This is a genomic window from uncultured Roseobacter sp. (assembly GCF_947492555.1).
GTDB lineage: Bacteria > Pseudomonadota > Alphaproteobacteria > Rhodobacterales > Rhodobacteraceae > Roseobacter.
The window spans coordinates 514,311-625,866 of the sequence record NZ_CANLNE010000002.1 but is presented as its reverse complement, the minus strand read 5'-3'; the positions used below and the strand labels follow the sequence as shown (position 1 = coordinate 625,866).

Here is a 111,556-nt window from a genome sequence, read left to right as displayed (position 1 = left end):
AGAATCGCCAGTGAGCGCCCGGAATACATCAAGGCGTTCCGCAAGACGGAGCAAAAATGGGGCGTGCCAGTGCACGTTCAGATGGCGACCATCCATCAGGAGAGCAAATTCATCTCCAATGCGCGCACGCCACACCGATACGCGCTCGGCGTGATACCGATGGGACGTCAGTCAAGCGCTTATGGCTATGCGCAAGCGCTGGACGGCACTTGGGAAGACTACAAGAAGGCCACGGGCAAACGCTTTGCGCGGCGCGACCGGATCAGGGACGCATCGGACTTCATGGGGTGGTACATGGTCACCAGTCGCTCCAAGAACGGGATCCCCCTGACGGACACGCGCAACCAATATCTGGCCTATCACGAGGGCCACACCGGGTATGCGCGCGGCAGCTACAATCGCAAATCCTGGCTGTTGAACGTGGCGAACAAGGTGGATGCGCGGGCAGATGTCTACCAGGCACAGCTTGCGACCTGCAACCTCCGGCGCTGACGACTACCGATCCCGGTTTTGCAAAGCGATGCCGGGATCGAACAACCTGTTCTGAAGCCGCACCCCGGTTTCGAATTCCCCCAGAATGACTGTTGTCCGACCGCCGTTCGCGTCGTTGATCACCCATTGTCGAAGCTGCACAGGGGTGTCGGTAAAGCTCATCTCGATGGTGCCGTATTCCGTGTTCTTCGGATCCTGCGCGGTGACAATTGTCGCGGTACCATCAAAGTCATGGCCCGTCACCATACGTGCCTGACCAAGATTGACCTGTCGCGCAAGGATCAGGGACAACGGCGTCCGGCTGAGCGGGTAGGTTTCAGGGGGCTGATTGGATTTGTTGTCGATGATCACAACTGCATTGGCGCTGGCCAGAACCAGAGCCTGTTCCGGTGGATCATACTCGAACCGCATCTTGCCCGGGCGACTGATGTACAGGGTACCCGAGCTGATCGATCCATCGTCATTGATCTGCGTGAACGCCCCCTGCGCGGTTTTCAGCCCATTCAAGTAATTTGAAATCTGGTTCAGCGAGAGTTTGTCCGCAGCGGCGGGCAGGGCCGCAATACCGCTGAGGCAAATTGCCAAGAGGGCCGGGAACAAGCGTTTCATCATGGGCTCCTTGCACATTCTAACTTATCTCCCAGATAGGGTTGAACGCGCTGTTATGCGATATCAGTGGCGATCATTTGCTTCAATCCGCTGTGATCGCTGATGTAACGCGGGACCCTCTAACCTTGTTCCGGCACCAATATCTCGCGCTTGCCCACATGGTTCGCCGGAGACACCAACCCCTGGTCTTCCATCTGCTCTACAAGGCGTGCGGCCTTGTTATACCCGATGGCCAGCTTGCGCTGAATATAGCTGGTGGAACACTTGCGGTCCTTGATGACCACCTGAACGGCAGTGTCGTAGAGGGCGTCTTCACCATCGGTGTTGCCACCCAGACCCAGAACCGCATCGATGTCGCTTTCCTTGTCGTCTGACGGTCCTTCAACCACGCCAGAGACATAGTCGGGCTCACCGTAGGCCTTGAGGTGGTTGACGATCTCCTCGACCTCCTCATCCGAGACAAAGGGGCCGTGACAGCGGGTGATCTTGGCTCCACCCGCCATATAAAGCATGTCGCCCATGCCCAGAAGCTGTTCTGCGCCCATTTCGCCCAGAATGGTGCGGCTGTCGATCTTCGAAGTCACCTGGAAGGAAATCCGCGTCGGGAAGTTCGCCTTGATCGTGCCGGTGATCACATCGACCGACGGGCGCTGCGTGGCCATGATCAGGTGAATGCCGGAGGCCCGCGCCATCTGCGCCAGACGCTGGATGCAAGCCTCGATCTCCTTGCCCGCAACCATCATCAGGTCGGCCATCTCGTCGACAATCACGACGATATAGGGCAGCGCCTCGGGGGTGTTTTCCTCGGTCTCGAACACCGGTTCGCCGGTCTCGTCGTCAAAACCGGTTTGCACTGTGCGCGTGAACATCTCGCCCTTGGCCAGCGCCTCGCGCACCCGACCATTGAACCCTTCGATGTTGCGCACGCCCATCTTGGACATCTTGCGATAGCGCTCTTCCATCTCGCCCACGACCCATTTCAGGGCCACAACCGCCTTTTTCGGGTCGGTTACCACTGGGGAAAGCAGATGCGGGATGCCGTCATAGACAGAGAGTTCCAGCATCTTGGGGTCGATCATGATCATCCGGCATTCCTCGGGCGTCAGCTTGTAGAGCAGGCTGAGGATCATGGTGTTGATCGCCACCGATTTACCCGAGCCCGTGGTCCCCGCGATCAGCAGGTGAGGCATCTTGGCGAGGTTGGCCACCACCGGATCACCGCCGATGTCCTTGCCAAGCGCAAGCGGCAGCCGCTGGTTGCTGTCGCCGAAATCGCGGGCCGAAAGGATCTCGCGCAGCACCACCTTTTCACGGCTGTCATTGGGCAATTCGATGCCAATCACCGAGCGGCCCGGCACAGTAGAGACCCGTGCCGACAGCGCAGCCATTGAGCGCGCAATGTCGTCAGCCAGACCGATCACGCGGGACGCCTTGAGGCCGGGTGCCGGTTCCAACTCATACATTGTCACAACCGGACCGGGGCGCACCGCGACGATCTCGCCCTTTACGCCATAGTCATCGAGCACCGATTCCAGCATCCGGGCGTTTTCTTCCAGCGCCTCATCGCTGAGATGTAAACGCGGCACTTCAATCGGGTTTTCCAACAAGCTGAGCGGCGGCAGTTCGAACCCGGGATGGGTATCATCGAAAGAGAGCTTCGGCTGCGCCTCAGCCTGCGCACGCGAGGAGGGTTGCACGGGCTTGCGCGTGGGCTGCTGCACCACCCGGCGCGGCTCTGCTATGGGGGCAACGGGGATGTCGACGACGGCCTCGTCTTCGAGGGGCGCCATAAGATTCAGGTCTTGCGGCGCAGGTGGGATCGCTCCGGTTTGCGGTGCGGTCAAAGGCGGCTCGGCGCGCGCGCCATCGGTATTCAGAAGCAGCGGATCGGGTCCACGACCGCGACCCTTGGTCAACGGTGCGGTTGTCGGCGTTTGCACGGCCAAACTGGTGCGGGCACGTGATTTGATCACATCCGCGATGCGCGCCCTGATCCGGTCTTCGCCCGGTGCATCGTCCACATCCATCACCATATCACTCTCAACCAGTTCAGGTTCCGGCATGATGTCCGGCCGCTTGATCAGTCCGGGCATGCGGGAAAACAGCCCCGCCCTGGGTTCGTCCTCAGGCTCCTGAAAGGCCGGCGCATCATGGGCAGGGGCCACTTCTGTGTGGATGGTCTGAGCGGCAATCGCCTCTGCTGCCGCAGCACGTTCTTCTCGCGCCTGCGCGCGGCGTTCGGCGTGGCGCGCGGACAGGCTTTGTGCTGTCGTCAGGGCGCCGCTTGCACCACGTCCCAGCAGGGCCATGATGCCCGCATAGATCATCACCACGCCGACAAGCAGAAAGCGCCCGATGCGCATCAATTCCGGTTTGGTGAAACCTGTCACGAAGGCCCCAAGCGCCAGGATACCCACCGCCATCAGCACCGACATCAGTTTTACCGTGAAGGTGGAGCCAATGGGCAAAAGCGTCAGTAGAAAGCCCATGACTGTGTCTCCGAAGAGCCCGCCGAGGCCAAAGCTATGGGTGTCCAACCAATTGCCATCAGGTGTCAGCGTGGCCGCGTAGATCGAGCCCAGTGCAATCGCGATCGGCGCAAAGATCAGCCGCCCAATCGCCCGTTCCGCGCCCTGATGGAGGGCAAATCGCAAACCCCAGGCTACGAGCACGATGCCAATGCCCCAGGCGCCCCACCCCACGATCATGAAGAGCGGCGCAGCGATGGAAGCACCCGTACGCCCCAGCCAGTTCTGCACCGCCGCATCCGTCGAGACCATCCAGTTTGGATCATCCGGCGTGTAGGAGGCGATCATCGCGCAGGCTGCACAACCCAGCGCGATCAAAACCAGCCCGAGCAGTTCCTTGCCACGTTTTTCGACCGCCTCAGCCATATTGCTGTCCAGCAGCGGGTCGCGTCCACGTGTTTGATATGCCATGCTCTGATCCCTCGTACCTTATTGCGGATAAAGGCAGTCGCGGATCAGTTCGATCCCGCGCGCCGTTTCCGTCTTTGGGGCCACCATCGCGGCCCTGATGTATCCTTGTCCGGGGTTCACCCCGTCATAGTCCTGCGCCAGATACCCGCCGGGCAGCACCCGCACGCCGGTCTCGCGCCAAAGCTTTACTGCCGCTTCTTCGTCATTCTCCACCGGCAACCACAGAAAAAATCCGGCCTCAGGGCTCGCATAGCCCGGCACATTCCCCAGAATACGATCGGCGATGTCGTATTTTTCGACATAAAGCGCGCGGTTTTCGATCACATGCGCCTCGTCTTCCCAGACGGCGGCGGCAGCGGCCTGCAACGGCTGTGGCAAAGGCGCACCGGCAAAGTTTCGCAGCTGTCTGATCTCCCGGATGTTCTCCGCACCGCTGGCGACAAAACCCGACCGCAGGCCCGGCAGGTTCGACCGTTTAGACAGTGAATGGAAAATCACAACGCGGTTCAGGTCCGCGCCCATTTCGTGCGCCACCTGCAACGCGCCTACCGGTGGGGTATCGCGATAAATCTCGGAATAGCACTCGTCGGCAAAGACCTTGAAATCGTATTTCTCCGCCAGGGTGATCAGGTGGCGCCAATACTCCCGGCTGGCCACCACCCCTTGCGGATTGGCGGGCGAACAGATGTAGGCGGCGGTTGCGCGGTTCAGAACGTCTTCCGGCAGGTTGGTGAAGTCAGGCAGGTGACCGTTCTCAAGCGTCGCGGGCACCATGATCGGGTCGGCGGCAACCGACAGCGCCGCGATCATATACACCTGATAAAACGGGTTCGGCATCAAAACCGTGGGACGCTGACCGTTCTTGGTCTCCGGGCAAAGCGCCATAACGGCGTTGTAAAGCCCTTCCCGCGTGCCGTTCAGCGCCATGACCTGCGCGTCTGGGTCAAGCGGCACCCTGTAGCGGCGGTTCACGAAACCGCAGATCGCCGCGCGCAGCTCAGGTGAGCCTTCATTTGGCGGATAGTTGTTAAACCCCGCCGCATTTTGCGCAATCACATCCATGACCCACGCCGGAAACACATGTTTCGGCTCACCAATTGTCATGTGAATAGCCGGGCCACCCCCGTTGGATACGTCCAAAAGGGCGCGCAAACGCGGCCAAGCATGTGCCGGAAGGTTCGAAAACCGCTCAGGATACACCATTAAAACTGCCTCAGATCGGGATCATTAACGTCCCGTTTTGTCCAAGGTACCCAAGGCGGCGGCCTGCGTCCAGAAAAACGCGCAGCTTATTCCGAATTTGTTGCTTTTAAGCCAATGCCTTCTCCGCAGCCGCTCCAAGGCGCAACAACGCACCTTCACAGTCGGGGGGAGCCATCATCATCAGCCCGCAACTGGCCACGCCAGTGGGCAGGCTCAGGGCGCATAGACCCAGCAGATTGCCAATCCGCGTGTTGCGCAAAGCCAGAAGATTTTCGGTGACGTAGTAAGCGTGATCCGCATTCAGGCGCTCCAGGTTTGGCGGTAGAATCGGCGCAGTGGGCAACAAAACCGCATCATACCCAGCCGTCGCCTGATCATAGGCCAGCCGCGCCGCTTCGAGCGCTGCCCAGGCAGCAACATAGTCTGGCCCGGTATGATTTTTGCCCAGACGGAACCGCTCAAGTATCTCGCCGTACATGGCATCCGGGTTGGCTTCGATCACATCGCGCCAGAGACCGTAAGCCTCTGATGTATAAACACAAGTGCTCTGCGCCATCGCGGTTTCGACTTCGGGAACGTGAATGCGGTCGACACGGGCACCCGCCGCGTGAAGCTGCACAACCGCTTGCTGGAATGCGGCCATAGGCTCTTCGCGTACATCCTGCGTTGCCACGGTCTCAAGAATGGCGAACCGCCTGTTGGTCAGTGTCGCCCCCTTCAGATCAAAAGCCTTGCGTCCCTCCATCACGGCCATCACCAAGTTCGCATCCTCAACCGACCGACAGAGCGGGCCCACGGTGTCAAAACGCAGCGCCAACGGCACCACGCCTTCAAGGCTGAGGCGGCCGGAGGTGGTCTTGAGCCCCACGAGGTCGTTCCAGGCAGACGGGATGCGCACCGATCCGCCGGTATCAGAGCCAATGCCTGCCGCAGCAAGCCCGAAGGCCACCGACGCGGCGGCACCCGAGGATGAGCCACCCGGCACGGCACCTTCATCGTTGACGCAAGGCGGGGTATTCGTGCTCGGGTTATAGCCCAGACCGGAAAAGGCCAGCTCCGACATATGGGTCTTGCCAAGGCAGATCAGGCCCGCCGCGGTCGCATTGGCCAGCACACGGGCGTCCACGTCTGGTACCCGCCCCACCAGCAATTTCGAACCTGCTTCGGTCACCACGCCCGCAGTATCAAAGAGATCCTTCCAGCTGATCGGAACGCCATCAAGTGGCGACAGACGCTGGCCGGAGGCCGCACGGGCGGCAGCGGCCTCGGCCTCCGCCAAGGCCCGATCATGCGTCACACGCGCAAAAATCCTGTCTTTCAACGGATGAGCATCAATCGCATCCAGATAGGTCTGCGTCAGTGCCACGGGATCGATCTCTCCCGCCGCAATCCCCCGCCCCAGCGCGGCGGCCGTCATGTGCAACCAGTCCTGCATGTCCTGCTCCCCGATGTCCCCGGCAAAAGGGTAGCGACGCAAGCGCGCATGGACAATCCCCCTCCCCCGGTCCTATTGAGACATATGGAGTTTGACTGTGACATCCTCATTGTCGGTGGCGGGTTGAATGGCCCGGCCCTCGCGCTGGCCCTGGCCAGTGCAGGACAAACCGTGACCCTCGTCGATGCCTTGCCGGTAAAGACGCGCAAGAATGCGGCTTTCGATGGGCGGTCCTACGCGCTGGCGCTCACATCGACGCGGCTGTTCAGCGCCTTGGGTGTCTGGGACACCATCGAAGATCAGGCGCAGCCGATGCTCGACATCAAGGTCAGCGATGGGCGCGCGGGTGAAGGCCCGTCGCCCTTTTTCATGCATTTCGATCACGCCGAGATCGAAGAGGGCCCGATGGGCTATATGGTCGAAGATCGGCATCTCCGCCCGGCCCTCCTTGATGCTGTCAAAAAGGTCAAAGCGATCCGACAGATCAACGGCGACGCGGTGACCGCGCAGAAAGTGGACGCAACGGGTGTGACCGCAACGCTCGCATCCGGGAAATCACTACGCGCGCGGTTGCTTGCGGGGTGTGACGGGCGCGGGTCCGGCACGGCCACGCGCGCAGGCATCACGCGCACCGGTTGGGGGTATGACCAAACCGCCCTGGTCTGTGCACTGGCCCATGAATTGCCGCACCATGGCGTCGCACATCAGTTCTTTATGCCCGCCGGTCCCTTGGCCATTTTGCCGCTGACCGGCAATCGATCCTCTATCGTGTGGAGCGAAACCACGCAGAACGCACGGGAAATCAACGCCCTGTCCGAGGCCGATTACCTCGACGTGCTGCGGCCGCGATTTGGCAGCTTCCTGGGGGAAATTTCGCTGGCAGGTGCGCGGTTCACCTATCCCTTGTCGCTCTCGCTGGCAAACGAGCTGATTGCGTCGCGCGTGGCACTTGTCGGAGATGCCGCGCATGGAATGCATCCGATTGCCGGGCAGGGCCTGAACGCCGGGTTGCGGGATGTGGCCGCCTTGGCGGATGTGATTGCGGACGCGTCCCGGCGCGGAGAGGACGTTGGGTCCGCACCCGTTCTGGGGCGCTATCAGCAATGGCGACGCTTCGACAACGCCGCCTTGGCGATGGCCACCGATGGGTTCAATCGTCTGTTTTCAAACGATAACGCGCTCCTGCGCGGCCTGCGTGATTTTGGCATGGGTGTGGTTGGACGGATGCCTGCCCTGCGGCGCAGTTTCATCCGCGAGGCCGCAGGTCTCACCGGCGATCTGCCCCGCCTGATGAAAGGCGAACGCCTCTAGTCGAGCGTGCGCGCCTCGTCCACCAGCATCACCGGAATGCCGTTACGGATTGGATAGGCCAGATTGGCGGTGGTCGAGATCAGCTCCTGCCGCTCCACGTCATATTTCAGCGTTGTCTGGCTGCGCGGGCAAATCAATGCCTCCAGCATGCGGCGGTCGAATTCCACGGCTGTCTCTGTCACTGGATCATCTCGCTCTCGGCGCCCCCACGCAACTGGTATTCGATCAGGGTCACCAGTGTTTCGCGCCGCGTGGAAAGCGATGGGGCTTCCAGCAGCGCCTGCTTGTCCTCGGGGTCGAAATCCAACATCATCGACAAGGAATTAATCAAAAGCTCGTCGTCGGCCTCTTTCAAGGTTTCCCAATCCGCGGACAGCTCCCGCGCGTCGAAATACCGGCCCAGCAGGTCCATGAATCCGGCCCGCTGAAAACAGGGGTCTTTTTCATCCGGCCCAAGGTCGCGGTCAAAGCCGTCCCACTTTACGTCGCAACGTCGGTACGGGGTGAACCCCTGCACCTCCTGCACCACGCGAAACCGCGAAACACCCCCAAGTGTGATCAGGTAGCGCCCGTCTTCGGTTTCCGAAAACTGCGTGATCCGGCCCGCACATCCGATGGAATGCAGACCACTGCCGCTGCGCCCCGGCACCTCGTTGGGTTGGATCATGCCAATGAGGCGCGTGCTGGTTTTCAATGCGTCTTCAAGCATTTGCAGATAGCGCGGCTCAAAGATATGAAGCGGCAATCGTGACCGCGGCAGCAATAGAGCACCGGGCAGCGGAAAAATCGCAATTGTGTCGGGAAGCTCTGCGGCTTTTATCATAGACTTCCACCTAGCCCGCGCGCCGCCTCAGGCAAATATCATTGAGCTCAGTTTTCGCCGTCCATTCAACATGATCGGGTCGTTTGGCTTCAGCGCTTCGAAAATGGTGAAAAGCTGCGTCTTGGCCGCGCCGTCGTTCCATTCCCGGTCGCGCCGGAAAAGCTCCAGCAATTGATCGACCGCGCCTTCGATATCGTCATTGGCGTGCATCGCCAGCGCCAGATCAAACCGCGCCTGCGGATCGTCCGGGTTGGCCTCCACCGCAGCCTTGAGGTCATCCACCGGCCCGGCCCCTTCGGCCTGCCGCGCCAGTTCCAGCTGCGCATGCGCCGCTTCGAGTTCGGGAGATTGTGAAATCTCCGCTGGCGCGCCATTCAGAATGGCTTCCGCCTGATCCAGCTCGCCCATGGCGATATGCGCACGCACCATGCCACCGTAGGCCCCCGCGTGATTGGGGTCTTCCCCCAGGATCGCCGCAAAAGTCTGGGCCGCGTCTGTGGCGGCCCCATCGGCCAGCATTTCCTCGGCGGCAGCGACCGCCTCATCCAACGTATCGCCGGGGGCTTCGCCACCCGCCGCTTTCACCACGCGATCGATGAACGCCTTGATCTCCGATTGCGGTACGGCACCCTGAAACCCGTCCACCGGCTGGCCCTTGTGAAAGGCATAAACCGTCGGAATAGACTGAATCTGCAGCTGCCCCGCGATCATCTGGGCCTCGTCCACGTTGACCTTGACCATCTTCACCGCGCCTTTTGCCGCGCGCACCGCCTCTTCGAGCTGCGGTCCGAGGGTTTTGCACGGCCCGCACCACGGTGCCCAGAAATCAACGATCACCGGCGTGGTTTGCGACGCCTCAACCACATCCGTCATGAAGGTTGCTTCGGTCGAGTCCTTGATCAGGTCATCGGCGGCGGGGGCTGCGCTCAGGTTCAGGTCCATCATCTTCGTGTCCTTACGGGTTGCGTCAGGGGTTATATGGGAGGCCGCGTATCAATTCAAAGGTCAAAAGTGGCAAAGACAGGTGCATGGTCGCTGGGCTTCTCCCAACCACGGGCGTCGCGCAGAATACGACTGGAATGCGCGGCACTTGCGATATCGCCGCTGGCCCAGACGTGATCGAGCCTGCGCCCCTTGTCAGCGCCATCCCAGTCCTTTGCCCGGTAGGACCACCAGCTGTAAAGCCGCCCCTCGGGGATGTCATTTCGGGTCACGTCGTGCCAACCTCCGGCGTCCTGCGTCTCGGCCAAGTGCTCGACCTCAACCGGCGTGTGGCTGACGACCTTCAGAAGCTTCTTGTGATCCCAGACGTCGTCTTCGCGCGGCGCGATGTTCAGGTCCCCGACCAGGATCGACTTTTCGGGGTGATTGTCCCGGAACCAGTCCCGCATCTCCGTCAGATAGTCGAGCTTCTGACCGAATTTCTCGTTCACGGTCCGGTCTGCAACGTCACCACCCGCCGGAACATAGAAATTATGCACGGTCACGCCGTTTTCCAGCTCTCCAGCGATGTGGCGGGCATGGCCAAGCGCGGCGAAGTCATGCGATCCGGCCTCCTGCATCGGGATTTTCGACAGGATCGCCACGCCGTTGTACCCTTTCTGACCCCGCGCAACGACATGCCCGTAGCCAACGGCGGCAAAGGCCTCCAGCGGCATCTTGTCCACCGGGCTCTTGCACTCCTGCAGGCACAAAACATCGGGGCCTTCTTCGGCGAGCAGCTTCAGTACGAGCTCTGCGCGCAGGCGGACGGAGTTGATGTTCCAGGTGGCCAGGGTAAAGGTCATAGTTGCGCTCCGCTTCGATTTCGCGGCACCCTAGCGCGTGCTGTGGCCCTTCGCCATGCCGAAACGTGCGGAAAGGCAGCGTTCAGGATCATGCGGATGGGCAAAAAAAAGACCGGGCACAAGGCCCGGCCAAGTCCAACAGGGAGGTGCATGTCATAACCCGGACATGCGCGGGATTTCTGAATGTGACCTGAATGACTTGCCACCTTCACGATTCATATAAGCGCGAATTGGTTAATAAAAACCCAACGCGTTACGCCATAAGACGATATCCGCCTGATTCGGTCACAAGAAGGCGCGCATTGGACGGATCTGGTTCAATTTTCTGACGCAGACGGTAGATATGCGTCTCCAATGTGTGGGTCGTTACACCGGCGTTATACCCCCAAACCTCATGCAACAGCACATCCCGCGGCACCACGCCGTCGTTGGAACGATAGAGGAATTTCAAGATGTTAGTCTCTTTTTCGGTCAGACGAACCTTCTTGTCATCTTCGGTGACCAGCATCTTCATCGACGGCTTGAACGTATAGTGCCCCAATTGGAACACTGCGTCCTCGGATTGTTCGTGCTGGCGCAATTGTGCGCGAATACGTGCCAGAAGGACCGGAAACTTGAAGGGTTTGCTGACGTAATCATTGGCCCCGGCGTCCAGACCCAGGATCGTGTCCGCGTCGCTGTCATGTCCGGTCAGCATCAGAATCGGGCTTTTTACACCCTGTTTGCGCATCAGCCGGCAGAGCTCGCGACCATCCGTATCGGGAAGACCAACGTCGAGGATCACCAGATCGTAAAGTGCTTCTTTCGCCCGGACCATTGCGTCGGCGCCGTTTGCGGCCTCAAATACATCGAAATCCTCGGTCATGATCAACTGCTCGCTCAGCGCTTCGCGCAGATCGTCGTCATCATCGACCAAGAGTATCTTTTTTAACTGTGCCATAGGTTGTCTCCCTTGAGTGAAACACAAATGTGTGTTCCTGCGCTTTCCCGCAAGCGCGCAGCGAATTCTCTCACGCGGTCGTGTTACCGGGACCGCGAAATGTTTCAATTTCGTTGGAATTGGCCTAGATCAACCGCGGAAAATACAGGCATTGTAACATCATGACCATCGGACCCGACATCACTGAACTACTGGCGCGCGCGCGGGCTGACCTGCGCATGGGCGTTCCTGTGGTGGTGGATTGCCCCGCACCAGTGTTGATTTCCTCGGCAGAAACGCTCTCTCCCTCCCGCCTGAAGGTTTTGTTGGACATGCCCGGTGACAGCGTGGTCGCCATCACCGCGCGACGGGCCGAAACCCTGAAGGCGCGTGTCTATGATGGCGATCTCGCGCGGGTTTTGCTGCCGCCCGATGCGACGCTGGACTGGGTGCTCGGCATCGCCGACCCGGCGGGTGATCTGATGACGCCGATGAAGGGGCCTCTGGCCTGCGCGCGTGGCGGCGATGTCGATGCGCACCGTGCAGGCCTGCAGATCGCCAAATCCGCGCGGCTGCTACCAGCGGTTCTGGTGACACCCGTCGAGGATGCGGCGCGTTTTGCACGGGACAATGGCCTGACCATCCTTTCGCTGAATGAGGTTGTTTCGCACCTGAGCCATCGCAGCCCGTTGCACCCGGTTGTAAACGCCCGCTTGCCGCTGGAAGTATCGGAGGTGGGCCGGTTACACGTGTTCAGGCCCGAAGACGGCGGGGAAGAACACTATGCCGTCGAAATCGGTCGCCCCGACAGGTCACAACCGGTGCTGACGCGGCTTCATTCGGCCTGTGTCACCGGGGATCTGATGGGCTCGCTCAAATGCGACTGCGGTCCCCAACTGCGCGCGGCGCTGGCCCAGATGGGTCAGGAAGGCCAGGGCGTGCTGCTTTACATGAACCAGGAGGGGCGCGGGATTGGTCTGGCCAACAAGATGCGCGCCTATTCCCTGCAGGATCAGGGGTTCGATACGGTAGAGGCCAACCACCGCCTTGGCTTCGAGGACGACGAACGCGATTTCAGGCTCGGGGCCGACATCCTGCAGGCGATGGGCTTTTCCTCCGTCCGCCTGCTGACCAACAACCCGCGAAAAGTGGAGATGATGCAGGCCAGCGGGATCACCGTTGCCACTCGGGTGCCATTGCAGGTTGGAAAGAACCGCCACAATCATGCCTATCTGGCCACCAAGGCAGCAAAGTCGGGCCACCTGCTGTGACCCCCGATGATCTGGTTCTGACACCAAGGGGCATTCGTTTTCAGGGCCGGACCTATCCCTGCACACTCGGCAAAACCGGGTGCACGCGGGACAAGAGAGAAGGCGACGGTGCAACACCGGTTGGCGTGCACCGGATTGTCGGCATGCTCTACCGGCCGGACCGGATGGCGCAGCCCACGCATTGGGCACTGCCGATTGGCCCGCGTGATCTGTGGTCAGATGACAGCAGCGATCCTGACTATAATCTGATGGTCCGTGCGCCTTACGACGCCAGCCACGAAAAGCTGCGCCGGGCCGATCCGCTCTATGATCTTGTAATCCTGACGGATTGGAACTGGCCTTATGCGGTGAAAGGGCGTGGTTCAGCGATCTTTATGCACCAGTATCGCAGGCCGGGATATCCGACCGAAGGGTGCATTGCCCTGTCGCGTGCCGATTTGCACCGGATTGCTCCGCGGATCGGCTACAAGACACGGTTGATCGTTCCGGATCCCCGTCCGTCTTGACCGCACTCTCAGGTGGGCGTGCGTTCTCCGAAAATCGCAGAGCCCACACGCACATGCGTCGCACCCAGCGCGATGGCCTTCTCGAAATCACTGCTCATGCCCATGCTGAGGCCGGACAAACCGTTGCGCGCGGCGATCTTGGCCAGAAGGGCAAAATGCAATGCGGCCTCCTCTTCGATTGGCGGGATGCACATCAGCCCCCGTATGGGCAGATCCATCGCCTGGCATTCCGCAACAAACGCATCGGTATCTGCGGGCAGCACGCCTGCCTTTTGCGGCTCTTCGCCTGTATTGACCTGAATGAACATCTCCGGGCAGGTGCCCATCTCCTGCGCGAGCCGCGCGAAGGTTTTTGCAAGCTTGGGTCGGTCAAGCGAATGAATGCTCTGGAAAAGCTCAAAAGACTGTCGCGCCTTATTGGTTTGCAAGGGTCCGATCAGGTGCAGGTCAATATCGTCAAATGCTTCGCGAAACGCGGGCCATTTGCCGGCGGCTTCCTGCACGCGGTTCTCCCCAAAACAACGGTGACCGTCTTGCAGCACGGCTTCGACCCGAGCGTTCGGCTGAACCTTTGAAACGGCGATGAGTTTAACCGATCCGTTTTCGCGCCCTGCCGCAGTCTCCGCCTTTGCGATCCGGTCTGAAATCTCCGCTAAACCCATTTGGCTCTCCAATCGATCTTTTGCCGCACAAGATAACAGCCCCACGCAAAAGAAAAGGGGCAGACCCGAAGGTCTGCCCCAAAAGTCTTGGATCATTCAGATCGACTTAGAAGTCGAAGCGAACACCCAGGTCAGCAATGGTGTTGCCAGCTGCGTTCGAGCCAACCATACCGTCGAGACGGACACCACCACCCAGCGAGTGGCGGAAGCCCAGGCCGTAGGATGTGTCGTTGGCGTCATCACCACCATCGGAGAACGATGCGAGGATGCTTGTTGCTGCGCCAACTGGGAAGGAAGCCGAAGCACCGAATACGGCGTCATCGTCACCTTCAAAGTCGGAGACCAGGAACGAAACGTCTGCGATACCGATGGTGCCGGACAGAGTTGCAACGATCCAGTCTTCGCTTACATCGGAACCTGCGTCTTCGAATTCACCGTAAACGGCACCCAGCGTCCATGCGCTGAATGTGTAGGATGCGCCGATTTCGAAGGAATCGCCGAACGCTGTAGCGCCCGCACCACCAAGATTGTCGGTGTGGTCGTCTGTGTAGGACGCCATGACTTTGAAGTCGCCCATTTCGTACAGAACGTTGATGCCGTTGTTACCTGCACCTGTGCTGGAGAACGCTGGCAGCGAAACGCCGGAGTTGGCGTACTGGCCAGTTTGACCAACGAGGCCGGGCTCGAAGCCGAAGTAGTTAACAACGTTCGCCGCGTCTGTCACGCCGGAGATGTTACCAACGCGAACGCGCAGGCCACCGGAGGACACTTGGAAACGTGCGCCGGAGAAGGACGCCGCGTTTGCGGAGTTGTTGGCGTTTTCGTTGGCTTCAACGCGAACACGAGCAGCAAAGCGGATGCCGCCGTCTGTCTCTGTGGATGCGTCGATGTTCAGACGGAAACGGCTTTCGATACGTGTGTCCTCTTCGGTGCCGCCAGCACGATCTTCTTCGTACAGGATACCAAAACGACCATACCCGCCGAAGTTAATGTTTGCATTGTCAGCTGCTACGACGCTGGCTGTTCCCACCAGTGCTGTTGTAGCGATGAGAAGTTTTTTCATGAACTTGTCCTCGGTTTGCTATTCGTTGTCCAACGGGGGAATCCCTTTTGAACCTGAGCAGTGTTTCGCTCTTAACCCCCCCCTTTTGCAAGGACTTGGACAGAGGTGAGGCGAGAGCCGGGAAAAATGGTGCAGCTTTGCCACACTCCTTCATATCGCCCCAGCACACAGATATCAGTTGCGTAAAAACCCATATGTACCAACTGCCTTATAGACGATAACGCCCTTGTCCCTCCTCCATTAGATAGACTAACGTGCAGCCGAGATTGAGTAGCGGGTAGCGACATGACACCAACCAGTATTTTGAGGCTCTTTGCCGTCACAACCGTTGTCGCGGCGCTGTCCGCCTGCGGCGGGGGCAGCCGCACGGGCGGTGCACCTGCCGAGGTTGACCCTGACATAGACAGCGACGCGGCGCGCGCGTCAGACGGTGCCGGAGCGGAAACGATCTGGGAAGCCTTCGGGCGCCGCAACACAGAAACGAATGTGGCGGTGAACAAGTATATCTGGTCGGCCTCGCTGGAGGTGCTCGACTTCCTGCCCGTGCAATCGGTCGACCCGTTTACCGGCGTGATCATCACCGGCTTTGGCCGCCCGCCCGGCGGGGGCCGGTCCTACCGCGCGACCGTATTGATCAATGATCCGGCCCTGGATGCGCGCTCGCTGAATGTATCGCTGCAGACCCAGGGTGGTCCGGCAAGTGCAGCCACCGTTCGCGCGGTGGAAGACGCTATTCTAAGCCGCGCACGGCAACTACGCATCGCGGATAACAGGCTCTAGTCATTCGGTTTTTCCAGACCCATGCAACATCAGCGCCGGGCCCCGTAGATGAAACGGCTCCCGGCGCTCTCACGTTAAAAAGGACGCAGTCATGACGCGTTACACCCCCGCAGAGATCGAAGCCCGCTGGCAGGCGGCATGGTCTCGGGATGAAGTCTTCAAGGCCGTGCGCTCGGCCGACAAGCCCAAATACTATGTGCTGGAGATGTTCCCATACCCCTCCGGCCGCATCCACATGGGGCATGTGCGCAACTATACGATGGGCGACGTGATCGCGCGCTACAAGCTCAGCACCGGCCATAACGTGCTGCACCCCATGGGCTGGGACGCCTTCGGCATGCCTGCGGAAAACGCGGCAATGGCCATCGGCGGGCATCCCAAGGACTGGACCTACGACAACATCAGTGACATGCGCGCCCAGATGAAGCCGTTAGGCCTCTCCATCGACTGGTCGCGTGAGTTCGCCACCTGCGATGTGGCGTACTACGGCCAGCAGCAGGCGCTGTTCCTCGATTTCCTCGAGGCGGGCCTGGTCTATCGCAAGAACGCCGTGGTGAACTGGGATCCGGTGGACATGACCGTTCTGGCGAATGAGCAGGTCGAACAGGGACGCGGCTGGCGCTCCGGCGCGCTGGTCGAGCGGCGCGAGCTCACACAGTGGTTCTTCAAGATCAGTGATCATTCGGAAGAGCTGCTTGAAGCGCTGGATCGTCTGGTGAACTGGCCCGCCAAAGTGCGGCTGATGCAGGAGAACTGGATCGGCAAATCCCGCGGGCTGCAGTTTGCCTTCTCGACCATAGACGCCCCCGACGGGCACGACCGGATCGAGGTCTACACCACCCGGCCCGATACCCTGTTGGGCGCGTCGTTTGTGGGCATTTCGCCCGATCACCCCCTTGCCAAGGTGCTGGAGCGGGACCGCGAGGATGTCGCCGCCTTTTGCGCGGAGTGCCGCAAGGGGGGCACCACCGAAGAGGCCATCGAGACTGCCGAAAAGCTGGGCTTCGACACGGGCATTCGCGTCCGCCACCCCTTCGATACCTCCCATGAACTGCCCGTCTATATCGCGAACTTCATCCTGATGGACTACGGCACCGGGGCGATTTTCGGCTGTCCGGCGCATGACCAGCGGGATTTCGAGTTTGCCACCAAATACGGGCTGCCGATCATTGCGACCTACCTGCCGTCTGAGGACAGCGACGAAACCCTGACAGAGGCCTATGTGCCCGCCAAGACGGAGAAGGTCTTTTACAACCGCGGCTTCGCAGGCGAGCCGCATCAGACTGGGCTGGAAGGCATCGACGCCGCCATCGACTTTTGCGAGGCGAACGGTATTGGGCAGGGTGTGACCAAGTACCGGCTGCGCGACTGGGGCCTTTCCCGCCAGCGTTACTGGGGGTGCCCGATTCCGGTAGTCCATTGCGAGGCCTGCGGTGTGGTGCCCGAGAAGAAAGAGAACTTGCCGATTGAGCTGCCCTATGACGTGGACCTCAGCGTCCCCGGCAATCCGCTCGACCGGCATCCGACATGGCGGGACACCGCCTGCCCGTCCTGTGGCAAACCTGCGCGGCGGGAAACCGACACGATGGACACTTTCGTGGACAGCTCGTGGTACTTCGCGCGCTTCACCGCCCCGCACGCCGACACACCGACCGTGATGGAAGACGCCGCCTATTGGATGAACGTGGACCAGTACATCGGCGGCATTGAGCATGCGATTCTGCATCTGCTCTATTCGCGGTTCTTCGCACGGGCGATGCGGATCACGGGGCACCTGCCACAGGGTACTGAAGAGCCTTTCGACGCGCTTTTCACCCAGGGCATGGTCACCCATGAGATCTACCAGACACGCGATGACAAGGGACGGCCTGTCTATCACCTACCCGAGGACGTGACCGACGGGAAGCTGGCTGACGGCACAGAGGTAGAGATCATCCCTTCGGCCAAGATGTCGAAGTCCAAGAAGAATGTCGTCGACCCGATCAACATCATCTCGGCCTACGGCGCCGATACCGCGCGCTGGTTCGTGCTGAGCGACAGCCCGCCCGAGCGGGATGTGGAATGGACAGCCAGCGGTGCGGAGGCTGCGTTCAAGCATCTGACCCGCGTCTGGAACCTTTGCGACCGGATCGGCGCGATGGACAAAAGCGCCCAAGGCACAGGGGATGCGGAACTGCTGCGCGCCATGCATGTCTGCATCCACGACGTAACCATGGGAATCGAAAGCTTCGGCTTTAACGCTGCGATTGCAAAGCTTTACGCCTTCACCGCCACTTTGCAGAAATCCAAGGCAGGATACACCGCCCAGCGCGAGGCGATCATGACGCTGGCACAGCTGATGTCACCGATGACCCCGCACCTGGCCGAAGATATCTGGGCACATCAGGGCGGCGAGGGGCTGATCACAACCGCCCCGTGGCCCAAGGCCGATGAGGCGATGCTGGTTTCCGACACCGTCACCTTGCCCATTCAGGTCAACGGCAAGCGGCGCGCCGAAATCACCGTGCCTGCCGATATGCCCAAAGAAGAGGTTGAAAAGGCAGCGCTTGCGGATCAGGCTGTGCTCAGAACCCTTGATGGCGCTGCGCCCAAGAAAGTCATCGTTGTCCCCGGACGGATCGTGAATGTTGTTGTCTAGTCGAAAATTTCTGCTGATTTTGCCGCTGGTGCTTGCCGCCTGCGGCTTTACACCGGTCTACGGAACGGGGGGGACAGGCACGCAGGTGCAGAACAGCATCACGGTGTCAGAACCGTCGACCCGCAATGCATTCCTTGCGACGCAGCGGATTGAAGAGCGCCTGGGCCGCGCGGCAGAACCTGTCTACCGGCTGAACCTGTCTGTGCGTTCCAGCCAGGAAAACCTTGCGGTTGACCGCGAGGGGAACATCACGCGTTACAACCTGCTGGGTTACGCTGACTATTCTCTGGTCGAGGTCGCCACGGGCCGCGTGATCACCTCCGGGTCGGTCGATAACTTCACCGGATACTCCGCCGCTGGCACAACCGTTGCCACGTTGGCGGCAGAACGTGATGCTCAAAAGCGTCTGATGATTCTGTTGGCCGACCAGATCGTCACGCGGGTGCTGGTCGCAGACATCTGATGAAACTTTCCCCGCGCGACGCCAATGCCTATTTCGCAAAACCGGACGCCAGCAAGACCGGGTTGCTGATCTACGGCACGGATGGCATGCGCGTGGCTCTGAAGCGGCAGCAGGTTTTGACTGCCCTGCTGGGTGACGGCGCCGAAGAGGAAATGCGGCTGAGCCGGATGGCGGGTAGCGATATCCGCAAGGATCCCGCCTTGCTGATCGATGCCATTAAGGCAGTGGGCTTTTTTCCGGGTCCCCGTGCGGTTTTTGTCGAAGAAGCGAATGATACCGCTGCTCCGGCGATTCTTGCTGCACTGGAAGACTGGCAGCCAGGCGATGCACAGATCATCGTGACAGGCGGTGCCCTCAAACCGACCTCGAAGCTGCGCAAAGCCTTTGAAGCCCATCCGCAGGCCTATGCGGCGGCGATCTACGACAACCCGCCGACACGGGAAGAAATCGACACCGCCCTGCGCGACGCCGGTCTGACACAGGTGCCCGGCGACGCGATGGCCGCCCTCGCCGATCTCGCGCAAGCGATCGATCCCGGTGATTTCCGTCAGACGGTTGAGAAACTGGCGCTTTACAAGATGAACGAGGCCGATCCGGTGTCTGCCGCAGATATCGCCGCCTGCGCGCCAACGTCCACTGAGGCGGATGTGGACGATGTGCTGATGGTTGTGGCCGAAGCCCGCGCCCATGACATCGGCCCGGTGATGCAAAAACTGGTGGCACAGGGTGCCACACCCGTCGGGCTGTGCATCGGGGCGATGCGCCATTTCCGGGCGTTGCATCGCGCGGCCAGCGACATCTCTGGCAGGCCCACGATCTTCGGACCCAACCGGGACCGGATGCTGGCCCAATCCCGGCGCTGGGGTGCGGCGAAACTGGAAACCGCAATCACCCTGCTGACCGACACCGATCTGCAACTGCGCTCCGCCGGGCAGAATGCGCCCGGCATGGCCCTGGTGGAACGCGCCTTTATCCGGCTGGCGATGCTGGGCGGGCGCTAGGTCTCCGGCGCAAACATCGCCATGACCTCTTCGGTGGTCATCTGATGTGTCTTTTCCGCAAAGCTGTAGCCCTTGGGCTTGTTGTCGATGAACAGCTCGCCCGTCAGCGGCGCGGCACCGGCGTCATCCAGCGTACCGACCCCCAGATGATACGTGCCCTCATGCGGACCCGGCGCCGTGACCCGGTAGTAGACACTGCTGCCGCATGTCTTGCAAAACGCCCTTTCCGCCCAGGGCGATGATGCATATGTGGTCAGGTTGTCTGCGCCCTTGATCTCGATGCTGTCGCTTGGCACTTCCAGACCGAGGTAGATTCCACCGCTCCACTTGCGGCACATGTTGCAATGGCAGGCACCGAATTCCTTCGGTTCGCTGGTCAGCGTGTAGCTTACGGCGCCACAAAGGCAGCTCCCGGTCTTGGACATCATCATACTCCTTGTCTGGATGCAGGTTCGCCAAAAACCTTCTCACAATCCACTGACATTTTCTGTCACCAGTTGCCAGTCGTGGCGCTGCGTGAAACAGTCTTCGGAGGCAGTAATCCAAAGGACATCGGGCAATGTACACAGTGATCGGCACCAGCAAATCGCGCGCGTTTCGGGTTTTGTGGATGTTGCAGGAAATGCAGGAGCCTTACGAGCAGATTGCTGCCGGCCCCCGATCAGATGAAGCCATGAAGTACAATGCTCTGGGCAAAATTCCCGCGCTCTTGGATGGGGAGGATGTGATGACTGATTCCGTGGCGATCATGACCTATCTGGCCGACAAGCACGGCAAGCTCACTGCGCCCGCCGGAACGGTGGCACGGGCCCGGCAGGATGCGATGACCTTCTGGCTGATTGATGAGCTTGATGCGATTCTCTGGTCGGCTGCGAAACACAGTTTTGCCCTTCCGGAGGGCGTGCGGGTACCTGCCGTCAAGGACGCACTGAAATATGAATTCGAGCGGTCAGCCGCGACCTTGTCCGAACGTCTCGACGGGCCCTTCCTGATGGGCGACGAGATGACATTGCCGGACATTCTGGCCTGTCACTGCCTGAACTGGGCCATCGGGGCAAAATTTCCACGCACCGATGACAAGCTTTTTCACTACGCCAAGGCGCTGCGGGAACGGTCGGCGTTTCAGGCGGCGTCCGCCGCGTAAGCGGCAGCGGCGCGCCCGGCCCACCGGCCCGTGGCCAGACAGGCGGTGATCAGGTAGCCCCCGGTCGGAGCCTCCCAATCCACCATTTCACCGGCGCAAAAGACCCCGGGCAGCGGTTTCAGCATCAACTCCGGTGTCAGCCCGTCAAACCGCACACCACCAGCAACCGATATCGCCTGATCCAGCGGACGCAGACCGTCGTGGCGCAGGCGCAATGCCTTGAGCACCTGTGCAAGCGCCGCAGGGTTGTTCGGCAGCGGGCGCGCCAGTTCCTGCGCCAGCGCAATTTTCACCGAATCCAGCTTTAGGGTTTTGCGCAGATGCGTCGACAGGCTGGATTTCCCCCTTGCGCGCGACAGGCGTCTGGTGGCCTCTGCCACATCAAGATCGGGTAAAAGATCGACGACCAACCTGTGACGCATCCGGACGGCGCGGCTGATTTCGTAGATACCGCCACCTTCAAAGCCCGTCTGGCTGATCACCGCCTCACCCCGCGACGCCATTGGTCCTGCCATGAAGCGCACGCCTTTCAACGCCGCGCCCGCGTGCTTTTGCATATGCGGTGACCACGCGATTTGCAGCCCCACATTGGTGGCTGCAAAGGGCGTCAAATCGACGCCCCGCGCGGCCAGAATGTCGGCCCAGGCCCCATCGGACCCCAGCCGCGCCCAGCTTGCCCCGCCAAGGGCCAGCACCGTGACCTCTGCGCGGAGGATCTCAGGCCCCTGCGGACCATCGAACACCATGTTCCCGTCATGCCAGCCACGCCAGCGCATGTTGGTGCGAAACACGACCCCAGCCTCGGTCAATCGGTTCAGCCACGCGCGCAAAAGCGGCGAGGCTTTCATCGCACGGGGAAACACCCGTCCCGTCGATCCGGTGAAAATCTCCTGCCCCAATGCGCGTGCCCAGTCCTGCACCGCGGTTGCGTCGAACGTCTGGAGTATCGGGCGCAGCGGGTCGGCGGCTTCGAAATAGCGGGGCATCATATCCTCGAAAGGCTCGTCCTTGGCCAGGTTGAGCCCGGATTTCCCCGCCATCAGCAGCTTGCGCCCGACAGAAGGTTTGGCCTCACAGACCGTCACGCGAAGCCCGGCGGCGGCCAGTTCTTCCGCCGCCATCAACCCCGCAGGCCCCGCGCCAATCACCAGCGCGTGGCTCACTCCTGAACCTGCGGCATGTCGCCTTTGAATTCCACAACCCGGTGCGGATAGGGGATTTCGATGCCGTTGTCCCTGAGCGCGTTCCAGACCAGAAAGAGCACATCAGACGTGTACTTATTGGGCCCGTCGTCCAGCCCGTTCACCCAGAATTCGACCGCAAAATCGATGCCGCTGTCGCCGAAACCGCGCAATTCGCAATCAGGCGGGTAAGGCGCATCCAAGACATCGGGGTGCGTGGCAACGGCGGCCTCGATGATCGGCGGCACCTTGTTGATGTCCGTATCATAGCTGACCGAAAACGGCGCCTCATAGCGGTTGGCAGAGCCGCTGTCGGAATAGTTCACCACACGCGTGGTGATGAAATCCTCGTTCGGCACCACGATCCAGCGCCCATCGAAGGTTTCCAGGATCGCGGCCCGCGCGGTCATTTTCACGATCTGCCCGGCCTCGCCACCGTCGAGTTCAACAAAATCGCCGACCGTCGCCTGCCCTTCGACCAGAAGGATCACCCCGGAGATGAAGTTCGAGGCGATCTTTTGCAGCCCGAAGCCGAGGCCCACGCCGATTGCCCCGCCGATCACCGCCAGCGCGCTGAGGTTGATCCCCATGATGTTCAGCAGCAGCAGGAAGGCCACGCCAAAAATGGCGAACTCGATGACCTTGGCCATCAATTGGCGCAGCGACGGGCGCATGTCTTTCTGGTTTTCGATGAACTGCGCGGTCTGCCGGTTGGACCAGCCGCCCAGCCAGAACAGAACGCCGCCCGCAATAATGCCGCGCACCAGGGACATGACAGAGAAGGAGATATTCCCCAGCGACACCGTCATCTCATTGAGCTTGAGCACCAGCGGGTCGAGCAACCCGACCGCATAGAGAGCGGCCACCGGGATCAGCACATACCGTCCCAGAAGCTTGAGGAAGGGATCGCTGACAATCTCCTTCACCAGGGTGCGCACGGCGAGGAACATGAAGACACGTTTGCCAAAGGCGATCACCGCGCCGCTGTCGAAAACGGACCGCACGACGCTTTCACCGATTGCCGTGAAGAGATAGGCCAGCAGCGGCAGCAACAGGGGCAGACCCAACAGAACAGTGCGCCGCGCCTGTGCAAACATGTTGTCCGCGTCTTCTGCAGGGGTGATAACCCGGGTCAGCAACCCGCGCAGGCGGCGTGCCACCACGATGGCCAGTAAATAGGCAAGCACCAGAAGGGTAAACTGGGACCACGCAGCGGGGCTCAGCGCCCAGGATTTTGCAAGTTCCCACCCGATGAGGGCGTATTCGGCAGCGCGCTGCACGATCTCCGGCTGACTGGACAGGTCAAATTCCACGCGGTGCCCCTCTTTCCATCGTCACGATCACACCTAGAGTCTTGCCCGTCACCGCCTGCCGGAGCAAGCCCAGATGTCCGATCCGATCTGCCCTCTGTGTGATCGTCCGATCCCGCCGGAGGTGAAACAGAGCCATCATCACCTGATCCCGAAGTTGAAAGGCGGCAAGGGCGGGCCGACCGTGTTGTTGCATCACATCTGCCATCGGGAAATCCACGCGACACTGACAGAGGCGGAACTGGCGCGGGACTACGCCGATATGGAAGCGCTCCGCCGTCATCCCCGGCTGGAGAAGTTCATTGCCTGGGTGCGCAAGCGCCCGCCGGGGTTCTTGTCGAAAGTGCCCGGTGGGCGGCGCAAAAGGTGACAGCCTAGCTGCACATGTCCTTGATCTGCGTGGCAAGGTCAGGTTGCGCGGCAACGGTGTCGACCGTCAGGGCCAGCGCCTGTGTCATCAGATCGTCAGGCGTCACAATTCGGTCAATCAACCCAAATCTCAGCGCCTCTTCAGCGTCTATTTTCTGCCCACCCATCAGGATCAGTTTGGTCCGGGCCGGACCGATCAGGGCCGCCATGCGCTTGGGGTCGCTCGGCTGTGGCAGGAAGCCCAGCTTCATGACCGGATAGAAAAACCGCGCCGTCGCAACGGAAATCCGCATGTCACAGGCCAGCGCCATGCCCATGGCGCCCCCCGCAAGCGTGCCGTTCAACGCCGCAATCGACAGACCGGGCAACGCCGCCACTGCCATCGAGAGTTCTTCCCAGAGCGGCGAGGTCGCGAGCCCGGCGCGGGCGGCGTCCAGATCTGCGCCTGCACTAAAGACCTTACCCGTACCTGTCAGGATCACGGCCCGCGCGTCCTGAGCGGACAGCATCACATCGCGCAAGTCGGTCAGCATCTCTTCGGTCAGCGCATTGGCCTTGTCCGGACGGTTCAACGTAACCGTCCAGACATCACCCGCGCGGTCGAGCGTGATCATGTAAGGCCCGCTTGCCGACGGATGTCTTCGTCCCGCAGCGAAATCTCCTGCCCGCACCACGCATCGGCCGCCGGGCTGCACATCCACAACAGCGCACGCGCGGGCCAGTCCGCGGGAATATGCGCATCCCAGTCTAACTGGCTGACCGGGTTGATGCCGCTCGACTTGATCTCTCGCTGCATCTGCGTGGCAACCGTGCCCGGCGACAACCCGATGGCGCGGATACCATGCTCGGCCTCTTCCTTATCAAGGCACCGGGTCAGCATGTTCACGGCGGCCTTGGAGGCGCAGTAATGGCTCCAGGCCTCCACCGGCCCATGGGCGGCCCCGGAACTGATGGTCAGGACCGATCCGCCCCCGCTCGCCTTCATCACCGGCACGACGGCCCGCATGCCGTAAAAGACCCCCTTGAGGTTGATATCAATGACATCCCCCCAGGTTTCGACATCCGCGTCGCTCAGATGCGAAATCGGCTCGATCACGCCTGCGTTATTGATCAGAACGTCCAGTCCGCCGAACGCATCAACCGTGGTATCGACAGCGGCCGCAACTTCGCGGGCATTGGCAACGTTACAGGGGATCGCGATGGCCTGCTGGCCGATCTCTCCGGCCAGATCCGCAATCTGGCCCTGCCCGCGCGCGACAAGCGCCACGTTCGCCCCGGCCCTGGCGAAAACCCGTGCCGTTTCTGCGCCAATCCCACGGCTTGCCCCGGTGATCAGTACTGTTTTTCCTGTCATATCCATGTGCAAAGCTCCTTGCTGATTGCCTTGTGGTAAAGTGCCGCGCGGGCAGGGTCCAGACCTACAGCCCCTTGACCATCGCCATACCTTGGCAGACCATGCGCGCGACAGTTGTTGATAAGGATTAGAGAATGACTTTTTTGACCCTCCGAACTGCGTCTGTTGCAGTGATCCTCGGCGCGTTGGCGTCCGCGGCACAGGCAGATGTCAGCGGACAGGATGTGTGGAACGACTGGAAAGCCTATTTCAACGGGGTCGGCTACGAAGTTTCGGCAGACGAAGCCAAATCCGGCGACACGCTGACCGTCAGCGACATCGAATTCACTTCTCCGGAAACGAGCGATGCCGCAGGCATGATCATGCGCATCGATCAGGTGACATTCACAGAGACGGATGACGGCAGCGTCAACGTGACCTTTCCCGAAGTGATGCCCGTCGAGATGTCCATCACCGATCCTGAAGGCGCAGACGCAAACATCCAGATGGAACTTCGCCCTTCGGGCGCGAAAACGACCGTGTCAGGTGTGCCGACGGAGATGACAAGCACCTATACGGCACAGAGCCTCGAACTGCTGTTGACTGAACTGATCGTGGATGGCGAAACGATCGACGCAGCCAATGTGGCCATGCGCGTGATCATGAACGGCCTGTCCGGTACCACGCAGTCCCGTGTGACCGGGAAGCGCCTCTATGACCAGCGTATGCAGGCCACGGACGTCGACTATACCCTTGCTTTCATCGATCCCGAGGGCCAGGGCACAGTTGATCTTGAAGGCGGGATAGACGGCATCAGCTTTTCCGGTGAAAGCGCCGTGCCGCTTGTTGTTCAGGATGCCAGCGATATCTCCGCCCTCCTCGCCGCTGGCATGGCGGTCAAAGGCGCGTTCGACTACTCGGGTGGTTCCACGACCATGTCGGTCAAAGAGAACAACGCCGAGGCTTTTTCCGCAGAGACCTCCTCGACGGGTGGCAAGCTCGAAGTTGTCATGGGGGCCGATGGTCTGAATTACTCTGGCCGTCAGAACAACCTCAAATTGGCCATGACAACGGAGGATTTCCCGGTACCCATCGAAGTCGACATGGCCAGGGCGAGCTTCAACTTCGCGATGCCCTTGCAGAAATCCGACGCTGCCGATGATTTTGCCGTTGGTTTTTCCTTCAACGATTTCACAATGTCCGATCTGCTGTGGGGGTTGTTTGATCCGCAGGCACAACTGCCGCGCACACCCGCGACTTTTGTGCTGGACCTGACCGGCAAGGCCCGGCTTCTGTTTGATTTCCTTGACCCCTCCGCAGCAGCAGTCGTGGACGATCCGGGCTTTACGCCGGCCGAGCTGGAATCCGTGGATATCAATCGGCTTCAGGTCACTGCAGCCGGTGCCGAATTGACCGGCGAGGGTGCATTCACCTTCGATACGGATACGCCGGGTGCCGGGCTGAAACCCAAAGGCTCTGCGGATCTGATGCTGGTCGGCGGCAACAAGCTGCTGGATACGCTTGTCTCCATGGGCTTGCTGCCCGAGGATCAGGCGATGGGCGCCCGGATGATGATGGGGCTTCTTGCCGTACCGGGCAAAGCCCCCGATACGCTCACTTCCAAGATCGAGATCAATGAGCAGGGCCACATCATGGCCAACGGCCAGCGCATTCAGTAGCCGCTGAATAAACGCATGTAGACGAGAAAGAGGGGCGCAGCGAGCGCCCCTTTTTGCCTTCCTCCCTTGCAGTGCCTGCATGACACCGCTACCTGACGTGGAATTGGTTTGGAGCTTACTGAATGACCCAGTCGCCGGAGAGCCTGACCGCTCAGCTACTTGATGCCGCCCGGACAGCGGGTGCCGATGCCGCCGATGCCATCGTGATGCAGGGCACATCGCTCAGCATCGACGTGCGGGCGGGCGCGTTGGAGCATGCCGAACGGGCCGAAGCCGTGGATCTCGGGCTCCGGGTCTTTGTCGGCCAGCGCAGTGCCACGGTATCCGCGTCCGACATCGCCCCCAAGACGCTGGAGGAAATGGCCGTGCGGGCCATCGCCATGGCGCAAGAAGCTCCCGAAGACCCCTATACCGGTCTTGCCGATCCCGACCAGCTGGCCCGTGATATAGATGTGGCGCGTCTGGAACTGCACGATCCGGCACCGGAACCCTCGCCCGCAAGCCTGCAGGAAGACGCACAGGCCGCCGAAGCCGCCGCACTGGAGAACAAGGCGGTGACGCAGGTACAATCCGCCTCCGCCGGGTATTCCGCCCGACATGTGCATCTTGCTGCGACCAACGGATTTTCCGGCGGCTACAGCCGCACCAGCCGCGGGCTGTCCTGTGTCGCCATCGCGGGAACCGGCACCGGTATGGAACGCGACGTGGATGGTGACAGCCGCACCTTTCAGTCCGATCTGCGGGATGCGCGCGACATCGGCACGCAGGCTGCGGAACGGGCGGTGGCCCGACTGGACGCCCGCAAACCGCCCACCGGCAGCTTTCCCGTGCTCTTCGATGAACGCATCGCCTCCTCCCTGATCGGCCATTTGCTGGCCGCCATCAACGGATCATCCATCGCCCGTGGCGCGTCCTGGCTGCGTGATGCCAAGGGGCAGCCCGTGCTGCCGGATCACCTCTCACTGGTCGAAGATCCGCACCGCCCGCGTGCTTCGGGGTCCCGCCCCTTCGACGGCGAAGGCTTGCCGACGCAGAGGCGCGAGATCGTCAAGGGTGGTGTTTTGACCGGCTGGACGCTGGATCTGGCCACCGGGCGCAAGCTCGGGCTGCCCTCGACGGGGAATGCAGGACGCGGGACCTCCTCTGCGCCCTCACCCTCCACCTGGAATGTGGCACTGAGCCAGGGGGAGGTGAGCCGCGCGGACCTGCTCCGCGACATGGGCACCGGCTTGCTGGTGACTTCGATGATCGGGGCGACCATCAACCCCAACACGGGCGACTATTCACGCGGAGCCGCTGGGTTCTGGGTGGAAAACGGCGAGGTCACCCATGCGATCAACGAATGCACCATCGCCGGGAACCTGCGCGACATGCTGCGCCAGATCGTGCCCGCAAATGACGCGCGCGCACATCTGAGCCGGGTGGTCCCCTCCTTGCTGGTGCCAGGAATGACCCTTGCAGGCAACTGACCTCGCCCTGATCACCGATGCCATCCGCCTCGCGGGCCGTGTGGCAACCGGATTTGTCGGCAAGGATGCAAAGTCCTGGGACAAACCGGGCGGCGCCGGACCCGTGACCGAAGCCGACCTCGCGGTGAACACAGCCCTGGAAACGACCCTGCGCAGCGCCCGCCCAGACTATGGTTGGCTTTCCGAGGAAACCGAGGACACTGCCGACCGGCTGGGCCAGGAGACACTTTTCATCATTGACCCGATCGATGGCACGCGCAGCTTTGTCGAAGGGTCGCGCACCTGGGCGCACTCCATCGCCGTGGCGCATCGCGGCCAGATCACGGCGGCCGCCATCTACCTGCCGATGCGCGACAAGCTTTATACTGCAGCCTTGGGAGAAGGCGCGTTTTTCAATGGCACCCCGCTGACCATCTCGACCGCTGCAAACCTCAAGGAGGCGGAGATTCTGGCGACCAAGCCGGTGATGGACCCCAGTCATTGGTCAGAGGGGCAACCGGTCTTTCACCGCTCGCATCGGCCCTCGCTCGCGTATCGGCTGGGGCTGGTGGCCGAAGCACGCTTTGACGCCATGCTGACCTTCAGGCCAAGCTGGGAATGGGATATTGCCGCCGGGGCGCTGATCGTGACCGAAGCGGGAGGTCTGTGTACCGACAAATCCGGCACGCCGCTGCGCTTCAACAATGCCACACCCACGCTCAACGGGGTGATCGCCGCCGGACCCAACCTGCACCAACAGGTGCTCTCGGCGCTTGCACCTGCCGCGCCTTGACCCCGGCTTCCAGATACGCGATTTTCCGCCAACCCTCCGTCTCAAAGGATAAAACCCATGACGCAACGTCTGCATCTCGTCTTTGGTGGCGAACTTGTTGACCCGACCCGCAACACGTTCAAGAATGTCGAGGACATTCATATTGTTGGCATTTTCCCGGATTATGCGGCGGCGTTCGACGCGTGGAAATCCGAAGCGCACCGCACCGTGGACAATGCCCACATGCGCTATTTCATCGCCCACCTTCACCGCCTGCGGGACGAAGAGACAGCTGCCTCCGCGACCGAAGAACTGGGGTAAAGACCTATGAGCCGCTCGTTCGGAATGGCGGCTTACCGGGCGCTGTCACGCAGATCAGCGGCCCGGTCCTTTGGTCCAAGCGCGCCGCGTCCCAAGGGCGAAGTGGTCTGGCTGCACGCAGCCGAGACTGGCAATCTTCTCGCCATTCAGGATCTTGCACAACGGCTTTGCGGCGCGCGCGATGATCTGCATGTACTGATCACCCTTCCGGACCGCGAAGGTCTCGATCTTGCCCGCACGACCAGCCCGAAAGAGGGCAACATCCATCTGGATGAGCTCCCGTCAGAGCATCCGGCAGCGGTGGAGAGTTTTCTCAAGAACTGGGCGCCTGACATGTGTATCTGGGCCTGGGGTCGGTTGCGCCCCACACTTGTGCACGAGACCCATCGAAACGGCTGTCCGATGATCCTGATCGACGCGGATACCGGCGGATTCGACGGGCGTCGGGACCGCTGGCTACCCGATTTGTCGCGTGATCTGCTGACAGGGTTCAAAGCCCTGATGGCGCGCTCGGTCCCGGCCGCACAGCGTCTGCAAAACCTTGGTCTGCCCGCGAATACCATCGAAGTGACCTCGCCCCTGCAAGCAGGCGGACAGGCATTGCCCTGCGAAGATCAGGACCTGTCGGAAATGACCAGAACGCTGGGTGGACGGCCTGTATGGCTGGCCACCAGCGTACAGGAGGAAGAAGTCGAAACCATACTGGCCGCCCATCGCCAAGCAGTGCGATATTCCCATCGGTTGCTGCTGATCCTGCACCCGGCACACAGCCAGTCTCTCATCGATTTTGCCGAGCAGGCAGTGGGACAAGGCTTCCGCGTCAGCGAATGGTCCGTTGGAGACGAACCCAGCGAGACAACGCAGGTCATGATGGCAGAAGATAACAGTGATCTCGGCCTCTTCTACCGGCTGGCCCCGGTGTCCTTTCTGGGCAGTTCGCTGTCGCCCGGCCATGGCGGCTGCAACCCCTTCGAGGCGGCGGCCCTGGGCTCCGCCGTACTATACGGCCCGAATGTGCGGCGGTACCTGCCATTCTATTCGCGGTTAGCGAATGCCGGGGCCGCCCGGATCGTGAAAGACGCGCAAAGCCTTGGGACAGCCGTCACACGGTTGATCGCGCCTGATCAGGCCGCAGCCATGGCGCATGCGGGCTGGGATGTGATCAGCCACGGGGCCGAGCTGACCGACCGGGTGATCGATCTGGTGCAGACCACGCTGGACGAGCGGTTGGAAAAACGCCATGCGAACGCCTGACTTCTGGTTCACACCACCGAAAAAGCCCGGTCTGTTGGCGCGCGTCCTGTCTCCCCTGGGGTGGATCTATGCACAAGGCACGGCGCGGCGGCTTGCCGGAACGAGCGGCGTGAAACTCGGTATTCCGGTGATCTGCGTTGGCAACATCAATGCAGGTGGCACCGGCAAGACACCCACCGTGATCGCCGTTCTGGAACGGCTGAGCGACAGGTTTCACAAACCGCATGTGGTCACACGCGGCTATGGCGGACGCCTCAAAGGACCGGTGCGCGTGGACCCCAGTCAGCACACGGCAGCGGACGTTGGCGACGAACCGCTGCTGCTTGCCGCCTTTGCCGATGTCTGGGTCGCGCAAGATCGTGCGGCAGGCGGCAAGGCGGCGAAAGCTGCAGGCGCGAGCATCATTGTGCTGGATGACGGGTTTCAGAACCCGGCGCTGCACAAGGACCTCAGCATTGTCGTGGTGGATGCACAACGTGGCTTTGGCAATGAACGCTGCCTGCCTGCAGGCCCATTGCGGGAACCCGTCGATGTCGGGCTGGCGCGGGCGGATATCCTGCTCACACTCGGCGATGCCACGGCGCAGGCAGAGTTCGCCGCTGCAGTCCCCCAAACACTGCCACGCGTTGCAGCACAGCTCGCACCACTGCAGACGGGCATGGACTGGACGGATGAGCCCATCGTCGCCTTTGCAGGGATCGCCCACCCCGAGAAGTTCTTTGACACCCTGCGCGGACTAGGTGCCCGTCTCTTGCATAGCGAACCGCTGGAGGATCACCAGCCGCTGACACCCGCCCTGATGACACGGTTGGAAGCGGATGCAAAAGCCAAGGGCGCGCAGCTTGTGACCACCGAGAAAGACGCCGTGCGCCTGCCCCCGGCGTTCCGCATGAAAGTGATCACACTGCCGGTGCGGCTGACCTTTGCGCAGGCCGAAAACCCGCTCTTTGAGCGGTTGGACGCGTTCAAAGCGCCCTAGTCGTTTTCTCCCAGCTTTGGCGCGGGGCGGTGCAACGCCAATTCTGCATCGGAAAAGGTAAAGGGGGACCGCACGCCCGGCACGCCCTCCAGGTCGAGCTGCATGCCGCGCGCGTGCACCTGCGGGTCCGCCATCACCTCGGCCATGTCGTTGATCGGCCCGGCGGGCACACCCGCGGCCTCGCAGGCCGCCAACAGATCGGCGCGCGTGCGCGTCCGGGTCACCGCCGTCAGCCGCGTGTCCATCTCTGCGCGATTGGCGAGACGGTCCACGTTCTTGAGGAACTCAGGCGCCGTCGCCATCTCCTCCAGCCCCAGCAGACGGCAGAGCCGCTGATACTGACCATCATTGCCGGTGGCGATGATGATATGCCCGTCCTTGCAGTCAAAGACCTGATAGGGCGCGAGGTTCAGATGCGCATTGCCCATCCGGCGCGGCGGCGTGCCGGTGGTCAGGTAATTCATCGCCTGATTGGACGTGATCGACACCGCCACATCCATCAAGGCCATGTCGATATGCTGGCCGCGCCCGGTTTGATGCCGCTGGTGCACCGCCGCCAGAATCGCCGTGGTCGCATAGACACCCGTCAGGATGTCAGTGATCGCGATTCCGTATTTCTGCGGTTGCCCTTCGGGCTCCCCGGTCACGGACATCAGCCCCGACATGCCCTGCACGATGAAATCATATCCCGCGCGCGGCGCATAAGGCCCGGTGTGACCGAACCCGGTGATCGAGCAATAGATCAGCCGCGGGAACTCTTTCGACAGGCTGTCATAATCCAGCCCGTATTTGGCCAGCCCACCGGTCTTGAAGTTCTCAATCAGGATGTCGGCGTCGCCCAGCAGGTCCTTGACCTTCTGCTTGCCATCCTCCGTGCGAAAATCCGCCGTGACCGACGCCTTGCCCCGGTTGGTGGAGTGGAAATAGGCCGCGGAGACATCGTCGCCCCGGGTGACGAACGGTGGGCCCCATTGGCGGGTGTCATCGCCTGCGGGGCTTTCCACTTTGATCACTTCGCAGCCGAGGTCTGACAACGTCTGGCCCGCCCAGGGGCCAGCCAGAACACGTGCCAGTTCGACGACCTTCAGACCGTCAAGCGGTGCGGCCATTATTCAGCCGCTGCGTCGATCAGAGCGGCCATTTCGTTGTAGGCCATGTTGGAATACTTCTGGCCGTTGATGACAAAGCTTGGGGTGCTGTCGATCCCGTCGGCTTCGGCATGTTCCTGATACCAGGCAACCAGCGTGCGGGCCTTGTCACCGTCCTGCAGGCAGGCTTCCATCGTGTCCGCGTCGAGCCCGGCCACGGCGCCGATTTTGCGCAACTCTGCAACGATTGCTGTCGGTTCCCCCGCGCGCGCCCAGGTGGACTGACCGGAGTAGATCAGATCCGTCATGCCGAAAAAGCTCTGCGGCGTACCGGCGCAGCGGGCGATCATCGAAGCCCAGAGACCAAACCGGTCAAAGTAGACCTCTCGGTAGACAAAGTTGATCTTGCCGGTGTCGATGTAATCCGCTTTCAGCTGTTTGTAGGGGCCTGCATGGAAAGTCGCGCAGTGCGGGCAGGTGAAGGACGCGTATTCAATCACGGTGACAGGCGCGTCCGGATTACCCAGAGACATTTCCTGAATCGTGGAGGTATCCACATCCGCTTCTGCCGTTTGTGCATTTGCCGCACCCAAAGGATCGGCGGGCGTCACGGACGGGCCGGGCGATGTAACGAAATATGCCCCTATTCCAAGCACGGCAACAGCGGCGGAGATGATCATCATGCGCGACATCGGTGTATCCTTTTCAGCGATTTGTCTTGTTGAGTATGTTTTCGCCCAAACGTGCAAGCGCGTCGCGCAGCCCGCTGTCCTCAACGGGGCTGGCGGTCTGGGCAGCCTTGCGGCGAATGGCGGGATCGACGGGCGCCGCATCGGCGTCGAGTTTGGCCGGTTCAAAGGCAACCTGACCTTCGGAGAAGCCGGTGGCAGCGGTCTGAGTAACCCGGACGCGCGCAATTGCGTTGTAGCCGTAGACGGCATTCACCTTGGCGCGCAGTTTTTCCTTTTGCATCTCAAGCATCGGGGCCTGGGAGCCCGTGGTCAGCAGCGTCAGCGTCGCCCCCATGCCTGCACGCCCATAGCTGACCTCAACCGGGCGGGAGATTGCCGCGACATCCGTGCCCACAATCTCAGTCCACTGCGTCAGCAGCCGACTTTGCGCGAATCCCCGGCTTTCCGAGGCCGCCCTGATCCGGCCTGTGAGCAGGCTGGCGGTGCGGGTAAACCCTTTTGTACTGGCACGTCTGGGCGGCATCGCTATCTTCTCAAGAAACGGTTGTCCCAACATAGCCTTTCCAAGCAGCGGCAACCAGTCAAAGCGGACGGACGATCATAAACATTGCGTGAAATTGCCCCTGATCCCGAAGAATTGAACGGCGCCCTTTTGGCGTGGTACGACGTGCATGCCCGCGCGATGCCCTGGCGGGTACCGCCCCAGGACCGCAAGGCGGGGATATTGCCCGATCCCTACCGCGTCTGGATGTCCGAGGTGATGCTGCAGCAGACCACCGTAGCGACGGTAAAAGACTATTTTCACAGGTTCACGGCGCGCTGGCCCACTGTGGGCGATCTGGCCGCAGCCGAGGATGCGGATGTGATGGGAGAATGGGCCGGTCTGGGGTATTACGCCCGGGCTCGTAATCTGTTGAAATGCGCCCGCGCTGTCGTGGCTGATCATGATGGTCAGTTTCCCGCCGATCATGCAGCCCTGCTGAAACTACCGGGGATCGGCCCCTACACGGCGGCGGCCATTTCCTCGATTGCATTCGACCTGCCTCACGCCGTGCTCGACGGCAATGTCGAGCGGGTGATGTCGAGGCTGCATGATATCCACACGCCATTGCCCGAGGCGAAAGCCGCATTGATGGCTGAGGCCGAAGCGCTGACCCCCGGCACCCGCCCCGGCGATTACGCGCAGGCGGTGATGGATCTGGGGGCGACGATCTGCAGCCCTAAGTCGCCAGCCTGCGGCATCTGCCCCTGGCGTGATCCCTGCCTGGCGCGCCTGCGCGGAACGGCGGGCGAGCTACCCAAGAAAGCGCCCAAGAAGACCAAGCCGGTCCGGCACGGTATCGTCTATCTGGGCCAGCGCCAGGATGGCGCGTGGCTGTTGGAGACGCGCCCCGACAAGGGGCTGCTGGGCGGCATGTTGAGCTGGCCGGGATCGGATTGGATCGACATTGGCAGCACCCTGCCCGATGTGCCGCCTCCGGCCACAGCGGACTGGACGCAATTGCCGGGAGAGGTGCGCCACACCTTCACCCATTTCCACCTGGTCCTACAGGTCTGGACGGCTGAGGTCGCACCGGACATAATGCCAACCCGTGGCAGTTTCCGACCGCCCGCCGACTTTCGACCGTCCGACCTGCCAACGGTCATGCGCAAGGCCTTTGATCTTGCGCAGGCCTCGGTATGAGCGCTGCGTCATGCTTGGAACAATCGTCCCCGCCAGACTAGACTGCGCAGAGCAAACAGGACCCAGATGATGACCCACGATCAGAAACCCATCCCCCTTGCCGATCTGATGCGGTTTTCGCGGGCTGCCCCGTTCTGGATTTCGCTCCTGCTGGTGCCCGTGGCCTGGGTGGGTGCGCTTTACGGCGGGTGGACGGTGGCCCTGCTGCCGATTGTCACGTGGTATCTGTTTTCGGCGCTCGACGCGGTTTTTGGCCACGACAGGTCGAACGCGGACCCAGATACGCCGGAACAGAGCCTTTTCTGGTACCGTACCATCACGCTGATCTGGGCCCCCGTTCAGTTTTGCCTGCTGCTCAGCCTGATCTGGTATGTGCCGCAGGCCGACCACCTCGGCACAGTGGAACGCGTCGCGCTCTTCTTCGGTGTCGGCGTGATCACCGGCACGGTCGGGATCAACTACAGCCACGAGCTGATGCACCAGAAGAACAAGACCGAGCGCTGGATGGCCGATATCCTGCTGGCCATGGTGCTTTACTCGCACTTCCGGTCCGAGCACCTGCTGGTGCATCACCGCTACGTCGGCACACCCAAGGACGCCGTCACCGCGCGCTACAATGAAGGATTCCACAGGTTTTACCCACGGGTGCTGCGCCAGTCGCTGCACTCCGCATTTTCCGCCGAAAAACATATGCTTAAGCGGCGTAACCTACCATGGCATGACCTCAGCAACCCGTTTTTCAAGTATTGGGGGCTGCAGCTTTTCATGCTGGTCTTGGCCCTTGGCTTTGGAGGCTGGTCCGGTCTCGTGCTGTTCCTTGTGCAGGCCGGTACTGCGATCTGGCAGCTGGAACTGGTAAACTACATCGAACATTACGGCCTGACGCGCAAACATCTGGGCGATGGCAAATACGAACACGTCAAGCCGCAGCACTCCTGGAATGCAGACTACCGGATGTCCAACTGGCTGCTCATCAACCTGCAGCGGCATTCCGACCATCACTACAAACCCGACCGGCGCTTTCCGGTGCTGCAGACCTATTCCGACATGGAGGCCCCGCAGCTGCCCTATGGCTATCCGATCATGACCATGGCCGCGATGGTGCCTCCGCTCTGGCGGCGCATCATGAACCCGCGGGTGCGGCGCTGGCGGCAGATGTACTATCCGGAAATCACCGATTGGAGCACCTACAACACCGCCGCAAACCCGCTGCCGCGCTGAAGCTGATCACCATATCTTAAGCATTATATGGCACGAGTTGCTCTCCGGTGGATTTACGTGAGAGCTTACAATGCAGCAACAAATTGCAGCAACACCGACAGGCGCCAAAACACAAACCTGTCTGATTGTCGAAGACAGCACCTTCGATCAGGAACGGATCAAACGCATCCTCGACAAGAGCTTCAAGGGGGTGTTCGTTGCTGTTGCCGCCACCATCGAAGAGGCGCGCGAACATATGGCGCGCTATCAGACAAGCATCATCCTGCTCGATAATCATCTGCCGGACGGCACCGGGGCAAACTTTGCGATCGAATTGGCCGAGAACCCAGATTTCGCCAAAATCCCCATCGTGATGGTCAGCGACTGGCCCACACCGTTCATGTTCGACAAGGCACAATCGGCGGGTGTGATCCACGTGGTCAACAAGTCCGACTTCGGCGCCCGCTACATTCATGCGGCGCTCAACCACAAAGTGAAGCCAAGACGCTTGAATTGAGGCCGGTTCGGGTTCGGAAGGTGACTTGTCCGCTGACCGATGCTCTTTTCGATGTATCAAAGCCAAACGACCACCGCCTACTTCGGTCACATAGTGGCCTTCGGCCGGTCGTTCGAACAGCTGTTTCAGTTTTTGCTGATCCAGTTAACGAAAAAACCCCGCCACATTGGGCGGGGTAAGGTGTGTGCCTTCAAAGGCAGCCTAGTTTAGGCCACAGGCACCGGCGGTGTTCGTAAATCAGGAATGCGTCAGCTCGCCATTTCCGAGCGGATCTGCTGGCGCAAGACGTCGATGGGCACATTCTTGCCCTCTTGCCTGAAGGTCCAGTAGGTCCAGCCATTGCAGCTTGGGGCGCCCTCGTAGGCGGCACCCACCTGATGGATCGAGCCTTTGATGTCATTGCCAACCAGCGTGCCGTCGGCGCGCACCTTGGCAATCTGGCCACGGGGGGAATACAGTACCTCGCCCGGGCGCAGCATACCGCGCTCGACCAGTTGGCCAAAAGGAACGCGGGGCTCTGCCCGTTTAGAGGCCGACACCTGCAGCGCCTCACGGTCAAACTTGCGTACCTTGGCGATGCGTTTTGCAGCAACAGTGCGATACGCCTCTTCGCGTTCGATCCCGATGAATTCACGCCCCAGCATCTTGGCCACGGCCCCGGTGGTTCCGGTCCCGAAAAACGGATCGAGCACGACGTCCCCCGGATTTGTCGAGCCGACCAGCACACGGTGCAGCAGGCTTTCGGGCTTTTGTGTCGGATGCGCCTTGTCGCCCTTGTGGTCTTTCAGCCGCTCGTGACCATTGCAGATCGGCAGCACCCAGTCGGACCGCATCTGGATGCCTTCGTTCAGCGCCTTGAGCGCTTCGTAATTGAAGGTATATTTGCTGTCTTCGGATTTGCCGGCCCAGATCATCGTCTCATGCGCGTTGGTGAAACGTTTGCCCCGGAAGTTCGGCATCGGGTTCGACTTACGCCAGACCACGTCGTTCAGAATCCAGAAGCCCGCATCCTGCAGCGCGGCGCCGACGCGGAAGATGTTGTGATAGCTGCCGATCACCCAGATCGCACCATTCGGTTTTAGCAGGCGTCGCGCGGCCTTAAGCCATGCGCGGGTGAAATCGTCATAGGCCTTGAAGCTGGAGAACTGGTCCCAGGCGTCATCCACCGCATCAACACGGCTGTTATCCGGGCGGTGCAGCTCGCCCTTGAGCTGCAGATTGTAAGGCGGATCGGCAAAGATGAGATCGACGGAGGCCTCAGGCAGGCTGTTCATCATCTCGATGCAATCGCCGTCAAGTATCGTGTTCAAAGGAAGCGCGGGGGCGCCTTTGGTCTTGGTCATTTTTATCTGCCTCTGTCCCGGTGCTTGCTGCACTCATTGGTTGAGCACAGCATGAGTCAAAGGCGATTCGCGGTCAATTTCTTTTTTGAATCAAGGCGTTAAGTTTTTACCTTGATACAAGATATTGTGCACCGGTTTGAAGGTTCGTCTATGGTGTGGGGTCGGCCCAAGATTTTGAAGCGCGGACATGTGGCTTTTTGATCCATATCCCATGTTTGTCTCCCACCCGTAGCCGGGATGCTGTTGCGCCAAATCCACCATCAGCTTGTCGCGGGCGATTTTTGCCACGATGGAGGCTGCCGAAATCGACAGGCATCGGGTGTCACCCTTGACCACCGGCTGCGCGGCGATGTTCATGCCGCGCGGTATCATGGACCCATCGATCAGCACATGATCCGGCGCATTCGGCAGACCCGCAACCGCCCGCATCATCGCGATGTGACTTGCGCGTAAAATATTGTGTTGTTCGATCTCTTCGACAGAGGCATGGGCCACCGAGATCTCGGCGCAATCCATCAACAGCTCCGCCAGATAGGCACGTTTCTTGATCGACAGTTGTTTTGAATCGTTCAGCCCATCGGGAATATGCGCTGGGTCCAGCACCACGGCGGCGGCCGTCACGGGCCCCGCCAGTGGCCCGCGTCCGACCTCATCCACCCCGGCGACGCGGGCTGCACCGTCGGCATAGGCTGCAGTTTCAAAGTCAAAATCGGGTCCCATCCCTTCTGATCCAACGATCGCGGCGAAGGTGCAACCCCGTTGTTCCAGTGACCAAACGAAAAAGCGCGCTCCGATAAGGGAGCGCGCAGCACTGGTTAAAAAGGGAAGGAAGCGCCCGAACGCCCCCTTCCAGGTCAAAGCCGGGTCAGGGATCCCTCCCGGCCTTGCATCGACCCGTCCTTATCGGCGGGCCAATTGGTATCCTTCGCGACGCAGACACCGCGCCTCATACCCACGCCGGTTGCGATCATCCCCGCGCAAGCGGATCGCACAGGCCTGCGGCAACCGGTTCACGTATTTGTAGTTCCGCTCCAGGCAGCGCTTGCCAAAGTAGCGCACGCGCCCCTGCCGCGTTTCTGCAGTGCGCAGACAATCACCCGGCAGCAGCCGACGGTTCTTGGCGCGGTTCGGCAGCGGACGGGGCGCGAGATCGTAGACCCTTTTTTGATTGTGATAGACGGGCGCTTTGTGGGCGTTCCGCGTGGCGTTGTACTGCTCGCGTTTACGCTCGTTCCGATCATGGATCACCTTGCCGACAATCGCGATGCCAGCGATGGCCGCCAGTGCCCGCAAGACATCCTCATCCGCACGTGCAGGTGCATTGCCGAAAGCGGTGACCGCAATAGCAGCGGCGGCAATGGTGGCGATGAATTTGCGGTGCATGGGGCATTTCCTTTTCTTGATCTTGTGACCCCTCGCACAGCAAGCGGCCTTGTGGGATCAATCTGGGTCACCCCCGGCCAGACAGGCAATATCAACGCCCCGTTATCCGATAACACGCGTCCTAAGGCCCTTTTGTTATTGAATATCCTGCATGCGGCGCGCAGGATCGGACCATGAAACACACAGCCCTCATTGCGGGTCTTGTCGCCGCACTTGCCCTTGCCCAACCGGGTCATACGGCCGGATGCTATGCCGACTACAAGGCCAAACAGGACAACCCCTTGCGACTGCACTATGGGGTGGCGCAAATTTCGCAGTGCTCTAAAGGAGCAGCGAAGGCAGAGCTTTCCGCACGGCTTGCCAACCAGGGCTGGACCCTGCTGAACATCGTCTCCGTCTTTGATGAAAGCGGGCTGGCAGAAAGGAAACAGAGTGCAGGATCCAACTTCCTCCGCTTCTGAAATGCGCCGCTCGGGGGGGCGGATCGTGGTCATCGGGATCACCGCAATTGTGCTGATCCTGCTGATCACCGCCGTTCTTCTGTTCTGGGCGCTGCCAGATGCCAATGCCTTCAATGCACGGGTCGAGCAGCTCTTTATCGAGAACAACGATCTGACCGCGCAGGCCGAGGTCAAGCTTCTGGAAATCCTAGCGCAATCCGGCACCGCGTTTTCGGATACCTTGATGAGCTACCGCGTGGTGATTTTCGTATTGCTCCTCTTTGCCACGGCGCTGCTCATTGCCGCATTGGTCTTTCTGGTCATGCTGGTCAGTTTCAACCGCCGCGTGGCACAGATCGAACGCGCGGGCATTCAAGTCAACTCTCTCCTGATCAGCCGCGAAGAGAACACCGTCTACCTCAACAACCTCGGCTTCAAGCTGACCGATGCGGCGATGGAAACCATGTCGGTGCTGGCCGAAGCGCGGATGGATGACGATGTCCTGTCAGGTTCGGAAATCGAAGGCATGATCTCGGGCCGCAGCGCCACCGATTGCGAAGAGGCTGCGGGGGCCACGCGGATCAAGCGGTTGCGCGACACCTTGGGCAATCAGATCGTTGCCGAGTTGCTGGTCAAAAACATCGCGCGTCGCGGCTATATGCTGGCCATCGACAAGGACGTTATCAAAGTGATTTGACGCCTGCGCGCTGGGATGGTGGCGCAACATCAGGATTGACTGCCAGGATTTTGTACACTCTACTTTGACGCGAACGTTTTTGCGCGGCGAACAGATGCTCCATCGTAAAATCCAGCGGACAGACCCGACAACACAACCGGCGCAGTCCAAAGCACCACAAGCGCTTGCATCGGCTCCCTCAAACCAAGGTCATCTCCTGCGGATGCAGGCCAAGGCAGATGGATCAGCGGTTGTTCAACGCCTGCAAAAGGTGATCCAGCGAATCAAATATGTGCGTATCGGGCCGCCCGAGACGGGTACCGTTCGACAAGTAGATGACGCGCACAAACTCAATAAAAGCAGAAACCCCAGGCTAAAAGAATACGCCTCGGACGAAACGGAGTATATCGAGTATCTGTCCCGCCTGAGGGCGGCTGGCAACCTGGAAGCTGACCATGCATTTTATGCCAGAGCCGAGGAGAGGTTTGGGGAAAAGGAAGGTGAACGCAATCGCACCGCGATCGCGGAAATCGTTCCAAAGCAACACGAAGGTAAACAGATGCACGCCCCACGCATCATTGGCGTGTCACCGGAAGGCAAGGCGCAGGTTGGCAGTCTCATCTTTCGGGGCATGAGTCCCAACAATATCAAAAACTTCGAAGCATCTCAGCATGGCGGCGAGGGTGCGCCACCGGTATTCATCGCCGAGAATCCGACAGGTCGCGCATCAGCGAAAGATCATATTGCAGATGATGATCGACAGTCGCCTTACCTGTCATTCGAAGCAGGCGGCGTTGCGATCAGCGCCGGGAAGTATGCGCTCAAGCCCGTCTCGAAGAACAACACCCTTGTCGACGTGAGTTACGAGGGGGGACACCTGAAGTCAAATACGCCGTCCTATCGGGCGCGAGGTACTTCCCGTAATGAGCATCACCGCGCTGGTATGGTCGCGGGCGTTTCTGCGACGGACGATCTGCATCCGGAGGATTATTCCACCGAAACCACCGCGAAAAAACTGCGCGATGACGACGCACAGGCAAAAGCAATCGCCGACAAGGAAATTCTGATCAGAGCCGGGACCAAGGGTATTGCAGCAGAGGATGTGCCTTTCATCGCATTGGTGGAACAGGTCGACGAAGAGTATTACCGCGCCAACGCCTCCAACCAAACGCCGTCACAAGCGCTCGGATACTACAAGCCGAATGGCCCGCTTGACCGAACCGTTTACTATCGCCTCTATATCCCCACGGAGTACGCGGAAAATTTCGGCTTCGACATCGCGGCGCACCAACAGCGGCATCCAGAAGATCTCCGTCCTGAAATGGGCGCGATTGATCCGCTGCACGCGCCGCCACCCGCGCGCAGGCCCGCAGCAGCCGCCGCGCCAGTACGCAACGGCGGTGCCGAGGACCGGCGCCGGGACACCCGGACGGTTGCCCGCCCTGCGCTGACATCAGCCTGGGACACTGCTCTGCCCGGCACCAGCGCGGCGGCCTCCTCCTCTGGCGGGGCAGACACACGCGGCACAGCCGGCGGCAAGATGGAGGAAGTGGACTGAAAGTCCACTCTGGCCAAGGATGCGAGAACAGGTCACCTTGCGCCTGAATCACGCGACCAAAGGACCCAATCATGCCCGCTCCCACAAACACCTTCAAGCAAGCCCTTCTGGACGGCGAAACCCTTTTCGGGTGCTGGATGAGCATGGCTGAAAGCTACACGGCCGAGATTCTCAGCGGTGCTGGCTTTGACTGGTTGCTGATCGACGGGGAGCATTCGCCGAACGACATCCGGTCGATCCGTGACCAGATGGTCGCCCTCAAAGGCAGCGCCAGCCATCCGGTTGTGCGCGTCCCGATTGGGGAGACATGGATCATCAAACAGGTGCTTGATGTCGGTGCGCAGACCGTTCTGGTTCCCATGGTGGAGACCGCCGAGCAGGCGCGGGAGCTTGTGCGCGCGTGTCATTATCCACCACATGGGACGCGGGGCGTGGGCTACGCGGTGGGCCGTGTGTCGGACTTCGGACAGATGGACAACTACGGCCCTACAGCGGACGCCCAGATTTGCCTTCTGGTTCAGGTGGAGAACAAGACCGGCCTTGATAACCTCGATGAGATCCTCGCTGTCGAAGGTGTAGATGGCGTTTTCATTGGCCCGGCAGACCTTTCGGCCAGCCTGGGGTATCTTGGCCAGACCATGCACCCGGATATGCAGGCCACGATCACAGGCGCGCTCAAACGGATCAGCGACAGTGGCAAGGCGGCGGGCATTCTGACGCCTGACGACGGCATGATCCAGTCGTCTCTGGACGCTGGCGCGCGCTTTGTTGCGGTGGCGATGGATATTGCGCTGCTGCTTAACTCTGCCAAGGCCGTTTCGGCAAAATGGAAAGACAAGACCTCCTGAGCCTCTTTCCCTTAAGACACAAGGGGTATAAGAGGCGCGGACCATCACTTGAACATTGGAGTAAAACAGATGGGTTACCGCGTCGTTGTTGCGGGCGCCACAGGTAATGTGGGCCGCGAAATGCTGAACATCCTTTCCGAGCGCCACTTCCCGGTGGACGAGCTTACGGTGCTTGCCTCGCGCAAGTCGCTGGGCACGGAAGTGAGCTTTGGCGAGACGACGCTCAAGACCAAGGATCTGGATACCTTCGACTTCACAGGTTGGGACATCGCGCTTTTTGCGGTGGGGTCCGAGGCGACCAAGAAATACGCGCCAGCCGCGGCCAAGGCGGGCTGTGTCGTGATCGATAACTCCTCGCTCTACCGGTACGACCCGGATGTGCCGTTGATCGTGCCGGAGGTGAACCCGGACGCCATCGAGGGCTATGCGAAGAAGAATATCATCGCCAACCCCAACTGCTCGACCGCGCAGATGGTTGTCGCCCTGAAACCCCTTCACGACCGCGCGACGATCAAGCGCGTTGTCGTCTCGACCTACCAATCGGTGTCTGGTGCAGGAAAGGAAGGGGCGGACGAGCTCTGGGATCAGACCAAGTCGATCTACAACCCGACCGATGACAAACCGCCGAAGAAATTCCAAAAGCAGATCGCCTTCAACGTGATCCCGCAAATCGACGTCTTCATGGATGGGGGCGACACGAAAGAAGAGTGGAAGATGATGGTGGAGACGAAGAAAATCGTCGATCCCGCCATCAAGGTCACGGCCACCTGCGTGCGTGTCCCGGTCTTTGTCGGCCACTCGGAATCGGTGAATGTCGAGTTCGAAGATCATCTGGACGAGGATGAGGCGCGCGAGATTCTGCGCGAGGCACCCGGCGTCATGGTGATCGACAAGCGCGAAGATGGTGGCTACGTGACGCCGGTTGAGTGCGTCGGCGATTTCGCCACTTTCGTCAGCCGCATCCGGCAGGACAGTACCATCGACAACGGGCTGAACTTCTGGTGCGTGTCCGACAACCTGCGCAAGGGGGCCGCTCTCAACGCCGTGCAGATCGCGGAATTGCTGGGAAATCGCATCCTGAAAAAGGGCTGAGCCCGCTCACTATCAAATCACAAAGCCCCGCCCGCGCACCGCAGGTGGGGCGTTTTCGTTCACTCTGCCGACGCGCAGGCCTCTGCGTCGGCAGGGTTCAAGCGGAAGGTATAGAACGGCCCTGTATTGGGTTCGTAGGAATGCGGCCCCTGTTCCAGATAGAAGCGATAATGCCCCTCGATATCGTCGCGGTAATCGATGCCCTGTCCGATGTCGGAGAGAAAGACGTTGCGCGTGCGGATCAGGATCTCCCCATGCTGCTGCGGCTGAACCCAGATCTGGCTGTCCCCTTCCAGCGTATTACATCCGTCGTCGTAAAGCCCCGGCGCGCTCTCCGAACACATGAAGGAGAGAAAACCGGCCCGGCCGGCGCGGTCCGCGCCGGTAAGCCGCGCAATGGCAAACCCGTCCTCAATCTTTAACGACAGGGTCAGCGTGGTTACGTTTTGGGCGGGCTGCGCCGCCAGATGATCTGCGGAATAGCTGCGGGTGTAACAAGGGGCCAGCGTTTCCAACTCAAGGCTCAGCGCCACACTGGCGACAGCGGAAAGGATCGCCCCGCATAAGGCATAGCGAAAAATCTGCATCGACGGTCTCCATGATGCCGGTTCTGTCCAATGCCCCGGTACAGCAAGCCGGGCGGGCCACTCTTTGTCAATGGAGGATGCCGCATCACAGCGGGTTCTCGCAAAGCTCAGACTGTGCGCGGGTCCTTGGGTTTGCCCGGCCCGAATCGACGCAGGAAGGTCACATAGGAAAACCCCAGGTCAGCCGTGTTGCAGAGCTTTTGACCACTGGTTTCGGTGTGCAGCGACAACCCACCCCAGGCGATTCTCATGAAATAGCCGTGACGGCGCATGCGTACGTCCAGATCGTCCCAGTTCTCGGCCTCGGCCATGTCGCGAAACAGCAGCTTCTGCAGTGCAAAAATCAGACGTGGATCGACAATCTCGGACTTCTTCTTTGAACTTTTATGTGCCGCGAGATGGGCCACAAGCACATCTTCCACGATCTTCGCTACAGTGCCTTCCTGCTCTGTCGCCAGATCGTGAACTGCAAGCGCCAGATCAGCCGGCAACTGAATCGAAACTGTACGACGGTTCATGCCCGCGAGGATTCCTTAATTTTGGTTTATAAATTGTTAAAAACGTTCCGCCCGCAGAACTTCGCAGTCAACTATTGTGACCACGCCAATGTGGCGCTCAACGACATCAAAAGCGGCCTCGAGCAGCTTGTCGAGCTTTGAAGGCCGGATGATGCAGATCACCTGTACCATACCGCTTGCGCGACCAATCTCTCCGGCGCGGGTCCAGGCCCCCGACCGCCCCGACCCCCCCAAAACAGGCAGTACCGTGAACCCGGTGACCCCTGCCTTCATCAGGGCTTCGGTCAGGCGGGACTGCATGATGGCTTCGATCGTGATCTCGACCCGTTTGGCTTGATGTGTTTGCATGGAATCAGGCTCCTGTCATGGCCGTCGCCAGCGCGACATATAGCGGAATGCCGAGCGTCAGGTTGAACGGAAAGGTTACGCCGAGCGACAGCGTGAGATAAATTGACGGGTTCGCTTCGGGCAGCGCCACCCGCATCGCTGCAGGCACCGCAATGTAAGAGGCCGAGGCCGAGAGCACCATCATCAGGGCAACGCCACCCGACGACAGACCCAGCAACAGCCCGGCCCCAAGCCCGCAGAGGCTGCCGATAACCGGCATCAAGACACCGAAGGCCAGCACACCGGGCCGCAACACATCACTGCGCTCGCGCAACCCGCGTCCGGCGACCAGCCCCATGTCCAGCAGGAACAGGCACAAAACGCCTTTGAACGGTGCGACGATGAAGCTCGAAATTTCTTCCAGGCCTTCCTCGCCCGTCGCCCACCCAATAAAAAATGACCCGACCAGCAGGACAATGGACCCGTTAAGCAGAATTTCCCGCCACAGGTCACTGTCCATACGTTGCCCGTCTCCCCCACCGCGTGAGATCAGCCATAGCGCTGAAAGGATTGCCGGAGCCTCCATAGCTGCGGCGACAGCCACCATGTATCCTTCGGACGCAATACCGCTGCTTTCGAGCACGGAGGTGGCAGCGACAAAAGTGACGATGGAGATCGACCCGTAGTGCGCGGCAACGGCAGCGGCATCCAAGCGGTTCAGCGATGTCATGACCTTGAGCAGAGCAAAGGCAATCAACGGCAGTGCTGCGGACAGGATAATGCCGGCCAACAAGGTTAACCCCAGTTTCGCGTCGATCCCATGCGCTGACACGCTGACCCCGCCTTTGAAACCGATCGCAAAAAGCAGGTAGATTGAGAGCGCTTTGGCAGCCGCTTCCGGCACGCTGAGATCAGAGCGGGCAAGCGAGGCTGCCAATCCAAGCGCGAAGGAGAGAATGATTGGCGACAGCAGATTATTGGCCGCCAACGAGAGGATCTGTTCCACGTGCTACTCCTTGCCCTGATCAAAGGACCAATAAAAACAGCCGATCACTTCATCAATCTCAGACCGGCTGAAACGCTTGCTTTTCGGTGTTGAAAAATTCCAGCCCGCCCTCGCCAATATCGGTCCAGAGGCCGTGCAGGGTCAGCGCGCCTTCTTTGACTTTTTCGCTGATGAACGGGAAGGTCAGAAGATTTTCCAGGCTGACAAGAACCGCATGTTTTTCAAGCTGTTGCGCTTGCACGGCCGCATCGTTTTCCGCCGAGACCAGATCGTACTTCGGCTTCAGAATATCCATCCAGCGCCCAACGAAACTGTTCTGTTCTTCGAGATCAGGCGCATGGCCGCGGCACATGTCGATGCATCCTTGCACGCCGCCACAGTTGGAATGGCCCAGAACGATGAGATGTGCGACGTGCAGCATGTTGACCGCATACTCGACTGCCGCAGAGGTGCCGTGATGGTCACCGTCTGGCTGATAGGGCGGCACCAGGTTGGCAATGTTGCGATGAATGAAGAATTCACCTTGATCCGCGCCGAATATGGAGGTGACATGCACCCGGCTGTCGCAACAGGAAATGACCATGGCCCGCGGGCGCTGACCCTCGCTGGCCAGATGGCGATACCACGCCTTGTTCTCGGCATAGCCGGTCGCTTTCCAGCCGTGATAGCGCTGCACCAGATAGTTTGGCAGCGGTCTAGCGTGATCCATATCTGTCCCATTCGTCTTTTTCGTTGCGTGCAACTATACCGAATTCACATAGAATTCGAGCGAAAACAGACCTCGGTCTCAACACTTTGGATAGGTTTGGAGGGCATAGATATCGCGTGCCGTGGGGGCGTATAAGGGTGAGTCTAATGGATCAAGTCCTGAAAATCAGGCTGAAAGAAACTGTGCACGTCGACCAAGATCGGCTGGCCGCTCTCTACGCAGAGCTGGGCGAAGCAGGCGCAGAGGACGTCGTATGCCGCGCCATGGAAGAGCTGGCCCTGCGTCTTTCCCATTGCAGCCGTCTGTATTTAGCGTCTGACATGACCGAATTGCGCAAATGTGCCCGATCCCTAATTGCGATCGGCGACCAAATCGGCATGCACGTCCTGACCCGCGTGGCAGGAGATGTCATTGCCGCGATTGATGCCGCTGACGGACCGGCCATCTCGGCAACCCTTGCACGCCTGATCCGCATTGGCGAGCAATCGCTGACCGCCATCTGGGACTTGCAGGACATTACAATCTGATGTCTTGCGCGACAGGCATGACAGTCTAGGTTGGGCGGAAACCACCGCTTGAAAGGCCGCTGAAAATGCCCCTGCCCCTTTTTGCCGATCCATCGGGCCCGGCGCATCCCCTGCATATCGTGTCTCAAGACCAGTTCGAAAACTGGTGTGCGGCTCAGTCGGATACGCTGCAGGCCTGGGTCACGGCCCAGGATTTCAACGGTGGTCTGGGGCAGGCACTTGTGATCCCCGGTTCCGACGGCGCACCTTCGGGTGCTGTCGTAGGGTATGGGACAGCACAGACACGTGCTCGCGGACGTTTCCATCTTGCCGCGGCAGCCGCAAAACTGCCGAAAGGCGCCTACAAGATCGCCTCGGGACTGCCCGAGGATCAAAGCGAGGTCGAGGTGCTTGGCTGGTTGCTGGCGGGATACCGATTCGACCGCTATCGCAAACAGACCGAAATGGCCGCCCGGCTTGTCGCGCCCGAAAATATTGACGCGAACGCACTGGCAGCAATCGCAATGGGGGAGGCGCTGACCCGCGATCTGATCAACACGCCGGCTTCTGATATGGGTCCTGATGATCTCGAAGCCGCCGCCCGCAATCTCGCCGCTCAACATGACGCAAAAATTGCCGTCACCCTCGGCGATGACCTGCTCGCAGAAAATCTGCCGATGATCCACACTGTCGGGCGCGCTGCCAATCGTGCGCCACGCCTGATCGACATGCGGTGGGGAGATGCGGGTCCCCACATCGCGCTCGTCGGCAAAGGTGTGTGTTTTGACACCGGCGGTCTGAACCTGAAACCCGGGGCTTCCATGGGTCTGATGAAGAAAGATATGGGGGGGGCCGCAGCCGTACTTGGCCTGGCACAGATGATCATGGCCAGCGGCGTGCCCTTGCAATTGCGTGTTCTGATCCCGGCTGTGGAAAATGCTGTTTCCGGCAATGCATTCCGTCCCGGTGACATCCTGACATCCCGCAAGGGGCTGACGGTTGAGATCAACAATACCGACGCCGAGGGGCGTCTTGTACTGGCGGACGCTCTGGCCTTGGCAGAGGAAGAAAACCCTGATTTCATCGTCTCGATGGCCACGCTGACCGGCGCGGCGCGGGTCGCCGTGGGCCCTGACCTCGCCCCCTATTACTGCGATGACAGCAGTTTCGTGGCACTCTTGGAGATCGCTGCACAGAACCAGGCGGATCCGATCTGGCGCATGCCCTTCCACACGCCCTATGAGGCGATGATCGAACCGGGTATTGCCGACCTCGACAATGCACCCAAGGGCGGGTTTGCGGGTTCGATTACCGCAGCCCTCTTCCTGCGCCGCTTCGTTGAGAAAACGCCCTACGCGCATTTCGACATCTACGGGTGGCAGCCCAGCGATGCGCCCGCACGCCCCAAAGGCGGCTCAGGCCAGGGCACCCGCGCGCTGCTAAAAACCTTTGCACGCATGGCCTGCACATGACCGACCCCCGCGACGCACCCGATCCCGACCTCGCCACCCGGGCCGAGCCCATGCAGGTTGCGCGCCCTTTGATCGATCTGCGCCGCCAGCCTGACGGCAAACGGGATCGTCAACTGCTCTTCGGAGATGCTGTCACCGTGCTGCATCACGCCGGGGAATGGTGTCTGGTTAAAGCAGAGAAAGACGGATTTCACGGCTATGTTCCGGCGCACGCATTGGGACCGGTTCAGACACCGACCCATCGGATCTCGGTCCAAGCGACGCATGCCTACGAACGACCAGACCTAAAATCACCCGATCTGGCCAGCCTGTCGTTTGGCAGCAGGGTCACCGCGTTGTCGGAAACAACGGACTTCATCGAAACGAATATGGGGTTCATTCCCCGCCAGCATGTCTGCACTGCAGATCACCTCGAGACAGACCCGGTCGCCATCGCACATCTGTTTCTCGGCACGCCCTATCTTTGGGGCGGCAATAGCGGCACAGGCATTGACTGCTCGGGGTTGGTGCAAGCGGCCTGCCTGGCATGTGGGATCCCCTGCCCCGGCGACAGCGATCAGCAATGCGACAGGTTGGGCACACTCCTGCCCGCGCAAAGCCCTTACCGGCGCAACGATCTGCTCTTCTGGAACGGTCATGTCGCCTTGATCATGGACCCTCAGACAATGCTGCACGCCAATGCGGGGGATATGGCCGTTGCCGAGGAAGGTATAGAGGCCGGAATTACCCGCATCCTGGACCAGGGGGACGGACCCGTAACGGCGCACAAGCGGCTAAAACTGCCCTGACATCGCCTCAAACGGCAAACTCAATTGCCGGAGGCGATTGCAGGCATCGTGTGGCCCGGCACGGGCCGCCTTTTGACAAAATCACTCAACGGCGCGGATCAGCTTGCGCTCCAGCACGCGCAGAACGGTCTTGAGGTCATGCCCGCGCCGTAGAATCTGGCCATCCATCCCGACCACCGAATACATCCCCTGCTTGTCGCGCATCTTCGGACGTTTCTCGATCCTGTACATCGGGGTCTCTGCCGTGCGTCGAAACACCGAAAACACTGCCACATCCCGCAAACATGAAATCCCGTAGTCGCGCCATTCGCCCGCTGCAACAAATCTGCCGTAAAGCGAGAGGATGACTGAAAGCTCCGTGCGGTGAAAGGCAATCTGTTCTGGCGGGAATTGATGCAGATTGCTGGACGGTGGCACAGGGATGTTCATGGTGCCAGACTTGCGCTCTTGGGCCAACAAATCAAGCCCCGAGGTTGCGATATACAGCGCGCAGAATTCATGTTACGGATTTCGCAGTGGAGGATAAATTCGGAAACATGTATGTCTGAAGACGTCACGGCGCAGGCCCGCGCCGAAAAATGTGCCGCGCTGATGATGGAAAAGGACGCCGCCAGCAGAGGTCTGGGCATGCATCTTGATCGGGTGGCACCGGGGATGGCCACGCTGTCCATGCAGGTCACGCCAGAGATGTTGAACGGACATGGCATCTGCCATGGGGGCTATATCTTCACCCTTGCCGATTCCGCCTTTGCCTTTGCCTGCAACACCTACAATCAGCTGACAGTGGCGCAACAGAACCAGATCACCTACCTTGCCCCGGGCAAGGCCGGGGATCGCCTGACCGCCACGGCCCTTGAGGTCGCGCGCGCCGGACGGTCCGGCACCTATGATGTGGCCGTGTCCGACAGCGCCGGCTCGATTATCGCGCTGTTCCGCGGTCTCTCCCGCACCATCAAGGGCCAGCACTTCCCAGAAGACGGAGACCCCGCATGAAGGATCTGACCCCCGCGCAAAATTCGCTTGATCCTATCGAGATTGCCAGCCGCGACGAAATCACAGCACTGCAGACAGAACGCCTGCGCTGGTCTCTGAACCACGCTTACAAAAACGTGCCTTTCTACAGGCAAAGTTTTGACGCGGCGGGCGTGCATCCGGATGATTTGTCGTCACTGGAAGACCTGTCAAAATTCCCCTTCACCGTCAAAACCGACCTGCGGGAAAATTATCCTTTCGGCATGTTCGCCGTGCCCCGGGATCAGATCGCCCGCATCCACGCCTCCTCCGGCACCACCGGGCAGCCAACGGTCGTGGGTTACACTCAGACAGACCTCGATCATTGGGGGAGCGTCGTCGCGCGCTCCCTGCGGGCGGCGGGTCTGACGCCTGGTGACCTGCTGCACAATGCCTACGGCTACGGGCTTTTCACCGGCGGGCTGGGCATTCACCTCGGGGCGGACGCGCTGGGGTTGGCAACGGTCCCGATCTCCGGCGGAATGACACCGCGCCAGGTGCGCCTGATCGAGGATTTTCAGCCCAAGGGGATCACGGTGACCCCCTCCTATGCGCTGTCGATCCTTGATGAATATCACAAACAGGGGCTGGACCCCCGCGCGTCTTCCCTGCAGGTTGGCATCTTCGGCGCTGAACCGTGGACAAACGCGATGCGGGCAGAGATCGAGCAGGCGTTTGATATGCACGCTGTCGACATCTACGGCCTCTCCGAAGTGATGGGTCCAGGCGTCTCCATGGAATGTGTGGAGAGCAAGGACGGGCTGCACATCTGGGAAGATCATTTCTACCCCGAGATCATCAACCCAGAGACCGGCGCGCCGGTCGAAGATGGCGAACAGGGGGAGCTTGTCTTCACCTCTCTGACCAAGGAAGCTTTTCCGATCATTCGGTACCGCACCCGCGATCTGACGCGTCTGTTGCCGGGCACTGCCCGTGCGATGCGACGGATGGAAAAGGTCACCGGCAGGTCGGACGACATGATCATCCTGCGCGGCGTGAACGTCTTTCCCACGCAAATCGAAGAGGCGCTGATGGCCGTTCCCGGCCTCGCCCCGCATTTCCAGATCGAATTGACCCGCCCGGACCGCATGGACCAGATGCGTATTCTCTGTGAAACGGCCGATACATCGGTCGACGCAGCCGGATGCGCCAAGGCACTCTCCGCATCTGTCAAGCAAACCATCGGGATCAGCGTGAAAGTGGATGTGGGCAGCACAGGCTCGGTCGCCCGATCCGAGGGCAAAGCGGTGCGGATCGTCGATAATCGCCCCAAAGGCTAGAACACCATCCTTAGAGGGCGATCGTTTCAGATGCCGTGAGCAGTTTTCGAGGTGGCGCTATGACAAGGCGCAAACGTTGCCAGCCTGCCATTGCGACCTACAATTTGTGCATAGGTTAAACAACTTGGGAGGAGACCATGAGAACACTTTTCACAACCGCTGCAATTTCACTACTCGCCACAGGCGCCCTTGCCGATGGGCACCGCACCGAAGCGCCGGAGGGCGCAAATGTATACATCATATCGCCTGCGGATGGGGCGACGGTCTCCAACCCGGTGACCATCATCTTTGGCCTTGAGGGCATGGGCGTGGCGCCTGCCGGCACCGATGTGGACGATACCGGGCACCACCATCTGCTGATCAACACCGACCCGTCCGGGATCGACATGAGCGAATCCCTGCCCGCGACGGACCAGATCGTGCATTTTGGGGGCGGTCAGACGCAGGTCACCAAGGAACTGCCCAGCGGAACGCACAGCATCCAGCTGCTTCTGGGCGACCTGAACCACGTTCCTCATGACCCACCCGTGATGAGCGAGGCGATTTCAATTACCGTCGAATGAGCATTCCGGCCTGATCCAGCGGCGTGGTGTTCATGATTCAGCACTACGCCACGGTGCCGTCTTGCTGTGTACTCTACCTCAGGCAAACGTCCCCTGACAGAACCAGCCTGACGACATCGTATGCCCGTGCCCGTAAAACAGCCACAATCGCTGGCCGTCTTCGGTGTCCGTCACCCAGTAATCGCGCACGCCGCTGCGCCAGTTAGGATCGTCCAGCCACCACTCGGGCGCGATACGTTCCGGGCCGATGGCGCGCACCCGTGTCAGATCCTGCCCGCGCCAGCGAAACACCTGCGGCAGTTTCGGCGTATCCGGCGCGCCCACCGGCTCGGGCTGCCATATCAACACCGGGCGTGGATTGGCCGGGGCGGGCCACGCGCCTTCATGCGGTTTGGACCAAGCCGCCGCCAGAACCGTGCTGGTCTTTTCGGGGATATGGCTCGAGGCCGGATGCCGCCGGGTGATCACCTCCAGCCCCACCCGCGCGCCGATCCGCGCAATCAGATCTTCGAAACGCGTGTCCTCTGACAGCCGCCTGTTCACCGCCTGACCCGCTTCAAGGTGCCCCGGCACGGTACGATCGAAAACCGGTTCCGTCTGCACAGCTTCCAGCCGTAGCATGTCGATGCCAAAGCCTGCATCGATCTCATTGAGCTTCAGCGCCAGCAGGGGGCGGATACGCTCTGGCATGTGCGAAACACTGGCCAGCCCGATCTCGATGCTCTCGACCCCATGATCGCTGCGAAACGCCTGGAACCGGACCCGGCGGGCCCCACGCCCCTTTTTTTTAAGGGTTTCACACAAGCGTGGCAGCAACCGGTCGATCCCGGCAAGCACGTCTTCTTCCAACCCGATGGGATCGGGCAATGTCAACCGAACGGCAAACTGATCGGGGGGCCGCGCGGGCGATACCGGTTCCGGCGCAGAGCCCATCGCCTGATCCATCCGCATCACCAGCCCCCGCCCAAAGCGCCGCGCCAGGCCCGCGCGCGGCTGGCCCAGCAGGTCACTGATCCGGCGCAGACCCAACCGCGATAGCTGTTCGGTGATATGCGGCTCCAGGCGCAATGCCGCGATGGGCAAAGGGCCGAGCGCGGAATACATTTGTCCGGGCGCGGCAATGCGGTGCGCGGTCTCCTCCGGGCCCAGGGTGACAACCGGAGCCGCCCCGCCGCGGGTCCAGTGGCGCCGCTTGCTCGCCCGGGACCGGGTGGCACGCGCCTCCTGATCAATCGCGTCACCGGAACGGTGCGATCCTGCCACCTGCCCCGCAAACCGCGCCAACGCCCAGGCCGCGCCCCGGGTGTCGGCCAACCCCATGCGCACGGCAAGGCCCAAGTCGGTGCAATCCTGCTGAACCACTTCCAATAGCGCCATCTCTCCCCCGAAAAGATGGGCACAGCCAGTCAGGTCGACCACCAGCCCATCCTCTGCCTCGGTTGCGACCCAGGGGCTGAACTTTCCCGCCCAACGCTGCAGCGAGGCAAGAAAACCAGCCTCACCCTGCAGGCTGCGGGTGCGCGTGATCAGCCCTTCGCACATCGCATGGGCATCGCGGACCGGCTGACCGACCCGCAGCCCGAACCCCAGCGCGGCAAGATTGAGGGAGGTCAGGAGTTGCGCATTCTGCTGTTCCTCGACCACGGCCAGTGGCACATCGGCAAGCTGGGGGGTCCGGCGGATCAGCCGGTCGGTCCCCAGATGCGGAAACCAGAGCGAAAGGACGCGGCGGTTGGTCATGGGCAGCAGAACGGGGACAGACTCACTTGTTCACTATTTGTTCTAAAATAGACCGCAACCCGACCTGAGTCGAGTCACTCAGGATCAGACCCCGTATCGCGCCATGAAGGTTTTCACCGCGCCATTGACCACACGTTCGATCTCATCAGCAGTCACCACTTTGGTCATGCCGAAAATCAACCGGGGCCAGACATCCGCCTTGCACAGCTCGCCAAACTGATCGGCTGCGAGGATGCGGTCCTCGATCCGCAGCTCTCCGCGCGCCTCGGCCTCTTCGAAATAGGCTGCCATCTCTGCCCGCATGACCGCCGGGCCAGAGTTATAGAATTTCTGGCCCAACTCAGGGAACCGGTCCGATTCAGCAACGCAGATCCGGAAAATCTGCTGTCCGAATTTCGAGGTAATGAAGCCCAGGAAATGTTGCCCGGTCTGGGTCAGCACCTCCTCCGGCGCAGCACTCATGTCAATCCTGTTCAGCGCATCGCTGGCCTGCCGCTGGCATTCCGTCGTTGCCACCTCCATGAACAGCAGCCGTTTGTCCGGGAAGTAGCTGTAGAGCGTGGCCTTGGAGACATTGGCCACCCGCGCGATCTCATCCACGCTCGCACCTTCGAATCCGTCCGCCATGAACACCTGCCGTGCCCCCTCAAGCACCTGATCAAATTTCCGGCCTTTGCGGATGATTTCGGCTGTCGATGTCATGGCATCCCCCGCTGTGCTCGTCCACAATATAAACCGAACCGTTCAGTTCCAAGCAAAAACCCGTATGACCTCGCGCAAAGCCGGTTGTCCTACGCCTTCTCATAGATTAGAACTATTCTAAACTGAGAGGCTTCCTACATGCGATTTTCCTTTTCCCGTAAGCGGTTCCGCGATTTGAGCGAGCAGGAAATTCTGGCATTGGCCATCTCTTCAGAGGAAGACGACGCGCGCATTTATCGGGGGTACGCAGAGTATCTGCGGGCGGATTTCCCCGATTCAGCACATGTTTTTGACGGGATGGCAGCAGAAGAAGATCAGCACAGGCAAAGACTGATCGATCTGCACACGGTGCGGTTTGGCGATGTCATCCCGCTCATTCGACGGGAGCATGTGGCGGGATACTACAACCGGCGGCCCGTCTGGCTGGTGGAAAACCTGGGGTTGGAGCGTATCCGGACCGAAGCCGCGGCGATGGAGCGTGAGGCCGAGACCTTCTATCTCGCCGCTGCTGCGCAAACCTCGGATGCCGCTACCCGCAAACTGCTGGGGGATCTTGCCGCTGCAGAAGCAGGTCATCAGACCACCGCCAGCGATCTGGAGGCAAAACATCTGGATGCGGACACGCTGGCCTCCGAGGAAAAAACCGCGCACCGGCAGTTTCTGCTGACATGGGTGCAGCCGGGGCTGGCCGGGCTGATGGATGGGTCGGTCTCCACCCTCGCGCCGATCTTTGCCACGGCCTTTGCCACGCAGGACACCTGGACCACCTTCCTCGTGGGGCTCGCAGCCTCCGTCGGCGCGGGCATTTCCATGGGCTTCACCGAAGCGGCATCGGACGACGGGCAATTGTCAGGGCGGGGCTCACCCATCAAACGCGGCTTTGCCTCCGGCATCATGACCACGCTGGGCGGGCTGGGCCACGCCCTGCCCTATCTGATCACCGATTTCTGGACCGCGACAGTGATTGCGATCATCGTTGTTTTTGTCGAGCTCTGGGCGATTGCCTGGATTCAGAACCGCTATATGGACACGCCGTTCTGGCGCGCGACGCTGCAGGTCGTCTGCGGCGGCGCCTTGGTCTTTGCCGCCGGAGTACTCATCGGGTCAGGCTAGCTTGCAGCGCCGGGGACTTCGCACTAACAACCAAGCATGGTTGAAATTTTCCTCAAGACCGTTCCCTTCTTTGCATTGATCGGTCTGGGATACTGGGCCGGCTACACGCGGTTCTTCAGCGAAGAGGCCACGGCCTATCTCACCAAGTTCGTGTTCTATTTTGCCCTGACCGCGATGCTGTTCCGGTTTTCGGCAAATCTGTCGTTCGAAGACGTCTGGGACACCAATCTCGTCGCCGGGTACCTGGTTGGGACTCTGGCCGTCTACCTCATCGCCACGCTGGTGGGATATCTGCGCAAACTCGATGTGGCCACCACGGCGGTGGAGGCGCAATGTGCGGCGATTGGCAATGTCGGCTTTCTGGGCGTGCCGATGCTGACCCTGCTGCTGGGGGAGGCCGCCATCGGGCCGATCATGATGGCACTGGCGGTTGATCTCATTGTCTTTTCCAGCCTGATTGTCATCCTGATCACCGGCTCCCGCGATGGGCGGTTGAGTTTTGGCGTGTTCCGGACGGTGGGACTGGGTCTGATCAAGAACCCGATGATCGTGGCCATCGTCGTGGGGTTGATGTGGTCTTTCTTCGATCTGCCGATCCCGGCGCCCGCCAATGAGTTTCTGGCCATTCTGGGCGGGGCGGCGACACCCGGCGCACTCTTTGCCATCGGCGCGTCGCTGGCCAGCAAATCCGCCGAAAGGCTGCACATCGCGGGATGGCTGAGTTTTTGCAAACTGGGGCTGCATCCGCTTTTTGTCGCTGTGGGGGTGCTTTACCTGTTTCCAGCCGATCCCTATTTCGCGGCCGTGATCATCTCCGCCGCCGCCTTGCCGGTAGCGGGCAACGTCTACATCCTCGCGCAACACTACGGCGTGGCCCCGCACCGGGTTTCCGCGGCGATCCTTGTGTCCACGATCGTCAGCATTCTGACCGTCAGCAGCATCATTGCCGTGGTCGCACCGACCTGAGCCCCCTTGTCGCACCGCGCTGCGCGCGGTAGCCATCATGTAAATCAGGAACGAGGAAATCGCCGATGCAAACCATCTCTGAAAACGCCTGCTTCGGGGGCACGCAAGGGGTCTACACGCATGCCTCGACGCCCTGCGCCTGTGACATGACCTTTGGCCTCTTTATGCCGCGCGAAGCCGAAGACGGCCCCGTGCCGCTGTTATGGTATTTGTCGGGTCTGACCTGCACCCATGAGAACGCCATGACCAAGGCAGGCGCGCAAGCCTGGGCTGCGGAACAAGGGATTGCGCTGGTGTTTCCCGACACCTCGCCGCGCGGAGAGGATGTGGCGGATGACGAGGCCTATGACCTTGGCAAAGGTGCAGGGTTTTACGTCAACGCGACCGAAGCGCCCTGGGCGCCGCACTATCGCATGTGGGACTACATCACCGAGGAATTGCCGCGGGTGCTGGATCATTCCTTTGCGCTGGACATGTCCCGCCAAGGGATCACCGGGCATTCGATGGGCGGGCATGGGGCCTTGACCATGGCGATGTCACTGCCGGGGCGGTTCCGCTCGGTTTCCGCCTTTGCGCCGATTTCGAACCCGACGGAAAGCGATTGGGGGCGCAAACAATTTTCTGCATATTTGGGGAACAATGAAGAGGCGTGGGCCGCCCACGACGCGACCCTGCTCATGCAGCAGAAGGGGTTTGATGGGCCCGTCCTCATTGACACCGGCAGCAAGGATCAGTTCATCGATCTGTTGAAACCCGAAGCGCTGGCCGCGGCAACAGCCGCGCGCCGTCAGCAGGCGACGTTGCGGATGCAGCCCGGGTATGACCACAGCTATTTCTTCGTGTCCACCTTCATGGAGGAGCATGTGGCGTTCCACGCGGATGCTCTTTACGCATGACCGCGCTTTATATCGATGCGGATGCCTGTCCGGTCAAGGCGGAAGCCGAAAAGGTCGCCACACGCCACCGTGTAAAGATGTTTGTCGTGTCCAATGGCGGGCTCAGGCCCTCTCAGAACCCGCTCGTTGAAACCATCATCGTTTCGGATGGGCCTGACGTTGCCGATATGTGGATCGCGGAACGCTGTGGTCCGGAGGATGTGGTGGTCACCGGTGACATTCCATTGGCCGCCAAATGCGTGGAGGCCGGGGCGCGGGTTCTCAAGCACAATGGCGAACCTCTAACCTCGGCCAATATCGGCAATGTTTTGGCCACGCGGGATCTGATGGCGGACCTGCGTGCGGCTGATCCATTCCGCACGGGCGGCGGCAAGGGCTTTACAAAGGCTGACCGCTCCCGTTTTCTGGATGCATTGGAGCGGGCCTTGCGGTCTGCAAAAGCGATTGATTGATTTACATGATTGAAGAGACAGATATGAAACCCAAGGCGGTGATCTTTGACATCGGCAATGTGCTGATCGAATGGCAACCGGAACGTTTTTACGACGCCGTGATCGGTGAGCCGCGCCGCCGCGAGATGTTTGATGCGGTTGATTTGCACGGCATGAACGAACGGGTGGATCGGGGCGAGCATTTCACCAGAACAGTATACGCCCAAGCGGAGGCGACCCCGGACTGGCGGGACGAAATTCGTATGTGGCATGATCGTTGGATCGAGATGGCCACCCCGGTGATCGCGCATTCCGTGCGGCTGATGAAAGCCCTGCAGTCCAAGGGCGTACCGGTCTTTTCGCTGACCAACTTCGGGGTGGAAAGCTACGATTTTGCGGCAACACACTACCCTTTTCTGCGTGAGTTCGACCGCGACTTCATCTCTGGCCATATGCGGGTGACCAAGCCCGATCCGGATATCTATGCGCAACTTGAACAGACCTCCGGGTTGAGCGGCAGTGATCTGATTTTCACGGATGACCGGGCGGACAACATTGCGGTTGCACAGGCTCGGGGCTGGCAGACACATTTATTCGAAGGACCGCAGGGGTGGGCTGCAAAACTGGTCGACAGCGGCCTTTTGACAGTAGGTGAGGCGCAGTGACCGCAGCCGTCATCCCTTTTGCCGAAGGTGAAGCATATCTCGACTGGATCGCCCTTACGGAGGCGCTGGCAGAGGGGCACCGGCTGCCCAAGGCCGAGATTGCGGATACATTCCTTTACCGGGATGCTGACACGCTGCTCAATCGTGCTGCATGGATAGACGGACTGGGGTTGGCAGTGAAATCCGCCACGGTCTTTCCGGGGAACACTGCGCGAGGCACCTCTTCGATCAACGGTGGCGTCATGCTGTTTTCTGATGCTGATGGGACGTTGCAGGCGATCATTGATTTTCATCTCGTGACCAAGTGGAAAACTGCCGGTGACAGCCTGCTTGCCGCGCGGCGACTGGCCCGACCTGACAGCCGAAACATCCTGATCGTCGGAGCGGGAACGCAGGCGCGCGGGCTGTATGCTGCGTATAGCGCCGCATTTCCGGAGGCGCGGTTCACGATCTGGAATCGCACAAGCGCAAATGCCGAAGCGTTGGCGCGCGAAATCCCCGACATCGCCGTTGCGACATCGCTGGAAGATGCCGTGCACCAGGCAGACATCATCACCTGCGCCACCATGTCCACCACGCCCTTGATACGGGGGGATTGGCTGCAACCAGGTCAACACCTTGACCTGATCGGTGCCTACCGCCCGGATATGCGCGAGGTGGACGATGCAGCCCTGCACCGCGGGCGGCTTTTCGTCGACAGCCTCGACACCACGGTCGGGCACATCGGCGAGATCAAGATCCCAATAGAAACAGGTGTGATCACGGCGACAGATATCGTGGCCGACTACTACACGCCTGAGGCGTTCACCCGCGACAGCGATAGTGACATCACGATTTTCAAGAACGGCGGCGGGGCACATCTGGACCTGATGACCAGCCGCTACATCCTTGACCAATGGGAGGCCCACACATGATCTGGGTATACCTCATTCTGGCTGCGATCATCGCAACCCCCCTGATCATCGAAAGCACGCGCAAGCCCATGAATGACAAGGCCCGCGCCGCCGCACCAGGGCAGTTCGCGCATCTGTCTCAAGGTGTCACGCACTATCAATGGTACGGACCTGAGGGCGGCCCCGTGGCAGTCTGCGTGCACGGGCTGACGACACCCAGTTTCGTTTGGCAAGGGATTGCCAAGGGTCTCGCACACATGGGCTTTCGCGTGCTGGTCTATGACCTGTATGGGCGCGGATTTTCCGACCGTCTGCGCGGTGCGCAGGATCGCGCCTTCTTCATTACTCAACTGAACGACCTTCTGGCCGACCAAGGTGTTGAAGATGACATCACTCTCATCGGGTATTCAATGGGTGGGTCCATTGCAACGGTGTTTGCCGCTCAGAAACCCAACCGCATTCACGAACTCATTCTGCTTGCGCCCGCGGGTATGTGCACCCTGACAAAGGGGCTTTTGGGTTTTGCGGCCAGAACGCCCGTGATCGGTACATGGCTTATGCTGGAGCTTTACCCGGCCATTCTGCGCGCGGGGCTGAAGGCGGAAAGAGATCGGCCCACCAGCGTTGCCGGCATCAACGACCTGCAAGATGCGGAACTCAACTGGCGCGGCTTCATCCCCGCGGTCCGTGCCAGTATTGCAGGAATTCTGTCTGACGACCTGCAGGAGGATCACGCCCTTCTGCACCGCGAAGATGTTCCGGTTCTCGCGATCTTTGGTAGCGAGGACAACGTGATCCCTCTTTCCTCCCGCGACATACTCAAGCGCTGGAACAGCGATGCGCACACAGCGGTGATCGAGGGTGCAGGCCACGGTCTGCCCTATTCGCATACCGTGGATGCGCTGGAAGCAATAAACGGCTTCATGCAGCAGAGCGATTAGGCAATACGCAATCCTTCCAACCTGCGCTCTCGGATGGGCAGGTGGATGATGGCGCTGAACGCACCGACCGCAACACCGATCCACCAGACCAGTGTATAATCGCCATAGACATCGTACATCCGACCGCCAAGCCAAACACCAAGGAAGCTGCCCAACTGGTGGCTGAGAAAAACGATCCCGTATAGTGTCCCCATGTACCGCAGCCCATAGATATGCGCGACAAGGCCAGAGGTCAGCGGAATGGTCGCAAGCCAAAGCGTGCCCATACCGATCGAGAACAGGATGACGCTGGTCGGGGTGATGGGAAACATGATGAAAAGCGCGCCAATGATCGTGCGCGCCGTGTAGATGCCGGCCAACAGGTACTTCTTGGAATAGTGTTTGCCCGCCCACCCGGCGATCAGGGTTCCCGCAATATTGGCCAACCCGATGAGTGATATTGCAACAGCACCAAGTGCCGAGGTGGTGCTGATGCCAAGGTTGTCCAGCATCCCACCCGGCATGATCGGGCCACACAGCTCGGTCACGAAGGCAGGCAAATGCGCCGTAACAAAGGCCAGCTGATAACCGCAGGAGAAAAACCCAAGGTAGATGAAGGTGAAAGACGGGTCGCGCAATGCCTTGACCAGTATCTGGCCGAGGCTTTCTTCAAGCTCTGTCTTGCTGGCCGTGGCCGGTGCGCGCATCATCGGCAGTGTTAGCAGCACCAGAATGATCGCCGCGGCAAAGAGCATGAACGTGCTCTGCCATGTCATGAAGCTCAGCATCCATTCAGCCGTCGGCGGGCCGAAAATCTGCCCGCCGCTGCCAGCCGCAGATACAATCGCCAGCGACATGGAGCGGTTTTCATCGGAAGCCGCACGCCCGACCACGGCCAGAATGACGCCAAACCCAGTGCCCGCAATTCCGAAACCCACCAGCCAAGCATACATCTGGTGCTCGATGGGCGTCGTAGACTGTGCGGACAGGACCAGCCCCAGCGCATAGATCGCCGCCCCCAGAACAATCGACTTACGGTCGCCGATCTTCTCTGCCAAGGCACCAAAAAGCGGCTGCCCGATACCCCAGGCAAGGTTCTGGATTGCAATAGCCAACGAGAACTCTGCCCGCAGCCAACCAAATTCATCAGCAATCGGGATCTGGAACACGCCAAAGGCCGACCTGATCGCAAAGCTAACAATAATGATGACACAGCCGACAATCAGAACGGGCGTGAATAGAGGGGTGCGTTGCTGCATATTCGATCCTCCGATTTGGCGACACTACGCCCGTCCCCACACAGGTCAATTCAGCATTTATTTAAGTCACATCAAATTTCCTTATGTGTTGATGGCCTTTTCTCTGCCCCGGCCCCGCGCTATTGCGAAATAATGAAAACGCTGGGCGACATCTATGACGGCCTGATCGACACAGGTTCCCTACAGGCCGATGACGCGCAGCTGACCGTGTTGCCGGAATTCGACCGCATCCGCTCGGCCCTGAGCACACCGGTCAAAAAGGGGTTGTTCCGCAAGGCGCCGGAGCCGCCCAAGGGGCTTTATCTTTGGGGCGGCGTGGGGCGCGGCAAATCCATGCTGATGGACCTCTTCGTGGAGCATCTGCAGGATATTCCGGCGCGGCGCGTGCATTTTCACGCCTTCATGCAGGAAATCCACAGCGCTATGCACGAGGTGCGCAAGACCGGCGTTGAGGACGCTATTGCCCCTGTCGCCGCCGATGTTGCCGCCGCCGTCCGGCTGCTGGCCTTTGACGAGATGCAGATCACCGATATTACTGACGCGATGATCGTCGGTAGGCTGTTCGAGGCATTGTTTGCAGACGGTGTCGTGGTTGTCACAACGTCCAACCGGGTGCCCGATGATCTTTACCTCAACGGGTTGAATCGAGACCTCTTTTTGCCGTTTATCGCACTGATCAAGGACAAGATGAATGTGGTTGAGCTGGCCAGCCCCACCGACTATCGGCAGGATCGGCTTGGCGGGCAGCCCGTGTATTTCACCCCCATCAACACAGATGCCCGCGCAGCGATGGAAGCTGTCTGGAATGATCTTGCCGGGGGTCCAGGAGAGCCCCTGATCCTGAAGGTAAAGGGACGCGACGTGGAACTGCCGGCCTTCCGCAACGGGGTGGCGCGCGCCAGGTTTCACGACCTTTGCGGCAAACCCCTGGGACCTGCGGATTTCCTGGCGCTCGCGGATGCCGTCAAGGTCCTGATGCTGGATGATGTGCCCACACTATCGCGCAACAACTTCAATGAGGCGAAACGGTTCGTGACGCTGATCGACGCGCTTTACGAGGCCAAAGTGCGATTGATCTGTTCCGCAGCGGCGAAACCGGAGATGCTCTACCTCGAAGGGGAAGGCACTTTTGAGTTCGAACGCACCGCTTCCCGTCTCCGCGAAATGCAATCGGAGGGTTGGGGGCTCTAGCTCTGAGACGCCTGCAAAACGGCGAAAAGCAGACGGTTTGTGTCCAGTTCGCCAAAGGGCGTGGTGAGCGCTGCGGGGGCTGCAAAATCGCCGCGTGCCAGGGCCGCGTTCAGCGCTGCATCGATGTACGCATCTGATTGCCCCTCCGCCAGCGTCCGGACCAGAATACGTTGCAGTGGATCACCTTCGGGGCCGCGGTATCCGAATTGCTCCAAAGCCTCGCGCGTCAGGTTCAGCAAATCATGCGCCTTGGCGGATCGATCCGTCAAACGAATGGGCCGCCGCACTTGCTGGCTCACTGGTGGGCCCGCCAAAGGTGGCACCGCCTGCGGTGTCTCGAGAAGCGAAGCGGCAGCGCGCGACACTTCCTCTGGCGCGGGCATCTGCACGGCCACGGAGTCTTGGGGTTGGGTGCCTACGTCCGATTTGAAGACCAGAGCCACCGGAATGGCAATCACGGCCAGCGCAATCAATCCCGCCAAAGGCAGCCAGACTGCCGAGGCCGGTGCCCCAGGTCGTGTGATCATACGTGTCAAATCAAGCTCGGGTGCAGCCCCCCGACCATCCTGTTGCATTCCGCTAGCCCCCATATGCAGATGCAGCCCTGAGAGGCGAATGGCACCGGCACGTCGTATTCGACGCAACATATAGGGGGACACTTACCCACACGTCAACATCACGCAGGAGCTACTAAATCTGGGGTTGTGGATAATTTTCTTTTTCAGCCGTTTTCGCGCAAAACAGCGCCGGCGAGGTACAAGGATCCGCAAATCAAAACACGTGCGTCGGGCATGCGATGCGCTATATCTGTCAGCGCGTCCATCACTGTCTCGGCTGTTGTCGCCTGAAACCCGACCGCCTGCGCCTCCCTGGCGGTGACATCAGCGGGTAACGTGCTGGCCTCACCCGGAATGGACACCGCCACAAGGTCGTCAGCAACAGCCGCCAGGGGACGCAGATAGCCGCCGATATCCTTGGTATTCAGCATGCCACAGATGAGATGCGTCGGCCGTGCCGGCAGGCTCGCGATATGCTGCGCCAGCGCCTCGCCTGCCGCCGGATTATGCCCGCCATCCAGCCACAATTCGACCAGTGGTGTCGCCGCGCACAGGGGCCCGCTCTTCAGCCGCTGCATGCGTGCCGGCCAATGCGCCGATGTCACGGCAGCTTCGCAGGCTGCGTTGTCCAGACCCAAATGTCGCAACACGGCCAGCGCCGCACCGGCATTCATGATCTGATGCGCGCCCGGCAGGTTGGGACGCGGCAGATCCAACAGCCCGTAGTCATCCTGATAGACCATCCGGTCCCGCTCCGGCCCGACATGCCAGTGCTGACCATAGGCCAGCAAGGGGGCACCAAGGCGCGCAGCCACCTCTTCGATGACGTCCAGACCGTCGTCTTCCTGTCGGGCAACAACGCAGGGGATGCCGCGCTTCAGGATGCCCGCCTTTTCAAAAGCGATCTTGCCCAGCGTATCGCCCAGAAATTGCTGATGGTCGATGGAGACGGGCGTGATCGCGGTTACTGCAGGCTCTGCAATCACGTTGGTGGCATCCAGACGCCCACCTAGCCCCACTTCGAGCAAAGTGTAATCCGCCTTGGCGCGGACAAAGGCCAAAAGCGCCGCGCAGGTGGTGATCTCGAAATAGGTGATATTCTCACCGTTGTTCGCGGCATAGCATTCGTCCAGAACCGCCGTTAGCGCTGCCTCGGAGATCAACTCTCCCGACACGCGTATGCGTTCATGAAACCGCGCCAGATGCGGACTGGTATAAGCGTGCACGGTCTTGCCCGCAGCTTCCAGCCCCGCGCGGATCATGGCCAGCGTGGAGCCTTTGCCATTTGTACCCGCGATGTGGATCACCGGCGGCAGGTCGTTTTGCGGATTGCCCAGCGCCTCCAGCAGACGCCAGACACGATCCAGCGTCAGATCGATGATCTTGGGGTGCAGCGCCATCATCCGCTCCAGGATGACGTCCGATGTCTGGGGGGTCATTTCTTGTCGGTCTCGGCGGCCGCCTGATCTTCTTCTTCCGACAAGGCATGCGGCAGGTCGGCGCCCGGTTCAGGCGGCGGCAGGTCCCCACGTACCGCAGGGGGCAGGCCAAGCAGCATCCGTGTGATGGAGATCAGCTCATCCCGCATCTGGCCGCGATGCGTGACCCGATCCAGCATGCCGTGATCCAGCAGGTATTCGGCCCTTTGGAAGCCTTCGGGCAGTTTCTCGCGGATCGTCTGTTCGATGACACGTGGCCCGGCAAAACAGATCAGCGCATTGGGCTCGGCAATATGCACGTCGCCCAGCATCGCATAGCTCGCCGTGACACCCCCCGTGGTCGGATGCGTCAGCACCACGATGTAGGGCAAGCCCGCCTCCTTCAACATCTGCACCGCCACGGTTGTGCGCGGCATCTGCATCAGGCTGAGAATCCCCTCCTGCATGCGCGCGCCACCGGCAGCCGAAAACAGGATCAGCGGGCGTTTCAGTTTCACCGCTTCCTGGGCCGCGGCAATGATCGCATTGCCCACATACATACCCATGGATCCGGCCATGAAAGAGAAATCCTGGGCGGCGGCCACAATCGGGGTCCGCCCGATCTCGCCACTGGCGACCAGCATGGCTTCGGCTTCGCTGGTCTGTTTCTGCGCGGCCTTCAAGCGGTCGGGATATCGTTTCTGATCGCGGAAATTCAGCGGATCAGGCTTGGGCGCCTCGACCTTCACTTCCGTGAAAATGCCACCGTCGAACAACGACGTGAAGCGGTCGCGCGGCGTGATATGCATGTGGTGATCACAGTTGGTGCAGACATTCAGATTGTCTGACACCTCGCGGTGAAACAGCATGGTGCCGCATTCGGGGCATTTGGTCCACAGGTTGTCCGGCGTCTCGCGGCGCGAAAAGATCGAGTTGATCCTTGGCCGGACATAGTTCGTGATCCAGTTCATGGCGGTTCCTTTGGCGTCCCTTGACCCTAGTTAATCCTGTCCCGCGAAAAGTGCAATCAACGGCGGATGGCCAGACGTGCCGCCAGCCAGCTGACAAACATGAAGCCGAAATCAACCGGTAACCAGGCCCGCACCGCCTCTGTATCGGCCAGCGAGAACGGGCTGAGGTAGAGCGCCAGACCCGACAGGTCATCGGGCAGAGAGATGATCAGGATCGCGGCAACATTGTTCACGAAGTGTACGGCAATGGCGGGTCCAAGCGTCCCGGCACGCGCGGTCAGGTCGGCCATCAGCAAACCAAAGATCATCGCCCAGACGGCGATGGTCTGGGCGTTTGGCCCGGCGGTATCCGGCAGGTAGTGCCCGAAACCAAACAGGATGGCGGGCAGTACCATCCAGATCAGCGGGGAGCGGAACCGCGCGGCCAGTTGTTGCTGAATGTAGCCACGAAAGAGCACCTCCTCGGCGCTGACCTGCACCAGCACCGCGAGCAGGGACATCGGCAACAGCAGCAGCCAGAGCCCCCACCCCAGGTTGGGCACCAGCGGCGCGCCCATGTCCCAGGGCGGCAGGATCCAGATCACCGCGTTGAGCAGGACAAGCACGATCAGCACATCGCGCATCTGCGTCATGCACAAACGAAAGTTGCCCAAAGTGCCGCCAAATCCGCGTTTGTGTACAACCCGCAGGGCCACGGCGACGCCGAGGATCATGAACCCGAAGCTGAGGAGCAGCAGATACATGGTGAACGGTGTGGAGCCGCTGTTGAGCCGTTCCGCAAAGGCGCCTGCGTCCTTGCCCTGCCAGGTAAAGAGGGTTTGGAACATCGTCTGATTGCAGATCAGATACACGCCGGATGCGATGATCAGCCCCATCACCAACCGCCAGATCTGCGCTGTGTCGCGCGCGGGCGCAATCAGGGCTTCATGTGCCGTATAGGCCCTACGCCAGAACATGTTTCGCACTCCCTAGGCGTCGGTTTTCGCGTCTTCGGGCGTGTCCTGCGGGATCTCCACCCGCGCTTCACGCAGCAGTTCCGCCGCCCCGGTCAGGTGTCCGGCAACCGTGCGCAACAGGATCATCAGCACATTCGGGTCCGTCTCGATCACAGACCGGAATTCCTCCGCACCGATGCGCAGGAATTTCGTGTCTTCATGCGCAACCAGGTCAAGCTGGCGCGGCTCGTCCAGAATGACCGCAAGGTCCCCGATCAGCCGGCCCGGACCAACGGCGGTCACATCGTGCCAGTTGTCATCGTCGTCGCGGTACCCCATCATCGCATTGCCTGAGAGGCAAAGGTAGGCCGCATCAGGCCGCTCGCCCATGCCAAAGATGCGCTGGCCCTTCTTGGCCTTGTACCACTGGGCGGAGAACGCCAGCAGCCGCTGGCTGCGCGAATCCAGTTTGCCAAAGAGGTCGGTGCGCGAAATCACCCGTATCTTGCGGCGCAAATCGTCCGATCCGCTGTCTTCGTTGTCATTCGAGTCGGTGTGCTCCACCCCGTCGATCCGACCATTCTTGAGTTCGACGAACATGTCATAGGCCGTCGGGTTCTCGAATTTGTCCTCCAGAAAGATCATCGTGGTGTTGGGCAGGAGATCCTGCAGCTTGGCGCGGGTGCGCTTGCGGCTTTCGGCATCATGGCTGGCCAGCACCGTGTCTAGGATCAGGATATCCGGGCGTTTGATCCCGGCCCGACTGAAGGCGGCGCGCTCCTGGAAAATACTGGCAAGATTAGTCCCGCCCAACCCCGTTTTGATATCCAGAATCGTCTCGGCCACGGACCGTTTCAGGCCATGTTCCGACAGCACTTCGGCCACCAGATCCTCGATCAGCTCGCCCTGCACACCGGCAATCGCGGAAATCCGACCGTAAAGCGCGTTCTCCAGCAGCGTCAGCCGGGGCAGATAGTTCTCCGGGGCAACCGGCACAAAAAGACCGCGTGTGCGCTCCCGCATCTCGTCGCTCTTGTTGCGACGGATTTCGAGGATCTCCTGTTTGAAGCTTTCCGGAAAGCCCGGCCCGATCTGTTCCGCCGTAAAGGCAAAAGGCACGGTCAGAAGCAGGGCAAATTCTTCTTCGGTCAGCGCCTGGTCGCCCTTTTCCTGCCGCCGCGTCGCGATATCGACCATCCGCTCGTAAAGCTCTTCGTCGATACCCAAAGCGGTAAAGAGCGGGTGGCTGGTGCCATCCATGCCAAAAGTCTGGTGCAAGGTCTCGATCAGCGTTTGCGAGATCGCGATCCCTTGTTCCGCAAGGCCCAGTTCAGTGATCAGCGCCAGAAAATCCCGCTCCGCGGCAAGGCCCTGCTGCGAGATATCGCGTTTGGGCGAGGCAAACATCAGGTTGCCACCCAACGGGATGGATGGGTTGAATTCCTCCGGGTGGAACCGGTTCACAAAGCCGTCGAGACCGCGTTCCACGAGTTTCTGATAGACCTCTTCGCGCATTGCCACGATGGAGGCCGCCAATTGCGTGTGTAATTCGGGATCCATGCGCGAATTCAGCATGCGGCGGAACATAAACTCGTCAACGCCCATGGCCTCGACCAGCTGGAACCACCAGCCGCGGATTTCTTCGGCACTGTTGAGACCGGCAAGGCCGGGGTCGAGCCAGTCGGCCTTGGTGCTGTCGAGACTGTTGCCAGACCGCTTTGCCTCAATGCCCGTCTTGTCCTTACGGTCCGGGTCCCACAGGACGGTTTTCGGGCTGGACCGCAGCGGCATCAACAGATTGTCGGCCAGCGAGCCGTCAAAGAGATAGGGACGTGAATGCGCATATCCGATACGGGCCGAAATAACCGCCTGATGCAGTTGTGACAGCTCATGACCCGCCACTGTCACACTGCCACGGGTTGGCATGATCTCGCGGGTCAGCACCTCTGCCAAGGCCGTCCGTTCAACCTGGCTGGTCGACTGGATAGCGACGCGCGCACCCGCCGGAATTTCGAGATCGATGTTTTCGAGAACCGCGTTGCCATCGGAATTGCGCACGGTCACGTTCTTGACCGAAATCACGCCGTCAAGCCGGGGCACGTCTTTGGGCTCGCCTTCAAAGAGCGACTCGTCGATCATATCCTTGGGCGCAAAACGCTCCGTCACGATTTCCCAGCGCAGCGACATGTCCTGCACCTGATTGTAATAGGTCAGCAGCTCTTTCCACGGGCTGGACAGGTCCTTGTAGGCCGCCAGTGCCGCGACCAGCGCGCCCACGGTGATATCCCCGCGGATCGCCAGATAACCCCCGGCGGAATAGAAGAAGAACGGCGTCAGCTGCGTGATGAAGTTGTTGAGAAACTTCATGAAGAATTTTTTCTGGTAGATCTGGAAGCGGATCTCGAAAAGCCGCCCCAGCCGTTCCGTGAAGGTCGCCAGACGGTAGCGCAGCCCGCCATTCGTGCGCAGATCACCGATGCCCGCCGCTGTCTCGCCGATCTCCGAGGAGAAGCTGCGCACCTCGACAATGCGCTTCTTGTTCAGCTGGTTGATCTGGCGCTGCAGCATCGGGATGAGCCAGGCCTGCAGCGGGATCAGCGCCACACCGGCCAACCCGAACCACACGCTTTGTGCAAAGAGGAAGATCACGATGATCAGCATCTGCCCGGCCTGGAAGACCGGCTGCGCCACGGCATCCCCCATCAAACCGCCCATCGGCTCGGCCTCTGACGTGACCATCGAGACCAGTTCGCCTTGCGAAGTCTTGCGGAAATAGGCGCGTGGGAACCGCATCATCCGGTTGATCAACTTGTAACGGAACCGCCGCAACATGCGTTCCGCCAGCACGCCCTTCATCGTGTTCAGCCGCATTTTCAGCAGCCCGTGCACCAGCACCGCACCGAGATAGGCAAAACACAGCGCCATCAGGAACTGTGTCTGGGTCATGGTCGTCCCGAGCACCGTGACCGTGTCACTGGCCGCGCCGATGGCATCGTTAATGATCCGCTTGGGCAATTCCAGCGTGGCGTAGAGAAAGGGGAAGGTAAAAAGCGTAAAGAACAGCAAAAAGAGCTGCTCCCGTTTGGAAAACTTCCAAATGAACGCAAAGAGTGAAGATTCCATGCAATGGCTTTCGGTATTGGGCTGGCGGCGTATCCACCACGGGTGGCCGAGCGCAAAAACGTCGCTGTTCATGCAACTTAGGGCTCCGGTTTTGCCAATACAAGCGCTGGGATGATCAAGGCTTGTGCATATCTGAACGCTTGTGCCTTGCAGGCCTAGGGGCTGTTGGCTATTCGGGACGGGAGTTTTTTGAAGGGGAGACAGCCCATGACCAGCCAGCGTTTTGACAAATCAAGACTGCCCAGCCGCCACGTGACCGAAGGACCCGCGCGCGCACCGCACCGGTCCTACTACTACGCGATGGGCATGACGGACGCCGAAATTCACCAGCCTTTGGTTGGCGTGGCGACTTGCTGGAACGAGGCCGCGCCCTGCAACATCGCGCTGAACCGTCAGGCGCAAGCGGTGAAAATGGGCGTGAAACGCGAATATGGCACCCCGCGCGAATTCACCACAATCACCGTGACTGACGGCATCGCCATGGGGCATGAGGGCATGCGCTCGTCGCTCGCGTCACGCGAGGCGATTGCCGACACGGTGGAGCTGACGATGCGGGGCCACTGCTATGACGCCATTGTCGGACTGGCGGGCTGTGACAAATCCCTACCCGGCATGATGATGGCGATGATCCGTCTGAACGTGCCGTCGGTTTTTCTCTATGGCGGGTCGATCCTGCCGGGCCGCGCGCCGACCGGCGCTGCAATTCCCGAAGACTTTGCCAACCGCGACCTGACCGTACAGGACATGTTCGAAGCGGTGGGCCGCCAGCAAAGTGGCAGCCTGACGGAGGCCGAGCTTGAAGTCCTGGAACGCGTAGCCTGCCCCTCGGCCGGGGCCTGTGGCGGCCAGTTCACCGCCAATACGATGGCCTGCGTGTCAGAGGCCATTGGCCTTGCGCTGCCAAACTCCGCCGGGGCCCCCGCGCCCTATGAAAGCCGCGACGCCTATGCCGAAGCCTCCGGTGCAGCGGTCATGAACCTGATCGAAAAGAACATCCGCGCACGGGATATCGTGACCCGCAAGTCGTTGGAAAACGCCGCGCGCATCGTCGCCTGCACGGGCGGCTCGACCAACGCAGGGCTGCACCTGCCCGCGATGGCCCATGAGGCCGGGATCGACTTCTTCCTCGAAGACGTCTGCGAGATTTTCCGCGACACGCCCTATTTCGTCGATCTGAAACCCGGCGGCCAATACGTGGCCAAGGATCTCTATGAGGCAGGCGGTGTGCCGGTCGTGATGAAAGAGCTGCGCAAGGCAGGACTGATCCACGAGGATTGCATCACCGCCACCGGCTATTCCATCGGCGAGGAAATCGACAAGGTCTCGCTGGAGGCCGATGGCCGCGTGATCTACCCGGTCGAAACGCCGCTGTCGAAAACCGGCGGTGTCGTGGGTCTCAAGGGCAACCTCGCCCCGGAAGGCGCCATCGTGAAAATCGCGGGTATGGAACCGCAGCACCTGCTGTTCACCGGCCCGGCGCGCGTCTTTGAATGCGAACAGGATGCCTTCGAGGCCGTGCAGAAGCGCACCTATGAGGAAGGCGACGTCTTCGTGATCCGCAACGAAGGCCCGTCCGGTGGCCCCGGTATGCGTGAAATGCTGGCGACCACCGCAGCCCTCTCCGGTCAGGGCATGGGCAAGAAGGTGGCGCTGATCACCGACGGGCGTTTTTCAGGCGCGACACGCGGGTTCTGCGTAGGCCACGTGGGGCCCGAAGCGGCCCATGGCGGCCCTATTGCCCTGCTGAAAGATGGCGACATGATCACGCTGAACGCCACCGAAGGCACCATTTCGGTGGACGTTTCCGACGATGAAATGGCTGAGCGCAAGGCGCAGTGGACAGGCCCTCGCCCAACAATCTACGGGGCCGGCGCTTTGTGGAAATACGCCAAACTGGTCGGCCCGACCTACCTGGGGGCGGTAACGCACCCCGGCGCCAAGGAAGAAGGCCACGACTACATGGAGCTGTGATCCCACTGACTCTTGCGCCGATTTGAGGCGCAGGGGTCAAGACTCTTCGCAGAATGCAACAATTGCAAAAAAATCCACGTATTGTCCCGATTTCGTGGTTTATAAAAGCGCAACCGTTTCGTTAGATAAGGATGGGCAGAGACAGCAGGGGCAACCACACAACCATGGGCAAAGGCGGAGACACGTTCTGGGACACTGCGATCTATCGCCGTGCGTTGCAACGCTGGGCGCTTTCGGCCCGTGAAGCGCGTACCGCGAAGCTGAGCATTCTACGCAAGCAACGCACCCGCGCCCGGCTGTTGCGTACCCATCTTGATCGATTGATCCACACGGCAGAGGAAAGACTGGCCCTGCCGGTCGTCGGATCCAACAGCTTTCCCAAACCCCACAATGCCGATTGGGCATGGCGACCCGAACTCTGGCGGGGGCCGCTGCCGATCCCGGGCCTGTCATCTGTGCAGAACAAGTCAATGCTTGGCGATGAAGTAACTCTCTTTCACGACTGCGGTCGCTCCGAGATCACGCTGCGGCAAGTCCGAAATACACGGCAGGAGGACCTGGCCCCCTATGGCCTGCGCATTGACGTCTTTCGGTTTGACGGCTCCTTCCTGTCGGCGGTCGTCGACCTGCCCGAGGGGGCCGTTGAAGGGCTCAAACGTACCCACATACTGCGCGTCAGCAGCATCATCGAAATGGAAAAACCCATCGAAATTTTCGTGCGGCTGAACATACGCCACGGGCCAAATACCGAACAGATGGTGCGCGAGCTGCATATAGATGGCAAGGACGTCGAAATGGAATTCGACCTCGCCTACTGCAATCTGAACGAAAAGCGGATTGAGAAAGCGTGGGTCGATTTCATTTTCGAAGGGCCGGAAATGAATCAGGTTACCCTGCGCGACCTGACCTTTTCACGCCGCCAGCGCGCGCAAGTCTAGGAGCGGAATGGATGAATCAGCTGGTCGTCACCAAAACCAGGCTTCAGAGCGGCATCTGGGAGGGACTTGTCACCGGTTCCGGCGATACGCCGCCCGTCCTGAGTGTGACGCATCTGGAAAATCCGTTGCCGGACGTGACCCTGACCGATGCCAAGGACGCCGGGGGGTGGCTGCTGCAAATTCCGGTACCCGTGGAAGCGATCGCCGATGGGATTCAGACAATTCTGATCACCGACACCGAAACCGGCGCCCGCCTCAACAGTTTTACCCTGATTGCCGGTGAAGCCTTGGGTGATGATTTGCGCGCGGAGGTCGACCTGTTACGCGCGGAGCTTGATATGCTCAAACGCGCTTTCAGGCGGCATTGCATCGAAACTGCATAAGAAAAACCCCACCAGTCGAACTGGCGGGGTTTTCCGATTACCTTGGGATGCGCAGATTACTCTACGGGCACCAGCGCGTTGAGACCTTTGAGAATATCGATGGCATAGGCCAGTTGATAATCCTCTTCCCGCAGGGCCGCAGCGGCTTCGGCTTTTGCACGATCCGCCTCGATCTGCTTGATCTCGTCTTCGGACAGGCTGTCATTGTTCAAGCTGCCGCGCAGGTCGGCTTCGGACCGCAGGCTACGGGGGGTGTCCTCGTCTTCCTCCGCTTCTGGTCTGTTGCGCGGCTGCTCGACAACGATGTCGGGTGACACGCCAAGGGCTTGGATCGAGCGACCAGACGGCGTGTAATAGCGCGCAGTCGTCAGGCGCATCGCACCTTCGCCCCGTAGTGGCATGACAGTTTGCACAGATCCTTTACCGAAACTCTTGGTCCCCACCACGATTGCGCGGCGATGATCCTGCAAGGCCCCTGCGACGATTTCCGAAGCCGAGGCCGAGCCGCCGTTGATCAGCACCACAATCGGTTTGCCCTCGGCAAGATCGCCTTCGGTGGCATTATAGCGATCACCATCTTGAAGTTCGCGACCGCGCGTGCTGACGATTTCACCTTCGTTCAGGAACGCATCCGACACCCGGATCGCCTGTGTCAGCAAGCCGCCGGGGTTATTGCGTAAATCCACGACGATGCCATTGATCTTGTCGATCCCGCCCGCATCTTCGATCTGGTCTTTCAGTCCTGCTTCGAGGTTCGTGTAGGTCTGATCGTTGAAGGTCGTGACCCGCAAGACAACCGTATCGCCCTGGGTCCGGGTGCGTACCGCCGTCAGCTTGATCGTGTCGCGGATGATTGAGACATCGAACGGTTCGGTTTCGCCTTCCCGCACAATGGTAATCAGAATTTCCGACCCAACGGGTCCACGCATCATCTCGACAGCCTCATCAAGTGTCAGGCCCAATACGGAATCTCCGTTGACGTGGGTGATGAAATCGCCTGCTTCCACCCCTGCCTCGTCGGCGGGTGTCCCGTCGATGGGCGAGACGACTTTCACGAAGCCCTCTTCCTGCGTAACCTCGATACCGAGGCCGCCGAATTCACCGCGGGTCTGCACACGCATCGCCGCCGCATCGTCGGGCGAGAGATAGCTGGAGTGCGGGTCGAGCGAGGTCAGCATTCCGTCAATTGCGGCTTCAATCAACTCACCGGCCTCGACCTCTTCGACATATTGCGCGCGGATGCGTTCAAAAATGTCTCCAAAGAGATCCAGCTGTTCATACACGTTGCTGGACTTTGCTGTCTCCTGCGCCAACAGAGGACCTACAACCTGTGTCGTTGCGATGATGCCTGCGAGCGTGCCGCCCACTGCTGCCATGGCAAACTTTTTCATTTTTCTCTATCCATCCTTATCGGTTCGGAACCAGAGGCTCGGGTCCTCGGCTGCGTTCTGATGTCTCACTTCTATATAGAGCGTTTCTGACCGCTCTGCGCCAGTGTCATCACCATCTGTTGACAATTGGCGCCGGTTTTCAGCCGCAGCGTCGCCCATAAGCCCCAAAGGAGCCCCTGCGTCAATGACCTCTCCGGCGGTACCGTAAACAACATCCAAACCGGCAAGCACAAAAAGCACCTCGGCCTGTGGCTCCAGAATCACCACCTGCCCAAGGTCGAGCAGCGGCCCGGTGTAGCGGATCGTGGCGGCCACCGGGCTGGTCACAATCGCCTCCGGACGCGTGGCCAGAATGATTCCCGGACGGGAGATTCCTGCGGCATCGGCCTCGCCCGCACCATGCAGCACGATGCCCTGAACCGGCAGGGGCAGATCACCCTTGTTGCCTGCCAATGTCACCGGTGCGACCTGCGTTTCATCCACGGCGACCCGCGCCAACCCTCTGGCAAAACTCTCCAGCGTCTCCGCCGAAGCAATGAGGATCGCTTCGCGAACCGGGTCCTGAGTGAACCTTTTGGGAAGCTCGGTGCGTTCGGCAATTGCCTGATTCAGGGACGTCCGCGCAGATTGAACTTCGTTGAGCCCCTTCAACAGCTCTCCAGCTGCATCCGTCTGCATGGCACGCAGGATTTGAAGATCTTCCAGATCACGGCGCAGGTTGCTCGCCCGGGCATTCAGCGCAGGTGTCATCTCGGCCAGCAACATCCCCGACCGTGCCGTGCCCGTTGGTCCGCCGGGATGCAAAAACGCAACCGGGGACTGCTGCGCCCCGATCCGCTGCAAGACGGCAAGCAAGGTGGCAATCTCTTCATTCCGGGCCTGCAATTGAGCGGTCAGTTGCGCCTCACGCACCGCAGCCTGACGCAAGCCACTGCGCAGCGCCCCAAGCCCTTCCTCGAACGCCTGAATGGTCTGCGTGAGCGCGCGGACACGGTCACGGGCAGACTGCGCTGCCTCTAACTGCGCCGAAGCTGCCTGCAACATGGCCATCGCGGCACGGGCGCGATCAGCATTGTCCTGCTGCGCGGATACCGTCACGGGCCAGCAAAGAGCAATGATCAGCGCGGCCCATTTCATGTCAGCAAACAACGGCCTGTCATTTCCGGCGGCGGCGCGATGCCCATCAGGTGCAGCACGGTTGGTGCAAGATCGGCAAGCCGCCCCCCGGACAATTCGGCACCCTCGGGCGCGCCCACCACCGCCACCGGCACCGGGTTCAGCGTGTGCGCCGTGTGGAGACCCCCGGTTTCGGGATCAATCATCACATCGCAATTGCCGTGATCGGCAGTGACGATCATCGCACCGCCCACGGCCTCCAGTGCCTCAAGCGCCTGACCCAACCCCTGATCCACCGCTTCACAGGCCGTGATCGCCGCTTCGAGATCACCGGTATGGCCGACCATATCGGGGTTGGCGTAGTTCACGACGATCAGGTCGTAGCCGTCTTTGATGGCGCCCACCAATCCGGCCGTGACCTCGCCCGCCGACATCTCCGGCTGCAGATCATATGTCGCCACATCAGGCGATTTCGGCATCTTGCGGTCTTCGCCGTCAAAAGACACCTCTTCGCCACCGTTCAGAAAGAAGGTCACATGCGGATACTTCTCCGTCTCGGCGAGGCGGAACTGCCGCAGACCCATCTGCGCCACCCAATCACCCAGCGTGTTCACGATCTCGGGCTTGGGATACATCACCGACATGTATGCCGAATGCGCCTCTGAATACTGCGCCATGCCCATCAGCGCCGCCCAGTTTGGGCGATCACCGGTGGCAAAGGCATCGAAATCCGGCGCGCCGATGGCGGCCATGATCTCCCGCGCCCGGTCGGCCCGGAAGTTCAGGCAAAAGACCGCATCGCCGTTCTGCGCCCCGGCGTATCCGTCGAGCACGGTGGGCTCGATGAACTCATCCGTTTCCTCTCGGGCATAGGCCGCCGAAACCGCAGTCTGGGCATCAGCAGCTTTCGCGCCGTCACCTTTTACAATCGCGGCAAAGGCCTTTGATACACGGCCCCAGCGATTGTCGCGGTCCATGGCGTAGTAGCGCCCGGTCACGGTCGCAATCCGAACCCGCTCCGGCAGCGCGGCCTGCAATGTTTCAAAGAAGGCAGCGGCGGATTTTGGGCTCACGTCCCGCCCATCGGTCAGTGCATGAATGACAACGGGCACATCGGCCGCATCCAGCGCCCTGGCCGCAGCAATCATGTGGTTGAGATGACCGTGCACCCCACCATCCGAGACGACGCCAATCAGATGCGCCGTCCCGCCGGTGCCATGCAATCGGGTGATAAAAGTCCTGAGCCGGGTATTTTCGGCAAAAGTGCCTTCCTCGATGGCCAGATCAATCTGGCCGAGGTCCATCGCCACGACGCGCCCGGCCCCGATGTTGGTATGCCCCACCTCGGAATTGCCCATCTGGCCCTTTGGCAGACCCACATCCGGACCAAAGGTTGTCAGCGTCGCATGCGGACAGGTCGCCATGATGCGGTCCATCGTCGGCGTATTGGCGAGCAGCGGCGCATTGCCTTCGCGCCTGTCACTGATGCCCCACCCATCCAGAATGCATAAGACAACAGGTTTGGGCGCGCTCATCGGGGTCTGTTCCTCAATTTGTTGCGCGCCTTTTACCCGCTGCGGCGCAAAGGGGGAACAGCTTTTGTCTTACCCTTGCGTTTTCACACACCGTCGAGGCAGGATAAACGATCAAAGCGATGTCAAATGGTCATCATCATTCCGGTCATCGGAAGTTTTCGACCAAGCAGTATTAATGCTATCGCTGTCTTGTTCTTCATCCAGACTTTCTTTCTCACTGGTGCGCGCACCGCGGAATGCATCATAGATGATACTGATTGCAAGCGCGCCCAGGATAAGTGCAGAGGTCTGAACAAATGAACTCTGGTTAAGCGGCAGAGCAGATTTGAGCCCAGGGAACATCTCTTGCACTGCGGCCAAAAGCGTTGCAGTTGCGGCGCCGACAGCAAGTGCGGCGATTTGCGAGTTTTTAGGCATGATTGCGCCTTTCTTGGCAGCGTGCCCATCCGCATTTCCGCGTAGTAAGAGAATATGCTACGGTCAGGCACTGGTTAGATCCAGGTGGTCCGGTGATGAGATTTTGCAGTTGATTTTCCGGACCATGCCACCATACACGAATTTGCGCACACCCCCTATAGATATGTTAATTTGACGCAAAATGATTATTTTTGAAATCCTCATCACCATCACTAGTGTCAGTTTTAGCGCATATATCCATATTTTGATTTATAATTGGTAGAAATTACATGGCTCATTTGATATCAATCACTTCAAAAAGCCGCAATTGGCTGATACTTGAGCAGAAATGAGCAGGAGTGATTCGATGGCACCAGCATCCGAAATGGATATGCCCAGGCACATAGCTTTCGCCCAACGCAAACAAGAAGCCAACATGAGCGCTGCCGAGCTGTGTAGACGCGCTGATTTGAGCGCAAACACCTTGAAGCACTATATCTCCGGGAAAAAGGTGCGTGAAACGACGGTTCAGGCGCTGCACGAAGCCTTGGAACAATACATCGCAGAGCAGGACGCTGTGAAATCGGGCTTTAGCGATGGTATCCACGAGCTTCCAAGTAACGGGCGAAAAGACCCGAGTTGGCACGAAGACCACGCGCTTGTGTCTCTTGCGCGGGCCTACGAGCATTTAAACCAGGCGATCGAGCAACGCATCGAGAACAAATTGCCGACCGATGAGACCTTCCTGAGAAGGCTGAAGCTTGAATTGCGGCGTTTCGAAGCCTTTCTAAAACCGATTTAGGACTGCTTTCCAGTTACGTCAGCTTGCACGCCCTGCTCCGGTGTCAGCCGCTGGCGCAGCAGGGCCAGTGGATGTGCCTTGAGCGTCAGACGCGTCGCTACATAATCCTCGACCACCTCTTCCCCCAATGTCATTTCGGGCAACAGGGCCACGGGTTCATTGATCACCTCACCATCCAGATCGCTGGCAAAAAGCGGCAAGGTCCCGCCCGGCACAAGCGCCTTGGCCTCCCAAAGCGCCTCACGCCGTGCCAGCCCGATGTTCGCAAAGACATCTGCCTCCGCCAGCCGCACGATCTGTGAGGGGTCCAGCCCTGCGCGCCGCCAGACATCCTGCACGGAGCGATAGCCGTTGCCGCGCGCCGCCGTCAGCCATTCCGCGTCCTCTTCACTCACCCCTTTGATCTGGCGAAACCCCAGCCTCAGCGTCAGCCCACCCTGCCCGTCAGGTTCTATCGTGTTGTCCCAGAAGCTGGCGTTGACACAGACGGGGCGCACCTCCACGCCATGTTCGCGGGCATCGCGGACGATCTGCGCGGGCGCGTAGAACCCCATGGGTTGGGAATTCAGCAAGGCGCAGGCGAAAATCCCCGGATGGTGGCATTTGATCCAGCTTGAGGCGTAGACCAGCAGCGCAAAGCTGGCGGCATGGCTTTCGGGAAACCCGTAGGATCCGAAGCCTTCGATCTGGGAAAAACACCGTTCGGCAAAGTCGTCCTCATAGCCGTTGCGTTTCATCCCGCGCAGAAACAGGCTGCGGAATTCGCTGACATTGCCGTGTTTCTTGAAGGTCGCCAGCGAGCGGCGGAGGCGATCTGCCTGATCGGGAGTAAAGCCCGCGCCAACGATGGCAATCTGCATCGCCTGCTCCTGAAAAAGTGGCACGCCCAGCGTTTTTCCCAACACCTCGCCCAGCGCGTCCGATGGGAAAGAGACCACCTCCTCGCCGTTCCTGCGTCGGATGAAGGGGTGCACCATATCACCCTGAATGGGACCGGGTCGGATAATCGCCACCTCGATCACCAGATCGTAGAATTTGCGTGGTTTCATCCGCGGCAGGAAATTCATCTGCGCGCGGCTTTCCACCTGAAAGACGCCAATGCTGTCGGCCTTGCAGAGCATGTCATAGACGTGCGGATCCTCGGGGGGCAGGGTGGCCAGCGTGTAAGCAGCGTTGTGATGCATCTGAAGCAGATCGAACGCCTTGCGGATGCAGGTGAGCATGCCCAGAGACAGCACGTCGACCTTGAGAATGCCCAAGGCCTCGATGTCATCCTTGTCCCAGCAGATGACCGTGCGGCCTTCCATCGTGGCATTCTCGATGGGTACCAGCTCGTCAAGCCGCCCTGCGGTGATCACGAACCCCCCCACGTGCTGGGAAAGATGCCGGGGGAAACCGTTGATTTCATAAACCAGTTCCAGAGTCTGCTGCAGGCGGCGGTCGCGCGCATCCAGTCCAATTTCCGCCATGCGTTCGGCCTCGATCCCCTTGGTGGAGAAAAACCCCCAAAGCTGCGAGGAGAGCGCCGAGATGGTGTCCTCGGTCAGCCCCATGGCACGGCCCACTTCGCGGATCGCGCGTTTGCCACGGTAATGCACGACCGTTGCGCAAATGCCCGCGCGTTCCCGCCCGTAGCGTTCGTAGATATGCTGGATCACCTCTTCGCGACGTTCATGTTCGAAATCCACGTCGATATCCGGCGGCTCGTCGCGGGCCTCGGAGACGAAACGTTCGAACACCATTGTGCCGATTTCCGGGCTGACGGAGGTGATGCCCATGCAGAAACACACCACGGAATTGGCCGCCGACCCGCGCCCCTGACAGAGGATGTCGCGGGACCGGGCAAAGGCAACGATATCGCGGACCGTCAGAAAATAGGGCTCGTATTTCAGCTTGGCGATCAGCGTCAGCTCGTGTTCGAGCAGCTTGTGCACCTTTTCCGGCGCACCCTGAGGATAGCGCCAGTCGAGACCCTCATAGGCCAGACGGCGCAGGCGTTCGGACGGGGTTTCGGTTTCAGTGCCTTCCGACGGGTATTCGTAGCGCAGTTCATCCAGCGAAAACGTCAGGCTCTGCGACAGGGCATAGGCGCGATCGACCGCCTCTTCGAACCCTGCGAAGAGACGCCGCATCTCTGCCTCGGAGCGCAGACGCGCCTCGCTGTTGGGCAGCGCGTCACTGCCAAGCGTATCCACCCGGCAGCCGGAGCGGATGGCCGTGACCACATCCGCCAGCTTGCGCCGGGCGCCGTGGTGCATCAGCGGCGCGGCGCTGGCCAGGGTTGGTATGCCCAGGGCTGCCGCCTGATCCGTAAGGCCCGCGAAATGATCAGCATCGCGGCCATCGTATTGGGGCACGAGACCGATGTGGAGTTTTCCGGCAAAGCGGCGCGTCAGCCTGTGCGCTGTTTGCACCCATCCATCCGCGCCGCCCGGTGAGTTTTGCGTTTGTGGCCAGAGGATCATCTGCAGCCCTGCCCCCCCTTTCAGAAGGTCCGCAAGCTGCAGGTCGCAGGCGCCTTTTTCCGCAGCCAATCGACCCTTGGACAACAACCGGCACAGAACACCCCAGCCCGCCCGGCTTTCGGGCAGCACTGTCACCGGACAGGCATCGGTAAAGACCAGTCGGGCCGCCGGGATCAATCGGGGCCGGACAGAAAGGATGTTTTCCGACTGGCTCAGGCCTTTTGGTGCAGGCGGTCCCATGACTCCATGCGCGGCTTCCCAAGCCTCACGCTCCTGCAGTTGCCGCGTGATGTCGCGGGCCTGCGCATGTGCCCGCACGATCCCGGCCACCGAATTCTCATCTGCAATGGCAATCGCGGGCAGACCCAGAGCAGCCGCGCGGGACATGTATTCCTCGGGATGGGACGCCCCTTTGAGGAAGGAGAAATTCGAGGTGATATTGAGTTCGGCAAACATGGCAGAGCCACAGTGTATTCACCTTTTGTTCCTATTTGGAGTCCCTTTTGAAAGCGCATCATTCGGATCGATTCAAGCCATCTCTTCATGGCACACCCGTCGCAGCAAATACGGGAAAAAGGATACTGGAAATGCCTAATTTCATTGCCTTAGAGACGGATATGGTCCGCACTCTTCAAAACGGCGGTCTTGACGTTAATGGTCAAAAGCCCCAGCGCAAAATCTCCACGGGTGCTGGCAACCCCTGCCGGCACTGCCTCAAAGACGTGCCTGAGGGAGAAGAGATGCTGATTCTTGCGCACCGCCCTTTTGACAGGGTGCATGCCTATGCCGAAACAGGGCCAATTTTTCTGTGTGCCAAGCCCTGCGCGCGGGGTGGCAATTCGGTCGATCTGCCCACAATCCTGACGACATCGCCAGACTACCTGGTGAAAGGCTATTCCGCAGATGAACAGATCGTCTATGGCACGGGCGAAGTCGTTGCGACGGAGCATATCCAGGCCAAGGTTGCGGATGTCTTCAACAACCCAGAGGTCGCGTTTATTCACGTCCGGTCTGCACGCAACAACTGCTATCAGGCCCGAATTGATCGTGATTGACGCACGCAAGTGCGGATGGGCTTGCCCCACGCCACGGCTTTGGCCATAACGGCACGGCAAAGCCAGAGGACGTCTTTTCCATGCAGCAGCCGCCCGAAACCAAGATCGTTGAGAGTTTCCGCATCGCCTGTGACGGCGGCGAGGGTGCCTTGGGCCACCCGCGAGTCTGGTTGCAGATTCCCAAGGATGTCGGCTGGGTGGAATGTGGGTATTGCGACTGCAAATACGTGCATAAGGATTCTGCAGACAAGGTCTGAGATCCGCCTCAATCTTGCCATGCTGAGCCGTTATGACGGTGTGATGATCGGAGGGCATGACATGTCAGAGACAGCCATACGCAGTGCACCATTTTCCTGTGCAGCCATTGGGCTTGGCGCATCAGCATTGTTTCTTGCGTTGTTGATTGTCTATGCAGGCCCCTTCACGGCTCAGCCGGATGTCGGCACGACAATCGGTGAGATTGCAGGAAACATGCGGGCTGCAGCACAACGCGCGGTGCAAGGCCTGCCCCAGCCCGAAGCGACCGTGGTTCAGCCCGCCTGGGATATCGATCGCATCCTCATGACCGCCGCGCCGTCGATTGGCGTTCTGGGTCTTCTGATGGCGATTACTGGTTTTATCCGCAAGGAGCCCAAACGCGCGGCAGCCTGTGGCCTCGCCATCAGCACCGGTGCAATCCTCGTTCAGGTCCTGCTGATCGCGGTGCTGATCATCGCCGGTGTCATGCTGTTGATCGGGATCATGCAGAATATGGACTCCATTCTCGGCTGATCCCGGGCACAACCCGATCCGGTTCTGGACTTCGGCCCGCGTGCACGCCATGAACGGTACATCGCGACATGGGGGCTGGACGTATGGCATTTGGCAAGGGGCATCATCTTCATCTGATCGACGGATCGGCTTTCATCTTTCGGGCCTATCACGCGCTGCCGCCGCTGACGCGCAAATCCGACGGGCTGCCCATCGGGGCGGTCTCGGGCTTTTGCAACATGCTGCAGCGCTATGTAGAGACGAATACGGGTGACGATGCGCCCACCCATGTCGCCGTGATTTTCGACAAGGGCAGCCATACCTTCCGCAACGAGATGTATGATCAATACAAGGCCAACCGCGAAGCGATGCCCGAAGACCTGCGCCCACAGATCCCCCTGACACGCCGCGCCACGGTCGCCTTCAACATCGCCTGCGAGGAGAAGGAAGGCTATGAGGCCGACGACATCATCGCCACGCTGGCGGTGCAGGCGCGCAAGCTGGGCGGGCGCTGCACCATCATCAGCTCTGACAAGGACCTGATGCAGCTGGTGGGCGACGGCGTGGAGATGCTGGACGCGATGAAAAACAAGCGCATCGACCGCGATGGGGTATTCGAGAAATTCGGCGTCTACCCCGACCGCGTGGTGGACGTGCAGGCGCTGGCCGGGGACAGCGTCGACAACGTGCCCGGCGCACCCGGCATCGGCGTCAAGACCGCCGCCCTGCTGATCAACGAATACGGCGACCTCGACGCGCTTTTAGAGCGTGCCGAAGAGATCAAGCAACCCAAGCGCCGCCAGACCCTGATCGATCATGCAGAGCAGATCAGGCTCAGCCGCAAGCTGGTGTTGCTGGATGAGAACACACCGCTCGATTTCACGCTCGACGATCTGGAGGTACGCACGCCCGACCCGGACCAGCTGATGCCGTTCCTGGCGGAAATGGAGTTCCGCACCCTCACCAAGCGCATCGCTGAGAAGCTGGATGTCGAGCCGCCGGAGATCGACGACACGCCGGCCTCCGCTCCGGAAGCACCTGAGATCGAAGAGGTGCCGTTTGACCGTGCGGGCTATTCCAAGGTGGGCACCGCCGAGGAGCTGCAGGCCTGGATCGACCAGATTTACGAGCGCGGCTACGTGGCCGTTGACACAGAAACCACCGGCCTGAACGAGATGACTGCCGATCTGGTCGGCATCTCGCTCTGCGTCGAGCCCGGGCAGGCCTGCTATGTGCCCCTCATCCACAAAAAAAGCAGCAGCGACGATCTCTTTGGCTCCGACGATCTGGCCGACGGGCAGATGGGTGTGGATGAGGCATTGAAGATGCTGAAACCGATGCTGGAGGACCCCTCGATCCTCAAGATCGGGCAGAACATGAAATACGATCTGAAAATCTTCGCCCGGCACGACATCGCGCTCGCGCCCCTCGACGACACGATGCTGATGTCTTACGCGATGCACGGTGGGCTGCACAATCACGGCATGGACACGCTGTCCGACCGTTATCTGAACCACACGCCGATCCCGATCAAACCGCTCTTGGGCTCCGGCAAATCCGCGATCACCTTCGACAAGGTACCGCTGGAGGATGCGGTGCCCTATGCCGCCGAAGACGCGGACATCACCCTGCGGCTCTGGCAGCAGTTCAAACCCTCGCTGCACCGCACCCAGGTCACCCGCGTCTATGAGACCCTCGAACGGCCCCTGGTGCCGGTGTTGGCGCAGATGGAACGCACGGGCATCAAGGTGGACCGCGACACGCTCAGCCGGATGTCCAACGCGTTCAGCCAGAGCATGGCGGGGCTGGAGGCGGAAATCCACGAGCTGGCCGGGCGGTCGTTCAACGTCGGCTCCCCCAAACAGTTGGGCGAAATCCTCTTTGATGAAATGTCGCTACCCGGTGGCAAGAAGGGCAAGACCGGTGCCTACGCCACCGGCGCGGATGTGCTCGAAGACCTCGCGACCGAGCACGAACTGCCCGCCCGCGTGCTGGACTGGCGGCAGCTCAGCAAGCTGAAATCGACCTATACGGACGCTCTACAGGACCACATCAACGCCGAAACCGGCCGCGTGCACACGTCCTATTCCATCGCCGGGGCGTCCACCGGACGGCTCGCCTCAACCGACCCGAATCTGCAGAATATCCCGATCCGCACCGAGGAAGGCCGCCGCATCCGCGAGGCCTTTGTCGCTGAGGAGGGCAAGACACTCGTCGCCCTCGACTACAGCCAGATCGAGCTGCGCATCCTCGCCCATATCGCCGATATCGAAGCACTGAAAGAGGCGTTCAAACGCGGCGACGATATCCACGCGATGACCGCCTCCGAGATGTTCGACGTGCCGATGGACGAGATGACGCCCGAAATCCGCCGCCGCGCCAAGGCGATCAACTTCGGTGTGATCTACGGCATTTCGGGCTTTGGTCTGGCCCGCAACCTGCGCATCCCGCGCGGCGAGGCGCAGGAGTTCATCAACCGCTATTTCGAACGCTTCCCCGGCATTCGCACCTATATGGACGACACCAAGGCTTTCGCGAAAGAGCACGGCTATGTGCAGACACTCTTTGGCCGCCGAATCCACACGCCCAACATCGGCGCCAAGGGCCCGCACGCGGGCTTTGCGGCCCGCGCAGCCATCAACGCACCCATTCAGGGGACAGCCGCCGACGTGATCCGCCGGGCGATGGTGCGCATGCCCGCCGCCATCGAACAGCTACCGGCCAAGATGCTGCTGCAGGTGCATGACGAACTGCTCTTCGAGGTGGAAGAGGGCGCCGAAGACGACCTGATCCAAGCGGCCCGGGACATCATGGAAGCGGCCTGCGACCCGGTGGTGAAACTCGACGTGCAGCTCAGCGTCGATGCGGGACAAGGCGCCAACTGGGCCGTCGCACACTAAGGCTGAAATCCTCACACACCGCGGGCCGCTGTCCCGCCCGGCGGGCACCGCCGGGCAGCGCCCGCCCCCCTTCGATGGGGGGAAGGGCGCTCCCTCAGCTCCAGATACCCGCGGTGCAGAGTTTCAGAGCGTCCGCACTTAAATCTGCGTTTGCGTGTCCTGCCGGACCAACCGCGCCACAAGGCGGCGCGTGATGGGCGCCACAACCAGAACCGTGGGGAAGGCCACCGCCCAGCTGGGCAGCCAATTGCTCATCCACAAACCAATGAAACCATCGATCCAGCCCACGGTGCGGACCGTGGCAATGCCCGAGACGATGAAGGACATCAGCCCCGACAGGATCAGGCCAAAAAGAACATGTTGGTAGCGGGCTGGGATCATCAGGCTCTCCATTGCAGGCCGCCCGACCATAAAACTATCCCCATCCTTTGACACGTGCAGCCACGCACAGACGGCCCGCTACCAGCGCAGCCTGTCGAGATTGTGCCGATGCACCTCCGGCGCCGCCGTAGGATCACTGCCGACCCCCACCCATCCGTCATAGGCGATGTCCATCAGGCCCGTCGAAAGCGCCTCCAGGTCGGCGGGCCGTCCCGGCGCGTCCGAAATCTGTACCTGCCGGATCAGCCTGGCATGGGTTTCCAGCACCTCGACCGGATCACCATGCATCATCTCGGCCTCGTAGCTGTCGAACTGCAGGCCCACATTCGGCGCATCAACCTCGCTCAGGATCTCAGCCGCGAGGTCATAGCTGTTCAGAAAGGAGCCGGGCAGGTCGCCCGCATTGGCCGGGCTGATGGTGAGCAGCAGGCCTTCCGGTGCGGCCTCCGCCGCTGCTTTCAGGTTCTGGATCAGAGTCTGCCGCGCCGCGTCTCCTTCGGCCACGCCGGGCAAAAGCTGCAGCACCGGCGTACGCAGCGCCCCGCAATAGCGTATCGCTCGCCGCAGATCATACTTAAACCGGTCCGCCGCCTCTGGCGCGGCGGCAAATCCACGCGCACCGCCTGTGTAGTTTGGAGGCGGTGCCGCCATCAGCACCATCGAAAGCCCCGCGCGCAGCAAGGCGCGCTGCGTCTCTTTTGCGGGCATTTCATACGGGAAAAGCACCTCGACCCCATCAAATCCCGCCTCCGCCGCCACCTCGAAACGGTCGAGATAAGGCAGGTCAGGCCAGAGCGCGCTCAGGTTGGCAGCAAACTTCATGTGGTGATCCGGTGTCAGCTTTCAGGCGCGACCGTAGAACGCCGCCCGCGACACCGCAAACCGCTTTCGCCTCACGGCAATTCCGCGCTTGGAATGATCGGGAAGAAGGTGCCTTTCGACCACACCCCGAACCAATCGTCGTGATGCACGCCAAGATCCACCAGCCGGTAAAAGCTCTTGCGATCAATCAGCGCTTCAAGCTCGGCACGTATGCGAATGTAAGGCGATGGCTCACCGGTCTCCGGGTCACGCACCACCCGGATGGGCAGATCCGCGCTTGCCACTGCCTTATCCTCCACCTGGGTCTCAAAGGTCAGCGCCTGATCCTCGCCCACGCCACTGGCCTCGAAATCCACCGCCACGAAAGGCGCATCATCCACGGTGATCCCCACCTTCTCCACCGGGGTCACGAGGAAGTATTTCTCCCCTTCCTTCTTGAGAATCGATGAAAAGAGTTTCACCAATCCCGGCCGCCCAATCGGCGTGCCCTGATAAAACCACGTCCCGTCCCGCGCAATGCGCATGTCCAGATCACCGCAAAACGGCGGATTCCAGAGATGCACGGGCGGCAATCCGCGTGTTTTTGCAGCAGTTAACGATGCCGCAAGACTTTCTGCCGACGGTGTCACGGTTTTTTGTCCACTCATTGCTTTTGCCATTTCCCATGCGCACGTTAGAGTTACATTCAAGCATATAATTCTTTGGAGCACGTTGTCATGAGTGAAGCAGAAGACATGGTCGCGGAGATCGAAGCACTTGGCACGCGGCTGGGCGAGGCCAAGGCGTCAATCACCAAGCGCTTCATCGGGCAGGAGCGCGTGGTGGAGTTGACGCTTGCGGCATTGCTGTGCGGCGGGCATGGGCTTCTGATCGGTCTGCCGGGCCTCGGCAAGACACGGCTCGTTGAAACGCTGTCGACCGTGATGGGTCTGCACGGCAACCGCGTTCAATTCACGCCCGACCTGATGCCGGCGGATATTCTGGGCTCGGAGGTGTTGGATACCGCGGCCGATGGCTCCCGCGCCTTCCGGTTCATCCAGGGGCCGATTTTCTGCCAGTTGCTGATGGCAGATGAGATCAACCGCGCCTCGCCCCGGACACAATCGGCGCTGTTGCAGGCGATGCAGGAGAAAACAGTCACGGTGGCAGGCGAAAACCGCACCCTGGGCGTGCCTTTCCACGTGCTGGCCACGCAGAACCCGATTGAACAGGAAGGCACCTATCCGCTGCCCGAAGCACAGCTGGACCGTTTTCTCGTACAGATCGATGTGGCCTATCCGGATCGCGATACCGAACGCGATATCCTGCTGGCCACCACCGGCGATGCCGAGGAAGAATCGACCGAGGTCTTTACAGCCGCGCAGCTTCTGGAGGCGCAGCAGTTGCTGCGGCGGATGCCGGTCGGCGAAAGCGTGGTCGAGATGATCCTCGATCTTGTCCGCGCCTTCCGCCCCGAGGAAGAGGGTGCCTCGCAGCAGGTCCGGGAGACGGTTGCCTGGGGGCCGGGCCCTCGTGCGGCGCAGGCGCTGATGCTGACGGTGCGGGCCCGTGCGCTGCTGCAGGGTCGTCTGGCGCCGTCCGCTGAGGATGTGCTCGACATGGCACGCCCGGTGCTCAGCCACCGAATGGCGCTGAACTTCGCGGCACGAGCACGGGGAGATAGCCTCGCGGGTCTGATCGACAGGACCGCTGCGGAACTGGCCGGGACGCAGGCCGCCGCGTGACCTCAACAACGCCCCTTCCCTACGCGACGCAGTCAACCACGTTGCGCGCCGCAGCCGAGACGCAGGCGGCAACCCTGCCGGCCCTTTTGGCACGTGCGGAGCATCTGGCAGGGGCCGTGCTGCTGGGTGATCACGGGCGCAGGCGTGCCGGGATGGGCGATGATTTCTGGCAATACCGTCCAGCGCAAAGCGGGGACAGCCGACGGTTGATCGACCACCGCCGTTCAGCTCGGGGCGACACGGAATTCGTGCGCGAACGCGAGTGGCAGATTGCCCAATCGGTGATGCTCTGGATCGACCAGGGTGCCTCCATGCGCTTTGCCAGCACCGATGATCTGCCCCTAAAAACCGACCGCGCCCGACTGCTGGGCCTCGCCTGTGCGATCCTGCTGGTGCGCGGCGGCGAACGTGTGGGGCTGACCGGCACCACACTACCCCCGCGCCGCGGCAATACCCAGATCCTGCGGCTGGCCGAAGCCTTCACCACGGATGCGGTCGAAGACTATGCCCCACCCGAGCACCGCGCGATGATCCCGTCGGCGCGGGCGCTCTTCATCTCTGATTTCATGGGCGATGTGGAAGAGGTCAAACTGGCGCTCACCAAAGCCGCCGACCGGGGCGTCCGGGGTGTTCTGCTGCACGTGCTCGACCGCTCCGAAGAGGCTTTTCCCTTTCGAGGACGCACCATCTTTGAGAGCGTGGGCGGCAGCCTGCGCCACGAAACCCTGAAAGCGAACGACCTGAGGGATCGCTATCTGGACCGGCTGGCCGCCCGCAAAGAGGAGCTGCAAAAGCTCTGCGCGCTCACCAGCTGGCAATACGGTCTGCACCACACCGATGCCTCGGCGCAATCGGCGCTGCTGTGGCTCTACCGGGCGCTGGACACGGGGGGCATTCGATGACGGTTCTGGGTGGCATCGGCTTTACCGCGCCCTGGCTCTTGCTGGCGCTATTGGTCCTGCCCATCCTCTGGCTGATCCTGCGGGCCGTCCCGCCTGCGCCCATTCGGCAACGGTTTCCGGGCGTGGCACTCCTGCTAGGTCTCAAGGACGATGAAACCGTCTCCGACCGGACGCCGTGGTGGCTCCTGCTGCTGCGCATGCTGGCGGTCGCCGCCATCATTCTGGGCCTCGCCGGACCGGTCCTGAACCCGAACGAAGATCAGGCGCAGGGCAGCGGGCCCTTGCTGATCGTGCTGGATGGCAGCTGGGCCGGGGCAACACGCTGGAGCGAGCAGGAAGAGGCCATAGCCGCCCAGCTGACCCGTGCCAGCCGCGCCGGGCGCACGGTTGCCTTCCTCGATATGGCGCGCCCGCAGCCGCCCGTGTTCCAGACGGCGGATGTCTGGCGCAGCCGCCTGCCGGGCTTCCGGCCAGCCCCATGGCAGCCGGATGCGGCGCGGACCGCCCTCGCCCTGTCCTTTGCCGCAGAGACGGACGGCTTTGACACGCTGTGGTTCAGCGATGGGCTCGACTATCCGGGGCGCGACAGGGCACTTGCCGCCTTTGAGGCAGAGGGAAGTGTTGAGGTTTATCAGACAGCGGCGAATGTGGTGGCCATGGCACCAGCAGGCTTTGAGGATGGCGCAGTTCAGCTGACGGCACTTCGCGCGGCGCCGGGGCCGGAGCGTGAAGTTGTCGTGCAGGCGCAGGGACGTGATCCGGCAGGCAATGCCAGCATCCTCGCCACGGCCACAGCCACCTTTGGTGACGGCGAAACCACGACCTCCACCGCGCTGTCGCTGCCGTCAGAGCTGCGCGCGCGCATCACCCGGTTCGATCTGCAGGGACAAAGGTCCGCCGGCGCCACGACACTGGCCGACGATGGGCTGCGCCGCCGCGAGGTGGCCCTGATCGCGGGTCGGGAAGGCCGCGAAGGGCTGGAGCTGCTGTCCCCGCTGCACTACATCGAACAGGCCCTCGCCCCGAATGCGGATCTGATCCATGGCGCGCTCAGCGATGTGCTGCCTGCCAACCCGGATGTGATCGTTTTGGCCGATGTGGCCACGCTGTCGCCGTCGGAGACTGAGGGCCTCGGCACGTGGATTGATCAGGGCGGCATGCTGGTCCGCTTTGCCGGGCCGCGCGTGGCCGCGAGCGACGTGAGCCGTATTGACGAGGATCCGATGATGCCGGTGCGGTTGCGCACGGGCGGGCGCACGGTTGGCGGTGCCATGAGCTGGGGCGCACCCAAGGCGCTGGCCCCCTTTCGCGAGGCCTCTCCCTTCTTCGGGTTGAGCATTCCCGACGATGTGCAGATCACCAGCCAGGTCATGGCCCAGCCCGATCCGACACTGGCCGAACGCGTGATCGCCGAGCTGACCGATGGCACCCCGCTGGTGACGCGGAAAGCCCGTGAACAGGGTCAGATTGTGCTTTTCCACATCACGGCCACGGCAGATTGGTCCACGCTGCCGCTCTCCGGCCTTTTCGTGCAGATGCTGGAACGCCTGGCGATCTCCAGCTCCTCCTCGCGCCCGGACGCAACACAGCTGGAGGGCACGACCTGGACGCCGGAACAGGTAATGGACGGGTTCGGCACCCTGCGCGACGCCGGCAACCTGCCCGGCGTTCCCGGCGCGGACCTGATGACGGCCCCGCCCGGTCCGGACATGCAGCCGGGCATCTACACCTCGGGAGACCGTCACCTTGCGCGCAACGTGATTGAGGCGGAGAGCACCCTGACCCCCGTCACATGGCCCGCGCGCATTCCCGTCAGGGGCTTTGCCGTGCCACCGGAACAACCGGTAGCCGGGTGGCTTTTGAGTCTGGCGATCCTGCTGCTGCTGGCCGATGTCGTGGCATCGCTGTCTCTGTCCGGCAGGCTGCTGGGCCGCGTAAACCGTGCTGCAATGGTCGCGGTGATGGCCGCGCTGCCGATGGGACTGCCGCAGAACACTCACGCACAGACCACCGACGAGGACGTCTTTGCGCTGAACGCCACCGCAGAGCTGGCGCTGTCCTACGTGCTGACCGGCAACCGTACGATTGACGAAATGTCAGATGCCGGGCTGCGCGGCCTCTCGGACACATTGTTCTTCCGCACCTCGGTAGAGCCCGCAGCCCCGGTGGGCGTGGATCTTGAGATGGATGAACTGGCGTTTTTCCCCGTACTCTACTGGCCAATCACGCCGGATCAGCCCCGCCCCTCTGCCGAAGCCTATGGCAAGCTCAACGAATACCTGCGGTCGGGTGGCCTGATCCTCTTTGACACCCGCGATGCGGACGTGGCGCGGTTCGGCGCGGCAAGTCCCAACGGGCGCAAACTGCAAGACCTTGCCGCCCCACTGGATATTCCGCCGCTGGAACCTTTGCCGGTCGATCACGTGCTGACCCGCACTTTTTACCTTCTGCAGGATTTCCCCGGTCGGCACAGCAGTCGGGATGTCTGGGTCGAAGCGGCCCCGCCTGATGCCGAGCAGGTCGAAGGTATGCCCTTCCGCAATCTCAACGATGGCGTCACGCCGGTGGTCATCGGCGGCAATGACTGGGCCTCTGCCTGGGCGGTTGGCACGTCAGGCGCACCGCTTGTGCCCATCGGTCGCGGCTTCACCGGCGAACGGCAGCGCGAACTGGCCTTTCGGTTCGGTGTCAATCTGGTGATGCATGTGCTCACCGGGAACTACAAATCCGATCAGGTACACGTGCCTGCACTACTCGACAGGTTGGGCCAATGACGGGCAGCATCATCTTTGACCCGCTGATCCCATGGTCATTGCTGGTCATGGTGGGCGTGATCGCCCTGATCAGCGTGATGCTCGCCGCTGTGCGCGGGTTGAACGGGTGGGCGCTGCGTGCGCTGGCCGCTGCGGTGGTTCTGGCCGCATTGACGGGCCCGTCTTATCAGGTCGAGGATCGCGCGCCTCTCACTGATATCGTGATGCTGGTGGAAGACGAAAGCGCCAGCCAGAAACTCTCGGACCGGCCGGCACAGGCAAAATCTGCGGCGGATGCACTCGCCGCACGCATCGCCGCACGCCCGAATACCGAAGTCCGCCGCGTCACCGTACCGGATGGTGAAGGGGACGCGGGCACCCAGTTGATGACGACGCTCTCTGCGGCACTGGCCGAAGAACCCCGCGCGCGTATCGCCGGTATCCTCGCCTTCAGCGACGGCCAGGTGCATGACGCCGAGCTGCCACTTGATCTGCCCGCCCCGATGCACCTTCTGATGACCGGGAAATCCACCGACTGGGACCGTCGTCTCGAGATCCGCAATGCCCCCGCCTTTGCGATCATCGGCGAGCCTGTGACCCTGACGCTCAGGGTCGAAGACATGGGGGCCGCCCCCCAGGGCTCCGGCATGGCGCCGTTGGAGATTTCCGTCGATGGGGAAACCCCGCAAAGCTATCAGGTGCCTCTGGGGCAGGACATCGAACTGCCGATCACCCTGCCGCACGGGGGGCGCAACGTCATCCAGTTCACCGTTCCCGAAGCCGACGGAGAACTGACCGACCGCAACAACACCGCGCTTGTGCAGATCAACGGCGTGCGCGACCGGCTGCGTGTCCTGCTGGTCTCGGGCGAGCCACATCCCGGCGGGCGCACCTGGCGCAACCTGTTGAAGTCAGACAGTTCCGTCGATCTGGTGCATTTCACCATTCTGCGCCCCCCTGAAAAGCAGGATGGCGTGCCGGTGAGTGAACTCAGCCTGATCGCTTTCCCCACGCGGGAGCTTTTCCTCGAAAAGATCGATGACTTCGACCTGATCATCTTTGACCGCTACAAACGGCGTGGGATTCTGCCCGCGCTCTACCTCGACAACGTGGCCAACTACATTCAGCAAGGTGGCGCGGTGCTGGTAGCGGCAGGCGCCGATTTTGCAGGCGCGGACAGCATCTACCGCTCTCCCCTGGGTGCGGTTTTGCCAGCCCAGCCCACCGCGCGGGTGCTCGAAGAACCCTATCGGCCGATTGTAACCGATCTGGGCAAGCGTCATCCGGTCACAACCGGATTACCGGGCGGGGGCGACTGGGGCCGCTGGCTGCGTCAGATCGACGTGGCCCAACCACGGGGTAACACGGTGATGTCCGGCGTTGATGAACGCCCCCTGCTCATTCTCGACCGGGTCGGCGAAGGGCGTGTGGCCCTGCTGGCCTCCGATCATGCGTGGCTCTGGAATCGTGGATATGAAGGCGGTGGCCCGCAACTGGAACTGCTGCGCCGGCTTGCCCACTGGATGATGAAAGAGCCGGAACTGGAAGAGGAATCGCTGACCGCCGAGGCAACGGGCCAGACCATGCGGATCAAGCGACGCACCCTGTCCGACAGTGTGCCGCCCGTGACCTTGACCGACCCGTCAGGCAATACCGCCGAGCTGAACCTGACAGAGACCAGCCCCGGTGTTTTCGAAGGTGTTTTCGAGGGCCCGGAAATCGGGCTTTATCGCTTGGCCAACGGCGATCAGAACGCGGTCATCGGCCTCGGCCCTGCGGCCCCGCGTGAGTTTGAGCAGACCATTGCCACGTCGGACATTCTCACGCCGGTGATCTCTGGCCTGCGTGGTGGTGCCATTGCTCTGGAACATGGGTTGCCGAGGCTGCGCAATGTGCGTATTGGCCGCCCTGCCGCCGGGCGTGGGTGGATTGGCCTGACCCCACGGGATGCCTTTGAGACGCGGGACGTGCGGCAAACCAACCTGCTGCCGGGGTGGCTGGTGCTGCTCTTGTCAGCTGCCCTGCTGATCGGCGCGTGGTTGCGCGAAGGCCGCCGTTAACACATTGCGCTCTTTTTCCGGGATTTCTTCGGCATTGGGCGCGTTTCCAGTGTCCTGTGACCTCCGGTTAAACAGATGTTCACCACATCTGTAGAAAGTGCGGCCAAAAGGTTGAAACGAATGCCGGTGGCCGGATGAGTATCGCCAACAGATTGGCAGAGGAGCGCCGTGGACGACTAGCCGCAGAACGCCTGCTTGAGCTCAAGCAGGCGGAGCTTTTTGCTGCGAACCGGAAACTTGGCGAACATGCCAAGGCGCTGTCCCATGAAATCGTGGAAACCCGTGCCGAAGTCGCGACCGTGCGCAACGAAAACCAAAAGGTGAAATCCGACCTTTCCGCCGCCCATGAGAAGATCGAACTGGTCGAACGACGCCTGTGGTACTCCATCGAAACCATCAATGACGGTTTCGCGTTCTTCACCCCCGATCTGCAGATGATCATGGCAAATCGCTCTTATCTCGCGGTCTTTGACAAGCTGGAAGAAATCAAACCCGGTGTCAGCTACGTCACGATCCTGCAGATGTTGACGGATGAAGGCATCGTCAACATCGGCGATAAAACCCCTGCAACCTGGCGACAGGAGATGATCGAACGGGTTCAGCAACCGGAACCCGAGCCGGTCATCATTCGGCTGTGGAACGGTGAATACATCAAGATGATAGACCAGCGTGGACCCGACGGGGACATCATATCGCTTGGCCTCAACATCACCGAAACCGTCAAGTACGAGAAAAAACTCAAAGCCGCGCGAGAGAGTGCGGAAACGGCCAACCGCGCAAAGTCCGCTTTCCTCGCGAACATGAGTCACGAGATCAGGACCCCGATGAACGGGGTCGTGGGCATGGCGGATGTGCTGGTGGATACCCCGCTCACCGAAGAACAACGGCTCTACGTCGACACCATCAAGAATTCAGGTGAGGCGCTGCTGGTCATCATCAATGACGTGCTGGACTATTCCAAGATCGAAGCCGAACGCCTCCAGTTGCACCTTGAGCCCTTCGATCTGGAGCAATCCATGCTTGAGATCATCATGCTCCTGCAATCCTCCGCGCGCGATAAGGGGCTGGATCTTGTACTCGACTATGATCTTTTCCTGCCCTCATCGTTCGTTGGCGACCGCGGCCGCATGCGGCAAATCCTGACAAATCTGATGGGCAATGCGGTCAAATTCACGTCCAAGGGTCATGTGACGATTAGAGTGCGCGGTGAACCTGACGATGCAACGGGCGAGATCACTCTTCGCGTGGCGGTAGAAGACACCGGGATCGGGATCGCCGAGGACATGATTGACCATGTTTTTGGCGAATTCAATCAAGTCGAGAATGAACGCAATCGCCAATTCGATGGCACCGGCCTCGGCCTCGCGATCACGAGCCATCTGGTTAAACTCATGGGTGGGCGTGTCTGGCTGACATCAGAGGAAGGTGTCGGTTCCTGTTTCAGTTTCGAGGTCACACTGAAAGCTGCGAACGGTATGCAGCTTGAACACCCTCATCTGCCGGAACAACTGCGCCATGTGATGGTCATCGATGACTTTGCACCAAATCGCGAAGTTCTATCACTGCAACTGCAGCAATTGGGGCTCAAGGTCACGTCTTGTGGCGACGGCGCATCTGCCCTGGGACTACTTGATCGCAGTGTGGATCTTGTGCTGGCGGACCACATAATGCCTGAAATGAATGGGCTTGAGTTTGCAATGACCGCGCGGGATGCCGGGCATCAGATGCCGATACATCTGCTCAGTTCCAATGTCGGCCACGCCCAAGCTGATGCAACAAAGGACAATGTGGACGTCATTTCACAGCGACCCTTCCCGCGCCGCGACATGCTGCAATGGCTCGCGTCATGGAAGGGGCGGACGGATGCGGCTGATGACGCTCAAGAATCCACCGAGAAGGACGCCGGGCCAGCCTTTTCGCACCGCGATGCGACTGTTGCATCAACGGACGACCAGGTAAAATCGATTGAGGAAGCACCCATTCCAGAACCACGCAAAATGCGTGTGCTGGCCGCAGAAGACAACAAGACCAACCAGCTGGTTTTTCGCAAGATGCTGAAGGACTTCGATGTTGATCTGCAATTTGCCAATGACGGGCTTGAGGCGGTTGAGGCTTATACCTCGTTCGATCCTGACTTGATTTTTATGGATATTTCCATGCCGCGCATGGACGGCAAGGAGGCGACCCAGAAAATCCGGGAAAAGGAAGAAGGGACAGGCCGGCACGTCCCGATCATCGCGCTGACAGCCCACGCAATGGAAGGGGACAACGTCGATATTCTTGCGGTGGGATTGGATCACTACATGTCCAAGCCGGTTCGAAAGGCGGAGATGCATCAACACATTCTGGAATACTGCCCGAAGGAGGCAATATCCCCGCGCGGCGAGGCGCCCAGTCAGGCCGTCGGATAATCTCGAACAAATACCGGCGTGCTTGGGGCCGATAGCTCCGCGCGGTAGCAATAACCCTCCCAGTCGAAACCCTGAAGGCCTTGTTCGTCCGTCAAGCGGTTCTGGATAACGTATCGCGCCATGGCGCCTCTCGCCTTCTTGGCAAAGAAGCTGACGATTTTTGGGCCTTTACCATCTTTCTTGTCCTCCATGAAAGACGGTGTAATCACGCGCAGCTTCAGGGCCTTGGGCGCCACTGCCCCAAAATACTCTTGGCTTGCGCAGTTGACCAACACCTCCGTACCCACGTTATCTGCCTGTACATTCAAGGCCTTGGACAATCCATCGCGCCAATAGTCATATAGGTTGTGCCCGCGGCGCGTTTTCATTCTGCTACCCATCTCCAACCTGTAGGGCTGAATGGCATCCAGCGGACGCAACAATCCATAAAGGCCTGACAGGATACGCAAGTGTTCCTGTGCCCAGGCCATATCATCCGCAGAGAGAGACGCAGCCTCAAGCCCTTGATAGGTATCGCCCGCAAAGGCCAGCGCAGCAGGACGCGTGAGCTCTGCCGTCGGTGCGTCCTCGAAAGCCGCAAACCGGTCCCGATTGAGCCGCGCCAGATCATCCGAGAGATCCATCAACCCTTTCAACCTGCCCAGCGTCAGGTTACGCGCCGTCTTCACCAGGCGGATCGCATCCTCCTGAAAATCGGGCTGCGTCACCTGAACGTCCCGCTCTGCCCAATCCAGCCGCTTGGCCGGTGAAATGACCACCAACATCTTTTATCCCCCATCGCGTGTGCATGCACCCGCATCACCTGAAGCGCGATCTAGCTCGCCTGCCGCAACACGTCCAGAAAAGCAGGTCCAAATCTTTCCGCGCGTCGGTCACCCAGCAACCGTTCGAGCGCAGACGGATCCGCGGTACGCAATTGCGCCACCTTCGCCAGCAAGGACGCAGAGCAACTCAGCGGTTTTTCCACCCCATCCGTGCCGCGCGCCAGATCCGCCTGCACCGCCAACAACCGGTCATAAACCGACCCGGCCGTGCGCCCGGCCAGTTTACGGCGGGTGGGGTGCATCTGCTGCGCCTCCCCAACGATGACCTCGAGAAAGGCATCGCCATAGCGTTCAAGCTTCTTTGCCCCTACGCCGCCGACCCGCGCCATCTCATCCAGGGTCTGCGGGCGCATCTCGGCCATTTCAATCAACGTCCGATCGTTGAAAATCACATAGGCCGGAACCTTGGCAGCTTCGGCAAAGGCGCGGCGCTTTGCTTTTAATGCCGAGAGCAACGGCGCATCTTCCTCTGACACCATCGCCTTGACCGCTGGGCGCCGGGTGGCTGCCGCCGCACGAATACTGTCGCGCCGCAAGGTGATCTCAGCCTCTGCGCGCAGGATTGGCAGAGCGGCATCCGTCATGCGCAACGCACCGTGTCGCTCCGGATCGGGTCGCACCAGATCATGCCCCATCATCTGCCGGAAAATCGCCTGCCATTGCCGCCGGTCATACTCGGTGCCGACCCCATACGTCGGCAGGTCCTGATGTCCACGCTGACGGATCTTGTCGGTTTCATTGCCGATCAGGATGTCGATCAGATGACCAGCGCCAAACCATTCATCCGTGCGCAAAATGGCCGACAGCGCCTTGCGCACCGCAGTGGTGCCGTCAAACACCTCCGCCGGGCGATCACACAGATCGCAATGACCGCAGCTGATATCGCTTTCATCAAAGTACCCCAAAAGTGTCTTGCGTCGGCATTCCAGGGCCTCGGCCAGTCCCAGAAGCGCATTCAGGCGCGCGTGATCCGCCGCACGACGTTCCGGCGGGGCCAACCCCTCGTCGATCTGCGCGCGCCGCAGACGAATGTCTTCCGGACCAAAAAGCGTCAGCGTCTCCGCAGGCGCCCCGTCCCGTCCCGCACGCCCGATCTCCTGATAATAGGCCTCTATCGACTTCGGCAGATCCGCATGCGCGACCCAACGAATGTCCGGCTTGTCGATGCCCATGCCGAACGCCACCGTAGCGACAACGATCAGACCATCCTCGCGCTGGAACCGGGTCTCGGCAATGCGCCGGTCCTCGGCCTCCATCCCGCCATGATAATGCAACGCCGAATGGCCCGCCTCCCGCAATGCGCCCGCCAGCGCCTCTGTCTTGGCGCGGGTGCCGCAATAGACGATGCCGGACTGCCCTTTGCGCGCGGCGGCAAAATCCAGGATCTGACGGCGCGGCCCATCCTTGGCCGCAAAAGCAAGGTGAATGTTGGGGCGGTCAAATCCGCGAAGGAAGGCGCGCGGGGCGTCCCCGTCAAAAAGCTTCTCGACAATCTCCGCCCGGGTTTCCGCATCCGCCGTTGCGGTGAAAGCTGCAAGCGGCACGCCCAGATCGCGCCGCAATGCACCGATCCGCAAGTAGTCAGGGCGAAAGTCATGGCCCCACTGGCTCACACAATGCGCCTCATCCACGGCAATCAACGATACACCGACCCGTCGCAGCAAACCAATGGCCGACCCCGCCGCCAGCCGTTCCGGCGCCATGTACAAAAGCTTCAGCCGACGCGCCTCCAGGGCCTCAAAAACCGCATCAGTTTCTTCAGGTGTGTTGCCGGACGTCAGGGCACCGGCGGCGACCCCGGCTTCCTGCAGCGCGCGCACCTGATCGCGCATCAACGCGATCAACGGAGAAATCACCACGGTGACTCCCTCACGCAGCAAGGCAGGCAATTGAAAACACAACGATTTGCCGCCACCCGTCGGCATGATCGCCAGCACGTTTTCACCGGCGGTCACGGCGTCGACAATCTCTCCCTGACCGGGGCGAAAATCATCAAATCCAAAGACGTCCTGTAACAGTCTGGCGGCGCCCGACATCCAATTCCCTTGTGCGTTCTCTGCTCGTTTTGTGCAGAGTCACATACTAAGGATTCGTGAACAAGCCCCAAGCTTCATTGTTCAAAAAATATGCCCGCCGGAGGCAAGAAATCAGAAGAAAAGCCCTGCGTTGTTGATCAGAACGATGCGCAACACCGCAACCCCCAGCAGCACAGCCAGGGGGGCCAGATCAATCCCGCCCATTTGCGGCAGGACACGCCGCACCGGCCCGTAGATCGGCTCCAGAAGCCGGTTCAACCCGTACCAGATCTGCGCAACCAGTTGCTGCCCTGTATTCAGCACCTGGAAGTTGATCAGCCAGCTCATGATCACATGCGCAATGATGAGGAACCACAGCACATCCAGCAGCAGCATCACGATTTGGAACAGCGATTGCATCGGCAAACCTCTTTTTGTGTCTGCTTCAGTTAAGCAAGCCATTCACAATACGCAAGGCTGCGCGCCATCTGTTGGTTGATGAAGCCCAAAGCTTTACTTGCCTGATCGCCACCGGGCTGATCTACCTTGCGCAGGGCAGGAACGGGCACAGCAATGATCAGCGCGCGCAAACGCATCTGGGGGTGGTACTCCTTCGACTGGGCCAGCCAGCCCTACAACACGCTGCTCATCACCTTCATCTTCGCCCCCTATGTGGGAGAGTTGATGCAAGACGGTGCCCGCGCGCAGGCCGCCTGGGGGTTTGGCATCAGCGCCGCAGGGATAACCATCGCCCTGCTCGCGCCCATCCTGGGGGCACTGGCCGATTCTTCCGGCAATCGACTACGCTATATCTGGCTTTTCTCCGCACTCTATGTCGTTGGCAGTTTCGGCCTGTGGTGGGCAAGCCCCGAGGGCTTCAATCTGCCACTCACGCTATTTCTCTTTGCGCTCGGGCTCGTTGGCATGGAATTTGCCACCATCTTCACCAACGCCATGCTGCCCGATCTGGGACCGCGCGACCAGATCGGGCGGCTGTCCGGCACCGGCTGGGCCATTGGCTATCTGGGCGGGCTGGTCACCCTTGTGATCATGCTGTTTTTCTTTGCGGAGAGTGCGGCCACCGGCAAAACCTTCATCGGGATTTCCCCGGCCTTCGGGCTTGATCCCGACCTGCGGGAGGGGACCCGGTTTGTCGGCCCTCTGACCGCACTCTGGTACATCCTTTTCATGATCCCGTTTTTTGTCTGGGTGCGCGATCCAAAGCCCGTCAAAAGCGCCAAGGGTGCTGTAGGGCGGGCGCTCAAGGGTCTTGCCGCCACTCTGCGCCGCCTGCCAAAAACCCCGTCACTCTTCTCATATCTCGGCGCCTCGATGTTCTATCGCGACGCGCTGAACGGCATGTATGCCTTTGGCGGCATCTACGCGCAGGGCGTGCTGGGGTGGTCCGTCGTCGACACCGGCGTCTTCGGCATCATCGCGATCATCACCGGCGCGCTCTTCGCCTGGCTGGGCGGCAAGGCGGATGTCCGGTTTGGCCCAGGTGCGGTGATCAAAACCTCCATCACCATCCTGCTGGGCGTGGCCATCGCCATTGTCTTTGTCTCCCGCGACAGCCTCTTCGGCGTCGCCTTGCCAGACGGCAGCCGCGCCCCTGATATCGCCTTCTACATCCTCGGCGCGCTCATCGGTGCAGCGGGCGGCACATTGCAATCGGCCAGCCGGTCCATGATGGTGCATCAGGCAAATCCGGAGCGCATGACCGAAGCCTTCGGCCTCTACGCACTATCGGGCAAGGCCACGAGCTTTCTCGCGCCTTTATTGATCGGCACCGTCACCGCGATCAGCGGATCACAGCAAATCGGCGTCACCCCGATTATCGGACTGTTCATCGCAGGGTTGATCCTGTTAGCGTGGGTCAAGCCAAAAGGAGATTTCAGCATATGACCCTCCGCCCTTTTGCCGCGCTTGCGATCCTGTTGTTTGGACTGGCCGCATGCTCGGATGGCACACCGCAATCAACGACACAGGCTTCCGCCATTCTGCCCACCATCGGCACATCCGGTCACGCAAAAAGCAATCAACCGGCCAAGCAGCTTTTCGGCGCAAAGCGGAATGGCTCCGCCGGCAGTCCCGCACCCTTTGGCAGCTATGCCAAGGGCTGTGTCGCAGGCGCCGCACAACTGGCCGAAACCGGTCCTACATGGCAGGCGATGCGTCTGTCGCGCAATCGCAACTGGGCGCATCCGGCAACGGTTGACTACGTACAGGACCTGAGCCGCGCAGCCGCGCAGCAACCGGGCTGGAACGGCCTCTACGTGGGCGATCTGAGCCAGCCCCGCGGTGGCCCGATGCTGTCGGGTCACGCCAGTCACCAGATCGGTCTGGACGCCGATATCTGGCTGCGCCCGGCGGATAACCTCGCACTTTCTGTCGCCCAGCGTGAAAGCATCTCCTCCATCTCCCTGCGCCGCAACAAGGGCGCCTTTGTCAATGACAACTGGACCCGCCAGCACCACGAAATTCTGAAAGCCGCTGCCTCTGATCCACGCGTGGCACGAATTTTCATCTTCCCCGGCGCCAAGGTGCAAATGTGCAAAGACGCCAAGGGCGACCGCAGCTGGCTGCGCAAGATCCGGCCTTGGTACGGGCATCACTACCACTTCCATGTCCGGCTTGCCTGCCCATCCGGCGCCAAAGGTTGCGTCGATCAGGCCCCACCCCCGGCAGGCGACGGCTGTGCCGATGCGCAGGCCTGGGTGAACAGCATCCTGAACCCGCCGCCCCCTGATCCAAACGCACCACCCCCCAAACCCAAGCGGCAATTGTTGCTCGCAGACCTGCCTCAGCAATGCGCCGCAGTCTTGCAGTAGCTCTGATCACCATCGCGGCAATCGCACCCGTTTTTGTCTTTCATCCGCCTCCCGGACCACCCAAAGTTGCGCCTGAAGAGCAAACGGCACAACATCTCTCAACCTTCCAATGGCGACATGATGCCGAATGGTTTGGTGGGTTTTCGGGGTTTGAACTGTCCGAGGACGGAACAGATTTCTACGCTGTGACAGATCGCGGTCACCTGACACGCGGGCAGCTGTTACGCGCCAATGACCAGATTTCAGACATCACCCTTGAAGCAGATAGAGCGCTGCCTGATCGCCATGGCGTCGTCCGCGAATTCCCGCATAGCGATGCCGAAGGCCTGGCACTGGATGCAGAGGGCCGCCTTTTTGTGTCTTTCGAATTTGCGCATCGCATTCTGCGGTATGACAGTTGGGACAGTGTTGCCAAATGGCCGTCGTACACCCGCGCATGGCGGGCGCTTGGCGGCAACAAAGGGCTTGAACTGGTCGCGGTGCATCCGGAGGCGGGCCTGATCTCGATCCCGGAAGGTGTTGCACGACATGCATGGGAAGCCTTGGTCTACCAGCGCCGACCGGGCGAGGAGTGGGACCAGCCCTTCACGTTACCCGTCGATGATGGCTTCCTGCCGGTCGGTGGCGATTTCGGACCGGATGGCAAATTCTACCTGCTGGAGCGTGCCTTTGTCTGGGCGGGATTTCGCAGTCGTGTCCGGCGCATGACCCTGACTGCCGATGGATTTGAGCAGATCGAAACCGTTCTGGAAACGCCGCATCGGCGACATGGAAATCTGGAAGGGCTCGCCGTGTGGGCGGACGGAACAGGTGACATCCGCCTCACGATGATCTCTGATGACAACTTCCTACCCATATTACGCACAGAAATCGTTGAGTACATTCTAAAGGAGTGACTTGCGCCGCTGAGCCGGAGCGCCTAAAGACCGCGCGTCGGCCAAGATGGTCGACCAAGTGCCGCACCCTTGCCAAAACGGATACATCATATGACACGCGCTCACCTTCCCGGCATCCTTGCCATGGCCGCCATCGTTGTGGCCTCGAATATTCTCGTTCAGTTCCTCTTTGGTCAGTGGCTGACCTGGGGGGCTTTCACCTATCCGCTGGCTTTCCTGGTCACTGATGTCATGAACCGCGTCTATGGTGCAGGCCCCGCGCGCCGCGTCGTTTTTGTGGGTTTTCTGGTGGGCGTCGGTTGCTCGCTGATCGGGACGCAGATCATGGGCGAGTTCGGCCCGCTGGTCACGTTGCGCATCGCGCTCGGGTCGGGCCTTGCTTTCCTGACGGCACAACTCCTTGACGTTGCGATCTTCTCGGCCCTGCGCGATGGCCGCTGGTGGCGCGCCCCGCTGGCCTCCACGTTGGTCGGCAGCACCGTGGATACAGCACTCTTCTTCACCATTGCTTTCTCCGCCAGCCTTACCTTCATCGAGCCCGCAAATGACGTGAGCTGGGCCGGAGAAGTGCTGCCCATCCTTGGCCTAGGGCCTGCCGCACCGCTCTGGGTGTCCCTCGCACTGGCCGACTGGGTGGTGAAGCTGGCGCTGGCGCTCCTGGCGCTTGTTCCCTTCCGGCTGATCACGGCTCGGCTCACCCTCGCCCACTAGACCTGCGTTAACGAAAAAACACTTGGTGATTTCCAAAACCTGTGCGACGATTCTTTCAACGTCAACAGATAGGTAAAGGAGGTGATCCAGTGTCAAGAAAGGTATTGGAGCGAGGTGTCGGAACAGCTTTGGAGGTCGCCTGCTGAGGCAGCCCTTGACGGGCAGAACTCCTGAGTGGACATCGGTCTAACCGATCCCCCTCCTGAAACCATTCGATTGGGCCGCACTGACAAGGTGCGGCCCTTTTTTGTAGTCCGTATTCGTGGCACAACACCGTGATGGTACGGATCAATGACGATATTGAAATCCAGAACTGGGAGTTGACCGAGAGCTTCGTGCGCGCCTCGGGTCCCGGTGGGCAGAACGTCAACAAGGTGGCGACTGCAGTCGAACTGCGGTTTGAAGCCGCACGCTCTCCTTCATTGCCAGATCCGGTGAAAACGCGACTAAAACGCCTGGCCGGACGCCGGTGGACGACTGAAGGAGCGCTCATCATCCAATGTGACGAAACCCGTAGTCAGGCGCGCAACCGCGACATCGCCCGCAACCGGCTGGTCGATCTCATCCGCAAAGCGCTTCACCGCCCTAAAAAGCGTATTCCTACGCGGCCCACGCTCGGTGCAAAAAAACGACGCCTCAAGGCAAAGAAGGTTCGCGGTGAGGTCAAGGCCATGCGTGGCCCGATCAAGGACCACGAATGAACCGTCGGCAGGCCATCGGACTGGCTGGTGGTGCACTCGCCACGGGTCTGACAGCAGGCGCGGGGCTGACACTGCGCCTGCATCGGGAGCCGCGCCGCCTGCCCTTTCTGACGGATGCGCATTTGGCCACGATCAGCCCGGACCCTGCTGGCCCTCCGGCAATCCTGTTTATCGGAAACTCCATGATAATGGGACATAACGTGCCCAGTCTGGTGATAGAGCGCGCGGCAAAAGATGGCATCGCATTGCAAGTAGGAATGGCGGCAGCTCACGGCGCGCGCCTGATCGAAACTGTGCGTATAGACGCGCTCCGCCAAGTGCTGTCACAAAACCGGTGGGATGCGTTGGTTCTACAGGATTTCACCATGACCCCCCTGCGCGTCATAGACAGGTGGGGCTCACTTCTTGCGATGCGCAGACTGGCTGCCTGGACTGGCGCGACCAGCGTGTTGCTGTGCCCGCCGTGGCCCGCCCGTGCCGACACCTCGATCTATCGCGACGCAGGCCGCGCCATCGTCCGCCCCGATGACCCTTCAGACTACGCGCGCCGAACGATGGCCTATTATGATCACGCGGCCAGCCAAATCGGTGCAGATGTCGTAAACCTGCCCGACACGTGGCGTCTCGCAGTTGAAGCTGGCCAGCCGCTCTATGCGAGAGACGGACATCATGCCAGCCCAGCTGGTGCCAGTTTCGCCGCCGAGCAGGTCTGGACGGCGCTGTCAAAACATCTGATTTGAGACGCGCCACAGTCCACCTTGAAAACCGTATCTGCCCATAAGGGGCCGACCCAGTTGTCGGTTCGATCTACTCAAATATATAATATTTCAATTGTTATCAGCATCTTGGTATATTTTTGAGGGACGTACCTCAAAAATAGTTGGACATGAGGTACGTCCCTCACCTAGCCTCTGCTTGTCACAACTCCGAATCGGCAACGACCGGGCGGAGGACAATTTGGGAGGAACACCATGAAGTATTCGAAACTGACGGCCGTCAGCGCTCTCAGCCTTGCCGCGGCAGGCTTCGGGGCATCTGCTCAGGCCGAAGACCTGACATTGTGCTGGGCGGCTTGGGACCCGGCAAACGCTTTGGTCGAACTCAGCAAGGAGTTCGAAGCGCAATCCGGCCACACCATGAATTTCGAGTTCATCCCATGGCCCAATTTCGCCGACCGAATGCTGAACGAGCTTAATTCCGGCGGTAACCTCTGCGACCTGCTGATCGGCGACAGCCAGTGGATCGGCGGCGGCGCCGAGAATGGCCATTATGTCAAGCTGAACGACTTCTTCGACGCTGAGGGCATCTCCATGGGCGACTTCGCCGATGCCACTGTCTACGCCTACTCCACGTGGCCCAAAGGGTCCGAAAACTACTACGCCCTGCCCGCCATGGGGGATGCCAACGGCTGGTTCTACCGCAAGGACTGGTTCGAGCGCGACGACATCCGCGCCGCCTTTCAGGAGGCCACAGGCCGCGAGTTGGCTGAGCCCAAGACCCAGAAAGAGCTCTTGGAAATTGCGCAATTCTTTCAGGAGCGCGAGATCGACGGGCAAACCGTCTATGGCGCCGCCATCTTCACCGAGCGTGGCTCGGAAGGCATCACCATGGGCGTAACCGGCGCGCTTTACCCCTGGGGCTTCAAATATGAAAACACCCCCGGCTCCTACGATATGGAAGGCGCTGTGAACTCACCGGAGGCGGTCGAAGCACTTGAATTCTATAAAGAATTCTACGAAACAGCGACCCCGCCGGGCTACACCAACTCCTACATGGGCGAGAGCCTCGACGCGTTTAAATCCGGTCAGGTGGCGATGGCGATGAACTGGTTCGCCTTCTTCCCCGGCCTCTACGCCGACCCGAACACCGGGGGCGACAAGATCGACTTCTTCGTGAACCCGCCGCAGAACCAGGCCGGCTCAACACTGGGTGGACAGGGCATTTCGGTGGTGGCCTACTCCGACAAACAGGACGCAGCGCTTGAGTACATCAAGTGGTTCGCGGACCCGGAGGTTCAGCAGAAATGGTGGGATCTGGGCGGCTACTCCGCACACAATGCCGTGCTCGAAAGCCCGACCTTCAAGGACAGCGCGCCCTTCGCCGGTGACTTCCTCGAGGCCATGGGCGCGGTGCAGGACTTCTGGCAGGAACCGGCTTATGCCGAACTGCTGCTGGCCATGCAGAAACGCATCCACGACTACGTGGTTGCCGATCAGGGCACAGCCAAGGAAGCGCTCGACAAGCTGATCGAGGATTGGACCGAAACCTTCGAAGACGAAGGCAAGCTCTGAACCAAACTCAGGTGGGCCACCCGCCCACCTGACCTCTCCACAAGCAGGTAGGGTGGGCCTTTGGGCCACCTGACCACGGGAAAGCTGTGCCAGATGACCGAGACCCCCCTGACCCGCGCCGCGAATGCCACACCGCCATCCGTGGCCCGCAAGATCAAAGGCCTCAGCGACCGTGCCATCGCATGGATTTTCGTGGGCCCAACGATCTTTCTGCTGCTGGCGATCAATATCTTCCCGCTGATCTGGACGATCAATCTCAGCTTCACCAACTTCCGGGCCAACCGCCCGAACCGCGAGGTCGAATACGTGGGCCTGCGCAACTACGAGCGTATCCTCACCGACACCGACATCTGGCTGAACATGCAGGCCACTGCGCATTTCCTGTTCTGGACCATCGTCCTGCAAGTGCTGATCGGATTCACTCTGGCCTATCTGATCAACAAGAAATTCAAGGGCAACGACCTCTGGACCACGATCATCGTGCTACCGATGATGCTGTCCCCTGCCGTGGTCGGGAACTTCTGGAAATTCCTCTACCAGCCGCAGATCGGACTTTTCAATTACATCGTCGCCTTCTTCACCGGCAAGGACCCGTCCAGCTTCGAGATGCTGGGGCAGGTGAACCTTGCGCCCTGGTCCATCGTGATCGTCGACACCTGGATGTGGACGCCCTTCGTGATGCTGATCTGTCTTGCCGGGCTGCGCTCGATCCCCGACTACATCTATGAAGCGGCCGAGATCGACCGCGCCTCCAAATGGCGGCAGTTCTGGACGATCACGGTGCCCATGGTTATGCCCTTCCTGATGCTCGCGGTGCTCTTCCGCGGCATCGAGAACTTCAAGATGTTCGACCTGGTGGTGCAGCTCACCGGCGGCGGCCCCGGTTCCACAACCGAGCTGACCTCGATCAACCTCAAGCGCGAAGCCTTTGAGAAATGGCGCACGGGCTATGCCTCGGCCTACGCAATCATCCTCTTCGTAACCGTCTTCGGCCTCGCCTCGATCTACGTGAAGGCCCTCAACAAGGTGAAGGAACGGTGATGTCCTTTTGCGAAATCCGCCTGCCCAAAGACGCCGACCTGTCCCGCTGGGCCGCCCCGCTGACCCCGCTGGCCATGGCCTTCGCCTCGCTCGCCGATCACGCCAACACCGACGCCGCCCCTGAGGCGCCGGAGGCCATGCGCATCGTCGACCCCCAGCCTGATGAGACTGAGACCCCGACATGAGTAGCTTCTCCGTCACAGAACCCAGCACGCGTTCGAAATGGTTCGCAGGCAGCCTCGTGATCCTCTACGCGCTGATCACCATGGTCCCACTCGCGTGGATCATGCTGACCGGGTTCAAATCCCCCGCCGACGCCATCAGCTACCCACCCAAGGTGATCTTCGACCCCACGCTCGAAGGCTACGTGAACCTCTTCACCACCCGGACGCGACAGACGGATGAGTTCCTCGCCGCGAACCCGCCCGAGACCTGGTACGAGGAGATCGTGCGTCAATACGACATGGTGATCGCGGGCCCCTCGAAGTTCAGCGAGCGGTTCCTGAACTCGGTGATCATCGGCTTCGGCTCCACCTTCCTCAGCGTCTTCCTCGGCACGCTCGCGGCCTATGCGTTCTCTAGGTTCAAGATCCCGCTCGCCGATGATCTGCTCTTCTTCATCCTCAGTACCCGAATGATGCCGCCCATCGCCGTCGCGATACCGATTTTCCTGATGTACCGCCAACTCGGCCTGTCGGACACGCACCTGGGCATGATCCTGCTCTACACGGCAGTGAATATCTCGCTCGCGGTCTGGCTGCTCAAAAGCTTCATCGACGGCATCCCAACGGAATACGAGGAGGCCGCGCTGATCGACGGCTACACTCGGTTTCAGGCCTTCTACAAGGTCGTGCTGCCCCAAGCCGCCACGGGCATCGCCTCGACCGCAATCTTCTGCCTGATCTTCGCCTGGAACGAATACGCCTTCGCGGTACTCCTGACCTCCGGCACCGCGCAAACCGCTCCACCTTTCATCCCGACGATCATCGGGGTCGGTGGACTCGACTGGCCCGCCGTGGCTGCGGGCGCGACGATCTTCCTGTTGCCGGTGATGATCTTCACGGTGGCTCTGCGCAAACACCTGCTGCGTGGCATAACATTCGGAGCCGTACGGAAATGACCTCGATCAGACCCTACACCACCGCGCGGCCCGCACCGACGTCATACCGACCCGACACCGACGAGGGACCGACAGCCCACCGACACCGATTGGAGGTCTCGACATGAGCAACTTCATTCAAGGCCTCCTCCGCCTGAAGCGCGGCCCGTGGGGACTGGTCGCCACCATCCTCATCGCGCTTGGGGTCTTCATGCTGATGCAGCCGTTCGTGATGTGGGGCTTCACCTACTCCTTCATCACCACCCTGATTGGTACGGTGATGTTCATCATCGTCAGCCACTTCCCGGAGTAGCCCTTTGGCCCAGATCATCATCAAAAACGTCCGCAAGGAATTCGGGGATTTCACCGCTGTGAAGGAAAGTTCCTTCACCATCGAGGACGGCGAATTCTTCATGCTGCTCGGCCCGTCGGGCTGCGGCAAGACCACCACCCTGCGCATGATCGCCGGGCTGGAACTGCCCACCTCCGGCGAGATCTACCTCGACGGCGAAGAAATCAGCCAGAAGCCCCCCAGCCAGCGCGATATTGCCTTTGTCTTCCAGATGTTTGCGCTTTACCCGCATATGAACGTCTACAAGAACCTGAGCTACCCGCTGGTCAGCCAGGGCATGGCGCGGCGGGACGTGAAGGCGAAGGTTGAGGACGTCGCCAATATCCTCGGCATCCAGAATATCCTGAAAAAGCCGGTAGGCGGCCTCTCGGGGGGGGACCGACAGCGCGTGGCGCTTGGCCGCGCCATCGTGCGCGACCCCAAGGCCTTCATGATGGATGAACCCTTGGGCGCGCTCGACGCCGAATTTCGCGAGCATATGGCCGAAGAGCTGCGCGCCCTGCACGACCGCATGGGCGCCACCACCGTCTATGTCACCCATGACCAGTTGGAGGCCATGCAGATGGGCGACAAAATCGTGGTGATGAACAACGCCGTTGTCGAACAATTCGGCACCCCGCAAGAGATCTACGACAAGCCCGCCACCATGTTCGTGGCCGACTTCATCGGCTCACCGTCGATGAATTTCCTGCCCTTCCACGGGTCGGTGGCGGAAGGGGCGCAGACCGTTGATCTGCAGGGACAATCCATCGCCGTGCCACGCCAGATGCAGGGCGCTTCTGGCAAACTCGTCTTCGGTGTCCGGCCCGAACATGTGACCCTCAGCGACACGGGTGCCTATCGCGGCGAGGTGCTGGCCACCGAGTACCTCGGCACCACGCAAATCATCACGCTGGATACACCGAACGGCGCGTTGAAAGCGCGCGCGCCTGCAGGACAGGTGGCCACCGTAGGCGAGAAAATCGGCCTCGGCTTCAAGGGTGAAGCCGTCACGCTCTTTGATGAAAACTCCGGGCGCGCGCTGCGCTCCGAGCTGAATGAAGGGATCGTGACCCATGGCTGAAGTCATCCTCAAAGGCGTCTCGAAATCCTTCGGCGACACGGTCGGCGTGGCGGGCATCGACATGACCATCCCCGACGGCGCGTTCGTCGTGCTGCTCGGTCCCACGGGCGCTGGCAAAACCACAACCCTGCGTCTGATCTCGGGTCTTGAAAAGCTCGACGCAGGCGAGATCCACATCGGTGGTCGGAACGTCGCTAACGAAACACCCGCCCAGCGC

112 protein-coding genes (2 of these 112 only partly in view) are annotated in these 111,556 nt (G+C 60.7%); 64 read left to right on the top strand and 48 right to left on the bottom strand.

Going from position 1 to position 111,556, the window contains the following annotated elements; genetic code table 11:
- Positions 1-492, top strand: the 3' portion of a protein-coding gene (locus Q1A07_RS10110; protein ID WP_299780321.1) for a lytic transglycosylase. 96 nt of this gene lie to the left of the window's left edge; only the last 492 of its 588 coding nucleotides appear in the window; its start codon lies beyond the left edge, outside the window; the stop codon is at positions 490-492.
- Positions 493-495: 3 nt separating this feature from the next.
- Here Q1A07_RS10110 and Q1A07_RS10105 read toward each other — a convergent pair whose 3' ends face one another.
- The 4 genes from Q1A07_RS10105 to Q1A07_RS10090 form a co-directional block, all read right to left on the bottom strand.
- Positions 496-1,101 carry an outer membrane lipoprotein carrier protein LolA gene (locus Q1A07_RS10105; RefSeq protein WP_299780319.1) on the bottom strand — a complete coding sequence of 202 codons (606 nt, stop codon included), beginning with the start codon at positions 1,099-1,101 and terminating at the stop codon, positions 496-498.
- Between the two features lie 119 nt (positions 1,102-1,220).
- Positions 1,221-4,040 carry a DNA translocase FtsK gene (locus tag Q1A07_RS10100; protein WP_299780317.1) on the bottom strand — a complete coding sequence of 940 codons (2,820 nt, stop codon included), beginning with the start codon at positions 4,038-4,040 and terminating at the stop codon, positions 1,221-1,223.
- Positions 4,041-4,058: 18 nt separating this feature from the next.
- Positions 4,059-5,240 (bottom strand): aminotransferase class I/II-fold pyridoxal phosphate-dependent enzyme, encoded by a 1,182-nt coding sequence (locus tag Q1A07_RS10095; protein ID WP_299781404.1) that lies wholly within the window; start codon positions 5,238-5,240, stop codon positions 4,059-4,061.
- A gap of 109 nt (positions 5,241-5,349) precedes the next feature.
- The gene (locus Q1A07_RS10090; RefSeq protein ID WP_299780316.1) at positions 5,350-6,678 is read right to left on the bottom strand and encodes an amidase; all 1,329 of its coding nucleotides are present in this window, start codon (positions 6,676-6,678) and stop codon (positions 5,350-5,352) included.
- Positions 6,679-6,762: 84 nt separating this feature from the next.
- On the opposite strand from Q1A07_RS10090, the gene Q1A07_RS10085 reads away from it, so the two are divergent.
- Positions 6,763-7,989, top strand: a complete 1,227-nt coding sequence (locus tag Q1A07_RS10085; protein WP_299780314.1) for an FAD-dependent monooxygenase — start codon at positions 6,763-6,765, stop codon at positions 7,987-7,989.
- Here Q1A07_RS10085 and Q1A07_RS10080 read toward each other — a convergent pair.
- From Q1A07_RS10080 to Q1A07_RS10060, 5 genes are all read right to left on the bottom strand, one after another.
- A complete protein-coding gene (locus tag Q1A07_RS10080) occupies positions 7,986-8,171 on the bottom strand; it encodes a Trm112 family protein (protein ID WP_299780312.1) in 186 nt (61 codons plus the stop codon). The two genes, Q1A07_RS10085 and Q1A07_RS10080, sit on opposite strands and share 4 nt — an antisense overlap.
- Positions 8,168-8,812 carry an LON peptidase substrate-binding domain-containing protein gene (locus Q1A07_RS10075; protein ID WP_299780310.1) on the bottom strand — a complete coding sequence of 215 codons (645 nt, stop codon included), beginning with the start codon at positions 8,810-8,812 and terminating at the stop codon, positions 8,168-8,170. The genes Q1A07_RS10080 and Q1A07_RS10075 overlap by 4 nt, the downstream gene beginning before the upstream one ends.
- A 27-nt stretch (positions 8,813-8,839) precedes the next feature.
- Positions 8,840-9,757, bottom strand: coding sequence for a thioredoxin (gene trxA / locus Q1A07_RS10070; protein ID WP_299780308.1), 918 nt, complete (start codon positions 9,755-9,757; stop codon positions 8,840-8,842).
- 53 nt (positions 9,758-9,810) lie between these two features.
- Complete coding sequence (locus Q1A07_RS10065; RefSeq protein WP_299780306.1) at positions 9,811-10,599, bottom strand: exodeoxyribonuclease III; 789 nt, start codon at positions 10,597-10,599, stop codon at positions 9,811-9,813.
- 253 nt (positions 10,600-10,852) lie between these two features.
- A complete protein-coding gene (locus Q1A07_RS10060) occupies positions 10,853-11,539 on the bottom strand; it encodes a response regulator transcription factor (RefSeq protein WP_299780304.1) in 687 nt (228 codons plus the stop codon).
- Positions 11,540-11,700: 161 nt separating this feature from the next.
- Here Q1A07_RS10060 and ribA point away from each other — a divergent pair, with 161 nt between their 5' ends.
- Both ribA and Q1A07_RS10050 read left to right on the top strand, forming a co-directional pair.
- The gene (ribA, locus tag Q1A07_RS10055; RefSeq protein WP_299780302.1) at positions 11,701-12,789 is read left to right on the top strand and encodes a GTP cyclohydrolase II; all 1,089 of its coding nucleotides are present in this window, start codon (positions 11,701-11,703) and stop codon (positions 12,787-12,789) included.
- A complete protein-coding gene (locus Q1A07_RS10050; protein ID WP_299780300.1) occupies positions 12,786-13,295 on the top strand; it encodes a L,D-transpeptidase family protein in 510 nt (169 codons plus the stop codon). Before ribA ends, Q1A07_RS10050 begins: the two co-directional genes overlap by 4 nt.
- A gap of 8 nt (positions 13,296-13,303) precedes the next feature.
- Here the strand turns inward: Q1A07_RS10050 and Q1A07_RS10045 are convergent, their stop codons facing one another.
- Both Q1A07_RS10045 and Q1A07_RS10040 read right to left on the bottom strand, forming a co-directional pair.
- Positions 13,304-13,957 (bottom strand): YggS family pyridoxal phosphate-dependent enzyme, encoded by a 654-nt coding sequence (locus Q1A07_RS10045; RefSeq protein WP_299780298.1) that lies wholly within the window; start codon positions 13,955-13,957, stop codon positions 13,304-13,306.
- 106 nt (positions 13,958-14,063) lie between these two features.
- On the bottom strand, positions 14,064-15,020 hold the full coding sequence (locus Q1A07_RS10040; protein ID WP_299780296.1) for a porin: 957 nt from the start codon (positions 15,018-15,020) through the stop codon (positions 14,064-14,066).
- A gap of 285 nt (positions 15,021-15,305) precedes the next feature.
- Between Q1A07_RS10040 and Q1A07_RS10035 the strand changes: the two genes are divergently transcribed.
- The 4 genes from Q1A07_RS10035 (at position 15,306) to holA (ending at position 19,902) form a co-directional block, all read left to right on the top strand.
- On the top strand, positions 15,306-15,800 hold the full coding sequence (locus Q1A07_RS10035) for a DUF3576 domain-containing protein (RefSeq protein ID WP_299780294.1): 495 nt from the start codon (positions 15,306-15,308) through the stop codon (positions 15,798-15,800).
- Positions 15,801-15,891: 91 nt separating this feature from the next.
- On the top strand, positions 15,892-18,438 hold the full coding sequence (gene leuS, locus Q1A07_RS10030) for a leucine--tRNA ligase (RefSeq protein WP_299780291.1): 2,547 nt from the start codon (positions 15,892-15,894) through the stop codon (positions 18,436-18,438).
- Complete coding sequence (gene lptE, locus Q1A07_RS10025) at positions 18,425-18,901, top strand: LPS assembly lipoprotein LptE (protein ID WP_299780289.1); 477 nt, start codon at positions 18,425-18,427, stop codon at positions 18,899-18,901. Before leuS ends, lptE begins: the two co-directional genes overlap by 14 nt.
- Positions 18,901-19,902, top strand: a complete 1,002-nt coding sequence (gene holA / locus Q1A07_RS10020) for a DNA polymerase III subunit delta (protein ID WP_299780287.1) — start codon at positions 18,901-18,903, stop codon at positions 19,900-19,902. The genes lptE and holA overlap by 1 nt, the downstream gene beginning before the upstream one ends.
- Here the strand turns inward: holA and Q1A07_RS10015 are convergent.
- A complete protein-coding gene (locus Q1A07_RS10015; RefSeq protein WP_299780285.1) occupies positions 19,899-20,327 on the bottom strand; it encodes a GFA family protein in 429 nt (142 codons plus the stop codon). The two genes, holA and Q1A07_RS10015, sit on opposite strands and share 4 nt — an antisense overlap.
- A 134-nt stretch (positions 20,328-20,461) precedes the next feature.
- On the opposite strand from Q1A07_RS10015, the gene Q1A07_RS10010 reads away from it, so the two are divergent.
- Complete coding sequence (locus Q1A07_RS10010) at positions 20,462-21,046, top strand: glutathione S-transferase family protein (protein ID WP_299780283.1); 585 nt, start codon at positions 20,462-20,464, stop codon at positions 21,044-21,046.
- Here the strand turns inward: Q1A07_RS10010 and Q1A07_RS10005 are convergent.
- A complete protein-coding gene (locus Q1A07_RS10005; protein ID WP_299780281.1) occupies positions 21,025-22,209 on the bottom strand; it encodes a TIGR03862 family flavoprotein in 1,185 nt (394 codons plus the stop codon). The two genes, Q1A07_RS10010 and Q1A07_RS10005, sit on opposite strands and share 22 nt — an antisense overlap.
- Positions 22,206-23,540 carry a mechanosensitive ion channel domain-containing protein gene (locus Q1A07_RS10000; RefSeq protein ID WP_299780279.1) on the bottom strand — a complete coding sequence of 445 codons (1,335 nt, stop codon included), beginning with the start codon at positions 23,538-23,540 and terminating at the stop codon, positions 22,206-22,208. The genes Q1A07_RS10005 and Q1A07_RS10000 overlap by 4 nt, the downstream gene beginning before the upstream one ends.
- 73 nt (positions 23,541-23,613) lie before the next feature.
- Between Q1A07_RS10000 and Q1A07_RS09995 the strand changes: the two genes are divergently transcribed.
- Positions 23,614-23,907 carry an HNH endonuclease gene (locus Q1A07_RS09995; RefSeq protein ID WP_299780278.1) on the top strand — a complete coding sequence of 98 codons (294 nt, stop codon included), beginning with the start codon at positions 23,614-23,616 and terminating at the stop codon, positions 23,905-23,907.
- A gap of 4 nt (positions 23,908-23,911) precedes the next feature.
- On the opposite strand, the gene Q1A07_RS09990 is transcribed toward Q1A07_RS09995, so the two are convergent.
- Positions 23,912-24,520 (bottom strand): enoyl-CoA hydratase/isomerase family protein, encoded by a 609-nt coding sequence (locus tag Q1A07_RS09990; protein WP_299780276.1) that lies wholly within the window; start codon positions 24,518-24,520, stop codon positions 23,912-23,914.
- Positions 24,517-25,266 (bottom strand): SDR family oxidoreductase, encoded by a 750-nt coding sequence (locus Q1A07_RS09985; protein ID WP_299780273.1) that lies wholly within the window; start codon positions 25,264-25,266, stop codon positions 24,517-24,519. The genes Q1A07_RS09990 and Q1A07_RS09985 overlap by 4 nt, the downstream gene beginning before the upstream one ends.
- Before the next feature lie 128 nt (positions 25,267-25,394).
- Here Q1A07_RS09985 and Q1A07_RS09980 point away from each other — a divergent pair, with 128 nt between their 5' ends.
- The 6 genes from Q1A07_RS09980 to lpxK all read left to right on the top strand — a co-directional run bounded on the left by Q1A07_RS09980 (position 25,395) and on the right by lpxK (position 31,692).
- Positions 25,395-26,918 carry a DUF2125 domain-containing protein gene (locus tag Q1A07_RS09980; protein WP_299780272.1) on the top strand — a complete coding sequence of 508 codons (1,524 nt, stop codon included), beginning with the start codon at positions 25,395-25,397 and terminating at the stop codon, positions 26,916-26,918.
- Positions 26,919-27,040: 122 nt separating this feature from the next.
- Positions 27,041-28,387 carry a TldD/PmbA family protein gene (locus Q1A07_RS09975; RefSeq protein ID WP_299780270.1) on the top strand — a complete coding sequence of 449 codons (1,347 nt, stop codon included), beginning with the start codon at positions 27,041-27,043 and terminating at the stop codon, positions 28,385-28,387.
- Positions 28,374-29,159 (top strand): 3'(2'),5'-bisphosphate nucleotidase CysQ, encoded by a 786-nt coding sequence (locus tag Q1A07_RS09970; RefSeq protein WP_299780268.1) that lies wholly within the window; start codon positions 28,374-28,376, stop codon positions 29,157-29,159. Before Q1A07_RS09975 ends, Q1A07_RS09970 begins: the two co-directional genes overlap by 14 nt.
- A gap of 57 nt (positions 29,160-29,216) precedes the next feature.
- The gene (locus Q1A07_RS09965; protein WP_299780266.1) at positions 29,217-29,459 is read left to right on the top strand and encodes a DUF4170 domain-containing protein; all 243 of its coding nucleotides are present in this window, start codon (positions 29,217-29,219) and stop codon (positions 29,457-29,459) included.
- Positions 29,460-29,465: 6 nt separating this feature from the next.
- The gene (locus Q1A07_RS09960; protein ID WP_299780264.1) at positions 29,466-30,713 is read left to right on the top strand and encodes a glycosyltransferase N-terminal domain-containing protein; all 1,248 of its coding nucleotides are present in this window, start codon (positions 29,466-29,468) and stop codon (positions 30,711-30,713) included.
- Positions 30,700-31,692 (top strand): tetraacyldisaccharide 4'-kinase, encoded by a 993-nt coding sequence (gene lpxK / locus Q1A07_RS09955; RefSeq protein WP_299780262.1) that lies wholly within the window; start codon positions 30,700-30,702, stop codon positions 31,690-31,692. The genes Q1A07_RS09960 and lpxK overlap by 14 nt, the downstream gene beginning before the upstream one ends.
- Here lpxK and Q1A07_RS09950 read toward each other — a convergent pair.
- The 3 genes from Q1A07_RS09950 to Q1A07_RS09940 are packed head-to-tail and all read right to left on the bottom strand — an operon-like array spanning position 31,689 to position 33,995.
- Positions 31,689-32,801: a CaiB/BaiF CoA-transferase family protein gene (locus Q1A07_RS09950; RefSeq protein ID WP_299780260.1), complete on the bottom strand. Its 1,113-nt coding sequence runs from the start codon at positions 32,799-32,801 to the stop codon at positions 31,689-31,691. The genes lpxK and Q1A07_RS09950 overlap by 4 nt on opposite strands.
- Positions 32,801-33,472: a DsbA family protein gene (locus tag Q1A07_RS09945; RefSeq protein WP_299780258.1), complete on the bottom strand. Its 672-nt coding sequence runs from the start codon at positions 33,470-33,472 to the stop codon at positions 32,801-32,803. Before Q1A07_RS09945 ends, Q1A07_RS09950 begins: the two co-directional genes overlap by 1 nt.
- A gap of 13 nt (positions 33,473-33,485) precedes the next feature.
- A complete protein-coding gene (locus Q1A07_RS09940; RefSeq protein ID WP_299780256.1) occupies positions 33,486-33,995 on the bottom strand; it encodes a DciA family protein in 510 nt (169 codons plus the stop codon).
- Between the two features lie 84 nt (positions 33,996-34,079).
- Here Q1A07_RS09940 and mutY point away from each other — a divergent pair, with 84 nt between their 5' ends.
- The 3 genes from mutY (at position 34,080) to Q1A07_RS09925 (ending at position 36,873) form a co-directional block, all read left to right on the top strand.
- The gene (mutY, locus tag Q1A07_RS09935) at positions 34,080-35,156 is read left to right on the top strand and encodes an A/G-specific adenine glycosylase (protein ID WP_299780254.1); all 1,077 of its coding nucleotides are present in this window, start codon (positions 34,080-34,082) and stop codon (positions 35,154-35,156) included.
- Positions 35,157-35,225: 69 nt separating this feature from the next.
- Positions 35,226-36,377 carry an alkane 1-monooxygenase gene (locus Q1A07_RS09930; RefSeq protein ID WP_299780252.1) on the top strand — a complete coding sequence of 384 codons (1,152 nt, stop codon included), beginning with the start codon at positions 35,226-35,228 and terminating at the stop codon, positions 36,375-36,377.
- A 70-nt stretch (positions 36,378-36,447) separates the two neighbouring features.
- Positions 36,448-36,873 (top strand): response regulator, encoded by a 426-nt coding sequence (locus tag Q1A07_RS09925; protein ID WP_299780250.1) that lies wholly within the window; start codon positions 36,448-36,450, stop codon positions 36,871-36,873.
- 248 nt (positions 36,874-37,121) lie between these two features.
- Here the strand turns inward: Q1A07_RS09925 and Q1A07_RS09920 are convergent, their stop codons facing one another.
- From Q1A07_RS09920 to Q1A07_RS09910, 3 genes are all read right to left on the bottom strand, one after another.
- Positions 37,122-38,216 (bottom strand): site-specific DNA-methyltransferase, encoded by a 1,095-nt coding sequence (locus tag Q1A07_RS09920; RefSeq protein WP_299780248.1) that lies wholly within the window; start codon positions 38,214-38,216, stop codon positions 37,122-37,124.
- A gap of 90 nt (positions 38,217-38,306) precedes the next feature.
- Entirely contained in the window at positions 38,307-38,936 is a 630-nt protein-coding gene (locus Q1A07_RS09915; RefSeq protein ID WP_299780246.1) for a ribonuclease HII, read from the bottom strand.
- A gap of 180 nt (positions 38,937-39,116) precedes the next feature.
- A complete protein-coding gene (locus Q1A07_RS09910) occupies positions 39,117-39,599 on the bottom strand; it encodes a hypothetical protein (RefSeq protein WP_299780244.1) in 483 nt (160 codons plus the stop codon).
- Between the two features lie 173 nt (positions 39,600-39,772).
- Here Q1A07_RS09910 and Q1A07_RS09905 point away from each other — a divergent pair, with 173 nt between their 5' ends.
- From Q1A07_RS09905 to Q1A07_RS09885, 5 genes are all read left to right on the top strand, one after another.
- A complete protein-coding gene (locus Q1A07_RS09905; protein WP_299780242.1) occupies positions 39,773-40,060 on the top strand; it encodes a hypothetical protein in 288 nt (95 codons plus the stop codon).
- Positions 40,032-40,736, top strand: a complete 705-nt coding sequence (locus Q1A07_RS09900) for a hypothetical protein (RefSeq protein WP_299780240.1) — start codon at positions 40,032-40,034, stop codon at positions 40,734-40,736. Before Q1A07_RS09905 ends, Q1A07_RS09900 begins: the two co-directional genes overlap by 29 nt.
- 202 nt (positions 40,737-40,938) lie before the next feature.
- Positions 40,939-42,273: a hypothetical protein gene (locus Q1A07_RS09895; RefSeq protein WP_299780238.1), complete on the top strand. Its 1,335-nt coding sequence runs from the start codon at positions 40,939-40,941 to the stop codon at positions 42,271-42,273.
- Positions 42,274-42,344: 71 nt separating this feature from the next.
- Entirely contained in the window at positions 42,345-43,121 is a 777-nt protein-coding gene (locus Q1A07_RS09890; protein WP_299780236.1) for an HpcH/HpaI aldolase/citrate lyase family protein, read from the top strand.
- A gap of 69 nt (positions 43,122-43,190) precedes the next feature.
- Positions 43,191-44,213, top strand: coding sequence for an aspartate-semialdehyde dehydrogenase (locus Q1A07_RS09885; protein ID WP_299780234.1), 1,023 nt, complete (start codon positions 43,191-43,193; stop codon positions 44,211-44,213).
- A gap of 59 nt (positions 44,214-44,272) precedes the next feature.
- Here Q1A07_RS09885 and Q1A07_RS09880 read toward each other — a convergent pair whose 3' ends face one another.
- The 5 genes from Q1A07_RS09880 to Q1A07_RS09860 form a co-directional block, all read right to left on the bottom strand.
- Complete coding sequence (locus Q1A07_RS09880; protein ID WP_299780232.1) at positions 44,273-44,800, bottom strand: hypothetical protein; 528 nt, start codon at positions 44,798-44,800, stop codon at positions 44,273-44,275.
- A 107-nt stretch (positions 44,801-44,907) separates the two neighbouring features.
- Positions 44,908-45,318, bottom strand: a complete 411-nt coding sequence (locus Q1A07_RS09875) for a hypothetical protein (protein ID WP_299780230.1) — start codon at positions 45,316-45,318, stop codon at positions 44,908-44,910.
- 36 nt (positions 45,319-45,354) lie between these two features.
- Positions 45,355-45,666: a transcriptional regulator gene (locus tag Q1A07_RS09870; RefSeq protein WP_299780229.1), complete on the bottom strand. Its 312-nt coding sequence runs from the start codon at positions 45,664-45,666 to the stop codon at positions 45,355-45,357.
- A 4-nt stretch (positions 45,667-45,670) separates the two neighbouring features.
- Positions 45,671-46,651, bottom strand: coding sequence for a sodium-dependent bicarbonate transport family permease (locus Q1A07_RS09865; protein WP_299780227.1), 981 nt, complete (start codon positions 46,649-46,651; stop codon positions 45,671-45,673).
- Between the two features lie 58 nt (positions 46,652-46,709).
- Positions 46,710-47,360, bottom strand: coding sequence for a carbonic anhydrase (locus Q1A07_RS09860; RefSeq protein WP_299780225.1), 651 nt, complete (start codon positions 47,358-47,360; stop codon positions 46,710-46,712).
- 146 nt (positions 47,361-47,506) lie between these two features.
- On the opposite strand from Q1A07_RS09860, the gene Q1A07_RS09855 reads away from it, so the two are divergent.
- The 3 genes from Q1A07_RS09855 (at position 47,507) to Q1A07_RS09845 (ending at position 50,126) form a co-directional block, all read left to right on the top strand.
- Positions 47,507-47,887 carry a hypothetical protein gene (locus Q1A07_RS09855; protein ID WP_299780223.1) on the top strand — a complete coding sequence of 127 codons (381 nt, stop codon included), beginning with the start codon at positions 47,507-47,509 and terminating at the stop codon, positions 47,885-47,887.
- Positions 47,888-47,952: 65 nt separating this feature from the next.
- Entirely contained in the window at positions 47,953-49,338 is a 1,386-nt protein-coding gene (locus Q1A07_RS09850) for a M17 family metallopeptidase (protein WP_299780221.1), read from the top strand.
- Positions 49,335-50,126, top strand: coding sequence for an NlpC/P60 family protein (locus Q1A07_RS09845; protein WP_299780219.1), 792 nt, complete (start codon positions 49,335-49,337; stop codon positions 50,124-50,126). Before Q1A07_RS09850 ends, Q1A07_RS09845 begins: the two co-directional genes overlap by 4 nt.
- Before the next feature lie 81 nt (positions 50,127-50,207).
- Here the strand turns inward: Q1A07_RS09845 and Q1A07_RS09840 are convergent, their stop codons facing one another.
- Entirely contained in the window at positions 50,208-50,555 is a 348-nt protein-coding gene (locus Q1A07_RS09840) for a DUF2794 domain-containing protein (RefSeq protein ID WP_299780217.1), read from the bottom strand.
- 111 nt (positions 50,556-50,666) lie between these two features.
- Between Q1A07_RS09840 and paaI the strand changes: the two genes are divergently transcribed.
- From paaI to Q1A07_RS09825, 3 genes are all read left to right on the top strand, one after another.
- A complete protein-coding gene (gene paaI / locus Q1A07_RS09835) occupies positions 50,667-51,119 on the top strand; it encodes a hydroxyphenylacetyl-CoA thioesterase PaaI (protein ID WP_299780215.1) in 453 nt (150 codons plus the stop codon).
- Positions 51,116-52,417 carry a phenylacetate--CoA ligase PaaK gene (paaK, locus tag Q1A07_RS09830; protein ID WP_299780213.1) on the top strand — a complete coding sequence of 434 codons (1,302 nt, stop codon included), beginning with the start codon at positions 51,116-51,118 and terminating at the stop codon, positions 52,415-52,417. The genes paaI and paaK overlap by 4 nt, the downstream gene beginning before the upstream one ends.
- A 137-nt stretch (positions 52,418-52,554) precedes the next feature.
- Entirely contained in the window at positions 52,555-52,980 is a 426-nt protein-coding gene (locus Q1A07_RS09825; RefSeq protein ID WP_299780211.1) for a DUF4399 domain-containing protein, read from the top strand.
- A gap of 78 nt (positions 52,981-53,058) precedes the next feature.
- On the opposite strand, the gene Q1A07_RS09820 is transcribed toward Q1A07_RS09825, so the two are convergent.
- Positions 53,059-54,720 (bottom strand): DNA polymerase Y family protein, encoded by a 1,662-nt coding sequence (locus Q1A07_RS09820; RefSeq protein ID WP_299780210.1) that lies wholly within the window; start codon positions 54,718-54,720, stop codon positions 53,059-53,061.
- Positions 54,721-54,804: 84 nt separating this feature from the next.
- Positions 54,805-55,422, bottom strand: a complete 618-nt coding sequence (locus Q1A07_RS09815) for a TetR/AcrR family transcriptional regulator (RefSeq protein ID WP_299780208.1) — start codon at positions 55,420-55,422, stop codon at positions 54,805-54,807.
- A 138-nt stretch (positions 55,423-55,560) separates the two neighbouring features.
- Between Q1A07_RS09815 and mbfA the strand changes: the two genes are divergently transcribed.
- The 7 genes from mbfA to Q1A07_RS09780 all read left to right on the top strand — a co-directional run bounded on the left by mbfA (position 55,561) and on the right by Q1A07_RS09780 (position 61,327).
- A complete protein-coding gene (mbfA, locus tag Q1A07_RS09810) occupies positions 55,561-56,535 on the top strand; it encodes an iron exporter MbfA (protein ID WP_299780207.1) in 975 nt (324 codons plus the stop codon).
- A gap of 36 nt (positions 56,536-56,571) precedes the next feature.
- Positions 56,572-57,501, top strand: coding sequence for an AEC family transporter (locus Q1A07_RS09805; RefSeq protein ID WP_299780205.1), 930 nt, complete (start codon positions 56,572-56,574; stop codon positions 57,499-57,501).
- 65 nt (positions 57,502-57,566) lie between these two features.
- Positions 57,567-58,397, top strand: a complete 831-nt coding sequence (gene fghA, locus Q1A07_RS09800) for an S-formylglutathione hydrolase (protein ID WP_299780203.1) — start codon at positions 57,567-57,569, stop codon at positions 58,395-58,397.
- Positions 58,394-58,849, top strand: coding sequence for a YaiI/YqxD family protein (locus Q1A07_RS09795; RefSeq protein WP_299780201.1), 456 nt, complete (start codon positions 58,394-58,396; stop codon positions 58,847-58,849). The genes fghA and Q1A07_RS09795 overlap by 4 nt, the downstream gene beginning before the upstream one ends.
- Positions 58,850-58,872: 23 nt before the next feature.
- A complete protein-coding gene (locus Q1A07_RS09790) occupies positions 58,873-59,493 on the top strand; it encodes an HAD family phosphatase (protein ID WP_299781402.1) in 621 nt (206 codons plus the stop codon).
- On the top strand, positions 59,490-60,407 hold the full coding sequence (locus tag Q1A07_RS09785) for an ornithine cyclodeaminase (RefSeq protein WP_299780199.1): 918 nt from the start codon (positions 59,490-59,492) through the stop codon (positions 60,405-60,407). Before Q1A07_RS09790 ends, Q1A07_RS09785 begins: the two co-directional genes overlap by 4 nt.
- Positions 60,404-61,327, top strand: coding sequence for an alpha/beta hydrolase (locus tag Q1A07_RS09780; RefSeq protein ID WP_299780197.1), 924 nt, complete (start codon positions 60,404-60,406; stop codon positions 61,325-61,327). Before Q1A07_RS09785 ends, Q1A07_RS09780 begins: the two co-directional genes overlap by 4 nt.
- On the opposite strand, the gene Q1A07_RS09775 is transcribed toward Q1A07_RS09780, so the two are convergent.
- Positions 61,324-62,565, bottom strand: a complete 1,242-nt coding sequence (locus Q1A07_RS09775; protein WP_299780195.1) for an MFS transporter — start codon at positions 62,563-62,565, stop codon at positions 61,324-61,326. The genes Q1A07_RS09780 and Q1A07_RS09775 overlap by 4 nt on opposite strands.
- A 132-nt stretch (positions 62,566-62,697) precedes the next feature.
- Here Q1A07_RS09775 and zapE point away from each other — a divergent pair, with 132 nt between their 5' ends.
- On the top strand, positions 62,698-63,756 hold the full coding sequence (gene zapE / locus Q1A07_RS09770; RefSeq protein WP_299780193.1) for a cell division protein ZapE: 1,059 nt from the start codon (positions 62,698-62,700) through the stop codon (positions 63,754-63,756).
- On the opposite strand, the gene Q1A07_RS09765 is transcribed toward zapE, so the two are convergent.
- The 5 genes from Q1A07_RS09765 to Q1A07_RS09745 form a co-directional block, all read right to left on the bottom strand.
- On the bottom strand, positions 63,753-64,283 hold the full coding sequence (locus tag Q1A07_RS09765; protein ID WP_299780191.1) for a hypothetical protein: 531 nt from the start codon (positions 64,281-64,283) through the stop codon (positions 63,753-63,755). The two genes, zapE and Q1A07_RS09765, sit on opposite strands and share 4 nt — an antisense overlap.
- A 194-nt stretch (positions 64,284-64,477) precedes the next feature.
- Positions 64,478-65,752, bottom strand: coding sequence for a folylpolyglutamate synthase/dihydrofolate synthase family protein (locus Q1A07_RS09760; RefSeq protein ID WP_299780189.1), 1,275 nt, complete (start codon positions 65,750-65,752; stop codon positions 64,478-64,480).
- Positions 65,749-66,702, bottom strand: coding sequence for an acetyl-CoA carboxylase, carboxyltransferase subunit beta (accD, locus tag Q1A07_RS09755; RefSeq protein WP_195820923.1), 954 nt, complete (start codon positions 66,700-66,702; stop codon positions 65,749-65,751). The genes Q1A07_RS09760 and accD overlap by 4 nt, the downstream gene beginning before the upstream one ends.
- Positions 66,703-66,758: 56 nt before the next feature.
- The gene (locus Q1A07_RS09750; protein ID WP_299780186.1) at positions 66,759-67,658 is read right to left on the bottom strand and encodes a CPBP family intramembrane glutamic endopeptidase; all 900 of its coding nucleotides are present in this window, start codon (positions 67,656-67,658) and stop codon (positions 66,759-66,761) included.
- Between the two features lie 12 nt (positions 67,659-67,670).
- Complete coding sequence (locus Q1A07_RS09745) at positions 67,671-70,760, bottom strand: ABC transporter transmembrane domain-containing protein (protein ID WP_299781400.1); 3,090 nt, start codon at positions 70,758-70,760, stop codon at positions 67,671-67,673.
- Positions 70,761-70,967: 207 nt separating this feature from the next.
- Between Q1A07_RS09745 and ilvD the strand changes: the two genes are divergently transcribed.
- The 3 genes from ilvD (at position 70,968) to Q1A07_RS09730 (ending at position 74,052) form a co-directional block, all read left to right on the top strand.
- Positions 70,968-72,731, top strand: a complete 1,764-nt coding sequence (ilvD, locus tag Q1A07_RS09740) for a dihydroxy-acid dehydratase (RefSeq protein WP_299780184.1) — start codon at positions 70,968-70,970, stop codon at positions 72,729-72,731.
- A gap of 164 nt (positions 72,732-72,895) precedes the next feature.
- Positions 72,896-73,669, top strand: coding sequence for a DUF6478 family protein (locus Q1A07_RS09735; protein WP_299781398.1), 774 nt, complete (start codon positions 72,896-72,898; stop codon positions 73,667-73,669).
- Between the two features lie 11 nt (positions 73,670-73,680).
- Positions 73,681-74,052 (top strand): hypothetical protein, encoded by a 372-nt coding sequence (locus Q1A07_RS09730; RefSeq protein WP_299780183.1) that lies wholly within the window; start codon positions 73,681-73,683, stop codon positions 74,050-74,052.
- A 56-nt stretch (positions 74,053-74,108) separates the two neighbouring features.
- Here the strand turns inward: Q1A07_RS09730 and Q1A07_RS09725 are convergent, their stop codons facing one another.
- The 4 genes from Q1A07_RS09725 to Q1A07_RS09710 form a co-directional block, all read right to left on the bottom strand.
- Positions 74,109-75,443 (bottom strand): S41 family peptidase, encoded by a 1,335-nt coding sequence (locus Q1A07_RS09725; RefSeq protein ID WP_299780181.1) that lies wholly within the window; start codon positions 75,441-75,443, stop codon positions 74,109-74,111.
- Between the two features lie 6 nt (positions 75,444-75,449).
- The gene (locus Q1A07_RS09720; protein ID WP_299780179.1) at positions 75,450-76,580 is read right to left on the bottom strand and encodes a peptidase M23; all 1,131 of its coding nucleotides are present in this window, start codon (positions 76,578-76,580) and stop codon (positions 75,450-75,452) included.
- On the bottom strand, positions 76,577-78,094 hold the full coding sequence (gene gpmI / locus Q1A07_RS09715) for a 2,3-bisphosphoglycerate-independent phosphoglycerate mutase (RefSeq protein ID WP_299780177.1): 1,518 nt from the start codon (positions 78,092-78,094) through the stop codon (positions 76,577-76,579). Before gpmI ends, Q1A07_RS09720 begins: the two co-directional genes overlap by 4 nt.
- A gap of 111 nt (positions 78,095-78,205) precedes the next feature.
- A complete protein-coding gene (locus tag Q1A07_RS09710; RefSeq protein WP_299780175.1) occupies positions 78,206-78,511 on the bottom strand; it encodes a hypothetical protein in 306 nt (101 codons plus the stop codon).
- Positions 78,512-78,857: 346 nt separating this feature from the next.
- Here Q1A07_RS09710 and Q1A07_RS09705 point away from each other — a divergent pair, with 346 nt between their 5' ends.
- Entirely contained in the window at positions 78,858-79,292 is a 435-nt protein-coding gene (locus tag Q1A07_RS09705) for a helix-turn-helix transcriptional regulator (RefSeq protein ID WP_299780173.1), read from the top strand.
- On the opposite strand, the gene Q1A07_RS09700 is transcribed toward Q1A07_RS09705, so the two are convergent.
- Complete coding sequence (locus Q1A07_RS09700; protein WP_299780171.1) at positions 79,289-82,213, bottom strand: error-prone DNA polymerase; 2,925 nt, start codon at positions 82,211-82,213, stop codon at positions 79,289-79,291. The genes Q1A07_RS09705 and Q1A07_RS09700 overlap by 4 nt on opposite strands.
- 47 nt (positions 82,214-82,260) lie before the next feature.
- Here Q1A07_RS09700 and Q1A07_RS09695 point away from each other — a divergent pair, with 47 nt between their 5' ends.
- The 4 genes from Q1A07_RS09695 (at position 82,261) to polA (ending at position 86,462) form a co-directional block, all read left to right on the top strand.
- Entirely contained in the window at positions 82,261-82,812 is a 552-nt protein-coding gene (locus Q1A07_RS09695; RefSeq protein WP_366944066.1) for a DUF1203 domain-containing protein, read from the top strand.
- Positions 82,813-82,892: 80 nt separating this feature from the next.
- A complete protein-coding gene (locus Q1A07_RS09690; protein ID WP_299781394.1) occupies positions 82,893-83,069 on the top strand; it encodes a zinc-finger domain-containing protein in 177 nt (58 codons plus the stop codon).
- 19 nt (positions 83,070-83,088) lie between these two features.
- Positions 83,089-83,583 carry a hypothetical protein gene (locus Q1A07_RS09685; RefSeq protein ID WP_299780169.1) on the top strand — a complete coding sequence of 165 codons (495 nt, stop codon included), beginning with the start codon at positions 83,089-83,091 and terminating at the stop codon, positions 83,581-83,583.
- An 83-nt stretch (positions 83,584-83,666) separates the two neighbouring features.
- Positions 83,667-86,462 (top strand): DNA polymerase I, encoded by a 2,796-nt coding sequence (polA, locus tag Q1A07_RS09680; protein ID WP_299780167.1) that lies wholly within the window; start codon positions 83,667-83,669, stop codon positions 86,460-86,462.
- A gap of 138 nt (positions 86,463-86,600) precedes the next feature.
- Here polA and Q1A07_RS09675 read toward each other — a convergent pair whose 3' ends face one another.
- The 3 genes from Q1A07_RS09675 to Q1A07_RS09665 all read right to left on the bottom strand — a co-directional run bounded on the left by Q1A07_RS09675 (position 86,601) and on the right by Q1A07_RS09665 (position 88,312).
- The gene (locus Q1A07_RS09675) at positions 86,601-86,843 is read right to left on the bottom strand and encodes a DUF2798 domain-containing protein (protein ID WP_299780165.1); all 243 of its coding nucleotides are present in this window, start codon (positions 86,841-86,843) and stop codon (positions 86,601-86,603) included.
- Between the two features lie 78 nt (positions 86,844-86,921).
- Positions 86,922-87,665 (bottom strand): TIM barrel protein, encoded by a 744-nt coding sequence (locus Q1A07_RS09670; RefSeq protein WP_299780163.1) that lies wholly within the window; start codon positions 87,663-87,665, stop codon positions 86,922-86,924.
- Positions 87,666-87,736: 71 nt separating this feature from the next.
- Positions 87,737-88,312, bottom strand: coding sequence for a DUF1285 domain-containing protein (locus Q1A07_RS09665; RefSeq protein ID WP_299780161.1), 576 nt, complete (start codon positions 88,310-88,312; stop codon positions 87,737-87,739).
- 69 nt (positions 88,313-88,381) lie between these two features.
- Between Q1A07_RS09665 and Q1A07_RS09660 the strand changes: the two genes are divergently transcribed.
- From Q1A07_RS09660 to Q1A07_RS09640, 5 genes are all read left to right on the top strand, one after another.
- Complete coding sequence (locus Q1A07_RS09660) at positions 88,382-89,389, top strand: MoxR family ATPase (RefSeq protein ID WP_299780159.1); 1,008 nt, start codon at positions 88,382-88,384, stop codon at positions 89,387-89,389.
- Positions 89,386-90,291, top strand: a complete 906-nt coding sequence (locus Q1A07_RS09655; protein ID WP_299780157.1) for a DUF58 domain-containing protein — start codon at positions 89,386-89,388, stop codon at positions 90,289-90,291. Before Q1A07_RS09660 ends, Q1A07_RS09655 begins: the two co-directional genes overlap by 4 nt.
- On the top strand, positions 90,288-93,065 hold the full coding sequence (locus Q1A07_RS09650) for a DUF4159 domain-containing protein (RefSeq protein ID WP_299780155.1): 2,778 nt from the start codon (positions 90,288-90,290) through the stop codon (positions 93,063-93,065). Before Q1A07_RS09655 ends, Q1A07_RS09650 begins: the two co-directional genes overlap by 4 nt.
- On the top strand, positions 93,062-95,104 hold the full coding sequence (locus Q1A07_RS09645; RefSeq protein WP_299780153.1) for a hypothetical protein: 2,043 nt from the start codon (positions 93,062-93,064) through the stop codon (positions 95,102-95,104). The genes Q1A07_RS09650 and Q1A07_RS09645 overlap by 4 nt, the downstream gene beginning before the upstream one ends.
- 134 nt (positions 95,105-95,238) lie before the next feature.
- The gene (locus tag Q1A07_RS09640) at positions 95,239-97,515 is read left to right on the top strand and encodes a response regulator (RefSeq protein ID WP_299780151.1); all 2,277 of its coding nucleotides are present in this window, start codon (positions 95,239-95,241) and stop codon (positions 97,513-97,515) included.
- Here Q1A07_RS09640 and yaaA read toward each other — a convergent pair.
- From yaaA to Q1A07_RS09620, 4 genes are all read right to left on the bottom strand, one after another.
- Positions 97,500-98,279 (bottom strand): peroxide stress protein YaaA, encoded by a 780-nt coding sequence (gene yaaA / locus Q1A07_RS09635; RefSeq protein WP_299780149.1) that lies wholly within the window; start codon positions 98,277-98,279, stop codon positions 97,500-97,502. The genes Q1A07_RS09640 and yaaA overlap by 16 nt on opposite strands.
- Before the next feature lie 50 nt (positions 98,280-98,329).
- Positions 98,330-100,375 (bottom strand): DNA helicase RecQ, encoded by a 2,046-nt coding sequence (gene recQ, locus Q1A07_RS09630; RefSeq protein ID WP_299780147.1) that lies wholly within the window; start codon positions 100,373-100,375, stop codon positions 98,330-98,332.
- A 111-nt stretch (positions 100,376-100,486) separates the two neighbouring features.
- The gene (locus tag Q1A07_RS09625) at positions 100,487-100,774 is read right to left on the bottom strand and encodes a YggT family protein (RefSeq protein ID WP_299780145.1); all 288 of its coding nucleotides are present in this window, start codon (positions 100,772-100,774) and stop codon (positions 100,487-100,489) included.
- 29 nt (positions 100,775-100,803) lie between these two features.
- Entirely contained in the window at positions 100,804-100,944 is a 141-nt protein-coding gene (locus Q1A07_RS09620) for a hypothetical protein (RefSeq protein ID WP_299780143.1), read from the bottom strand.
- Here Q1A07_RS09620 and Q1A07_RS09615 point away from each other — a divergent pair.
- From Q1A07_RS09615 to Q1A07_RS09555, 13 genes are all read left to right on the top strand, one after another.
- Positions 100,928-102,259, top strand: a complete 1,332-nt coding sequence (locus Q1A07_RS09615) for an MFS transporter (RefSeq protein WP_299780141.1) — start codon at positions 100,928-100,930, stop codon at positions 102,257-102,259. The genes Q1A07_RS09620 and Q1A07_RS09615 overlap by 17 nt on opposite strands.
- The gene (gene mepA / locus Q1A07_RS09610) at positions 102,256-103,185 is read left to right on the top strand and encodes a penicillin-insensitive murein endopeptidase (RefSeq protein ID WP_299780139.1); all 930 of its coding nucleotides are present in this window, start codon (positions 102,256-102,258) and stop codon (positions 103,183-103,185) included. The genes Q1A07_RS09615 and mepA overlap by 4 nt, the downstream gene beginning before the upstream one ends.
- Positions 103,164-104,081 carry an esterase-like activity of phytase family protein gene (locus tag Q1A07_RS09605; RefSeq protein WP_299780137.1) on the top strand — a complete coding sequence of 306 codons (918 nt, stop codon included), beginning with the start codon at positions 103,164-103,166 and terminating at the stop codon, positions 104,079-104,081. The genes mepA and Q1A07_RS09605 overlap by 22 nt, the downstream gene beginning before the upstream one ends.
- Positions 104,082-104,171: 90 nt before the next feature.
- The gene (locus Q1A07_RS09600; protein ID WP_299780135.1) at positions 104,172-104,792 is read left to right on the top strand and encodes a queuosine precursor transporter; all 621 of its coding nucleotides are present in this window, start codon (positions 104,172-104,174) and stop codon (positions 104,790-104,792) included.
- Between the two features lie 278 nt (positions 104,793-105,070).
- Positions 105,071-105,493 (top strand): alternative ribosome rescue aminoacyl-tRNA hydrolase ArfB, encoded by a 423-nt coding sequence (gene arfB, locus Q1A07_RS09595; protein WP_299780134.1) that lies wholly within the window; start codon positions 105,071-105,073, stop codon positions 105,491-105,493.
- A complete protein-coding gene (locus Q1A07_RS09590; RefSeq protein ID WP_299780133.1) occupies positions 105,490-106,233 on the top strand; it encodes an SGNH/GDSL hydrolase family protein in 744 nt (247 codons plus the stop codon). The genes arfB and Q1A07_RS09590 overlap by 4 nt, the downstream gene beginning before the upstream one ends.
- 231 nt (positions 106,234-106,464) lie before the next feature.
- Positions 106,465-107,784, top strand: coding sequence for an extracellular solute-binding protein (locus Q1A07_RS09585; protein WP_299780132.1), 1,320 nt, complete (start codon positions 106,465-106,467; stop codon positions 107,782-107,784).
- Between the two features lie 93 nt (positions 107,785-107,877).
- Positions 107,878-108,825, top strand: a complete 948-nt coding sequence (locus Q1A07_RS09580; protein WP_299780131.1) for a carbohydrate ABC transporter permease — start codon at positions 107,878-107,880, stop codon at positions 108,823-108,825.
- Positions 108,825-109,010 (top strand): hypothetical protein, encoded by a 186-nt coding sequence (locus Q1A07_RS09575; protein ID WP_299780129.1) that lies wholly within the window; start codon positions 108,825-108,827, stop codon positions 109,008-109,010. Before Q1A07_RS09580 ends, Q1A07_RS09575 begins: the two co-directional genes overlap by 1 nt.
- Positions 109,007-109,945: a carbohydrate ABC transporter permease gene (locus Q1A07_RS09570; protein WP_299780127.1), complete on the top strand. Its 939-nt coding sequence runs from the start codon at positions 109,007-109,009 to the stop codon at positions 109,943-109,945. The genes Q1A07_RS09575 and Q1A07_RS09570 overlap by 4 nt, the downstream gene beginning before the upstream one ends.
- A gap of 103 nt (positions 109,946-110,048) precedes the next feature.
- Positions 110,049-110,237 (top strand): hypothetical protein, encoded by a 189-nt coding sequence (locus Q1A07_RS09565; RefSeq protein WP_299780125.1) that lies wholly within the window; start codon positions 110,049-110,051, stop codon positions 110,235-110,237.
- 4 nt (positions 110,238-110,241) lie between these two features.
- A complete protein-coding gene (locus Q1A07_RS09560) occupies positions 110,242-111,339 on the top strand; it encodes an ABC transporter ATP-binding protein (protein WP_299780123.1) in 1,098 nt (365 codons plus the stop codon).
- Positions 111,332-111,556, top strand: partial view of an ABC transporter ATP-binding protein gene (locus Q1A07_RS09555; RefSeq protein WP_299780121.1) — the 5' end (the start) only. Its footprint extends 771 nt past the window's final position; the window shows 225 of its 996 coding nt (coding positions 1-225); it begins with the start codon at positions 111,332-111,334; the stop codon falls past the right edge of the window. The genes Q1A07_RS09560 and Q1A07_RS09555 overlap by 8 nt, the downstream gene beginning before the upstream one ends.

Bases quoted from the DNA above. Each gene is read 5' to 3' on its own strand.
- Q1A07_RS10105 (WP_299780319.1), bottom strand. From the start codon at position 1,101: ATGAAACGCTTGTTCCCGGCCCTCTTGGCAATTTGCCTCAGCGGTATT.
- Q1A07_RS10100 (WP_299780317.1), bottom strand. From the start codon at position 4,040: ATGGCATATCAAACACGTGGACGCGACCCGCTGCTGGACAGCAATATG.
- Q1A07_RS10090 (WP_299780316.1), bottom strand. From the start codon at position 6,678: ATGCAGGACTGGTTGCACATGACGGCCGCCGCGCTGGGGCGGGGGATT.
- Q1A07_RS10085 (WP_299780314.1), top strand. From the start codon at position 6,763: ATGGAGTTTGACTGTGACATCCTCATTGTCGGTGGCGGGTTGAATGGC.
- Q1A07_RS10075 (WP_299780310.1), bottom strand. From the start codon at position 8,812: ATGATAAAAGCCGCAGAGCTTCCCGACACAATTGCGATTTTTCCGCTG.
- trxA (WP_299780308.1), bottom strand. From the start codon at position 9,757: ATGATGGACCTGAACCTGAGCGCAGCCCCCGCCGCCGATGACCTGATC.
- Q1A07_RS10065 (WP_299780306.1), bottom strand. From the start codon at position 10,599: ATGACCTTTACCCTGGCCACCTGGAACATCAACTCCGTCCGCCTGCGC.
- Q1A07_RS10060 (WP_299780304.1), bottom strand. From the start codon at position 11,539: ATGGCACAGTTAAAAAAGATACTCTTGGTCGATGATGACGACGATCTG.
- ribA (WP_299780302.1), top strand. From the start codon at position 11,701: ATGACCATCGGACCCGACATCACTGAACTACTGGCGCGCGCGCGGGCT.
- Q1A07_RS10045 (WP_299780298.1), bottom strand. From the start codon at position 13,957: ATGGGTTTAGCGGAGATTTCAGACCGGATCGCAAAGGCGGAGACTGCG.
- Q1A07_RS10040 (WP_299780296.1), bottom strand. From the start codon at position 15,020: ATGAAAAAACTTCTCATCGCTACAACAGCACTGGTGGGAACAGCCAGC.
- Q1A07_RS10035 (WP_299780294.1), top strand. From the start codon at position 15,306: ATGACACCAACCAGTATTTTGAGGCTCTTTGCCGTCACAACCGTTGTC.
- leuS (WP_299780291.1), top strand. From the start codon at position 15,892: ATGACGCGTTACACCCCCGCAGAGATCGAAGCCCGCTGGCAGGCGGCA.
- lptE (WP_299780289.1), top strand. From the start codon at position 18,425: ATGTTGTTGTCTAGTCGAAAATTTCTGCTGATTTTGCCGCTGGTGCTT.
- holA (WP_299780287.1), top strand. From the start codon at position 18,901: ATGAAACTTTCCCCGCGCGACGCCAATGCCTATTTCGCAAAACCGGAC.
- Q1A07_RS10015 (WP_299780285.1), bottom strand. From the start codon at position 20,327: ATGTCCAAGACCGGGAGCTGCCTTTGTGGCGCCGTAAGCTACACGCTG.
- Q1A07_RS10010 (WP_299780283.1), top strand. From the start codon at position 20,462: ATGTACACAGTGATCGGCACCAGCAAATCGCGCGCGTTTCGGGTTTTG.
- Q1A07_RS09995 (WP_299780278.1), top strand. From the start codon at position 23,614: ATGTCCGATCCGATCTGCCCTCTGTGTGATCGTCCGATCCCGCCGGAG.
- Q1A07_RS09990 (WP_299780276.1), bottom strand. From the start codon at position 24,520: ATGATCACGCTCGACCGCGCGGGTGATGTCTGGACGGTTACGTTGAAC.
- Q1A07_RS09985 (WP_299780273.1), bottom strand. From the start codon at position 25,266: ATGGATATGACAGGAAAAACAGTACTGATCACCGGGGCAAGCCGTGGG.
- Q1A07_RS09980 (WP_299780272.1), top strand. From the start codon at position 25,395: ATGACTTTTTTGACCCTCCGAACTGCGTCTGTTGCAGTGATCCTCGGC.
- Q1A07_RS09975 (WP_299780270.1), top strand. From the start codon at position 27,041: ATGACCCAGTCGCCGGAGAGCCTGACCGCTCAGCTACTTGATGCCGCC.
- Q1A07_RS09965 (WP_299780266.1), top strand. From the start codon at position 29,217: ATGACGCAACGTCTGCATCTCGTCTTTGGTGGCGAACTTGTTGACCCG.
- Q1A07_RS09960 (WP_299780264.1), top strand. From the start codon at position 29,466: ATGAGCCGCTCGTTCGGAATGGCGGCTTACCGGGCGCTGTCACGCAGA.
- lpxK (WP_299780262.1), top strand. From the start codon at position 30,700: ATGCGAACGCCTGACTTCTGGTTCACACCACCGAAAAAGCCCGGTCTG.
- Q1A07_RS09950 (WP_299780260.1), bottom strand. From the start codon at position 32,801: ATGGCCGCACCGCTTGACGGTCTGAAGGTCGTCGAACTGGCACGTGTT.
- Q1A07_RS09945 (WP_299780258.1), bottom strand. From the start codon at position 33,472: ATGTCGCGCATGATGATCATCTCCGCCGCTGTTGCCGTGCTTGGAATA.
- Q1A07_RS09940 (WP_299780256.1), bottom strand. From the start codon at position 33,995: ATGCCGCCCAGACGTGCCAGTACAAAAGGGTTTACCCGCACCGCCAGC.
- Q1A07_RS09930 (WP_299780252.1), top strand. From the start codon at position 35,226: ATGACCCACGATCAGAAACCCATCCCCCTTGCCGATCTGATGCGGTTT.
- Q1A07_RS09925 (WP_299780250.1), top strand. From the start codon at position 36,448: ATGCAGCAACAAATTGCAGCAACACCGACAGGCGCCAAAACACAAACC.
- Q1A07_RS09920 (WP_299780248.1), bottom strand. From the start codon at position 38,216: ATGACCAAGACCAAAGGCGCCCCCGCGCTTCCTTTGAACACGATACTT.
- Q1A07_RS09915 (WP_299780246.1), bottom strand. From the start codon at position 38,936: ATGGGACCCGATTTTGACTTTGAAACTGCAGCCTATGCCGACGGTGCA.
- Q1A07_RS09910 (WP_299780244.1), bottom strand. From the start codon at position 39,599: ATGCACCGCAAATTCATCGCCACCATTGCCGCCGCTGCTATTGCGGTC.
- Q1A07_RS09905 (WP_299780242.1), top strand. From the start codon at position 39,773: ATGAAACACACAGCCCTCATTGCGGGTCTTGTCGCCGCACTTGCCCTT.
- Q1A07_RS09895 (WP_299780238.1), top strand. From the start codon at position 40,939: ATGCAGGCCAAGGCAGATGGATCAGCGGTTGTTCAACGCCTGCAAAAG.
- Q1A07_RS09890 (WP_299780236.1), top strand. From the start codon at position 42,345: ATGCCCGCTCCCACAAACACCTTCAAGCAAGCCCTTCTGGACGGCGAA.
- Q1A07_RS09885 (WP_299780234.1), top strand. From the start codon at position 43,191: ATGGGTTACCGCGTCGTTGTTGCGGGCGCCACAGGTAATGTGGGCCGC.
- Q1A07_RS09880 (WP_299780232.1), bottom strand. From the start codon at position 44,800: ATGCAGATTTTTCGCTATGCCTTATGCGGGGCGATCCTTTCCGCTGTC.
- Q1A07_RS09875 (WP_299780230.1), bottom strand. From the start codon at position 45,318: ATGAACCGTCGTACAGTTTCGATTCAGTTGCCGGCTGATCTGGCGCTT.
- Q1A07_RS09870 (WP_299780229.1), bottom strand. From the start codon at position 45,666: ATGCAAACACATCAAGCCAAACGGGTCGAGATCACGATCGAAGCCATC.
- Q1A07_RS09860 (WP_299780225.1), bottom strand. From the start codon at position 47,360: ATGGATCACGCTAGACCGCTGCCAAACTATCTGGTGCAGCGCTATCAC.
- Q1A07_RS09855 (WP_299780223.1), top strand. From the start codon at position 47,507: ATGGATCAAGTCCTGAAAATCAGGCTGAAAGAAACTGTGCACGTCGAC.
- Q1A07_RS09850 (WP_299780221.1), top strand. From the start codon at position 47,953: ATGCCCCTGCCCCTTTTTGCCGATCCATCGGGCCCGGCGCATCCCCTG.
- Q1A07_RS09845 (WP_299780219.1), top strand. From the start codon at position 49,335: ATGACCGACCCCCGCGACGCACCCGATCCCGACCTCGCCACCCGGGCC.
- Q1A07_RS09840 (WP_299780217.1), bottom strand. From the start codon at position 50,555: ATGAACATCCCTGTGCCACCGTCCAGCAATCTGCATCAATTCCCGCCA.
- paaI (WP_299780215.1), top strand. From the start codon at position 50,667: ATGTCTGAAGACGTCACGGCGCAGGCCCGCGCCGAAAAATGTGCCGCG.
- paaK (WP_299780213.1), top strand. From the start codon at position 51,116: ATGAAGGATCTGACCCCCGCGCAAAATTCGCTTGATCCTATCGAGATT.
- Q1A07_RS09825 (WP_299780211.1), top strand. From the start codon at position 52,555: ATGAGAACACTTTTCACAACCGCTGCAATTTCACTACTCGCCACAGGC.
- Q1A07_RS09820 (WP_299780210.1), bottom strand. From the start codon at position 54,720: ATGACCAACCGCCGCGTCCTTTCGCTCTGGTTTCCGCATCTGGGGACC.
- Q1A07_RS09815 (WP_299780208.1), bottom strand. From the start codon at position 55,422: ATGACATCGACAGCCGAAATCATCCGCAAAGGCCGGAAATTTGATCAG.
- mbfA (WP_299780207.1), top strand. From the start codon at position 55,561: ATGCGATTTTCCTTTTCCCGTAAGCGGTTCCGCGATTTGAGCGAGCAG.
- Q1A07_RS09805 (WP_299780205.1), top strand. From the start codon at position 56,572: ATGGTTGAAATTTTCCTCAAGACCGTTCCCTTCTTTGCATTGATCGGT.
- fghA (WP_299780203.1), top strand. From the start codon at position 57,567: ATGCAAACCATCTCTGAAAACGCCTGCTTCGGGGGCACGCAAGGGGTC.
- Q1A07_RS09795 (WP_299780201.1), top strand. From the start codon at position 58,394: ATGACCGCGCTTTATATCGATGCGGATGCCTGTCCGGTCAAGGCGGAA.
- Q1A07_RS09790 (WP_299781402.1), top strand. From the start codon at position 58,873: ATGAAACCCAAGGCGGTGATCTTTGACATCGGCAATGTGCTGATCGAA.
- Q1A07_RS09780 (WP_299780197.1), top strand. From the start codon at position 60,404: ATGATCTGGGTATACCTCATTCTGGCTGCGATCATCGCAACCCCCCTG.
- Q1A07_RS09775 (WP_299780195.1), bottom strand. From the start codon at position 62,565: ATGCAGCAACGCACCCCTCTATTCACGCCCGTTCTGATTGTCGGCTGT.
- zapE (WP_299780193.1), top strand. From the start codon at position 62,698: ATGAAAACGCTGGGCGACATCTATGACGGCCTGATCGACACAGGTTCC.
- Q1A07_RS09765 (WP_299780191.1), bottom strand. From the start codon at position 64,283: ATGATCACACGACCTGGGGCACCGGCCTCGGCAGTCTGGCTGCCTTTG.
- Q1A07_RS09760 (WP_299780189.1), bottom strand. From the start codon at position 65,752: ATGACCCCCCAGACATCGGACGTCATCCTGGAGCGGATGATGGCGCTG.
- accD (WP_195820923.1), bottom strand. From the start codon at position 66,702: ATGAACTGGATCACGAACTATGTCCGGCCAAGGATCAACTCGATCTTT.
- Q1A07_RS09750 (WP_299780186.1), bottom strand. From the start codon at position 67,658: ATGTTCTGGCGTAGGGCCTATACGGCACATGAAGCCCTGATTGCGCCC.
- Q1A07_RS09745 (WP_299781400.1), bottom strand. From the start codon at position 70,760: ATGGAATCTTCACTCTTTGCGTTCATTTGGAAGTTTTCCAAACGGGAG.
- ilvD (WP_299780184.1), top strand. From the start codon at position 70,968: ATGACCAGCCAGCGTTTTGACAAATCAAGACTGCCCAGCCGCCACGTG.
- Q1A07_RS09735 (WP_299781398.1), top strand. From the start codon at position 72,896: ATGGGCAAAGGCGGAGACACGTTCTGGGACACTGCGATCTATCGCCGT.
- Q1A07_RS09730 (WP_299780183.1), top strand. From the start codon at position 73,681: ATGAATCAGCTGGTCGTCACCAAAACCAGGCTTCAGAGCGGCATCTGG.
- Q1A07_RS09725 (WP_299780181.1), bottom strand. From the start codon at position 75,443: ATGAAAAAGTTTGCCATGGCAGCAGTGGGCGGCACGCTCGCAGGCATC.
- Q1A07_RS09720 (WP_299780179.1), bottom strand. From the start codon at position 76,580: ATGAAATGGGCCGCGCTGATCATTGCTCTTTGCTGGCCCGTGACGGTA.
- gpmI (WP_299780177.1), bottom strand. From the start codon at position 78,094: ATGAGCGCGCCCAAACCTGTTGTCTTATGCATTCTGGATGGGTGGGGC.
- Q1A07_RS09710 (WP_299780175.1), bottom strand. From the start codon at position 78,511: ATGCCTAAAAACTCGCAAATCGCCGCACTTGCTGTCGGCGCCGCAACT.
- Q1A07_RS09705 (WP_299780173.1), top strand. From the start codon at position 78,858: ATGGCACCAGCATCCGAAATGGATATGCCCAGGCACATAGCTTTCGCC.
- Q1A07_RS09700 (WP_299780171.1), bottom strand. From the start codon at position 82,213: ATGTTTGCCGAACTCAATATCACCTCGAATTTCTCCTTCCTCAAAGGG.
- Q1A07_RS09690 (WP_299781394.1), top strand. From the start codon at position 82,893: ATGCAGCAGCCGCCCGAAACCAAGATCGTTGAGAGTTTCCGCATCGCC.
- Q1A07_RS09685 (WP_299780169.1), top strand. From the start codon at position 83,089: ATGCTGAGCCGTTATGACGGTGTGATGATCGGAGGGCATGACATGTCA.
- polA (WP_299780167.1), top strand. From the start codon at position 83,667: ATGGCATTTGGCAAGGGGCATCATCTTCATCTGATCGACGGATCGGCT.
- Q1A07_RS09675 (WP_299780165.1), bottom strand. From the start codon at position 86,843: ATGATCCCAGCCCGCTACCAACATGTTCTTTTTGGCCTGATCCTGTCG.
- Q1A07_RS09670 (WP_299780163.1), bottom strand. From the start codon at position 87,665: ATGAAGTTTGCTGCCAACCTGAGCGCGCTCTGGCCTGACCTGCCTTAT.
- Q1A07_RS09665 (WP_299780161.1), bottom strand. From the start codon at position 88,312: ATGAGTGGACAAAAAACCGTGACACCGTCGGCAGAAAGTCTTGCGGCA.
- Q1A07_RS09660 (WP_299780159.1), top strand. From the start codon at position 88,382: ATGAGTGAAGCAGAAGACATGGTCGCGGAGATCGAAGCACTTGGCACG.
- Q1A07_RS09650 (WP_299780155.1), top strand. From the start codon at position 90,288: ATGACGGTTCTGGGTGGCATCGGCTTTACCGCGCCCTGGCTCTTGCTG.
- Q1A07_RS09645 (WP_299780153.1), top strand. From the start codon at position 93,062: ATGACGGGCAGCATCATCTTTGACCCGCTGATCCCATGGTCATTGCTG.
- Q1A07_RS09640 (WP_299780151.1), top strand. From the start codon at position 95,239: ATGAGTATCGCCAACAGATTGGCAGAGGAGCGCCGTGGACGACTAGCC.
- yaaA (WP_299780149.1), bottom strand. From the start codon at position 98,279: ATGTTGGTGGTCATTTCACCGGCCAAGCGGCTGGATTGGGCAGAGCGG.
- recQ (WP_299780147.1), bottom strand. From the start codon at position 100,375: ATGTCGGGCGCCGCCAGACTGTTACAGGACGTCTTTGGATTTGATGAT.
- Q1A07_RS09625 (WP_299780145.1), bottom strand. From the start codon at position 100,774: ATGCAATCGCTGTTCCAAATCGTGATGCTGCTGCTGGATGTGCTGTGG.
- Q1A07_RS09615 (WP_299780141.1), top strand. From the start codon at position 100,928: ATGATCAGCGCGCGCAAACGCATCTGGGGGTGGTACTCCTTCGACTGG.
- mepA (WP_299780139.1), top strand. From the start codon at position 102,256: ATGACCCTCCGCCCTTTTGCCGCGCTTGCGATCCTGTTGTTTGGACTG.
- Q1A07_RS09605 (WP_299780137.1), top strand. From the start codon at position 103,164: ATGCGCCGCAGTCTTGCAGTAGCTCTGATCACCATCGCGGCAATCGCA.
- Q1A07_RS09600 (WP_299780135.1), top strand. From the start codon at position 104,172: ATGACACGCGCTCACCTTCCCGGCATCCTTGCCATGGCCGCCATCGTT.
- arfB (WP_299780134.1), top strand. From the start codon at position 105,071: ATGGTACGGATCAATGACGATATTGAAATCCAGAACTGGGAGTTGACC.
- Q1A07_RS09590 (WP_299780133.1), top strand. From the start codon at position 105,490: ATGAACCGTCGGCAGGCCATCGGACTGGCTGGTGGTGCACTCGCCACG.
- Q1A07_RS09585 (WP_299780132.1), top strand. From the start codon at position 106,465: ATGAAGTATTCGAAACTGACGGCCGTCAGCGCTCTCAGCCTTGCCGCG.
- Q1A07_RS09580 (WP_299780131.1), top strand. From the start codon at position 107,878: ATGACCGAGACCCCCCTGACCCGCGCCGCGAATGCCACACCGCCATCC.
- Q1A07_RS09575 (WP_299780129.1), top strand. From the start codon at position 108,825: ATGTCCTTTTGCGAAATCCGCCTGCCCAAAGACGCCGACCTGTCCCGC.
- Q1A07_RS09570 (WP_299780127.1), top strand. From the start codon at position 109,007: ATGAGTAGCTTCTCCGTCACAGAACCCAGCACGCGTTCGAAATGGTTC.
- Q1A07_RS09565 (WP_299780125.1), top strand. From the start codon at position 110,049: ATGAGCAACTTCATTCAAGGCCTCCTCCGCCTGAAGCGCGGCCCGTGG.